The 115,343-nt window shown below is 59.3% G+C and carries 85 protein-coding genes, 2 tRNA genes and 1 riboswitch (1 of these 88 only partly in view); of the genes, 57 read left to right on the forward strand and 30 right to left on the reverse strand.

The window, feature by feature from the left end; translation table 11 throughout:
* The 3 genes from ACZ0A4_RS26685 to ACZ0A4_RS26695 form a co-directional block, all read right to left on the reverse strand.
* A protein-coding gene (locus ACZ0A4_RS26685) for an aldo/keto reductase (RefSeq protein WP_141128532.1) crosses the window boundary here: on the reverse strand, window positions 1-715 show its 5' portion. Its footprint begins 98 nt before the window's first position; only the first 715 of its 813 coding nucleotides appear in the window; its start codon is at window positions 713-715; its stop codon lies off the left edge, out of view.
* Window positions 712-1,887: an NAD(P)/FAD-dependent oxidoreductase gene (locus ACZ0A4_RS26690; RefSeq protein ID WP_463576930.1), complete on the reverse strand. Its 1,176-nt coding sequence runs from the start codon at window positions 1,885-1,887 to the stop codon at window positions 712-714. Before ACZ0A4_RS26690 ends, ACZ0A4_RS26685 begins: the two co-directional genes overlap by 4 nt.
* Window positions 1,888-2,086: 199 nt before the next feature.
* Entirely contained in the window at window positions 2,087-2,419 is a 333-nt protein-coding gene (locus tag ACZ0A4_RS26695; protein WP_007915730.1) for a DMT family transporter, read from the reverse strand.
* 109 nt (window positions 2,420-2,528) lie between these two features.
* Between ACZ0A4_RS26695 and ACZ0A4_RS26700 the strand changes: the two genes are divergently transcribed.
* Together ACZ0A4_RS26700 and waaA are read left to right on the forward strand one after the other, a co-directional pair.
* On the forward strand, window positions 2,529-3,425 hold the full coding sequence (locus ACZ0A4_RS26700; protein ID WP_463576932.1) for a LysR family transcriptional regulator: 897 nt from the start codon (window positions 2,529-2,531) through the stop codon (window positions 3,423-3,425).
* Window positions 3,426-3,436: 11 nt separating this feature from the next.
* On the forward strand, window positions 3,437-4,711 hold the full coding sequence (waaA, locus tag ACZ0A4_RS26705) for a lipid IV(A) 3-deoxy-D-manno-octulosonic acid transferase (protein WP_463576934.1): 1,275 nt from the start codon (window positions 3,437-3,439) through the stop codon (window positions 4,709-4,711).
* Between the two features lie 90 nt (window positions 4,712-4,801).
* Here waaA and ACZ0A4_RS26710 read toward each other — a convergent pair whose 3' ends face one another.
* Complete coding sequence (locus ACZ0A4_RS26710) at window positions 4,802-6,235, reverse strand: TolC family outer membrane protein (protein ID WP_093430148.1); 1,434 nt, start codon at window positions 6,233-6,235, stop codon at window positions 4,802-4,804.
* Between the two features lie 206 nt (window positions 6,236-6,441).
* Window positions 6,442-6,547, forward strand: a riboswitch (TPP riboswitch).
* A gap of 146 nt (window positions 6,548-6,693) precedes the next feature.
* Between ACZ0A4_RS26710 and thiC the strand changes: the two genes are divergently transcribed.
* Entirely contained in the window at window positions 6,694-8,583 is a 1,890-nt protein-coding gene (gene thiC / locus ACZ0A4_RS26715; protein WP_077570562.1) for a phosphomethylpyrimidine synthase ThiC, read from the forward strand.
* 110 nt (window positions 8,584-8,693) lie between these two features.
* Window positions 8,694-9,986, forward strand: coding sequence for a putative hydroxymethylpyrimidine transporter CytX (cytX, locus tag ACZ0A4_RS26720; RefSeq protein WP_007915751.1), 1,293 nt, complete (start codon window positions 8,694-8,696; stop codon window positions 9,984-9,986).
* Here cytX and ACZ0A4_RS26725 read toward each other — a convergent pair.
* Window positions 9,955-10,701: an RsiV family protein gene (locus tag ACZ0A4_RS26725; protein WP_463576936.1), complete on the reverse strand. Its 747-nt coding sequence runs from the start codon at window positions 10,699-10,701 to the stop codon at window positions 9,955-9,957. The genes cytX and ACZ0A4_RS26725 overlap by 32 nt on opposite strands.
* A 227-nt stretch (window positions 10,702-10,928) precedes the next feature.
* Between ACZ0A4_RS26725 and ACZ0A4_RS26730 the strand changes: the two genes are divergently transcribed.
* From ACZ0A4_RS26730 to ACZ0A4_RS26770, 9 genes are all read left to right on the forward strand, one after another.
* On the forward strand, window positions 10,929-11,546 hold the full coding sequence (locus tag ACZ0A4_RS26730; protein ID WP_463576938.1) for an NUDIX domain-containing protein: 618 nt from the start codon (window positions 10,929-10,931) through the stop codon (window positions 11,544-11,546).
* Window positions 11,537-11,989, forward strand: a complete 453-nt coding sequence (locus ACZ0A4_RS26735) for a DUF1249 domain-containing protein (RefSeq protein ID WP_016985685.1) — start codon at window positions 11,537-11,539, stop codon at window positions 11,987-11,989. Before ACZ0A4_RS26730 ends, ACZ0A4_RS26735 begins: the two co-directional genes overlap by 10 nt.
* Before the next feature lie 99 nt (window positions 11,990-12,088).
* A complete protein-coding gene (gene cpdA / locus ACZ0A4_RS26740; protein WP_463576939.1) occupies window positions 12,089-12,904 on the forward strand; it encodes a 3',5'-cyclic-AMP phosphodiesterase in 816 nt (271 codons plus the stop codon).
* Between the two features lie 158 nt (window positions 12,905-13,062).
* Entirely contained in the window at window positions 13,063-13,671 is a 609-nt protein-coding gene (locus tag ACZ0A4_RS26745; RefSeq protein ID WP_463576941.1) for a YqiA/YcfP family alpha/beta fold hydrolase, read from the forward strand.
* Window positions 13,672-13,712: 41 nt separating this feature from the next.
* A complete protein-coding gene (gene parE / locus ACZ0A4_RS26750) occupies window positions 13,713-15,620 on the forward strand; it encodes a DNA topoisomerase IV subunit B (RefSeq protein WP_463576942.1) in 1,908 nt (635 codons plus the stop codon).
* Window positions 15,620-16,609 carry an esterase-like activity of phytase family protein gene (locus ACZ0A4_RS26755; RefSeq protein WP_463576944.1) on the forward strand — a complete coding sequence of 330 codons (990 nt, stop codon included), beginning with the start codon at window positions 15,620-15,622 and terminating at the stop codon, window positions 16,607-16,609. Before parE ends, ACZ0A4_RS26755 begins: the two co-directional genes overlap by 1 nt.
* Complete coding sequence (locus tag ACZ0A4_RS26760; protein WP_463576945.1) at window positions 16,606-17,130, forward strand: retropepsin-like aspartic protease family protein; 525 nt, start codon at window positions 16,606-16,608, stop codon at window positions 17,128-17,130. The genes ACZ0A4_RS26755 and ACZ0A4_RS26760 overlap by 4 nt, the downstream gene beginning before the upstream one ends.
* Before the next feature lie 7 nt (window positions 17,131-17,137).
* The gene (parC, locus tag ACZ0A4_RS26765; RefSeq protein ID WP_463576947.1) at window positions 17,138-19,402 is read left to right on the forward strand and encodes a DNA topoisomerase IV subunit A; all 2,265 of its coding nucleotides are present in this window, start codon (window positions 17,138-17,140) and stop codon (window positions 19,400-19,402) included.
* 177 nt (window positions 19,403-19,579) lie between these two features.
* Window positions 19,580-20,290 carry a PqiC family protein gene (locus ACZ0A4_RS26770; protein WP_141128519.1) on the forward strand — a complete coding sequence of 237 codons (711 nt, stop codon included), beginning with the start codon at window positions 19,580-19,582 and terminating at the stop codon, window positions 20,288-20,290.
* Window positions 20,291-20,678: 388 nt separating this feature from the next.
* Here ACZ0A4_RS26770 and ACZ0A4_RS26775 read toward each other — a convergent pair whose 3' ends face one another.
* Window positions 20,679-22,184 (reverse strand): AhpA/YtjB family protein, encoded by a 1,506-nt coding sequence (locus ACZ0A4_RS26775; RefSeq protein ID WP_463576948.1) that lies wholly within the window; start codon window positions 22,182-22,184, stop codon window positions 20,679-20,681.
* A 134-nt stretch (window positions 22,185-22,318) separates the two neighbouring features.
* Between ACZ0A4_RS26775 and serB the strand changes: the two genes are divergently transcribed.
* Entirely contained in the window at window positions 22,319-23,533 is a 1,215-nt protein-coding gene (gene serB, locus ACZ0A4_RS26780; RefSeq protein WP_008079219.1) for a phosphoserine phosphatase SerB, read from the forward strand.
* A 118-nt stretch (window positions 23,534-23,651) separates the two neighbouring features.
* On the opposite strand, the gene ACZ0A4_RS26785 is transcribed toward serB, so the two are convergent.
* The 4 genes from ACZ0A4_RS26785 to ACZ0A4_RS26800 all read right to left on the reverse strand — a co-directional run bounded on the left by ACZ0A4_RS26785 (window position 23,652) and on the right by ACZ0A4_RS26800 (window position 28,755).
* Window positions 23,652-25,412, reverse strand: a complete 1,761-nt coding sequence (locus ACZ0A4_RS26785) for a molecular chaperone (protein ID WP_463576949.1) — start codon at window positions 25,410-25,412, stop codon at window positions 23,652-23,654.
* A 67-nt stretch (window positions 25,413-25,479) separates the two neighbouring features.
* Entirely contained in the window at window positions 25,480-26,340 is an 861-nt protein-coding gene (gene asd, locus ACZ0A4_RS26790) for an archaetidylserine decarboxylase (protein ID WP_463576951.1), read from the reverse strand.
* 18 nt (window positions 26,341-26,358) lie between these two features.
* Window positions 26,359-27,174, reverse strand: coding sequence for a thiosulfate sulfurtransferase (gene rhdA, locus ACZ0A4_RS26795; RefSeq protein WP_463576952.1), 816 nt, complete (start codon window positions 27,172-27,174; stop codon window positions 26,359-26,361).
* Between the two features lie 42 nt (window positions 27,175-27,216).
* Entirely contained in the window at window positions 27,217-28,755 is a 1,539-nt protein-coding gene (locus tag ACZ0A4_RS26800) for an HDOD domain-containing protein (protein ID WP_463576954.1), read from the reverse strand.
* Window positions 28,756-28,921: 166 nt separating this feature from the next.
* Between ACZ0A4_RS26800 and motA the strand changes: the two genes are divergently transcribed.
* From motA to ACZ0A4_RS26815, 3 genes are all read left to right on the forward strand, one after another.
* A complete protein-coding gene (motA, locus tag ACZ0A4_RS26805; protein WP_007952169.1) occupies window positions 28,922-29,773 on the forward strand; it encodes a flagellar motor stator protein MotA in 852 nt (283 codons plus the stop codon).
* Between the two features lie 3 nt (window positions 29,774-29,776).
* Entirely contained in the window at window positions 29,777-30,850 is a 1,074-nt protein-coding gene (gene motB / locus ACZ0A4_RS26810; RefSeq protein WP_463576955.1) for a flagellar motor protein MotB, read from the forward strand.
* 90 nt (window positions 30,851-30,940) lie between these two features.
* Window positions 30,941-32,104, forward strand: a complete 1,164-nt coding sequence (locus ACZ0A4_RS26815; protein WP_463576956.1) for a sterol desaturase family protein — start codon at window positions 30,941-30,943, stop codon at window positions 32,102-32,104.
* A gap of 48 nt (window positions 32,105-32,152) precedes the next feature.
* Here the strand turns inward: ACZ0A4_RS26815 and rsgA are convergent, their stop codons facing one another.
* Window positions 32,153-33,184: a small ribosomal subunit biogenesis GTPase RsgA gene (gene rsgA, locus ACZ0A4_RS26820; protein WP_038360332.1), complete on the reverse strand. Its 1,032-nt coding sequence runs from the start codon at window positions 33,182-33,184 to the stop codon at window positions 32,153-32,155.
* Between the two features lie 107 nt (window positions 33,185-33,291).
* On the opposite strand from rsgA, the gene orn reads away from it, so the two are divergent.
* The 7 genes from orn to ACZ0A4_RS26855 all read left to right on the forward strand — a co-directional run bounded on the left by orn (window position 33,292) and on the right by ACZ0A4_RS26855 (window position 45,911).
* Window positions 33,292-33,834 carry an oligoribonuclease gene (gene orn / locus ACZ0A4_RS26825; protein ID WP_016985703.1) on the forward strand — a complete coding sequence of 181 codons (543 nt, stop codon included), beginning with the start codon at window positions 33,292-33,294 and terminating at the stop codon, window positions 33,832-33,834.
* A gap of 339 nt (window positions 33,835-34,173) precedes the next feature.
* Window positions 34,174-35,190, forward strand: coding sequence for a hypothetical protein (locus ACZ0A4_RS26830; protein WP_463576958.1), 1,017 nt, complete (start codon window positions 34,174-34,176; stop codon window positions 35,188-35,190).
* A 251-nt stretch (window positions 35,191-35,441) separates the two neighbouring features.
* The gene (locus ACZ0A4_RS26835) at window positions 35,442-36,053 is read left to right on the forward strand and encodes a trimeric intracellular cation channel family protein (protein ID WP_137217697.1); all 612 of its coding nucleotides are present in this window, start codon (window positions 35,442-35,444) and stop codon (window positions 36,051-36,053) included.
* A gap of 170 nt (window positions 36,054-36,223) precedes the next feature.
* On the forward strand, window positions 36,224-37,126 hold the full coding sequence (locus ACZ0A4_RS26840) for a hypothetical protein (RefSeq protein ID WP_463576960.1): 903 nt from the start codon (window positions 36,224-36,226) through the stop codon (window positions 37,124-37,126).
* A 186-nt stretch (window positions 37,127-37,312) separates the two neighbouring features.
* On the forward strand, window positions 37,313-39,736 hold the full coding sequence (locus ACZ0A4_RS26845) for a leucine-rich repeat domain-containing protein (protein WP_463576961.1): 2,424 nt from the start codon (window positions 37,313-37,315) through the stop codon (window positions 39,734-39,736).
* Window positions 39,737-40,074: 338 nt separating this feature from the next.
* On the forward strand, window positions 40,075-41,061 hold the full coding sequence (locus ACZ0A4_RS26850) for a hypothetical protein (protein WP_463576962.1): 987 nt from the start codon (window positions 40,075-40,077) through the stop codon (window positions 41,059-41,061).
* A gap of 80 nt (window positions 41,062-41,141) precedes the next feature.
* Complete coding sequence (locus ACZ0A4_RS26855; protein ID WP_463576963.1) at window positions 41,142-45,911, forward strand: RHS repeat domain-containing protein; 4,770 nt, start codon at window positions 41,142-41,144, stop codon at window positions 45,909-45,911.
* A gap of 26 nt (window positions 45,912-45,937) precedes the next feature.
* Here ACZ0A4_RS26855 and queG read toward each other — a convergent pair whose 3' ends face one another.
* Window positions 45,938-47,011, reverse strand: coding sequence for a tRNA epoxyqueuosine(34) reductase QueG (gene queG / locus ACZ0A4_RS26860; RefSeq protein ID WP_463576964.1), 1,074 nt, complete (start codon window positions 47,009-47,011; stop codon window positions 45,938-45,940).
* Between the two features lie 63 nt (window positions 47,012-47,074).
* On the opposite strand from queG, the gene ACZ0A4_RS26865 reads away from it, so the two are divergent.
* The 12 genes from ACZ0A4_RS26865 to ACZ0A4_RS26920 all read left to right on the forward strand — a co-directional run bounded on the left by ACZ0A4_RS26865 (window position 47,075) and on the right by ACZ0A4_RS26920 (window position 62,071).
* A complete protein-coding gene (locus ACZ0A4_RS26865) occupies window positions 47,075-48,574 on the forward strand; it encodes an NAD(P)H-hydrate dehydratase (protein WP_463576965.1) in 1,500 nt (499 codons plus the stop codon).
* On the forward strand, window positions 48,562-49,032 hold the full coding sequence (gene tsaE / locus ACZ0A4_RS26870; protein WP_463576966.1) for a tRNA (adenosine(37)-N6)-threonylcarbamoyltransferase complex ATPase subunit type 1 TsaE: 471 nt from the start codon (window positions 48,562-48,564) through the stop codon (window positions 49,030-49,032). The genes ACZ0A4_RS26865 and tsaE overlap by 13 nt, the downstream gene beginning before the upstream one ends.
* Before the next feature lie 57 nt (window positions 49,033-49,089).
* Complete coding sequence (locus ACZ0A4_RS26875; protein ID WP_371748301.1) at window positions 49,090-50,463, forward strand: N-acetylmuramoyl-L-alanine amidase; 1,374 nt, start codon at window positions 49,090-49,092, stop codon at window positions 50,461-50,463.
* Window positions 50,464-50,471: 8 nt separating this feature from the next.
* Window positions 50,472-52,373, forward strand: coding sequence for a DNA mismatch repair endonuclease MutL (gene mutL / locus ACZ0A4_RS26880; RefSeq protein WP_463577644.1), 1,902 nt, complete (start codon window positions 50,472-50,474; stop codon window positions 52,371-52,373).
* On the forward strand, window positions 52,373-53,344 hold the full coding sequence (gene miaA / locus ACZ0A4_RS26885) for a tRNA (adenosine(37)-N6)-dimethylallyltransferase MiaA (protein ID WP_463576967.1): 972 nt from the start codon (window positions 52,373-52,375) through the stop codon (window positions 53,342-53,344). The genes mutL and miaA overlap by 1 nt, the downstream gene beginning before the upstream one ends.
* 94 nt (window positions 53,345-53,438) lie before the next feature.
* The gene (gene hfq, locus ACZ0A4_RS26890) at window positions 53,439-53,699 is read left to right on the forward strand and encodes an RNA chaperone Hfq (protein WP_007902656.1); all 261 of its coding nucleotides are present in this window, start codon (window positions 53,439-53,441) and stop codon (window positions 53,697-53,699) included.
* A 12-nt stretch (window positions 53,700-53,711) separates the two neighbouring features.
* Window positions 53,712-55,013: a ribosome rescue GTPase HflX gene (gene hflX / locus ACZ0A4_RS26895; protein WP_463576968.1), complete on the forward strand. Its 1,302-nt coding sequence runs from the start codon at window positions 53,712-53,714 to the stop codon at window positions 55,011-55,013.
* 96 nt (window positions 55,014-55,109) lie between these two features.
* Entirely contained in the window at window positions 55,110-56,282 is a 1,173-nt protein-coding gene (hflK, locus tag ACZ0A4_RS26900) for an FtsH protease activity modulator HflK (protein ID WP_141127330.1), read from the forward strand.
* The gene (hflC, locus tag ACZ0A4_RS26905) at window positions 56,282-57,151 is read left to right on the forward strand and encodes a protease modulator HflC (protein ID WP_034151639.1); all 870 of its coding nucleotides are present in this window, start codon (window positions 56,282-56,284) and stop codon (window positions 57,149-57,151) included. The genes hflK and hflC overlap by 1 nt, the downstream gene beginning before the upstream one ends.
* Window positions 57,152-57,464: 313 nt before the next feature.
* Entirely contained in the window at window positions 57,465-58,652 is a 1,188-nt protein-coding gene (locus tag ACZ0A4_RS26910; protein ID WP_007915833.1) for an ATP phosphoribosyltransferase regulatory subunit, read from the forward strand.
* A 54-nt stretch (window positions 58,653-58,706) separates the two neighbouring features.
* Entirely contained in the window at window positions 58,707-59,996 is a 1,290-nt protein-coding gene (locus ACZ0A4_RS26915; RefSeq protein WP_008078328.1) for an adenylosuccinate synthase, read from the forward strand.
* 140 nt (window positions 59,997-60,136) lie between these two features.
* A complete protein-coding gene (locus ACZ0A4_RS26920; protein ID WP_242208808.1) occupies window positions 60,137-62,071 on the forward strand; it encodes a methyl-accepting chemotaxis protein in 1,935 nt (644 codons plus the stop codon).
* A 90-nt stretch (window positions 62,072-62,161) separates the two neighbouring features.
* Here the strand turns inward: ACZ0A4_RS26920 and ACZ0A4_RS26925 are convergent, their stop codons facing one another.
* The 4 genes from ACZ0A4_RS26925 to ACZ0A4_RS26940 form a co-directional block, all read right to left on the reverse strand.
* Window positions 62,162-63,727: an ABC transporter permease gene (locus ACZ0A4_RS26925; RefSeq protein WP_463576970.1), complete on the reverse strand. Its 1,566-nt coding sequence runs from the start codon at window positions 63,725-63,727 to the stop codon at window positions 62,162-62,164.
* A complete protein-coding gene (locus tag ACZ0A4_RS26930) occupies window positions 63,727-64,737 on the reverse strand; it encodes an extracellular solute-binding protein (protein ID WP_463576972.1) in 1,011 nt (336 codons plus the stop codon). The genes ACZ0A4_RS26925 and ACZ0A4_RS26930 overlap by 1 nt, the downstream gene beginning before the upstream one ends.
* Before the next feature lie 188 nt (window positions 64,738-64,925).
* Window positions 64,926-65,012 (reverse strand) — tRNA-Leu (locus ACZ0A4_RS26935).
* A gap of 180 nt (window positions 65,013-65,192) precedes the next feature.
* A tRNA-Leu gene (locus ACZ0A4_RS26940) sits at window positions 65,193-65,279 on the reverse strand.
* 225 nt (window positions 65,280-65,504) lie between these two features.
* Between ACZ0A4_RS26940 and rnr the strand changes: the two genes are divergently transcribed.
* From rnr to dnaB, 7 genes are all read left to right on the forward strand, one after another.
* Entirely contained in the window at window positions 65,505-68,135 is a 2,631-nt protein-coding gene (gene rnr / locus ACZ0A4_RS26945) for a ribonuclease R (protein WP_463576974.1), read from the forward strand.
* A complete protein-coding gene (gene rlmB, locus ACZ0A4_RS26950; protein WP_108224401.1) occupies window positions 68,132-68,902 on the forward strand; it encodes a 23S rRNA (guanosine(2251)-2'-O)-methyltransferase RlmB in 771 nt (256 codons plus the stop codon). Before rnr ends, rlmB begins: the two co-directional genes overlap by 4 nt.
* Window positions 68,903-69,141: 239 nt before the next feature.
* Window positions 69,142-69,561 carry a 30S ribosomal protein S6 gene (gene rpsF / locus ACZ0A4_RS26955; protein WP_007915844.1) on the forward strand — a complete coding sequence of 140 codons (420 nt, stop codon included), beginning with the start codon at window positions 69,142-69,144 and terminating at the stop codon, window positions 69,559-69,561.
* A gap of 29 nt (window positions 69,562-69,590) precedes the next feature.
* Window positions 69,591-69,821, forward strand: coding sequence for a 30S ribosomal protein S18 (gene rpsR, locus ACZ0A4_RS26960; RefSeq protein ID WP_002551829.1), 231 nt, complete (start codon window positions 69,591-69,593; stop codon window positions 69,819-69,821).
* Window positions 69,822-69,857: 36 nt separating this feature from the next.
* Window positions 69,858-70,751 carry a hypothetical protein gene (locus tag ACZ0A4_RS26965; protein WP_463576976.1) on the forward strand — a complete coding sequence of 298 codons (894 nt, stop codon included), beginning with the start codon at window positions 69,858-69,860 and terminating at the stop codon, window positions 70,749-70,751.
* A gap of 18 nt (window positions 70,752-70,769) precedes the next feature.
* On the forward strand, window positions 70,770-71,216 hold the full coding sequence (gene rplI / locus ACZ0A4_RS26970; protein ID WP_042557398.1) for a 50S ribosomal protein L9: 447 nt from the start codon (window positions 70,770-70,772) through the stop codon (window positions 71,214-71,216).
* 119 nt (window positions 71,217-71,335) lie between these two features.
* The gene (gene dnaB / locus ACZ0A4_RS26975) at window positions 71,336-72,733 is read left to right on the forward strand and encodes a replicative DNA helicase (protein ID WP_008078305.1); all 1,398 of its coding nucleotides are present in this window, start codon (window positions 71,336-71,338) and stop codon (window positions 72,731-72,733) included.
* Window positions 72,734-72,775: 42 nt separating this feature from the next.
* Here the strand turns inward: dnaB and ACZ0A4_RS26980 are convergent, their stop codons facing one another.
* The 4 genes from ACZ0A4_RS26980 to ACZ0A4_RS26995 form a co-directional block, all read right to left on the reverse strand.
* Window positions 72,776-77,443: an NEL-type E3 ubiquitin ligase domain-containing protein gene (locus ACZ0A4_RS26980; protein WP_463576978.1), complete on the reverse strand. Its 4,668-nt coding sequence runs from the start codon at window positions 77,441-77,443 to the stop codon at window positions 72,776-72,778.
* Between the two features lie 99 nt (window positions 77,444-77,542).
* Complete coding sequence (locus ACZ0A4_RS26985) at window positions 77,543-80,149, reverse strand: hypothetical protein (RefSeq protein WP_463576980.1); 2,607 nt, start codon at window positions 80,147-80,149, stop codon at window positions 77,543-77,545.
* Window positions 80,150-80,202: 53 nt separating this feature from the next.
* The gene (locus ACZ0A4_RS26990; RefSeq protein WP_463576981.1) at window positions 80,203-82,764 is read right to left on the reverse strand and encodes a hypothetical protein; all 2,562 of its coding nucleotides are present in this window, start codon (window positions 82,762-82,764) and stop codon (window positions 80,203-80,205) included.
* Window positions 82,765-82,828: 64 nt separating this feature from the next.
* Window positions 82,829-85,060, reverse strand: a complete 2,232-nt coding sequence (locus tag ACZ0A4_RS26995) for a hypothetical protein (protein WP_463576982.1) — start codon at window positions 85,058-85,060, stop codon at window positions 82,829-82,831.
* 207 nt (window positions 85,061-85,267) lie between these two features.
* Between ACZ0A4_RS26995 and ACZ0A4_RS27000 the strand changes: the two genes are divergently transcribed.
* From ACZ0A4_RS27000 to ACZ0A4_RS27015, 4 genes are all read left to right on the forward strand, one after another.
* Window positions 85,268-87,580: a YgiQ family radical SAM protein gene (locus ACZ0A4_RS27000; protein WP_007915855.1), complete on the forward strand. Its 2,313-nt coding sequence runs from the start codon at window positions 85,268-85,270 to the stop codon at window positions 87,578-87,580.
* Window positions 87,581-88,128: 548 nt separating this feature from the next.
* A complete protein-coding gene (locus ACZ0A4_RS27005; protein WP_463576984.1) occupies window positions 88,129-91,404 on the forward strand; it encodes a transglutaminase family protein in 3,276 nt (1,091 codons plus the stop codon).
* An 88-nt stretch (window positions 91,405-91,492) separates the two neighbouring features.
* Window positions 91,493-93,979, forward strand: a complete 2,487-nt coding sequence (locus ACZ0A4_RS27010; RefSeq protein ID WP_463576986.1) for a circularly permuted type 2 ATP-grasp protein — start codon at window positions 91,493-91,495, stop codon at window positions 93,977-93,979.
* On the forward strand, window positions 93,979-94,869 hold the full coding sequence (locus tag ACZ0A4_RS27015) for a transglutaminase family protein (protein WP_463576987.1): 891 nt from the start codon (window positions 93,979-93,981) through the stop codon (window positions 94,867-94,869). The genes ACZ0A4_RS27010 and ACZ0A4_RS27015 overlap by 1 nt, the downstream gene beginning before the upstream one ends.
* A gap of 210 nt (window positions 94,870-95,079) precedes the next feature.
* On the opposite strand, the gene ACZ0A4_RS27020 is transcribed toward ACZ0A4_RS27015, so the two are convergent.
* Together ACZ0A4_RS27020 and ACZ0A4_RS27025 are read right to left on the reverse strand one after the other, a co-directional pair.
* On the reverse strand, window positions 95,080-95,268 hold the full coding sequence (locus tag ACZ0A4_RS27020) for a hypothetical protein (RefSeq protein WP_034151625.1): 189 nt from the start codon (window positions 95,266-95,268) through the stop codon (window positions 95,080-95,082).
* A 67-nt stretch (window positions 95,269-95,335) separates the two neighbouring features.
* Window positions 95,336-95,923, reverse strand: a complete 588-nt coding sequence (locus ACZ0A4_RS27025; RefSeq protein WP_122606583.1) for a TIGR00730 family Rossman fold protein — start codon at window positions 95,921-95,923, stop codon at window positions 95,336-95,338.
* Window positions 95,924-96,263: 340 nt separating this feature from the next.
* Between ACZ0A4_RS27025 and azu the strand changes: the two genes are divergently transcribed.
* The gene (azu, locus tag ACZ0A4_RS27030; RefSeq protein WP_008078296.1) at window positions 96,264-96,707 is read left to right on the forward strand and encodes an azurin; all 444 of its coding nucleotides are present in this window, start codon (window positions 96,264-96,266) and stop codon (window positions 96,705-96,707) included.
* Window positions 96,708-96,879: 172 nt separating this feature from the next.
* Here azu and nadE read toward each other — a convergent pair whose 3' ends face one another.
* The 3 genes from nadE to ACZ0A4_RS27045 form a co-directional block, all read right to left on the reverse strand.
* Complete coding sequence (gene nadE, locus ACZ0A4_RS27035; RefSeq protein ID WP_463576990.1) at window positions 96,880-97,707, reverse strand: ammonia-dependent NAD(+) synthetase; 828 nt, start codon at window positions 97,705-97,707, stop codon at window positions 96,880-96,882.
* 4 nt (window positions 97,708-97,711) lie between these two features.
* Entirely contained in the window at window positions 97,712-98,935 is a 1,224-nt protein-coding gene (gene pncB / locus ACZ0A4_RS27040; RefSeq protein WP_463576991.1) for a nicotinate phosphoribosyltransferase, read from the reverse strand.
* Between the two features lie 217 nt (window positions 98,936-99,152).
* Window positions 99,153-100,052: a LysR family transcriptional regulator gene (locus ACZ0A4_RS27045; protein ID WP_463576993.1), complete on the reverse strand. Its 900-nt coding sequence runs from the start codon at window positions 100,050-100,052 to the stop codon at window positions 99,153-99,155.
* A 163-nt stretch (window positions 100,053-100,215) separates the two neighbouring features.
* On the opposite strand from ACZ0A4_RS27045, the gene amaB reads away from it, so the two are divergent.
* The 9 genes from amaB (at window position 100,216) to ACZ0A4_RS27090 (ending at window position 111,403) form a co-directional block, all read left to right on the forward strand.
* Window positions 100,216-101,706 carry an L-piperidine-6-carboxylate dehydrogenase gene (amaB, locus tag ACZ0A4_RS27050; RefSeq protein WP_463576994.1) on the forward strand — a complete coding sequence of 497 codons (1,491 nt, stop codon included), beginning with the start codon at window positions 100,216-100,218 and terminating at the stop codon, window positions 101,704-101,706.
* A gap of 155 nt (window positions 101,707-101,861) precedes the next feature.
* On the forward strand, window positions 101,862-103,145 hold the full coding sequence (amaA, locus tag ACZ0A4_RS27055; RefSeq protein ID WP_463576995.1) for an L-pipecolate oxidase: 1,284 nt from the start codon (window positions 101,862-101,864) through the stop codon (window positions 103,143-103,145).
* A gap of 368 nt (window positions 103,146-103,513) precedes the next feature.
* A complete protein-coding gene (locus tag ACZ0A4_RS27060) occupies window positions 103,514-104,647 on the forward strand; it encodes an ABC transporter substrate-binding protein (protein ID WP_064117213.1) in 1,134 nt (377 codons plus the stop codon).
* A 241-nt stretch (window positions 104,648-104,888) separates the two neighbouring features.
* Window positions 104,889-105,803 carry an ABC transporter permease subunit gene (locus tag ACZ0A4_RS27065; protein ID WP_008078282.1) on the forward strand — a complete coding sequence of 305 codons (915 nt, stop codon included), beginning with the start codon at window positions 104,889-104,891 and terminating at the stop codon, window positions 105,801-105,803.
* A 3-nt stretch (window positions 105,804-105,806) separates the two neighbouring features.
* On the forward strand, window positions 105,807-107,108 hold the full coding sequence (livM, locus tag ACZ0A4_RS27070) for a high-affinity branched-chain amino acid ABC transporter permease LivM (protein WP_463576996.1): 1,302 nt from the start codon (window positions 105,807-105,809) through the stop codon (window positions 107,106-107,108).
* Complete coding sequence (locus tag ACZ0A4_RS27075) at window positions 107,105-107,977, forward strand: ABC transporter ATP-binding protein (RefSeq protein ID WP_007967487.1); 873 nt, start codon at window positions 107,105-107,107, stop codon at window positions 107,975-107,977. Before livM ends, ACZ0A4_RS27075 begins: the two co-directional genes overlap by 4 nt.
* Window positions 107,974-108,690, forward strand: coding sequence for an ABC transporter ATP-binding protein (locus ACZ0A4_RS27080; protein ID WP_077570681.1), 717 nt, complete (start codon window positions 107,974-107,976; stop codon window positions 108,688-108,690). The genes ACZ0A4_RS27075 and ACZ0A4_RS27080 overlap by 4 nt, the downstream gene beginning before the upstream one ends.
* An 841-nt stretch (window positions 108,691-109,531) precedes the next feature.
* A complete protein-coding gene (locus ACZ0A4_RS27085; protein ID WP_007915905.1) occupies window positions 109,532-110,296 on the forward strand; it encodes an SDR family oxidoreductase in 765 nt (254 codons plus the stop codon).
* A gap of 201 nt (window positions 110,297-110,497) precedes the next feature.
* Complete coding sequence (locus ACZ0A4_RS27090) at window positions 110,498-111,403, forward strand: cation diffusion facilitator family transporter (RefSeq protein WP_463576998.1); 906 nt, start codon at window positions 110,498-110,500, stop codon at window positions 111,401-111,403.
* 123 nt (window positions 111,404-111,526) lie between these two features.
* On the opposite strand, the gene ACZ0A4_RS27095 is transcribed toward ACZ0A4_RS27090, so the two are convergent.
* The 5 genes from ACZ0A4_RS27095 to ureE form a co-directional block, all read right to left on the reverse strand.
* Window positions 111,527-112,660 (reverse strand): AGE family epimerase/isomerase, encoded by a 1,134-nt coding sequence (locus ACZ0A4_RS27095; RefSeq protein WP_463577000.1) that lies wholly within the window; start codon window positions 112,658-112,660, stop codon window positions 111,527-111,529.
* A gap of 181 nt (window positions 112,661-112,841) precedes the next feature.
* The gene (locus ACZ0A4_RS27100) at window positions 112,842-113,414 is read right to left on the reverse strand and encodes a HupE/UreJ family protein (RefSeq protein WP_463577001.1); all 573 of its coding nucleotides are present in this window, start codon (window positions 113,412-113,414) and stop codon (window positions 112,842-112,844) included.
* A 27-nt stretch (window positions 113,415-113,441) separates the two neighbouring features.
* Window positions 113,442-114,056 carry an urease accessory protein UreG gene (gene ureG, locus ACZ0A4_RS27105; RefSeq protein WP_077570691.1) on the reverse strand — a complete coding sequence of 205 codons (615 nt, stop codon included), beginning with the start codon at window positions 114,054-114,056 and terminating at the stop codon, window positions 113,442-113,444.
* An 11-nt stretch (window positions 114,057-114,067) separates the two neighbouring features.
* Entirely contained in the window at window positions 114,068-114,742 is a 675-nt protein-coding gene (locus ACZ0A4_RS27110; RefSeq protein ID WP_463577003.1) for an urease accessory protein UreF, read from the reverse strand.
* Window positions 114,739-115,239 carry an urease accessory protein UreE gene (gene ureE / locus ACZ0A4_RS27115; RefSeq protein WP_008087160.1) on the reverse strand — a complete coding sequence of 167 codons (501 nt, stop codon included), beginning with the start codon at window positions 115,237-115,239 and terminating at the stop codon, window positions 114,739-114,741. The genes ACZ0A4_RS27110 and ureE overlap by 4 nt, the downstream gene beginning before the upstream one ends.
* Between the last annotated feature and the right edge of the window lie 104 nt (window positions 115,240-115,343).

Genomic DNA, 115,343 nt, shown 5'->3' on the forward strand with positions numbered 1-115,343 from the left:
CGAACAGCAATTCGAAGCTGGCGCGCACCGGATCGACGCCCGGGCTCAGGCAAACATGACCGCTGGCCAAGGCTTTTTTCACCAGAATGGCTTTGCCGTGGGCAGCAGCATAGTCAATGACAGCCTTCTCGTTTTGTTCGTTCAGATTGTAGGTGACCATCGCGCAGTCGCCTTGCTCCAGTGCTTTCAAGCCACCTTCGACAGTCTTGCCGGAGAAGCCGAAGCCGCGAATCTTGCCCTCGGCCTTGAGCGCCGCGAGTGTCGCGTAAACCTCTTCGTGTTCGAGGATCGCCATGTCGTTGCCGTCGGAGTGCACCAGCACCAGGTCGATAAAATCGGTTTCAAGACGTTGCAGGCTGCGCTCCACCGACATCCGTGTGTGCGCCGCGCTGAAGTCGTGGCGCGACAGGCCATCGGCAAACTCTTCGCCGACCTTGCTGACGATTACCCAGTCTTGCCGCTGGCCGCGTAGCAACGGGCCAAGGCGTTCTTCGCTGCGGCCATAGGCCGGGGCGGTGTCGATGAGGTTGATGCCCAGATCTTGCGCCTGACGCAGCAACATTCGCGCTTCATCGTCACCGGGAATCTGAAAACCGTTGGGGTATTTCACCCCTTGGTCACGGCCGAGTTTGACCGTGCCCAGACCCAGTGGCGAAACCGTCAGACCGGTGCTGCCCAGCGAACGGTGGAAGTCATGCAGGCTGGCAATGGTCATGGCAGCAATTGCTCCCAGGCAGGAATGCCCATTGGTGGTTTTGGCAGGGCCGGTAGCGGTTCGGTGGTTTGCGGCTGGATGCCGTCGCGTTCAAGAGAGGCGATCACGCGATCGGCAAAGTCCGGCGCCAGTGCCAGTTTGGTCGGCCAGCCGACCAGCAAGCGACCCTGTTCGGCAAGGAAAGCGTTGTCCGGGCGAGTCAGCCCGGTTTGCAACGGCTCGGCGCGGTCAACGCGCAAGGTCGCCCATTGCGTGGTGCTGAGGTCGATCCACGGTAACAACTGTGCGATCTCTTTCTGCGCGGTGGCGATCTGCTCGGCCGGTTCGCGGTGCACGCCTTCGCTCTCGGCGATGTCGCCACCCATGTACCAGACCCACTGGCCGTCAGCGGCCGGATGCGTGGTCACGGTGATGCGCGGTTTGGTGCCACCGCCCAGGCAATGGGCGTAAAGCGGTTTCAGGCCCGGGCCTTTGGCGATGATCATGTGCAATGGCCGGCGTTGCATGGCCGGCTGGCTCAAACCAAGATTTTCGAGCAGTTGGGCGGTACCGGCGCCGGCGCTGAGGACGATGCGTTGCGCGCGGATTTCGCGGCCATCGACTTTCAAACCCACCAGCACGCCGGCTTCCAGAAGAGGCTCGATGGTTTGCCCGGCGAGCAGGCCATCGCCGGCCAGATCGGCCAGACGCTGAATCAGGCTCGGCACGTCGACCACCAGTTCGGCGAGGCGGTAGACCTTGCCCTTGAAGCGTTTGTCTTGCAGGGCTGGCGGCAGTTGCTCGCCCTTGACCTGATCGACCCGGCCGCGCACGGCTTTACTGGCGAAGAAACTGGTGAGGTTGCCCGCCAGAGTGCCCGGAGACCACAAATAGTGAGCTTCGGACAGCAGGCGTACGCCGGACAGATCCAGTTCGCCATTGCCGGCCAGCGCCTCACGCCAGCGGCGTGGCATATCGGCGATGGCTTCAGAGGCGCCGGTCAGTGCACCGTGCAACGCGTATTTGGCGCCGCCGTGGATGATGCCCTGGGACTTCACGGTCTGCCCGCCGCCGAGGCTGGCGCTTTCCACCAGTACGGTCGAAAAACCCTGACGGCGCAGACGCGCGTTCAGCCAGAGGCCGGCGACACCAGCGCCGACAATCAGAACGTCGGTGGAAATAACGGATGGCATGCAGCGACCTCAGTGTTCAAGACGAGGGCGCAGTATACAGACTCGGGAAAGCGCGGGATTTGTCGATGATCAACACGTGGAATACAGAACCTGTAGGAGTGAGCCTGCTCGCGATAGCGGTCTTTCATTCAACAGTTATGTTGTCTGATACATAGCTATCGCGAGCAGGCTCACTCCTACAGGGGGATGTGTTTTGGCTTTAGTGGCCGGCGGTCTTGGAGAACAGCTGGATCACGACGACGCCGAGCACGATCAACGCCATCCCCAGCATCGCCGGGATATCCAGCTTCTGCCCGTAGATGAACAGCGCCGCGACGCTGACCATCACGATGCCCATGCCGGCCCAGACCGCGTAGGCCACCCCAACCGGAACGGTGCGCACCACCAGTGTCAGCATCCAGAACGCAATCGCGTAACCGACGATAACCAGCACCAACGGCAGCGGCGTGCTGATGCCTTTGACGGCTTTCATCGACACAGTGGCGATCACTTCGGCGCAAATGGCAATGGCCAGGTAGGCGTAGGCGTTCATGGTTCAAATCCTCATGTAAAACGTTGCTTGCTGACGCGGCATTCTAGTGATTCGCCAGATGGGGTAAAGTCATTACCTATCTGCTACAGAGATGGGTTGGTAAATAGGCATGCAATGGAATCTAGATCAGCTACGGGTGTTTGTCGGCGTTGCTGAGCAGTGCTCGTTTTCCGCTGTAGCGCGTCAGCAGCGCAAAGCGCAGTCGGCGATCAGCAGCGCGATTGCCATGCTTGAAGATGACTTGGGCGTCAGCCTGTTTGAGCGTAGCAGCGGTCGCCAGCCAACCCTCACCGAAGCGGGTGAAGCGTTGCTGGAAGAAGCACGTGAAGTCCTGCGCCAGTGCGAGCGTCTGAATGGCCGGGCGATGGCAATGATGCGTGGCCAGGAAGCGCAACTGCGCGTGGCACAGGATGAAGCCATGCCGTATCAGGCGCTGGTGGAAAGCTTCGGAGAACTGGCCGAGCAATTCCCTAGCCTCGAAGTGCAACTGACCAGCGCCGCCCAAGGCGAAGTCGCGCACAAACTGGTCGAGCACCGCGCCGACCTCGGTCTGCTGTTCTATCACGATGAAATCCCCGAGGCGCTGGAGCGCCGCGTGCTGGGCAGCGTGGAAATGGTCACCGTCTGCGGGATCAATCATCCGTTAGCGACGCAGTCCTACGTGACCTGCCAGCAACTGGCGCAACACCGGCAGTTGCTGATGTCGACGCAAACCAGTGTCTACCCCGGCAACGAGCCGGCCAGCCCACAGGTGTGGCGTGCCGACAGTTTTTACGTGATGTCTGAATGGCTGGTGCGTGATCTCGGCTGGGCCTGGTTGCCCCGGCATGTGGTGCAGTACTCGGCCTATCAAGGTTTGATGGTCGAACTCGACAGCGAATGGACGCCACCGGCGCTGGTGGTGGAACTGGTCTGGCGCCGCGACGAACCCCTCGGCCCGGCCGCGCGCTGGCTGGCCGAACGTTTTGCCGTGCACTTGCGCGCGATCGGCGACAAAAGCCGATAAACTCCGCCGCCATGAATAGAACTCTGTACACCGCGCTGTTTTACCTGGGGCTGCCATTGGTGGCGATTCGGCTATGGCTGCGAGCGCGCAAGGCGCCGGCGTATGCCAAACGAATTGGCGAACGTTTCTCCTGCGGCATGCCGAAATTGCAACCCGGCGGCATCTGGGTGCACGCGGTATCGGTGGGCGAAAGCATCGCCGCCGCGCCGATGATTCGCGCCTTGCTGCAACGTTATCCACAGTTGCCGATCACCGTGACCTGCATGACGCCGACCGGTTCGGAGCGGATTCAGGCGCTGTTCGCCAATGAGCCGCGCATCCAGCATTGCTATCTGCCGTATGACTTGCCGTGTGCGGCGGCGCGGTTTCTTGATCGCGCTCAGCCCAAGCTTGCGGTGATCATGGAAACCGAGCTGTGGCCCAACCACATTCATCAGTGCGCCAAGCGTGGAATCCCGGTGGCGCTGGCCAACGGGCGCTTGTCCGAGCGTTCGGCACGCGGCTATGGCCGCTTCAGCAAGCTGACCGCGCCAATGCTTGCCGAAATGAGTTTTTTCGCAATCCAGACCGAAACCGAAGCCCAGCGCTTCCGTGATCTGGGCGCGCGCCCGGAGACAGTCGAGGTCACCGGTTCGATCAAGTTCGACCTGACCATCGACCCGCAACTGTTGCAACGCGCCGCCGAACTGCGCGGGCAGTGGCAGGCGCTGGAGCGCCCAGTGTGGATCGCCGCCAGCACCCACGAAGGCGAGGACGAAGTGGTGCTCGATGCCCACCGTCGCTTGCTGGCCAATCACCCTGATGCGCTGCTGATCCTGGTGCCACGTCACCCGGAACGCTTCAACTCGGTGTTCGAACTGTGCCAGCGCGAAGGCTTCGCCACGGTGCGGCGTTCGACCGCTGCCAATGTCGATGCGCAGACTGGCGTGCTGCTCGGCGACACCATGGGCGAATTGCTGTTTCTCTATGCCTTGGCGGACAGTGCGTTTGTCGGCGGTAGCCTGGTCGCCAACGGTGGGCACAACCTACTGGAGCCGGCAGCCTTGGCGAAACCGGTAATCAGTGGCCCGCACCTGTTCAACTTCCTCGACATCGCCGCGCAATTGCGTGAAGCCGGGGCGTTGGCCGAGGTCGATGATGCCGAAGGGCTGGCGGTGGAGGTGCAGCGCTTGTTCGAGTTGCCGCGTGACGCGCAGCGCATGGCCGAAGCCGGGCTGGCGGTAATGCGCCGTAATCAGGGCGCGTTGCAGCGCTTGCTGGATGGCTTGGGCCGACTGATCAAATAAAGCAAAAAGATCGCAGCCTTCGGCAGCTCCTGCATTGGAATACGTTTCCTGTAGGAGCCGCCGAAGGCTGCGATCTTTTGTTTTTAAGGCTTAAGGCCGTGCCTTGAGCTGCGCTTCGGCGGCCTTGGCCAGATCCGGCGGGAGGAAATCCTTGTCCGGGTTGTAGTCAGCCTTCAGATAACGCCGCAGATCTTCCAGGTCCCCCGGATTCAAAGTTCCCGCCGCCTGCTTCAAGCGCAGGTTGTCGAGGATGTAGTCGTAGCGGGTGTTGTTGTAATTGCGCACCGAGGTGTACAGCTGACGCTGCGCATCGAGCACGTCAACGATGTTTCGGGTGCCGACCTGATAACCGATCTCCGTAGCTTCCACTGCGCTCTGGTTGGAGATGATCGACTGGCGGCGCGCCTGCACTTGCTCAACGTCGGTGTTCACTGCGCGGTGCAGGTTGCGAGTGTTCTCGACGATCTGCCGACGCAGCGATTCGCGCTGTTGTTCGCTCTGATTCAGTTGTTCATACGACTGGCGCACTTGCGAGCTGGTCAGCCCGCCGCTGTAGATCGGGATGTTCAGTTGCAAACCGACTGTGCTCTGCTCGACGTTGTCGCGGTATGGCACACCGAAAGCGTTCGGGTTGGAAAAACCGAGGGCGTCGTTGTCACCCTTTTCGTATTTGGCCACCGCATCGAGGGTCGGCAAGTGGCCGGCCTTGCGTTGCTTGAGGGTCTGTTCGGCGGAGCTGACGGCAAAGTTGCTCGCCAGCAAATTGAGGTTCTGTTTCGCCGCTGTGTCGACCCAGGCCTTGGCGTCGTTCGGCGCCGGCGGCAGGATCGGCAACGTGTGGACGATGCCCTGAATCGAGTTGTACTGGCGGTTCGTCAGGGTGATCAGCGCTTCGAACGCATCGTCGACCTGACGTTGCGCAACGATGCGGTTGGCGCGAGCGGTGTCGTAACTGGCTTGCGATTGCAGCACGTCAGTCTTGTCCGACAGGCCCACGTCGAAACGCTCATTGGACTGGTCGAGCTGGCGCTTGAATGCGGCTTCTTCAGCCTTGGTTGAAGCGAGGTTGTCCTGGCTGCGCAGCACGTTGAAATAGCTCTCGGCCGATTGCAGGATCAGGTTCTGCTCGGTCGCCGACAGTTGCAGCGCGGCTTGCTCGTTGACGTCCTTCGCGGCCTGATACTGGAACCAGCGATCGGCGCGGAACAACGGCTGAGCCAGGGTTGCCTGATACGAGTGAGCGCTGCGATTGGCTGTGGCCGAAGGCTGATCGATCGACGTACGCACATTGGCAACTTCGGCACCGCCCGACAGATTCGGCAGCAGCCCCGCGCGTGCCTGCGGCACCACTTCTTTCTGTGCGCCGTACTGAGCGCGCGCAGCGGCCAGATCGGCGTTATTGTCGACCGCCTCCTGATAGACACTGACCAGGTCGGTTTTGGTCGACAAGGGCGCTTCTGCTGCCCAGGCCATTGCGTTGGACGCACAAGACACGGCAAGAGCCAGTGAGAGTTTGCGCAGCATGAGGCGATCCCTAGCATTAATATTATGGAAGTAATCCGGGCGCCAAGGCTACGGCGCAGGCCCCACAGCGTCAAGGCGCGACAGGGCAAGGCGAGTGTAGTTGGGCAATCGAATCACAACAATCGGCCCAACCTGTGTATTTGCGCCATTCATCATGGTGTTTGCTGCGGTGTTGGCGTTCTTTGCCGGTTGTGTCTAGACTGGCCGGGTTCTTGTCGGGGTGCCTTGCTATGAGGCTGAGATCGAATAATTTCGGATCCCGTTGAACCTGATCAGGTTAGCGCCTGCGTAGGGAACAAGATTTCTCGTCACCCGGCGAGTCCTCTTGTGCTTCGTCCGGGAAATTGTTCGACAATCGAACGCTCGACGACGATGCACAGCACCGGTTCTGGTGCGTCCGTGCCTTTCAGGTTCTGCTCCGACAATCCACTGCCTGGATGCTGTCTGGAGAGCCCGTGATGACTACGAAATCAAAAAACGCGATCAACCTGAGTGACTCGGCCAAGGTCGACGAGCAATCGGTCAAGCCGTTCACCCGTTCGCAAAAAGTCTACGTTCAGGGCTCGCGCCCGGACATCCTCGTGCCGATGCGCGAAATCACCCTCGACGTGACCCCGACCGACTTCGGCGGCGAAATCAACGCGCCGGTCACCGTCTATGACACCTCCGGCCCGTACACCGATCCAAACGTGGTCATCGATGTGCGCAAAGGCCTGGCCGATGTGCGTTCGGCGTGGATCGACGACCGTGGCGACACTGAACGCCTGGCGGGCCTGAGTTCCAACTTCGGTCGCGAGCGCCTCGCCGATCCGGAACTGACCAAACTGCGCTTTGCCCACGTCAACAATCCGCGCCGCGCCAAGGCCGGTGGCAATGTCACGCAAATGCACTACGCGCGTCAGGGCATCATCACGCCCGAGATGGAATTCGTCGCCATCCGCGAAAACATGAAACTTGAAGTGGCCCGCGCCGCTGGCCTGCTGGATCAGCAACACCCGGGTCACAGCTTCGGCGCCAGCGTGCCAAAAATCATCACCCCTGAATTTGTCCGTGAAGAGATCGCCCGTGGCCGCGCAATCATTCCGGCCAACATCAACCACACCGAACTGGAACCGATGATCATCGGCCGTAACTTCCTGGTGAAGATCAACGGCAACATCGGCAACAGTGCTTTGGGTTCGTCCATCGAAGAAGAAGTGGCGAAACTGACCTGGGGTATTCGCTGGGGCGCGGACAACATCATGGACTTGTCCACTGGCAAGCACATTCACGAAACCCGCGAGTGGATCATCCGCAACTCGCCGGTGCCGATCGGCACGGTGCCGATCTATCAGGCGCTGGAAAAAGTCGGCGGCGCGGCCGAAGACCTGACCTGGGAGTTGTTCCGCGACACGCTGATCGAGCAGGCCGAGCAGGGCGTCGACTACTTCACCATTCACGCCGGCGTGTTGCTGCGCTACGTGCCGCTGACCGCCAAACGCGTGACCGGTATCGTTTCCCGTGGCGGTTCGATCATGGCCAAGTGGTGCCTGGCGCACCACAAAGAGAACTTCGCCTACACGCATTTCGAAGAAATCTGCGAAATCATGAAAGCCTATGACGTCAGCTTCTCGCTGGGCGATGGCTTGCGTCCGGGGTCAATTGCCGACGCCAACGATGCTGCTCAGTTCGGCGAACTGGAAACCCTCGGCGAGCTGACCAAGATCGCCTGGAAGCACGACGTGCAAACCATGATCGAAGGCCCGGGCCACGTGCCGATGCAGTTGATCAAAGAAAACATGGACAAGCAGCTGGAGTGCTGCGACGAGGCGCCGTTCTACACCCTCGGCCCACTGACCACCGACATCGCGCCGGGTTACGACCACATCACCTCGGGTATCGGTGCGGCGATGATCGGCTGGTTCGGTTGCGCGATGCTTTGCTACGTGACGCCGAAGGAGCACTTGGGCCTGCCGAACAAGGATGACGTGAAGACCGGGATCATCACTTACAAGATCGCGGCGCATGCGGCGGACTTGGCCAAAGGACATCCGGGCGCGCAGATTCGCGACAACGCCTTGAGCAAGGCGCGCTTCGAATTCCGTTGGGAAGACCAGTTCAACCTGGGACTTGATCCGGACACCGCCCGTTCGTATCACGATGAAACCCTGCCGAAGGATTCGGCCAAGGTCGCGCATTTCTGTTCGATGTGCGGGCCGAAATTCTGCTCGATGAAGATCACTCAGGAAGTCCGCGAGTATGCGGCCAACCAGCGGATCGACGCGGTCGACGTGGACGTCGCCCAAGGCCTGGCGGAACAGGCCGAGCGGTTCAAGAAGGAAGGCAGTCAGCTGTACAAGAAAGTCTAGCCCCGAGCGGCAAGCTGCAAGCTGCAAGATTAGAAGCAGTCCGCGCACTGCTTCTAACTTGTAGCTCGCAGCATGCAGCTTTTTCTCTGCTCTTTTTTGAGATAACCCCCTTGAGCATTCAACCCAGCACTTACTCCCCCGATCTCGCCGTACCCGCCGACAAGCGTGTATTCGGTGGTCGTGATCTGTTTTCCCTGTGGTTCTCCCTCGGCATCGGCCTGATGGTTCTGCAGACCGGCGCATTGCTCGCACCAGGTCTGGGCCTGTCCGGTTCGTTGCTGGCGATTTTCCTCGGCACGCTGGTCGGCGTACTGCTGCTGGCCGCTGTCGGCGTGATCGGCAGCGACACCGGCCTGTCGTCGATGGCCGCGCTGAAACTCAGCCTCGGCAGCAAAGGCGCGAGCCTGCCGGCGTTGCTCAACTTGCTGCAATTGATCGGTTGGGGTTCGTTCGAAATCATCGTCATGCGCGATGCGGCCAGCCTGCTCGGCACCCGCGCGTTCAGCGAAGGTTCGCTGTGGTCGAACCCGGTGTTGTGGACACTGTTTTTCGGTGCTCTGGCGACCTTGCTCGCGGTCAGTGGGCCGCTGACTTTCGTCCGGCAGATCCTGCGCAAATGGGGCATCTGGCTGTTGCTCGCCGCGTGCCTGTGGCTGACCTGGAACCTGTTTGCCAAAGCCGATCTGGCCGATCTCTGGTCGCGTGCCGGTGACGGTTCGATGCCGTTCGCCGTGGGCTTCGACATCGCTATTGCGATGCCGCTGTCATGGCTGCCGCTGATCGCCGACTACTCGCGTTTCGGCAAGCGGGCGAAGAATGTTTTCGGTGGCACCGCTGTCGGTTTCTTCATCGGCAACTTCTGGCTGATGAGCCTTGGCGTTGCCTACACCCTGGCCTTCGCGCCGAGCGGTGAAGTCAACGCACTGTTGCTGGCACTGGCCGGGGCTGGGCTGGGCATTCCGTTGCTACTGATTCTGTTGGATGAGTCGGAAAACGCCTTCGCCGATATTCACTCGGCGGCGGTATCGAGCGGGATTCTGTTGCGCCTGAAAGTCGAGCATCTGGCCTTGGCCATCGGCGTGATCTGCACGCTGATCGCCCTGCTGGCGCCGTTGGCGCAGTACCAGAATTTCCTGTTGCTGATCGGTTCGGTGTTTGCGCCGCTGTTTGGCGTGGTGCTGGTGGATCACTTCATCCTGCGCAAGCGCAGTGCTCAGGTCGCATCGGCTGCATTGCGCTGGCCGGCGTTGTTGGCGTGGCTGGGTGGCGTGAGCACCTACCACTTGCTGGCGAATCTGTATCCGGATGTCGGCGCAACCCTGCCGGCGCTGGTGCTGGCAGGGCTGTTGCAGCTGGTACTGGGTCGGGCCTTCAGTTACGGCCGGGAAACAGCTCAGGCTTGAGAATGCCGTTCAGACGCGGATAAGGGATCTTCAGTTCGACGTGGCCCAGCGCGTAAGGCGCAATGGTGCTCACGTCGTACTTGAGGATCACGCCGCCATAGGTCAGCGCCACGTTCGGGGTTTTCACGAACGGCCAGCTCTTCACAAAGTCCGCTTCCTGGTCGAGCTTGGTGCTGATCAACCAGCTGTTGTGCGCGACTTGCGCCGCTTTCCAGAAAGCGTCTTCCTGACCCGGCACAAGCATGTCGGACAGGTTCAGCACCTTGTGCTGCTGGCGCGAATAGTTGATGAAACCGCGACCCGGTGTGCCATGGGCGCCGCCGGTATCCAGGTAGCTCGACACTTCGATGATCACCAAGCCGTCATGCTGCTCGCGTACTTTCGCTTGCAGGTAGCTGCTGTTGCGCGGGCCGGCAGTGGCCAGAAACTGATCGCGATAGGCCGCCAGAGTCGGTGCCACCGGGGCATTTTTCTCGGTGCGGGTCATTTGCAGCAGACGTTTTTCGATGATGCCGTCCAGCGCAGGTTCGGCCGGGAAGCGCAGAGTGTCGATGTTCACCAGCGGGCAATCCGGGTTGGAACAGCCCGGTTTCAGTTGTTCCGACGCATCGCGAGTGGTTTCCAGCGGCGTGCGGTAGTTGGGCTGGAACAGGCTTGCGCACGCGCCGAGGGTCAGGGCGATGGCGGCCACGGAGGCAATTTTGAAAAGCGACATGGGCGTCCTTTCGAAAGCAGGGGAAGGCAAAAAGATATCCGCTTCGACTCTCGCAGAAGCAGTCAGTTCGCCACTAAGCTAATTAGAGTGGGTTTCGCCTCCACCGTCCATCCCGCTGACGGTAAAGGGGCTGCATCAAACCGTTCGGGCGCGTTAGGATGGCGCGAAGTCGAGGTTGCCAGTGACAACCAGCAACCTCGTATTGGATCTGTAGTAAGAGGATGCTCATGACTGATTTTGCCAACGCCATTCCGGCCGCCGTCGACGTCGTGCGACGCGAACGCTGCTACGAGGGTTTTTACAAACTCGACCGTTTGCACCTGCGCCATGAGTTGTTCGCCGGTGGCATGAGCCGTGAGATCAACCGTGAAGTGTTTGTGCGCCACGACGCGGTGTGCATGCTGCCCTACGATCCGCAGCGCGACGAAGTGGTGTTGATCGAGCAGTTCCGCGTCGGTGCCATGGGCAAGACCGATAATCCGTGGCTGATTGAACTGGTCGCTGGTCTGATCGACAAGGCAGAAGTGCCGGAAGAAGTTGCTCACCGCGAGGCGCAGGAGGAAGCTGGACTGGACATCAAAGCCTTGTGGCCGATGACCAAATATTTCCCGTCGCCGGGCGGCAGCAACGAGTTCGTGCATTTGTACTTGGGGCGTTGCAGTACCGACGGCGTTGGCGGCCTGCATGGCCTGGAAGAAGAGGCAGAAGATATCCGCGTCACGGTCTGGGCTTTTGAAGATGCCTTGCAGGCCGTCCGTGACGGACGCATTGCCAATGCGGCGAGCATCATCGCCTTGCAATGGCTGGCGCTGAACCGCGCCGAAGTGAGGGGGTTATGGTCGTAAACAAATTGCGCGATCGCTATCGAGTAGACCTCGTGGGGCTGCAGGCCGCCTGCGAGGCCAACTACGCGCGCCTGATGCGACTGCTGCCGGACATGCGCAACGAGCCCGAGGCGCGGCGCATTGCCGTGACCCAGGGCGAGCAGATGCTCGGCGTGCTGGCCCTCGAAGTACTGCAAACCTGTCCTTACACCACGACGCTGCAAGTGCGTCAGGAACACAGCCTGCCCTGGCTGCCGGTGCCGCAACTGGAAGTGCAGGTCTATCACGACGCGCGCATGGCCGAAGTGGTCAGCGCCGAACATGCGCGACGCTTTCGCGGCATCTATCCTTATCCGAATGCGGCGATGCATCAGCCGGATGAAAAGGCTCAGCTCAATCTGTTCTTGGGGGAATGGCTGAGTCATTGCCTGGCGTTGGGGCACGAGTACGAAGTCGTACGCTAGTTGTGAACTGCGTCCGGTTCGGCGGTTTCCTCTTTCAGTCATCCCCCAGCATAATTGCGGCACTTGATCGATTCCGTGCTTTTGCCTTGGGAGAACGCCTTGCCGAGCGTATCCACGTTGACCACCGCCGATCCGGCGCTGCTGGTGCAGTTGTCCGACAGCCATCTGTTCGCTGAAGCGGACGGTACGCTGCTGGGCATGAATACCCGCGAGAGCCTGCAAAAGGTCATTGAGCTGGTGCTGGGGCAACAACCGCAGATCGATCTGATTCTGGCTACCGGGGATATTTCCCAGGACGGCACGCTGGAGTCGTATCAGCAGTTTCGCCAGATGAGCGCGCAGATCGCTGCGCCGGCGCGCTGGATTCCCGGCAATCACGACGAACCGATGATCATGGCCGAGGCTGCCGTGCAAAGCACGCTGCTGGAGCCGGTGGTCGATATCGGTAACTGGCGCGTGACGCTGCTGGATTCGGCGGTGCCGGGTTCGGTGCCGGGGTACTTGCAGGACGATCAACTGCAACTGCTGGCGCGCTCGCTGAGCGAAGCGCCGGAGCGGCATCACCTGGTGTGCTTCCACCATCACCCGGTGTCGATCGGTTGTGCGTGGATGGAGCCGATCGGTTTGCGCAATCCTGAGGCGTTTTTCGAGGTGCTGGATCGTTTCCCACAGGTCCGCGCGGTGTTGTGGGGGCATGTGCATCAGGAGATTGATCGTCAGCGCAATGGCGTGCGCTTGATGGCTTCGCCTTCGACGTGCATTCAGTTCGAGCCGGGGAGTGAGGATTTCAAGGTAGGGGAGCAGGCGCCGGGGTATCGGTGGTTGCGGTTGTTGCCGGATGGGCGGTTGGAGACTGGCGTGGAGCGTGTTTCCGGGTTCGACTTTACCGTCGATTACGGCTCCGAAGGTTACTGAGACTACACTGGCCTCTTCGCGAGCAGGCTCGCTCCCACGTTGAAATGCATTCCCCCTGTGGGAGCGAGCCTGCTCGCGAAGGCGTCCGCACAAACACCCACGATTCCTCTGACTCCCTGTAAACTCCGCTATCTTTGGCCGACACTCAGGGAGCTCAAATGTCCGGTTCGATCCTCTATATCCACGGTTTCAACAGCGCCCCAGCCTCGAAAAAGGCCTGTCAGCTGGTAACGGTGATGGAGCAACTGGGTTTGAGCGATAAACTGCGCGTTCCGGCCCTGCATCACCACCCGCGCGAAGCCATCGGTCAGTTGGAACAAGCGATTGCCGAACTGGGCAGCCCGCTGCTGGTGGGAAGCTCACTCGGCGGCTACTATGCGACTCACCTGGCCGAGCGCCATGGCCTGAAAGCCCTGCTGGTCAACCCGGCGGTCAGCCCGCACCGGATGTTCGACGGCTATCTGGGCACACAGAAAAACCTGTATACCGCTGAAACCTGGGAATTGACCCACGACCACGTCACCGCTCTGGCTGAACTGGAAGTGCCGGCGCCTCAGGATGCGCAGCGTTATCAGGTGTGGTTGCAGACCGGCGATGAAACACTGGATTATCGCCTCGCCCAGCAGTATTACCGCGCCTGCTCCTTGCGCATTCAGGCCGGCGGCGACCACAGTTTCCAGGGTTTTGCCGGGCAATTGCCGGCGTTGCTGAGTTTTGCCGGCATTGGCGCCGATTTGTATCAGGCAATCGATTTCACCGCACTGTGAAGTCTTGCCCCTATTTCATGAATGACTGACGACGAGACCCTATGGCCACTCCCAGCGCTAGCTCTTATAACGCCGACGCCATCGAAGTCCTCTCGGGCCTCGACCCGGTGCGCAAACGCCCCGGCATGTATACCGACACCAGTCGGCCGAACCACCTCGCCCAGGAAGTCATCGACAACAGTGTCGACGAAGCCTTGGCCGGCCATGCCAAATCGGTACAGGTCATCCTGCACGCCGACCACTCGCTGGAAGTCAGCGACGACGGCCGTGGCATGCCGGTCGACATCCACCCGGAAGAGGGTGTGTCCGGCGTCGAGCTGATCCTCACCAAGCTCCACGCGGGCGGCAAGTTCTCGAACAAGAACTACCAGTTCTCCGGCGGTCTGCACGGCGTGGGTATTTCCGTGGTCAACGCCTTGTCGACCGAAGTCCGCGTGCGCGTCAAGCGTGACGGCAACGAATACCAGATGACTTTCAACGATGGTTTCAAAGCCTCGGAACTGGAAATCGTCGGCACCGTCGGCAAGCGCAATACCGGCACCAGCGTGTACTTCGCGCCGGATCCGAAATACTTCGATTCACCGAAATTCTCCATCAGCCGTCTCAAGCATGTGCTCAAGGCCAAGGCTGTGTTGTGCCCGGGCCTGCTGGTCAGCTTCGAAGACAAAGGCACCGGCGAGAAAGTCGAGTGGCATTACGAAGACGGCCTGCGCTCGTATCTGGTCGACGCCGTCAACGAATTCGAACGCCTGCCGGACGAGCCATTCTGCGGCGCTTTCGCCGGTAATAAAGAGGCGGTCGACTGGGCGCTGCTGTGGCTGCCGGAAGGTGGCGACGCAGTGCAGGAAAGCTACGTCAACCTGATCCCGACGGCGCAGGGCGGTACCCACGTCAACGGTTTGCGTCAGGGCCTGCTCGACGCGATGCGCGAGTTCTGTGAATTCCGCAGCCTGCTGCCGCGCGGCGTGAAGCTGGCGCCGGAAGACGTCTGGGAGCGCATCGCCTTCGTCCTGTCGATGAAAATGCAGGAGCCGCAATTCTCTGGCCAGACCAAAGAGCGTCTGTCATCCCGTGAAGCGGCGGCGTTTGTCTCTGGTGTGGTCAAGGATGCGTTCAGCCTGTGGCTCAACGCCAACCCGGAAACCGGTCTGGCGCTGGCCGAACTGGCTATCAACAACGCCGGTCGTCGTCTCAAGGCGAGCAAAAAGGTCGAGCGCAAACGCGTCACTCAGGGCCCCGCATTGCCGGGCAAACTGGCTGACTGCGCCGGGCAGGACCCGATGCGTTCCGAACTGTTCCTGGTCGAAGGTGATTCCGCCGGTGGTTCCGCCAAGCAAGCGCGGGACAAGGAGTTCCAGGCGATCCTGCCGTTGCGCGGCAAGATCCTCAACACCTGGGAAGTCGACGGCAGCGAAGTGCTCGCCAGTCAGGAAGTGCACAACATTGCCGTGGCCATCGGTGTCGATCCAGGCGCGGCGGACATGAGCCAGCTGCGTTACGGCAAGATCTGCATCCTCGCCGACGCCGACTCCGACGGCCTGCACATTGCCACGCTGCTGTGCGCGTTGTTCGTCCAGCATTTCCGCCCGCTGGTGGATGCCGGTCACGTCTATGTGGCGATGCCGCCGCTGTACCGCATCGACTTGGGCAAAGAGATTTACTACGCCCTCGACGAAGCCGAGCGTGACGGCATTCTCGATCGTCTGGTCGCCGAGAAGAAACGCGGCAAACCACAGGTCACCCGATTCAAAGGTCTGGGTGAAATGAACCCGCCGCAGCTGCGCGAAACCACCATGGACCCGAACACTCGACGTCTGGTGCAACTGACGCTGGGCGAAGATTTTGCCGAAACCTCGGAAATGATGGACATGCTGCTGGCGAAGAAACGCGCCGGTGACCGCAAGACCTGGCTCGAATCCAAAGGCAACCTCGCCGAGGTGCTGGCCTGATGCGGTTTGGCTGGGCCTTGGCAGGTGCCTTGCTGTTGAGTGCGATGACCGTGTCGGCCGAGCCGTTACAGGAATTGCGCCTGCTCTCCGAGCATCCGGTCGACGGCATGCGCGGCGGCAATTTGTCGGGGCTGGCGCTGTGCGGCAATGAGTTGTGGACGGTGTCCGACCGCGATGACGACCAGATATATCGGCTTAAAACCGCTGATCATGTCTGGCAGGCGGAAACTGTGCACATCGACGTGCCGCCGGTGCCGGACAGCGGTTTGCCGTGGGGCTTGAGTTCGCGCACCTGGGCGGCGTCGTTCATTCGTGGCGGTGATCTGGATTTCGAAGGCATTAGCTGCGACAGCGCCGGCAATCGCTACATCGTCAGCGAGGCCCATGCCGCCGTGTTGCAGGTGCCGCCACAAGGCCCGGCCTCGTGGCTGAAAATCTCGCCAATGCTGGTGAAAGAAGCCCGGGCCAGTGGCATGTTGCTGCACTTCAATGCGCTGTTCGAAGGGCTGGCGATCAACCCGGCGGGCGATCAGTTATGGCTGGCCGCCGAGCGTGAGCGTCGTGGCCTGCTGAAGATCAGGCGCCAGCAAACGGTCTGGGATTGCGACGGTGCTTGCGTGCTGCTCAGCGAAGCCGGGGTCGAGATGCAGCCGCCGCAGTTTCCCAAGGCCCGCGCCGTAACTCGCGACTTTGCTGATCTGTCGCTGTTCAACGGCAAGTTGTTCACACTTGAGCGCAACGCCTTTCAAATTTGTCGTCGTGATGCCGTGACGGCGAAGGTCGAACAATGCTGGTCGTACGCCGATGATGCTTTGCAGCCACAGCGCCTTTATTCACAGGCCTATGGCCTGGCGGAAGCGCTTATCGTGGACGCGCAAGGTGCATGGATTGGCCTGGACAACAACGATGGCGTGCGTGCCGACGGCGAGAAACGCCCGATCGTCTGGCGCTTCGCCGCACCTGATGGCGGCTGGAGCGCCAAGCGATGAGTCAACAGCCGCCGGGCAAGCGCGCCGGTCGGGTGCTTATGATTCTGGCGTGGTGCGCTGCGCTGTTTCTGGCCACGCGGTTTTTCGGTCAGTGGGAGCAGCACCAGCAGAATCCGAACGTCGTAGTCAGTTCGGAGCAGGGCGAAGGTTTTATCGAAGTGAAGCTGGCCGGCAACGCCCAAGGGCATTTTGTCGCCAGCGGTCAGATCAACGGTGAGCCGGTGGAGTTCATGCTCGACACCGGCGCAACCGACGTGGCGATCCCGGCGGATCTGGGCAAGCGCTTGAAGCTGGAAGAAGGTTTCGGAGTGACCCTGAGCACGGCCAATGGCCTGAGCCAAGGCTACCGGACCAAAATCGACCGCTTGCAACTGGGTGACATCGTGCTGCGGGACGTCCGTGCACTGGTGGCGCCGGGGCTGCATGGCGATCAGGTGTTGCTCGGCATGAGCGCCCTGAACAAACTTGAATTTACTCAGCGCGGTGGCACCATGCTGCTGCGCCAGACAACGAACCGATGAGGCCTGCATGAGCAACCCCCTTGATCTCAGCCTGGACGGTGTAGAACGCCGCTCGCTGGCCGACTTCACCGAAAGTGCCTACCTCAATTACTCCATGTACGTGATCATGGACCGTGCCTTGCCGCATATCGGCGACGGCCTGAAACCGGTACAGCGTCGCATCATTTATGCGATGAGTGAGCTGGGGCTGGACGCCGATTCCAAGCACAAGAAGTCGGCGCGAACCGTCGGCGACGTGCTCGGTAAATTCCACCCGCACGGCGACTCGGCGTGCTACGAAGCGATGGTGCTGATGGCCCAGCCGTTCAGCTATCGCTACACGCTGGTCGACGGCCAGGGTAACTGGGGTGCGCCGGATGATCCGAAGTCCTTCGCCGCCATGCGTTACACCGAAGCACGCTTGTCGCGTTATTCCGAAGTACTGCTCAGTGAACTGGGCCAAGGCACTGCCGACTGGGGCCCGAACTTCGACGGGACCCTGCAAGAGCCGCTGGTGCTGCCAGCGCGCCTGCCGAACATCCTGCTCAACGGCACCACCGGTATTGCCGTAGGCATGGCCACCGACGTGCCACCGCACAACCTGCGCGAAGTCGCGACAGCGTGCGTGCGTCTGCTCGATGAGCCGAAAGCCACGGTCGAGCAGCTCTGCGAACACATTCAGGGCCCGGACTATCCGACCGAAGCGGAAATCATCACGCCGCGCGCCGACCTGCTGAAAATGTACGAAACCGGCAAGGGCTCGGTGCGCATGCGCGCCGTGTACCACGTCGAGGACGGCGACATCATCGTCACTGCACTGCCGCACCAGGTCTCCGGTGCGAAAGTGCTGGAGCAGATCGCTGCGCTGATGCAGGCGAAACCGTCGAAAGCGCCGCAGATCGCTGACCTGCGTGACGAATCCGACCACGAAAACCCGTGCCGCATCGTGATCATTCCGGTCAACAGCCGCGTCGATCACGAAGCGCTGATGCAGCACTTGTTCGCCAGCACCGAGCTGGAGTCGACCTACCGGGTCAACGTCAACATCATCGGCCTGGACGGCAAGCCACAGCTGAAAAACCTGCGCGCGCTGCTGGTCGAATGGCTGGAATTCCGCGTGCAGACCGTGCGTCGCCGCCTGCAATTCCGCCTCGACAAGGTCGAGCGTCGTCTGCACCTGTTGGACGGTTTGTTGATTGCCTACCTCAACCTGGATGAAGTGATCCACATCATCCGTACCGAGGAACACCCGAAAGCCAAGCTGATCGAGCGTTTCGCCCTCAGCGAGATTCAGGCCGACTACATCCTCGACACCCGTCTGCGTCAGTTGGCGCGACTGGAAGAGATGAAGCTGCGCGACGAGCAGGACGAACTGCTCAAGGAACAAGCCAAGCTGCAAGCCCTTCTGGGCAGCGAAGCCAAGCTGAAGAAGCTGGTGCGTACCGAGCTGATCAAAGACGCTGAAACCTATGGCGACGATCGCCGCTCGCCAATCGTCGAGCGAACCGAAGCCAAAGCGTTGACCGAGCACGATTTGCTGCCGAACGAAAAAGTCACCGTGGTGCTGTCGGAAAAAGGCTGGATTCGTTCGGCCAAGGGTCACGAGATCGACGCCACCGGCCTGTCGTACAAGGCTGGCGATGGCTTCAAGACCTCAGCGGCGGGGCGTTCCAACCAGTCTGCCGTGGTGATTGATTCCACCGGCCGCAGCTATTCGGTTGCCGCGCATACGCTGCCGTCGGCGCGTGGCCAGGGCGAACCGTTGACCGGTCGTCTGACACCGCCACCGGGCGCGACCTTCGAATGCGTGCTGATGCCGGAAGACGACGCGTTATACGTGATCGCCTCCGACGCCGGGTACGGTTTCGTGGTGAAAGGCGAAGACCTGCAAGCCAAGAACAAGGCCGGTAAGGCCCTGTTGAGCCTGCCGAACAACGCCAAGGTTATTGCTCCGCGGCCGGTGGCGGATCGTGAGCACAACTGGCTGGCCTCGGTTACTACCGAAGGTCGCCTGCTGATCTTCAAAATCAGCGATCTGCCACAATTAGGGAAGGGCAAAGGCAACAAGATCATCGGTATTCCCGGTGAGCGTGTGGCCAGTCGCGAAGAATATGTCACGGACATCGCCGTCATTCCGGAAGGCGCCACCTTGATATTGCAGGCCGGAAAACGGACCCTGTCGCTCAAGGCCGACGACCTCGAACACTACAAAGGTGAACGTGGACGTCGTGGCAACAAGCTTCCAAGGGGCTTCCAGAGAGTGGATGCGCTGCTCGTCGAAAACCTCAATTAGGCGTCCTAGAGGCGTCGATCCACGATTTAACGCGTAGATCGACGCTTTGGCGCTGGAGTCGGAACGCATATTCACGGATGATATGGCCTTTCCAAGCGCCGGCGTGGCCGAGCGTTCTTCATATTTATTGAGTATTTTCACTGTGGTCAGCCTTGTGGCGGCCACCTGGACGGGATGATGACTGCTCTGCGCCCCCTTATTTTCCTGCTCGCCGGCGTTTTGGGCCTGGCGGGTTGCAGCGTTCACCAGCCGGTGTCGCTGTATCAACTGGACAGCGGAAGTCCGGTTCAGCCTGCGCAAAGCGCAGGCATGGCTGTTTTATTGGGCCCGGTAGTCGTTGCCGATTACCTGCAACGTGAGACATTGCTGCAACGTCAACCGGACGGCAGTCTGCAAGCGGCGACCGACGGTCGTTGGGCTGGCAGCCTTTCGTCGGATATTGATCAGTTGTTGATGCGCCAGGTGGCGGGTCATCTGGACAGCCAGCGTGTGGTGCTGGCACCGGCCACGAGCGGATTTACTCCGGACGTGCAGGTGTTGCTGACTATCACGCGTCTGGACTCCGGCGCGAAACAACCGGCGATTCTTGATGCACAGTGGCGCCTGATCGATCGTCGTGGTCAGGTGCGCGATAACCGCATCGTGCATCTGCAGGAGCTGCATGCTGGCAGTACGGCTTCGCAGGTTCAGGCACAAGGGATTTTGCTGCAGCGTCTGGCCGAACAGTTGTCGGTAGCGCTGAAGCCGTTGGCCAATCAGCCACCGGTGGCAGAGGCCCCGCGTAAATCGGCACCGAAACCGGCCGCGCCAGCGGCGGAAGCCGAGAAGCAGCCGAAGATTCCGATGGCATCGCCGATTCGGACGGATATGGAAGTGTTCCGCTTCTAAGTCTGGACCGAGTCAGAACAGAGCCCGCCTTGTGCGGGCTTTGTTGTGTCTGGGGGGGGTGGAGAGACCAAAAACCCCTCGCCCCAGCCCTCTCCCCGAGGGAGAGGGAGACGACCGAGGTGTCTGGCGCTATGCATTGACCTGAAGGAGCTTGGCGATTATGGGGACGGTAGGGCAGGGGCCGACCGTGGTGTCTGGCGCTATACTTCGACGATCCTGGCGATTATGGATTCACAGCTGGGCGTTCAAGTTGCTGCAGGTCTTCAATATCCCCGGATCGGTTCCCTCTCCCTCTGGGGGAGAGGGCCAGGGTGAGGGGGAACGTGCAGGCAACAAAAAAGCCCGCAGACAATCACTTGTCTGCGGGCTTCTGTGTCAAGCCTAAAACTTAAGCCCGACGCTCGTGCATCCGCGCCAGCTGCCGTTCGAGCATCGACGGATAAGGCTCCATCAACCGCTCCACGCAGCAAGCACCCTCAGGGCTGGCAATCGGGCGGATTCGCGCACGCTGGCGGATCAGCGCGTCATCACTGATCTTGCGCTCAACCAGCAGCAGGTTGCGGCTGTGTTGCGACAAGGCCAACGCATCCTGTGCCGAATCGGTCAGCAGCAGATCAATCTGGCTCAGGCCAAACAGCTCGTCACCCAAGGTCAGGCCCAACTGCAATTGCAGGGTGATGCCGCTGTCAGCGACTTCAATCTGCAATTGATGGCCCAGCGCCCGCAGCAGTTCGCCGCAGCAGATCGCGTTGGTCAGGTAGTCATCGCCGCTGTCTTCGGTGTGAAACAGCATCAGCGTGCTGCCGTCGTTCAGGGTTTCGATTTCGCCCTGATACAACGAGGCAGCCTGATCGAGGCAGTCGCGATAGCGCTCCTGCAACTCTTCCAGACGTGCCCGTGGCAAGCGGCGCAGTTGTTCCTGCGAGCCCAGTTGCACGGCCAGCACGGCGGTGTGCTGCGGCACGCTTGGCGACGGTTTACGGACCACGGGTTGGGGCGCGCCACTGAGCGATTCGTCGCGCAGGTCGGCGAATGCGTCATCGTCATCATCGTCTTCGACGGTGCTGACCAGATGTCGCGGTGCAGGCTTCTGCGCGGCCATCGGACGGGTTTCGTCGAAACTCGGATCACGCAAGTTGCGCACCTCGAATTCCGGCTCGTCTTCTTCGTCCTCGAACTCAGGCTCCGGTTCCGGTGCAGGCTCCGGCGCGTAGTTGGCGTGCAACTGACGCGCCAGATCGCCAATCTCATCCTGACGATCGATGCCCGGCGTGTGTTCGTCGATGCGGCGCAGCCAGACGCGCAATTGCAGCAGCGGCGTCGACAGATAGCGGCCCATGCGCAGGCTCAGGGCCAGCGACAGCGCCAGCAGAATCCCGCTGAGAATGCCCATGCTTTGCAGGCTGATGGTCATCGGCTGCTGGAATTGATCCATATCCAGGCTGATGCGCAGTTGCCCGGCAGTCACGTCCTGGAAAGTGATCTTGCTCTCGTACATGCCTTCGGCTTCGCCCAGCAGGCTGTGCTTGGGCCGCTGACCGGACTCGGCGAGGATGCGGTTATCCACGCTGTAGATCGCCGCGTGGGCCACCAGTTTGTTCTTGGTCAGGTTGTTGAGCAGCACATTGAGGCTGAGGATGTCGTTGGACACCAACAGCTCCGTGGCAGAGGTCGCGGTCTGCGTGGTCAGGCTTTCGCCCAGCGCATCGGCCTGCTGGTGCATGGCCTGCTTGAATTGCAAACCCATCACGCCGGCATAGATCACCAGGGCCAGAGCGACCAGGATCACGTTATGGCTGGCAATGCGCAATGCAATCGGTACACGGCGGTGGCGCAGTGCACGGAAGATCAGCAGGAAGAAGTTATCGGTTTTAACTGGCGTGGGCCGGTTCACTGAGCTCGGCTCTTTTGTCCGTGAAGTTGACGCGCAGTATAGCGACAGGCCCTAGACCGGCAAAGCGCTCGCGGTGCCCGATGGTCACTGAAAGTGGGTAGAATGCGGTTTTTTTCCAGTTGCGGGGGTGCGCGTTGCGCGAAATCGTCCTGATTAACATCACGGGAGTCGACCGTCCGGGTCTGACTGCGGCCATTACCGGCGTTCTGGCACAAGGTGGTGTGAACATTCTCGACATCGGTCAGGCGGTGATCCACGACACCCTGTCGTTCGGCATCCTGGTTGAAATCCCCGATTCCGAGCAAGGCAAGTCCGTGCTCAAGGACATTCTGTTCAAGGGCTACGAGCTCGACCAGCAGGTGCGCTTCACGCCGGTGTCCGAAGAGGATTACCAGCAATGGGTGGGCAATCAGGGCAAGAAACGCCACATCGTCACCCTGTTGACGCGCAAAGTGACCGCCGGCCAATTGCAGGCGGTCAGCTCGATCACCGCCAAATATGGCCTGAACATCGATCACATCGACCGTCTGTCGGGTCGTATGCCTCTGGATACGCCGGCCGATAAAGGCAAAGGCTGCATCGAGTTTTCCGTGCGTGGCGAAGCGGCCGATCCGCAGGCACTGCGGGCCGAATTCCTCAGCGTTGCCCAAGAACTGAACGTCGACATCGCTTTCCAGGAAGATTCGCTGTTCCGTCGTAATCGTCGCCTGGCGGTGTTCGACATGGACTCGACGCTGATCGAAGCCGAGGTCATCGACGAATTGGCCAAGGCCGCCGGCGTTGGCGAGCAAGTATCGGAAATCACCGAACGGGCGATGGCTGGCGAACTGGATTTTCGCGCCAGTTTCAAAGAGCGTCTGGCTTTGCTCAAAGGTCTGGATGTCAGCGTGCTGGATTCGATCGGTGCCTCGCTGCGTCTGACCGAGGGCGCAGAAACGCTGTTCGCCGAACTCAAGCGTCTGGGCTACAAGACCGCGATCCTCTCGGGCGGCTTCACCTATTTCGCCAAGCAGTTGCAGGCCAAACTCGGCATCGATTACGTGTTTGCCAATGAACTGGAAGTGGTCGACGGCAAGTGCACTGGCGTTGCGATCGAGCCGATTGTCGATGCGCAGCGCAAGGCTGATTTGCTGAAAGAGCTGGCGCACAAGGAAGGTTTGCGTCTGGAGCAGACCATCGCGGTCGGCGACGGCGCGAATGACCTGCCGATGCTGGCGATTGCCGGGCTGGGCGTGGCGTTTCGCGCCAAGCCACTGGTCAAGCAGTCGGCGAAGCAGGCGATTTCGACGTTGGGTCTGGATGGCGTGCTGTATCTGCTGGGTTTCCGTGATCGCGACGGCCAGCTCTGAGTTCTCTATCGCCTGACTTGGCCTCTTCGCGAGCAGGCTCGTTCCCACAGTTGAAATGCATTCCATGTGGGAGCGAGCCTGCTCGCGAAGGTAGCGCCGCCGATTCATCGGCGGGTACTTAAAGCGACTTCCACAGCGAATCAAAATCCTCCTCGCTCCCGCCATTGCGCGTAGCCTCCAGCGAGCGATAGGCAAACTGATTGAAACTGTGCGTACTCGCCACCCGGCGATCCAGCCCGGCGCGGTGCTCCTCGCCCAAGGTGTTGATCATCACCTTGTTGCCTTCCTGAAACGGCAATCGCGGCGCCAGCAAGGTTGCCGGTAGATCGATCGCGCTGATCTCCGGTAACAATAATCCGCGCAAATACTGACTGTGGTCGTCCCGCGAACGCACCAGTTGCAAACCGCAGGGCTGCGCGTGCGGTGCCACCAGTTCAATGCCCATCTGCGTGCCGCCGCCGCGCACCTGTCGAATCCAGCGGATCACCGCAATGCTCCAGCCCAGGCCGATACTGTCCTGAATCCCAAGCATTTCTCCGGCCTGTAACTCGGCGGGCACTTCACTTGGCCACGCCAGACAGTAACCGCCGGGGCTGTGATTGATCACCGGCAGGGCATGGGTCGGGTAATGCGGTGTGCTGTCGGTGGCGCCTTCATCCTCGAGCAAATGGTCGTACTGAATTTCCTCGTAGGGTAAAAACTCATCGGCCTTGCTCTGCGGTGCTGCGTCGAAGGCCTGACTCCAACTGTCCTTTTCACCTTGGGCGACGGCATGGCTGAAATTCGCCGAGCTTGCACCTGGATGCTTGAGCAGTTCGCTGAAACTGCGCTCGCCGCCGAGGTAGAAGTGCAGGGCGCTCATGCCGACGCACACGGTCAGATTGCCTTGGCCGACAGTGCGCTGAAAACTGCGTTCTGCAGCCTGACCCCAGGCTGCATGCAGGTGCTGCAAGGTATCGAAGCTCAGCCCGGCCGGGACGGGCAGCGGCGTCGACGTCGACGTGTGCTGATGCAGCAAATGCGCTTCGATGGCATTCACCAGCGGCTGCGGATCGAAGCCAAGTAATCCACGCTGTTGCTCGCTGCGAAACATGCTGCGATAGCGAGGACCCGCATCCAGTTCCGCGCTGATCGCCAACAGGCCAGCGTCCGGGCTTGCGGGATGCAGTTTGAGCAATGCACTCCACGGCTCCAGCACTTCAGCCAGGCGGGCGATCTGGTTCTGCCGCAACTGATTGCAACGGGCGCTGCCCAGCAAGAGTGCAGCAATGTAGGTCTGTTCCAGGCTCAACTCTGTTGTCAGGCTGGCCAGATCGTCGTGCACGCGGCGGTGTTGCAGTTGTAATTCAGCGGCGCTGCGATACAGCTGATGCAGTTCGAACCACAGATGTTCCGGCGGCGAGCTGTATAACTGCGTGGCGCGCAGCAACTGGCCTTTGAGCGCATGGGCTGCCCGTTGCAGGGCCATGCTGACCAATGCAGCGCGATCCTTGCTGTACTTCGGTGCAATGCGTAGCACGATCTGTTTGTAGCCGACAGCCAGATGGCTTTGCAGTGCCTGACAAAGATTACTGATCTTTCGCGAACGCTCGTCGAGCATGATCGCCTGGTGCAGGAAATGCCGCTCCAGATGCTGGCAGACGAAATACACTTCGGGGCGTATCAGCTCCAGCAGGTTGAGGCGGTTGTCGCTGGGCGTGAGCAACAGATTCAGTTCGCCCAAGGCTTGATAAAGCAGGCGGGCGGTTTCGCCGATGTTGGCTTTTGGCAGGTCGGCAATCCAGCGCTTGAGGTCGCGCGAAGTCGCTTCGCAAAACGACAGGCGCGTTTGCGACGGGGTTGGCGCGTGAAGGGACAGCGGGGAGTTGGTCTGGCTCATGCCAAAAACCATAGCAGCAAATAATGCAATCTGCGGGAGCGCCTGAGGCGACTCCCGCAATGGTCAATCAGGCTTTTGGCAGCGCCAGGCCTTGGCCCATCTGCACCGGCGAACCGGCGACCAGGTCTTCAGCCCATTTAACCTGATCCGGCCCGAACAGCACGATCGCGGTCGAACCCAGCTTGAAGCGACCCAGTTCGGCGCCTTTTTCCAGATGGATCGGGGCACGGGCGGCTTCGTCGTAGCGGAAGGTTTTCAGTTCGCGCTTCGGCGGGGTGACCAGACCGGCCCACACGGTTTCGATCGAAGCGACGATCATCGCGCCCACCAGTACAACGGCCATCGGCCCGCGCTCGGTGTCGAAGATGCACGCCACGCGCTCGTTGCGGGCGAACAGTTCCGGAACGTTTTCGGCCGTGGTCTGGTTGACCGAGAAGATGCGGCCCGGGATGTAGACCATCTCGCGCAGGGTGCCGGCCAGCGGCATGTGCACGCGGTGGTAGTCCTTCGGAGACAGGTAGATGGTGGCGAAGTCGCCGCCCATGAACGGCGCTGCATTGGCCGCATCTCCGCCGAGCAGTTCCAGCACGCTGAAGCTGTGGCCCTTGGCCTGGAACACGCGACCGTGCTCGATCGGGCCGAGCTGGCTGACCGCTCCGTCGGCCGGGCTGAGGATCGCGCCCGGAGTCTCGTCCAGTGGCCGCGCGCCGTCTTTCAGGGCGCGGGTGAAGAAAGCGTTGAAGTGCTCGTAAGCGGTCAGGTCTTCGACCAGCGCTTGTGACATGTCCACCTGGTAGCGTTTGGCGAACCACTGGGTGAAGGCATTCTTGAACCAGCGCACGCGGCACTCGGCAATGCAGCCGGCCAGGCGCGACAGCAGGTGATGAGGCAGCAGGTACTGGCTGAGGATAAACAGACGCTCTTTCATTAGTTGTCCTTAAAAACCTTAAATCTCGACAGGCGTGTCAGGGTGGTTGCCCCATTCGCCCCAGGAACCGGCGTAGCCCTTGACCCGCGGATAACCGAGGGACTTGGCCACCAGATAAGTGAAGCCCGACCGGTGATGGGTCTGGCAGTGGGTAATTATTTCTTTGTCCTTGGTGATCCCGAGGTCTTCGAGGATCTGCGGCATGTCTGTGCGAATACGCAGCTGACGGGCCTTGTCCATGCCGGCGGTCCATTCGAAGTTGACCGCGCCCGGAATGTGCCCGGCCTTGGCGGCCAGGACTTTCTCGCCGGAGTACTCCAGCGGCCCGCGCGCGTCCCAGATCGCCAGATCGGCAGCACCGAGACGGCTTTGCAAGTATTCACGGGTGGCGGTCGGCGCTTCGTGCAGGGTCAACGACAACGGACCGCCAACGGCTGCCGGTACCTGGATCGACATCGGCATGCCATCCGCCAGCCACGCCGGCAGACCACCGTCTATATAGTGGTACTTGTCGTGACCGATGACGTCGAGCAGCCAGATGAAGCGGCCGGCCCAGCCGCCGCCTTCGTCGTCATACACGACGTAGACCGCGTCCTTGCGATGGCCCAGTTCACCGAACAACGCTTCCAGATCGGCTTTGGCCGGCAGCAATCCCGGCGCCGGCGGCTGGCCGAGCTGGGTGCGTTTCGGATCGACAAAGCGTGCGCCGGGCAGATGACCTTCGGTGTAGCGGGCAGCGCTGGTCAGATCCACCAGAATCAGTTCAGGGGAGTCGAGGCGCGGGAGCAGGTCGCTCGGCTCGATGACGAGCGGCAAGCCAGAGAAGTCAGACATGTGAGGTCTCCAGGGCACAAAGGGGAGGATTGTAGCGCAGCCTCATCGGCCACGGCTGCTAAAGCTGTGCAGTGCTTTCTCGATGCACTGCGCGGTTTTGCCAAAGGCTTGCACGGTGATGTCGGCGAACGGCCCGCCGCCCTGATCGGCGACGACGATCATGATCACCCGGCCGTTGTTCACCAGCGAGCGCAGGAACAGATGCTCGCCGCGAAACAGTGCGCGCAGGCCCGGTGGCAGCAGCGCGGAGAATTGTGCGTTGTTGTCCGGGGTAATCCGCACTTGCGCTTGTTGCGCCAAAAGCCGCTGCAGCACGCTGCTCTGGCTGACGACAAAATTCAGGGCGGCCGCTTCTTTCGGCAGCCCGGCGGTTTGATTCACGCGCAGACTCGACTGCGTGCGATCGGCCATCAGGATCATCACCCGGCGCATGCCGCTGGCAACCAGTGCATCGCGAGCGGCGACGGTCAGGCTCATCGCATTGGTGAAGCGGCTCGGTTCGGCCAGCAGTTCGGCGCATTGCTTGCGCCATTGACCGAGGTCTTCAGCGGAGGGCGCGGCGGCCGGCAACATGCCCGCCGGCAAGCGCCGCGTGCCCCACGGCCACAGCAGCGAAACCGCCGGGTGCCACAGATCCGGCATCGCATGATAACGGGCGCTGTTGGCAGCCTGCTGATGCAGTTGTTGCTGCACTTCATCCATCGAGATCTGCAGATAAAGGCTGGTCAGATACTGCCAGCGTTCGCTGTGCGGACTGTCCCAGGCCTGCTGCGCCGACAGCGCCAGACCGTTGGCCAGCAGCACGGTGTTGGCTGGCTGGTTGAGCCAGCGGCGCAACGTCGGGTCATCGTCGAGGCGATTTTGCTGGCGCAGCGGATGTTCGCTGTCGCGGGCGATGCGCAGCACTTTCACCAGTTCACGCTGTTCACTGAGCAGCAGTTTATAACCCTGCTGCACCCAGATCGGCAGGTGCCAGGCCTGCACCAGCGCTTCTGCGATTTTCAGCAGGCGTACACCAAACAATTGTTTTTCGACCACGCGCGCCGATTCGCCCTTGTGGATAACCCGCAGCTCCCACTCTTCGAGCAATTGCGGATACGTCAGCGCCAATGGCCACAGTGGCGACAAAAACAGCAGGCTGCCCCAATGAATGTCTTGCCACAGCCGCGCCAGGCGACTGGCAAAAAAACCGTTGGCCTGCTGCGTCGCGTGCTGGCTGATCATCTGCAACTGGCGCAGGGCTTTGGGAATTTGTATCAGCGGTTCGGCGGGCAGGCGCGCCAGCAGCTCTTCGGTGCGGGCGAGGCCCAGACGATTGATCGCCACCTCAAGATTCTCTGCCGGCGTGGCCATGGTCCCGTGGGTGTGACGATTCGCCTCACGAATGATGCTCAAGGCCAGCGCCGGGCTGTCCTGCATCAGGTCGGCGATGTCGCGCAACGAGCTGCGATTGTCGCGGATCGCCCGGCAGACCTTGTCGTGAGCCTCTTGCGGGACGGGCAGGCGGACGCTGTCGAGCAACTTGACCCAGCCGTCGAGCGTGGTCGGTTTTGCGTGTGGGACGTTCGTTTCATTAGCCATGTCTGGAGGGGATCTTCACTGACTGTAGACGCGCCCGGCATGGGCTAAATTGGCTTTTCGCCTGAACTGGCTATAGTCTGGCGCAGTTTTGCCGATAAGTAGAAGAAGAGATTTTTTAACTTCCGAATATGACCTTGAACCCGACTTAAGTAAGTACTTTCTACCTATGGCTAAAATTATCGGCATCATCGTCGTATTCGCGAGCGTGCTCGGCGGATACGTGCTCTCCCACGGCAAGATTGCCGCCCTGATCCAGCCTTTCGAGGTGATGATCATCGGCGGTGCGGCACTGGGTGCATTCCTCCAGGCCAACCCCGGTTACATGACGATGCACGTGCTCAAGAAATCCCTGAGCATGTTCAGTTCGCGTTTCAGCCACACGTTCTACCTGGAAGTGCTCGGGCTGATCTACGAGATCCTCAACAAGAGCCGCCGCGAAGGCATGATGGCCATCGAGGGCGACATCGAAGATGCCGCCGCGAGCCCGATCTTCGCCAAGTATCCGGCGGTGCTCAAAGACGAGCGCATGACTGCGTTCATCTGCGATTACCTGCGCATCATGTCGTCCGGCAACATGGCCCCGCACGAGCTGGAAGGCTTGTTCGATATGGAACTGTACAGCCTCAAAGAAGACCTTGAGCATCCGTCCCACGCGGTGAACGGCATCGCCGACGCCATGCCCGGTTTCGGTATTGTTGCGGCGGTTCTCGGTATCGTGGTGACCATGGCCTCGCTGGGTGAAGGTGATCAGAAGTCCATTGGTCTGCACGTCGGTGCGGCACTGGTCGGTACCTTCTTCGGTATTCTCGCGGCGTACGGTTTCTTCGGCCCGCTGGCGCATTCCCTGGCCCACGATGCCAAGGAAGAGCTGAACGTCTACGAAGCCATCAAGGCCTCGCTGGTCGCTTCTGCTTCCGGCATGCCACCGTCGCTGGCAGTCGAGTTCGGTCGCAAGGTGCTGTACCCGGCCCACCGTCCAAGCTTTGCCGAGCTGGAACAAGCCGTTCGCGGTCGCTAAGAAATGGAAAATAATCAGCCGATTATCATCAAGCGCGTCAAGCGCATAGCCGGCGGGCATCACGGCGGGGCGTGGAAAATCGCCTTCGCCGACTTCGCCACGGCGATGATGGCGTTCTTCCTGGTGTTGTGGCTGCTGTCCACGGCAACTCCGGAGCAGAAGATCGCCATCGCCGGTTACTTCAAAGACCCGGTCGGCTTCTCCGAAAGCGGCACGCCGTACATTATCGACCTGGGCGGCACGCCGACTCTGGCGCCGGAAAACACCCTCAACCCGGAAGTGAAGTCGCAACCGCAGCCCGACAAGGTCACGGTCGACACCGAGCAGGTTGAAGGCATGGCCGAGCAGGTCGAGAAGGAACGTCTGGAACTGCTCCTGCAAGAACTGCAGAACAAGGTCGACGAGAACCCGCAACTGCAGAAGTTCAAGGACCAGATCCTCTTCGAGATCACGCCGAACGGCTTGCGCATCCAGATCATGGATGCCGAGAACCGGCCGATGTTCGACTCGGGTTCTGCACGCCTGAAGCCATACTTCGAAGACATCCTGCTGGCCATGGCCGACACCATCAAAGCGGTGCCGAACAAGATCAGCATCAGCGGTCACACGGACGCCAAGCCGTACACCGGTACCGGTGATTTCGGTAACTGGGAGTTGTCGGCCAACCGTGCCAACGCCGCCCGTCGTGCCTTGGTCGCCGGTAGCTATCCGGATGCGCAAGTGGCGCGGGTTGTCGGTTATGCCTCGTCGGCGTTGTTCGACAAGGAAAACCCGTTCAACCCGGTCAACCGCCGGATCGACATTGTGGTGCTGACCAAGAAAGCCCAGGCGGCGATCGAAGGTGCGCAAGGTGCGGATCCGGCGAAACCGGCGGATCAAGGTCAGAACGGTGCTGCTCCGGCAGCGCCGGTCGACCCGAATGCACTGCCGGCGGATCAGCAACCGGTGCCGGCGCATGAACTGCGCGAACGGCTGAACCTGTTCGACGACGCGGCGCCGAAACCGGCTGAGCCGGGCAGTGCGGCGCCACCCGCCACGGCCCCAACGACTGCCCCGGCGCCCGCGCCCAAGCAGTGATCCACAAAAAGCCACGGTCACCGTGGCTTTTTTGTTTCTGCCTGCGTCGCAATCACCAGTCGCAGTTTTCGCAATCACGGAAGATCAGTTATGGAAAGACTCAAAGCCTATTTTCAACGGCACGGCAACGCACCCTTCAAGTTTGGTGAAGGGCGGGTCAGTGGCTACATTTCAGCCACCCTCGGGCTGTTGAGCCTGCTGGCAGTGTTCTGCTTCCTGTTTCCCGAATGGCTGACCACGGCCGAACTGCGCAAGGTCTATGACGAGCAGTTCGCGCGCACCACGCTGTTGCTCGGTCTAGTGCTGTCATTCAGCCTCGGCACCCTGAATATCCTGCTCAACAAACGTAAACGCCTGGGAATTACCGGTCTGGTTGCATCGGGGTTGGCAGTGTTCCTCGGTGGCACCAATGTCCAGGTCAGTTCGATCGGACAGACTCCGTACTCGCTGGGCCTGGACTGGTTTGTGCTGGCGTTGCTGGTATCTGCGATCGTGTTCATTCCTCTCGAGAAGCTCTACTCCAAGGACCCCGAGCAAAACATCCTGCGCCCGCACTGGCGCACCGACCTGACCTACTTCTTCGTCAGCCACATGCTGGTGCAGTTCATCCTGATCTTCATCACCGCTTCTTCGAGTTACATCGCCGGTTGGGCGATGTCGCCGAGTTTGCAGGCCAGCGTGCAAAGCCTGCCGCTGCTGGTGCAGTTCCTGCTCGCGGTGCTGGTCGCCGATCTCGGCCAATACTGGCTGCACCGGCTCTACCATGTGGTGCCGTGGCTGTGGCGCATCCACGCAGTGCATCACTCCAGCACGCACATGGACTGGCTCGCGGGTTCGCGCGTGCACTTCATCGAAATCCTGCTGACCCGCACTGGCGTGCTGGTGCCTCTGATGTTGCTGGGCTTCGCGCCTCAGGCACTCAACGCCTACGTGATTCTGGTCGGCGTACAGGCAGTACTGGCGCACGCCAACGTGCGGATCAATGGTGGCGGGCTGAACTACCTGATCGTGCTGCCGCGCTACCACCATTGGCACCACGCCCGGCACAAGGATTACATCTACAAAAACTACGCGATCCATACGCCACTGGTGGACATGCTATTCGGCACGTTCAAGCTACCGCCAAAGGAATGGCCTGTGCGTTATGGCGTGTTCGGCAAGGAATTGCCGGGCGGGATTGTGCGTCAGCATCTGTATGCGTTTCAGAAGCCTGAGCCGAAAGTGGTCGTGCCAAAACCGCCCGCCAGCGTTTGAGGCAAAAAAAAGCCGCGAGATGATCGCGGCTTTTTTGTGTCTGGCTACTCAGTAGCCGTTTTCCGGCAAACTGGCGATGATCGAGCGGTAGCTGTTCATCCGTTGCTGCTGGATGCGACCGTCTTCCAGCGCTTTGAGCAACGCACAGCCCGGTTCGCGATCATGCTTGCAGTCGCGGAAACGGCAAGTGCCGAGCAAGTCATCGAACTCGATAAAGCCGGCTTCGACATCGGCGCGGCTGACGTGGCCCAAACCGAATTCACGGATACCCGGTGAGTCGATCAATTCGCCGCCGCCGGGGAAGTGGAACAACCGCGCGGTGGTCGTGGTGTGCGTGCCCTGGCCAGACAGCTCGGACAACGGCCCGACGCGGGTTTCAACCTCTGGCAGCAGGCTGTTGACCAGCGACGACTTACCGACGCCGGACTGGCCGACGAACACGCTGATGCGTCCGTCGAGCTGCTGTTGCAGTTGCTCCATACCGTTGCCATGGTGCGCCGACACTTCCAGTACCGGATAACCGAGGGTGCGATAAACCGCCAGCAGGGCATTGAGCGCCGGGGCGTTCTGCTCGTCGATCAGGTCGAACTTGTTCAACAGCAGCAACGGACGGATGCCGGCGTGTTCGGCGGCGACCAGATAACGGTCGATCAGGTTGGCATGCGGCTCGGGCAGGGGGGCAAAAACGATGACGATCATGTCAACGTTGGCGGCCACCGGTTTGAGCTGGCCACGGCTGTCCGGACGGCACAGTTCGGTGGTGCGCGGCAACTGCGCGACGATCACACCGATGCCCTGATTGCCGGCACGCCAGACGACTGTGTCGCCGGTTACCAGCGCGGGCAGGTTGGCGCGCAAGTGGCAGCGGAACACCTGGCCGGCCTGATCACCGTCAACGGCCTCGACCTCGACCTGCACACCGAAGTGGGCGATCACCAGACCGGTCTGTTCCGGGCCCAGGTCGCCGCCCTCAAGGGCTTCGACCGCCGAGGACTCGCGTTTGGCGGCGCGTGCGGCGCGTTCGCCCTGAATCTTTTCGATGCGCCAGTTTTGACGACGATTGAGTTGGCGTTTGGCCATGGGTGTTCCGTCTGAAGAATGCAGCGATTAGGTAAAACGGCCGCGAGTTTAGCACGCCCGGCCACCGGCCTAGGCTAAACTGCGCAGCATTGCCTAGGAGCCGAAATATGCCAAACCCGCAGAACCTGATCTGGATCGACCTGGAAATGACCGGTCTGGATCCGGAAAACGACGTCATCATCGAGATGGCCACCATCGTCACCGACAGCGATCTCAACACGCTGGCCGAAGGCCCGGTGATCGCCATCCACCACAGCGACGAAGTGCTCGCGCGCATGGACGAGTGGAACACCCGCACCCACGGTAACTCCGGCCTGACCCAGCGCGTGCGCGACAGCCGCATCAGCATGGCCGAGGCAGAAGCCGAAACCATCGCCTTCCTGGAAAAGTGGGTGCCGAAGGGCAAATCGCCGATCTGCGGCAACAGCATCTGCCAGGATCGCCGCTTCCTTTATACGCACATGAAAGGGCTGGAAAGCTACTTCCACTACCGCAACCTCGATGTCTCCACGCTCAAGGAACTGGCTGCTCGCTGGGCGCCAGACGTGCGCGACAGCTTCAAGAAGGGCAGCACGCACCTGGCGCTGGACGACATCCGCGAATCGATCGCCGAGTTGCAGCATTACCGCAAGCATTTCATCAAGTTTTGATGTGGTTTGTGCAGGAGCTGCCACCGGTTGCTCCTGCATTGAAACGTGTCGGTGGCATCTGTTGCAATGACATCCCGCTAATCTTTCCAGGTAAATTTTATCCACGCATTATTGTTGCAAATATTCTAATGTTGAATGTTGTGACTTTATTCTGCGCGTGAACAAAATAATGGCTTTGATGGGTTTCAATTAAGTGTCTGCTTGAGTTGAAGGTGTAATCATCTTTTGTTTTTTCTTACACTTTTGAGAAAAGGATTTCCCTGGCGCATGTTATTACTGGCGCTCTGTATTTTCGAACGCTCGGAGTGTTCGATTTGATGTCTATCAAGGAAGAAATTCATGAATGAAACGTTGAGTACATTACGGCAAGCTGTTGAGTCAGGTGCGGCAGAAAGCATCGGTAGTTTTGCCGTAAAGTTTGACGCGGGTGCATCCAGTCGCAGCAAAGTGTTATACGCCAATGGACGCATGCAGGTAAAGGTGCAGGTAGTAGTGGCTGGTCTGGATCGCGATGGTAACATCGTTGCTGTTTCCGACGAGGTCATGGAGAGTATTCGTCTTATTCACTATGACAGCGGCAAAACTTTGCGCAATGGTTGGCGAGCCAGTACGGAGCAGGGCCGTTTCACCTTGGCAGTAGCGCACTCCGCCACCGTTATGGAGGATGATGGGGACGAGGATCCTTCAGGCCAGCGACGGGTACGCACGTTCTGGGTCTCCAGTGAAAATGTTGAAGCCATCCAGATCGGTGCGTCCATAAAGTTTGATAACACAGTCATCCGCAGTAACGGAACTACTCTGCTGAGCAGGCATGACAGCAGTATCAGCATTGAGGCCATCCTGCCGGTCACCTATGCGATTGAGCAATTCCGTTGGGAAAATGTCTGGTACGACGGCGGGTTTAAAAGTCAGCGTATTTACAAATACTACCTTGGCTTATATCCCCATGCACAACAAGTAAAGTTGGTGGAATGGATTGCTGAGGGTGCTGATGAGAGCGTTGTATTTGCCTTCGGCAATGAAGTCGATGGATGGAATGCAGCGTTTCAGGCAGGAGTTCTGATCCACCCGGACCGGCACACTTTTAACCTGTCGTTACCATTTGTCGAGGCTTCCGGTGTGTCGCCTGAGTCCATCAGGTTTATTCATCATGAAAAGGACTATGCGGTTAAAGTCAACGATCGCATCGGAGAGCTGACTGTTGTCCAGGCACTGTCCCCGTCAGCACGAAATCAACCGCCCGTCGACAGGTCGGAAGTTTTCCGCTTCACTGTTCTGGATCAGTTTGGAACTAAACATGAACTGGCTATCCGCACTAACTTTAAAGAGCGAAGCTTTAGGCTGGAACGAGGCTGATACCTTCATTATTTCTACAATGCCAAACAGACAAATTGCCTGTAAGCATTTGTACAAGAAATCCCGGAGTTGTAGGTTGTAGTGGTTCCTCTGGATGCAATTTGCCGATTCGAAGCGCCGCTGGTGGTGACTCCGGCTAGCCGTTCCTTCATCAATGACGGCGGTTCTAAACTGGAGCGAGGTTAGCGTCATCTCTGTTGGTGCCGGCGCGTAGTGGCTAAACTGCGCGCCTTACTGCCAGGATTGCCACCATGTTGCTGATGCTCTATTTGATCGCCATTACCGCTGAAGCCATGACTGGCGCCCTCTCTGCCGGACGGCGCGGCATGGACTGGTTCGGCGTGGTGCTGATCGCCTGCGTGACAGCCTTGGGCGGAGGCTCGGTGCGCGATGTGCTGCTCGGGCATTACCCACTGACTTGGGTCAAACACCCGGAATACCTCGTGCTCACCTCGGTCGCAGCAATGTTCACGGTATTCACCGCACGCTGGATGCGTCACTTGCGTTCGCTGTTTCTGGTGCTCGACGCCGTCGGCCTGGTGGCGTTCACCCTGATCGGCTGCATGACCGCACTGGAAATGGGCCACGGCATGCTGGTGGCGTCGGTCAGCGGCGTGATCACGGGGGTGTTCGGCGGCATCCTGCGCGATATTTTCTGCAACGACATTCCACTGATCTTTCGCCGCGAGCTGTATGCGAGCGTCTCCTTCGCCGCAGCGTGGTGCTACATGCTGTGCCTGTATCTGAATGTGCCCGGTGAGCAAGCCATTCTGATCACTCTGTTCGGCGGCTTTTTGTTACGTCTGCTGGCCATTCGATTTCATTGGGAAATGCCCAAGTTTGTTTATAACGATGAGCATTGATACGTGTTGCAGTCCGGTAGTGTCTGCTGAAAGCCGCTGATGGACTAGTGGCTTGCAAGTGTATGTTTCTTACATTTTTCACTTTGCTGTTTATTTGAAAGGTATGTAACTTTTTTGTTGGCATCTTTTTACTGTCAATATTTAATTATATCTCTTGAAGGTAATGCATTATGAGTGAAAGCATGGACGCTACACCCGATCAGCAAACCGATATGCCCATTTTTGCGGGCCTTTCCAGTATGAAGGTCAAGTTTGATGCCAGCGACAATGCTCGCAGCAAGTCACTGTTCGGTAATGGCCGGATGCAGCTGAAAGTCGTGCAAGGGCGTTTTACCATTGAGGCACGACCTTCACTGACTGCCGGCGAGGGTCACGACGATGATCTGGAAAATGACAGCGTCCATCCTCAGGTTCGCACGTTCTGGGTATCCTCATCGAGCGCTGGTACGACCCAGATCGGCGCACGCTTGTCGCTGAACGGGGTGAGGATTATCACTAACGGAACCACCCTTTCCAGTGTTCATGACAGCAGTGTAACGCTCGAAGCACAAACACCTGCGACCTATGCGGTGGAGCAATTTCGCTGGTATCAGACCCGGCGCGGCAATGAACAGCCCGGCAATCGTATCTGGAACTATTATCTGGGGCTGTATCCGCAGGGGCAGCAGATCAAAATGGTCGATTGGCTTGTCGATGGAGTTGACGCAGGCGTTGACCAGCCCTTTGTGGGCGGTAACAAACTTCACGAATCTAAAACCAATTATATGCTGGCCACTCTTGTTCGACCCGAAAGAAGAGAGCTGAATGTGTACTTGCCGTTTAACGGAAATTCGATCGCGTACGTTTTTCCTGATGCCATAACAAGGGAAAGCAAACGTTATTCTGTAAGGGTCAATGATCGCGATGGAGAACTGACCGTCGTGCAGGCCCTGTCCGAGTACTCGGAAAATTTGCCGAAATCCAGACACGACGATGTCCTTCACTTGCGCGCTATTGACCAACATGGCACGGAACATAAGCTGGCGATTCGCGCGAACTTCTATGAGCGTAATTTATATCTGGAACGCGGCTAAGCAACACGTTCACTGATGCAATTTCGGTGGATGTAGTAGATATATATGCTTTTTGCTATAGCAACTAGCAATAAGCTGTGGTGTTCACTTGTCAGGTAATCGCACTCGACGTGCTTTTACTTATATCGATTGTTGGCCCTTCAGTTACGCAGGGCCAACACAACCACATCTCAAGGATGAGTCGTCATGACTGGCAAACCGCCAAAGGCCAAGCCTGCCCCAACCAAAATCCCCGATTTCAGCGTCGAGGGAACTCATCGCCCAACTTCCGCTGCTTCAGCAATTCCCCGACCGCCCAGACCGCATCGCCTGGAACCCTTGCATCCTTTTTTCGGGCCTGAATCGGTTGCAGTGACGCCAGCGATCAGGGTGAGTATGGACTCGAGGTTTTCCGCGATCGGCGAGTTCGCGAAGCATGCCGCGAAGTCCTCACTGGCAGATTACGGGATACCCACACCCCAAAGCCTCGGCGAGGCCGATGCGCACGGCATCCGGGTTGTGAAGCAGCGTCAGTATGTCGCCGTAACTGATGATCAGATCGTGCAAGTGGTGCTGGACGCCGAGAGTGGTCTGTTTCGCGCCACGCTGGCCAGTGAACTCGAGCCCTCCGGCCCGCTATTGAAGCCGGACAGCGAGGGTCGATTCTGGGTCCCGCTGGACAGCGATGTCGCTAGTTTCACCGATTCGATATCAGTACAAACCGCACAGCTTTTTCGCCGGATGGGCCATTCCGTGACGCAGTTTGCCGACGCCACGGTTGCACGCCTGCTGGCAGTGAGCGGGGTCAATGAATCAGTGCTGCGCGATGTGCTCGTCAATGATCGTCCTGCGCCATTTTTACTGGAGGACAGCATCAGGCGATTCCAGCTTGATCAGGCGCTTCAGGCGCAAGGACGCGGAGCCGCGCCTGAGCGGTTCAAGCGGTTCAAAGATCTGGAGGATGCCTTTGAATCCCATTGCGATGAAAACACTTTGCGGATGCGCCGGGTGTTTCCACATCTACCGAAAACGGCTGCGCTGGCAATATGGCGCGATACGAGCGCTGCGGAGCGTTTGTACATGCACAACCAACCGGGCATGCCACAGCGAGTGGCGAAAGAGGCACTGGTGGCGCTGCGAGACATTCGCTTGGCGAGGGCCGCAGAAGGCATTTATTTAGAGGCAATAACCAACCCGGACAGTGATCGTTTAGTGCTGCATATGCTTGGAAATCTGGCGAACTGGCCGCGACAGACTCGTATCGAGATTCGCCAAGGGGCGATGGACGGGGATGTCCTCAGCGCTATCGGCAATGCTCGATCGTCGTTTCATCACATACTGATTCGTCAGGGTCATGGCTATGTCATCCAGAGCCGCGACGCCCAATCCCCTCAGGGATCGAAGGATCTTTATTCAACACTCTGGCTTCTGTTGTTGCCCAGGGATCGTCAGTTGCTGGGTGTGACAGAAGGCGCAGGTGCGGCGTTGCAACAGTTGATCCGTGCTCAACCATTGCCGCCACGCCAAATCGTGAGTGAATTGTTGGGGCTCGCGCCGCTGCCCGTTATCGTCGATCCTGCCACCGCGCAATTCAGACAAGCAGGGCAATTGCGGGGGGGAGGTGACAACGATCCGGTATCGCCAAAATCCGTCGTAGAGCGTGTACGTGATCTTTATCCGCAGATTTCGGATGAGCAGGTGACGACGTTTACCAAAGAACGTTTGAAGAGTGATGCCTCCGGCGTATTGACTCGCCTGGAAACAGAGCTTGCAACGTTGCGAGATGAACTGGCGATATGGACTGCCGAAGGGACATCCCCTCATGCGCAGCCGTTAGAACCAGAAGGCACGCCGACAAACGCCGAACGACGCCAGGCTCGCGAGCAGTTCAGCGCAAAGCTGCAAGATATCTGGCGGCGCAAGTCGGTTTCGAAGTGGGGGGAGGGAGAGGATCATTTTTCTCACTATGTCGATTTCTCGGGTGAGTTACCGAGGTTGTCCACCCGATTTGAGTATGTAACAGAGTTATTATTGACCGCCAATGAACCGGGTGCACGGATAGGCGCGTTTCTTGACAGTTTTCCAAATATTCAATGTTTGGGAGTCTTTGGCATAAAAATGGAGGAGTTCCCGTCAGGAATATTTCAAATGCGCGAATTAAGCGAGCTTACGCTGGACGGGTGCTCGCTGAAACTATCCGAGGTGACAGTTGAAGGATTGTCCAGAATCGAAACGCTTACCCGGTTGAACCTGGCAAACAACCCTCTGGCAGTTGCTCCGCATGTAGGCTACATGGCAGGTTTAACTGGATTGATGCTAAACAACGCAAATCTTTCCAGCGTTCCTTCAGGTATAGATAAGCTCAGCAAGCTGCGTGTCGTGGCATTGCATGAAAATAATATTTCCGACGTAGGATATGAGTTGTTTGAGATTCCGGATACACAGGATCTGTTCGTTGGTTTATTGAATAATCCGCTGAGTGACGCGTCAAGGCAACGGATTAGTCATTATCTGGAAAGCTCCAGTATGGATCGAAAGGTGGAAATCCAGACGGAGGATGTGGTTACAGAGTCTGACTTGGACAGTGAGTCCTCGGAGAGCGGTTTTTCGACAGGTTCAGACAGTGACTGAATATTGGTGAAAGTAACGACTCCTTTGTTTGTCTAACATAGACAGACAAGAAATAAACCGCTCGAAGGCCCCCCTTCTGATTATTTTTAGTTTAGCTCGGAAGGGGGGCAATCATTGAGTGCTGGAACCAAAGGGGGGAATGAACGTTGTGACGCTCGGCATCATAAAGTTCACGGTTTTTCAAAGTGTTAGTATTTATGTTGGTTGTTTGGGGTGGTGTTTAAATGTTGCCTCCTCACAATTTGTCGAATGTCGCAGCTGTTTTTATTTAAATCGAACCTCAATACTTTGCTGAGCCCTTAAAGGGCGAAATCTATTAATCAGCAAGGTACTGTTAAATGCTCGATGATCAAGTTGGTATTTCCCGTATTGAAGTAAAACTCGACGCCACGCGGTCTGGTCAGCATAAAGTGCTTTATGCCAACGGTCGCATGCAAGTGCGTGTGTTGGTGCTTCTGCACGGGATCGATAACAATGGCGACGGCGCATCGCTGTATGGGCATCCGGCTTTGCAATCACTGCAATTGATTGCCTATAACGGCGCTCGGCCTCTTGAGGGTGACTGGAGTGTCTCACGGCAGGAAAATCGTTACGCCCATGAAATGTCGGGTGGTGCACCGCGGATTGCCGAAGTTCCACGTGCCACGCACAACCGGATAAGTGACGACTCTGATTCGGTGCAGATTTTCCAGTTTTGGGTTTCGGCCACCAGGCCCGGGATCATGGAAGTGGCCGCCGAAATTCTCATCAATGGTGTGTTATTGCGAAGTAACGGAATCGGCTTTGACAGCAGTATTACGCTGGAGGCAATTCCGCCTAATGTATATTCGCGGAAGAGCTTTACGTTCAACGAATATGGTGGCAAGCAGCAGAAAGCGCAATATGACTGGCTTCAACGTTTTCATATCGGGCTGTATGCGGAGGGTAGACAGATTCACCTGCTTGACTGGTACAGCAGTGAGGTGAAACTTGATCCTTATGATTCCGAAGATGCGGTGCAGGTCTATGCGTCCGGAAACATACCCGGCACTCAGGATGGGCGCAGAAACTTTTACGGCTACATGGCACCCATCTACGGGTTGAAAGCAACGTTTCGCAGTCCCCTTGGCACTATGCTTGCGCCGATTAACAACGTACCGGGGCAGTTGACGTTTATTCAATACACTTCCGCGGATCTGCAAGTAGGTCGAGAAAGCGAAGGCGCATTCGAGTTTGCTGTGATTGATGAATTTGGTACGAAGCACAGACTGTGTATCGACGGTGATAAAGAACAGCGCGCTTTTATTCTGAGTGATTCCAAGCGGCCAATGAAACAGGTCCCCTGATTTTACGATGTGGTCAGCGGTTTTTAGCTGACCAACTTGACTTGCCCCTATCTGCATCTGGAATAAAGGAGATTTTTTCTATGGAGAGTCATTCATCATCCGCTGTTCATTCAAACGCTTTTAACTTCGGTGAATTTGTTTCCGGAGGCGTTGATCCGCGCACGGGCATGTACACGTGCTCCTTTTCGTTGGGGAAGTTGCACTCGGCGGATCTCAATGGTCCTGAGCTTACACTTTCAATGGGCTTCAATCCGCTCAATCAGGCCGACTCCGGTTTTGGCATTGGCTGGTCGTTGACCCTGACCAATTACGACCTGCGCAGCAAAGTCATGACATTGTCCAACGGCGAGCGTTACAGGGCTGTGGAGACGTCTAGCGGTCTGAAGTTCAAGGAAATGAAACTGCAAACGGCAAAGGTGTCAGTGACTGGAGCAGGGCGCTATGAAGTTCGATACAAGGATGGTCGGCGTGAGCTGCTCAAAATTCTGGCTGGCACTCAAGTCGCCGTAGCGGAAAAAATAATCGCCGCGAACGGTGTCAGCATCGCCTTGAAGCACGAGTTGTTCAACCAGTTCCCCAGGTTGAGCGAAGTCCGTGACGCCAAACGATGTCTGTTGAGAATCACCCGCAATGCAGGCCAGGTCACATTGACCCGGCATCCCGATACCTCATCCAGTTCCGCCTACAAGTTGATTTTGAAGAACGCTCGGGTAACGGCGATCGAGCTTCCGGTCGGTAAAGGTTGGGAGCTGGAATATGAAGTTATCGAAGAGGCCAGCTATTTGCACCGCGTCGTCAATCCATTGCGCGGCGTGGAAATCATTCGCTACAAGCGCCAGGGTCATAGCTTCGTAAATGGCGTGGAACAGACACTGCCGTTTGTTATCGCTCACGATATCTATCCTGGCCGCGGCCAACCCAGACTCTGCAAGACCTACACGTACTCCGACCATAACTTCCTTGGGCAGGGCCTGCTCCCGGCCAGGGATAATGACCTGGATCCGCTCTATCTGGCGCCCGGCGACTATGTCTACACCTCGGACGAGCAGCTGTTACTGAGCGACAAAGTACATACGCGCATTAAACGCACCTACAACAAATTCCATCTGTTGGTGGCTGAAGTTACAACCTGTGGCGACGCCCGGATCGCCACCTCCACCGAGTATCACTGTTCCGTCACCAAGCCTTTCAATGAGCAGTTGGCTCAGTTCCGTATGCCGAAAGTCCATACGGTGACTCACCTTGATCGGCGCACCCAACAGCAGCGTGTGGAAACCACCGTCACCGAGTTTGATGGCGAAGGAAACTTGCTCAAGCATATTGAGCCAAGTGGGGTGACGACTTCGACGGAATTTTATCCGGCAATTGGTGGCGATAGTTGCCCGGAGGATCCGCTGGGTTTTTCCAGGTTTCCGAAAAAGAGGACGGTCACCGCTGCCGCGTCGGGTGGTACTTCGACAGTCACGTACTACGACTATGCCTTGCATCCCGCGCTGGAAGGAGCGCAACTGGCCTGCGTGTTACCGGTTGGGGAACGTTTTTTCGAAGTCGTGGAAGGTGTTGAGGTCTTGCGTTCGAAAACCGAACGCAGTTATCTGAACTCGCCAAAAGATCCACTCAAGCACGGGGCCACGAAACAGCAGAGTGTCATCCTCAATGACAAAAAAACCGCTCTCGAATTTTCCTATGAGCTTGAGGGCGACAGGTTACGGGTCAAGTCCAGCACACGCGGGTTTGACGATGCCCTGCAGACCAGTGAGAAAGTGCTTTCGACGCTGAGCGGATTGCTGGTGTCGGAGGTCGGTGTCGATGGCGAGCACATCGAACATGAATACGACGCCATCGGCCGGGCAGTGCGCAAAACGGTTGCTTCCGGGAGTCCTTATGCGGCCGCTACCCAGTGGGCCTATCTGGCCGCCAGTAAACAGCAGCCGGCCACAATGGTGACCACGGATCCCGTCGGCGGTGAGCAACGAGTGAGCTATGACGGCCTGGAGCGGGTGATCACTGTTCAGGAAAAGGACTGCGACCTCCCCGACAAAGACGGGCTGATGCAGGCTCGCACAATTTATTCCGCGCTGCATGATTCGGTCGGTCACACGGTGAAAGTGACGCTGACCGATTGGCGTGATGGCAAGCCTTGTCCGGTCAGTAGCCATTACGAATTCGATTCCTGGGGCCAGATCAGCAAGACGCTGCATGCTGACGGGCGTATCGAGCACAGCGAGGCGAATCCGGTACTTCGCCAGCAAACCAATTGGCTCCAGGGGATGGGCAAGACACTCACCCTCGTCAATGAGTTCGGTAAACCGCTCAGCATCGAGCGCTTCAATCTGAAGAACAAGAGTCTGGGCAAAACCGTTTACACCTATGACGGGTACGGGCGCACAACCAGCGAGACAGATCCTGTCGGCAATACCACGCGATATGAATACGACGTTTTTGACCGGATAATTCGCACTGTCTTGCCTGACGCCAGTGCGGTAGTGACCGACTACGCCGAGCATAGCGATGAAGGGTTACCGATCGGTATAAAGGTCGGTGACAAAGTGTTGGGGCAGCAAACGTATGACGGATTGAGTCGTTTGACACAAAGTACCGTGGGCGGGCGAAAGTCCGAGGCGGGTTATGAAGCGGGCTTCACTCAGCCTCAGTGGTGCAAGAGTGCTGATGGCAAAAAAACCGAATTCACCTATTTGCGCGATCTGGGCGGTTTGCTGACGGAGCGCAAGGCAGGGGAGCTGGTCACCACCCTGACTTATGACAACGTCAGTGGCAATCCCTTGACCTGTGCCGAAAATGGCAGGGAACGCAGCTTTACCTATTACCCTTCCGGACGCCTAAAATCCGAAACGACGACCTTCGGCGCGATCACGAAAGCAACGTCCAGTACCTGGTCCCTGCAGGGGCGACCGATCACCCATGTTGATGTACTCGGAGCCGAAAGCAGATCGGAATACGATGAGCACGGTCGCCTGCTATCGACCTTGCAGGGGGCGCTGAAAACCGAATTCCACTACAACGTCCAGACAGGTTTGCCGGACTGGACGAAAACCGAAGACACGTCGATCAAGCGGCAGATGATCACCCGGTTTGCCTATGACGATGTCGGTCGTGAAACCCGCCGTACATTCGAAATTCAGGGGCAACCTGACCAGACGCTGGAATCGACTTACACCCTCGCTGGCAAACTGGCGCAGAAAGTGTCCAGGCGCGGCACGCAACTATTGCGTGATGAACAATTCTCCTACGATGTGCGCGGACGTCTGATCCGGTACGACTGTGCCGGCACCCAAAAGCCCCGCGATCCGTATGGCAAGGAAATTCTCCAGCAGACGTTCACCTTCGATGCGCTGGACAACATGCTTACCGTGCAGACGAAGTTCCCGCTAGGCGTGAATCTGACCACGTTCAGTTATGACAATCCCGATCCTGCGCAGCTCAGCGCAGTCAAACATTCCCATGTCGACTATCCACCGGCAGTGACGCTGGAATACGACGCCAACGGCAGGATGATCAAGGATGATCAGGCGCGAACCCTGGCCTATGACGCATTCGGACGTCTCGAGCAATTGTCCGGCGCAGGGGGATCAGTCATTCGCGGCTACCATTACGACGGTTTCGACGATCTGGTTGAACTGTCGCAACCCGGGAAGGTTACTGCGCAGCGTTACTACCACGCAGGCCGGGTCGCCAATGAGGTGAGTGGTGAAAATTCATTCAGCGTTGTACGTCACGGTGGAGCGCTGGTGGGGCAGCAGCAACTCGGTTTGAACGCCGGCGCGCAGCTGTTTGGTACCGATCAGCAGCAAAGCGTGCTGGCAACGCTGGGCAAGGAACAGCTCACCGATTGCGCCTACAGCCCTTACGGGCATCGTCCTGCCGAAGGTGGCTTGTTCAGCCTCGCCGGGTTTAACGGCGAGCAGCTGGATCCGGTGACCGGGCTGTATCTGCTGGGTAACGGTTACAGAGCGTATAGCCCGACATTGATGCGATTCCTCGCCCCCGACAGCATGAGTCCGTTCGGCGCGGGTGGATTGAATGCCTACAGTTATTGCCTGGGCGACCCTGTCAATCGTGTCGACCCTACCGGGCATATATCCTGGCAATCGATCCTGGGCATCGGGCTCGGTGTTCTCGGGGTTGTTGCCAGCGTGTTGACGATGGGCGCGGCGACGCCATGGGCCGCGGCGGCACTGGGGCTGGCGGTGACTTCAGGTCTGGCGGGTATTGTCAGCGAGGTGGTCAATGAGCTGGCACCGGGTTCTCAAGCGGGCGAGATATTGGGCTGGATCAGTTTCGGTCTTGGGCTGGCTTCGCTCGGTGCAGGTTTGGCGGCGGGTGCAAAAGCTGCTGTGAATGCTGGCAGGAAGATGGCTTCAGCCTTTAGCAAAGGTCTCAGCCCCGATGGCAAGGACACAGCCAAAGCGGCAAAACATTTCAAGAAGCCTGGAAAAGGTGCCAAGGCTGCTGCCAAAAAAGCCAAGGCACCCGGGGAGGCCGTGCCGGATGAACCTTGGCAGTTGATCGGGGCCGAGGTAGAAAATGTGCATAAAAATCATCAGCCAATGGCCTTGGAATTCTACAAGCGCGTGGAAAGCAACATGTCCCCCAGACAAGCAGCGGGCTTGACCGAGATGTATTACGAGGAGTTCGGCGCAGCCGGCAATGGAAGAAAAGTAACGCATGTTTTTTTTGCGAGGTCGAAAGGACGTGGGGAGCGTATTTACCTTCTAGAGGACAGTAATACGAGAGTTTGCAAAGTCCTCCAGGCGGGCGGTCATTGGTCCGACGGCCAGACCAACGCAATAATGAGATCGGCCAAAAGCATGGATACAACGCGCATATGAGCAGCCTGAGTATTTTGCCCTACCTTTTATGGGTTTGAACGTCTGGCGTGTTGTTCCAGTGCCCACTCCACATGTTCTCTAACCAATTCTGACGGATAATCCCGTCGCGCCTTCAACGCCTCCAGCACCGGAATCGTTGAAGGCGCATTGCCCAGACCCACCGCCAGATTCCTCAACCAACGCTCATACCCCGCACGCCGCAACGGCGAACCTTCAGTGCTGCTCAAGAACTTCTCCTCATCCCACAAAAACAACTCGGCCAGCTCGGCGTTGTCGAGGTTGTGCCGCGGTTTGAAATCGCTCTCCCCGGAAGGCTTGGCGAAACGGTTCCACGGACAGACAATCTGGCAGTCATCGCAACCGAACACGCGATTGCCGATCAGTGATCGCAACTCTTCAGGGATGGCGCTTTTCAGTTCGATGGTCAGATAGGAAATGCAGCGCCGCGCATCCAGCACATACGGGCCGACGAAGGCGTTGGTCGGGCAAATGTCCAGGCACGCGGTGCAGCGGCCGCAATGTTCAGTGCTGTGCGGCTCATCCACCGGTAACGGTAGATCGACAAACAACTCGCTCAGGAAGAAATAGCTACCGGCCTTACGGTTCAGCACCAAGGTGTTTTTACCGATCCAGCCCAGCCCGGCCTGTTCGGCGATGGCTTTCTCCAGAACCGGGGCGCTGTCGACAAAGGCGCGGAAACCGAACGGGCCAATCTCCGATTGAATCTTGTCGGCCAATTGCTGCACACGTTTACGGATCAATTTGTGGTAATCGCGGCCCAAGGCATAACGCGACACGTAGGCTTTTTCCGGTTGCGCGAGCATTTGCGCCATTTGTGTGTCGCCGGGCAGGTAATCCATGCGCAGCGAAACCACGCGCAACGTGCCCGGCACCAGCTCTTCGGGGTGCGAGCGTTTGCTGCCATGGGCGCCCATGTAGTCCATTTCGCCGTGGTAGCCGGCCTTGAGCCAGCGCTCCAGGTGCTGTTCATGCTCGGCGAGATCCAGACCGCTGATGCCGACTTGCTGAAAGCCCAGCTCGCGGCCCCAATCCTTGATCGATTGGGCGAGGGCGGGCAGGTCTGTGGTGATGGCGGACATGAGGCGAGAGAAACCGGAGCTGAGGTGCGTATAATTCTGCCAGACATCGGAGCCCGAAGACGCATGCCACACACGAAAGATCAATTACCCGACGCGCTGTATGGCGCCGCACAGGTGCGCGAACTCGATGCACGGCTGATTGCCGCCGGCACGCCGGGCTTCGAATTGATGCAACGTGCCGCGCATGCGACGTGGCGAGCGCTGGTGCGGCAATGGCCGGCGGCAACCGAACTGACGGTGCTTGCCGGGCATGGCAACAATGCCGGTGACGGTTATCTGGTCGCTGCAATGGCGCAGCGGGCCGGGTGGTTGGTGCGCGTATTGGCGGTCGGCGATCCACAGCGCTTGCAGGGTGATGCTGCGCTGGCCCATGCCGAGGCGTTCGCTGAAGGTGTTGCGGTGCAGGGCTGGCAGGCTGAAGGCGAATTGCGCGGTGTCATTCTCGATGCATTGCTCGGCACGGGGCTGGGCGGGGATGTGCGCGAGCCTTACGTGTCGGCGATCAAAGCCATCAACGCCAGCGGATTGCCGGTGACAGCTGTCGATATTCCTTCTGGATTAAGCGCTGACACTGGGCACATGCTCGGTGCCGCCGTGCGGGCCGATCTGACGGTGACCTTTATCGGGCTGAAAACCGGCCTGTTCACCGGCGACGCGGCGGATCACGTCGGCCAATTGGTATTTAACGATTTACAGGCAAGTGCCGACATCTATCGTGACATTCCAGTCATCGCCCGAAGGCTCAACACGGCTAATCTTCCGAGGTTGGCGGCGCGTGCCCCGTCTTCGCACAAGGGCCGATTCGGCCACGTTCTGCTGATCGGTGGCGATCACGGTTTTGGCGGGGCGATCCTGCTCAGCACCGAAACGGCATTGCGCAGCGGCGCGGGCATGGTGTCGCTGGCGACTCGTCCTGAACATGTCCCGGCAGCGTTGATGCGAGTGCCGGAGGCCATGGTGCTCGGCACTTCCTCGGCCAATCAGTTGATGGGGTTGTTGGAGAAGGTCTCGACGCTGGTCGTCGGCCCGGGACTTGGGCAGGCCAGTTGGGGCCGCGCACTGTTGTCGGCGGCCGCCAGCGCGGCATTGCCGCAAGTGTGGGATGCCGACGCTCTGAACCTGCTGGCCAGCGGTTTAGTTGAGTTGCCCAAGGATTGCGTGATCACCCCGCATCCGGGCGAGGCGGCGCGTTTGCTCGGAATCAGCACAGTGCAGGTGCAGGCGGATCGTCCGGCCGCGGCGCTGGCGTTGAGCAAAAAATATACGGCAGTGGTTGTGTTGAAAGGCGCTGGCAGTCTGATCGCGCATCCCGATGGCCGTCTGGCGTTGTGTCACCAAGGTCATCCGGCCATGGCCACCGCCGGGCTGGGTGATGTGCTGGCGGGCTTGACCGGTGCGCTGCTGGCACAAGGCATGGACGGCTTCGACGCCGCCTGCCTGGCGGTCTGGCTGCACGCCAATGCAGGTAGGCAACAAGGAAAATTCGGCCGTGGGCTGGCGGCCAGTGATCTGATTCCAGTCATTCGTCAGTTGTTGGAGGAGCAAGCACCGTGTCTGAAGTAACCCTGTACCTGGCCGATGAACAGGCCATGAGCGACTTTGGCGCACGGATCGCCCGCGTGACCCGGGGCCATGGCCTGATTTTTCTCGAAGGCAACCTGGGGATGGGCAAAACCACGCTCTCACGGGGCATCATTCGCGGCTTGGGTCATGTCGGTGCGGTAAAAAGTCCGACCTTCACCTTGGTCGAACCCTACGAAATCGGCGACGTCCGCGCCTTCCACTTCGACCTGTATCGCCTGGTCGATCCGGAAGAGCTGGAGTTTCTCGGCATCCGCGACTACTTCGAAGACGACGCGATGTGCCTGATCGAATGGCCTGATAAAGGTGCAGGCTTTTTGCCAAAGCCTGACCTGACCATTACCATTAGCCCGCAAGACAGCGGGCGTTCGCTGAAAATTTTATCCCAGGGCTCGCGTGGCGAGGCCTGGTGTGCCGCTTTGGCATTGGAATCCAATTAAATGATGGGGTTAGGTATGCGCTTTCGCGCGTTGGTGGCTGCCGCTGGACTGTTGTTGATGGCAGTAACCGTCAACGCTGTGGCCGATTCGAAGGTCAACAGCGTGCGCCTTTGGCGGGCGCCGGACAACACGCGACTGGTCTTCGACCTGAGCGGCCCGGTGCAGCACAGCGTGTTTACCCTGACCGCACCGGATCGATTGGTCATCGACATCAACGGCGCCACCCTCGGTGCGCCACTGAATGTGCAGACTGCGAACACGCCAATCACCGCAATGCGTTCGGCCCAGCGCACGCCGACCGATCTGCGCGTGGTCATCGACCTGAAGAAAGCCGTCACGCCGAAAAGCTTCTCGCTGGCGCCGAACGCGCAGTACGGCAACCGATTGGTGGTCGACCTGTTCGATAACCCGGCCGACGCCGCACCGCCGCCTGCGCCAACCCCGCAGGTTGCGACCGTGCCGGCAGTGCCGGTGACCCCGACTGAACCGGCCATCAAGTTGCCGCCAGCCCCGGCCGGCAAGCGCGACATCATTGTCGTGATCGACGCCGGCCACGGTGGCGAAGATCCGGGTGCGTCGGGCTCGCGCGGCCAGCGTGAGAAAGACGTGGTACTGCAGATCGCCCGTGAGTTGCAGCGTCAGGTCAACGGCATGAAAGGCTTCCGCGCCGAACTGACCCGTACCGGCGACTACTTCATCCCGTTGCGCGGCCGTACCGAAATCGCCCGCAAGAAGGGCGCCGACCTGTTCGTGTCGATTCATGCTGACGCCGCGCCGTCTGCCGCCGCCTTCGGTGCCTCCGTGTTTGCCCTGTCTGATCGCGGTGCTACGTCGGAGACCGCGCGTTGGCTGGCCGACAGCGAAAACCGTTCCGACTTGATCGGTGGTGCCGGCAACGTCAGCCTCGACGACAAGGATCGCATGCTCGCGGGCGTACTGCTCGACCTGTCGATGACCGCCTCGCTGACTTCCAGCCTCAACGTCGGCCAGAAAGTGCTGACCAACATTGGTCGCGTCACGCCGCTGCACAAACAGCGTGTGGAACAGGCCGGGTTTATGGTGTTGAAGTCGCCGGACATTCCGTCGATCCTGGTCGAAACAGGGTTCATTTCCAACGCCAACGAAGCGAACAAGCTCTCGGCATCGAGCCACCAGCAAGCGCTGGCCCGCTCGATCAGCAGCGGCGTGCGTCAGTTCTTCCAGCAGAACCCGCCACCGGGCACCTACATCGCCTGGCTGCGTGACTCCGGCAAAATCGCCCAGGGCCCTCGTGATCACCGCGTCGGCCCGGGTGAAACGCTGGCAATGATCGGCGTGCGCTATCAGGTGTCGCCTGCCACGTTGCGCGCGGCCAACAACCTGAAAAGTGATGAGCTGAAAGTCGGTCAGCATTTGACCATTCCAGGCACCGAACTGGCGTCCAAAGAATGAACGAAGTGTTGAACGTGGCTGCCCGCATCGAACTGCTCAGTCCACGGCTGGCGAACCAGATCGCCGCTGGTGAGGTGGTTGAACGCCCGGCTTCGGTGATCAAGGAGTTGCTGGAAAACAGCCTCGACTCTGGCGCCAAGCGTATTGATGTCGATGTCGAACAGGGCGGGGTCAAGTTGCTGCGCGTGCGTGACGACGGTAGCGGGATTTCCGCCGATGACCTGCCGCTGGCGCTGGCCCGTCACGCCACCAGCAAGATTCGCAACCTCGAAGACCTTGAACAGGTGATGAGCCTGGGTTTCCGTGGTGAAGCACTGGCGTCGATCAGCTCCGTGGCGCGCCTGACCCTGACCTCGCGCACCCGCGATGCCGATCAAGCCTGGCAAGTCGAAACCGAAGGCCGCGACATGGCGCCTCGGGTTCAACCGGCAGCGCATCCGGTTGGCACCTCGGTGGAAGTTCGCGATCTGTTCTTCAACACCCCAGCGCGGCGCAAATTCCTCAAGACCGAAAAAACCGAGTTCGATCATCTCCAAGAAGTGATCAAGCGTCTGGCACTGGCGCGTTTCGATGTGGCGTTTCATTTGCGTCACAACGGCAAAACCATCCTCAGCCTGCACGAGGCTCATGATGATGCGGCTCGTGCCCGGCGTGTGGCGGCGATCTGCGGCTCGGGATTCCTTGAGCAGGCATTGCCGATCGAGATCGAGCGCAACGGCTTGCACCTGTGGGGCTGGGTCGGTTTGCCGACCTTCAACCGTAGCCAGGCGGATTTGCAGTATTTCTTTGTGAATGGCCGAGCGGTGCGCGACAAATTGGTGGCCCACGCGGTGCGTCAGGCCTATCGCGACGTGCTGTTCAACGGTCGCCATCCGACGTTTGCGTTGTTCTTCGAGGTTGATCCGGCGGCCGTCGACGTCAACGTGCACCCGACCAAACACGAAGTGCGCTTTCGTGACGGGCGCATGGTGCATGACTTCCTTTATGGCACCTTGCACCGCGCGTTGGGCGATGTGCGTCCGGAAGATCAGCTTGCCGGTTCTGTCACCACTGCGATCGTCCGTCCGACAGGGCTTGATGCCGGTGAATTCGGCCCGCAGGGTGAAATGCGTCTGGCGGCCAATGCGCTGCTGGAGCAACCGCAGCCGCAACCGGCGTTCAATACGTCGTCCGCTGCCAGTGCTGGCGGCGCTTATCAGTATCAATACACGCCACGTCCGCAATCGGCGGTGCCGCCGGCGGCTGAGGCGCAGGCCGCATACCGCGAGTTTTTCGCGCCGCTGCCTGAGGCCAATGCCAACGCATTGCCGGCCGGTCAGGAAGACATTCCGCCGCTCGGTTACGCGCTGGCGCAGCTCAAAGGCATTTATATTCTGTCCGAGAACGCCCAAGGTCTGGTGCTGGTGGACATGCATGCCGCCCACGAGCGGATCATGTATGAGCGCCTGAAAATCGCCATGGCCAGCGAAGGCCTAAGTGGCCAGCCGCTGCTGGTGCCGGAATCCCTGGCCGTCAGCCAGCGCGAGGCCGATTGCGCTGAAGAGCACGCTGCATGGTTCCAGCGTCTGGGCTTCGAATTGCAGCGTCTGGGCCCGGAAACCCTGGCGATTCGCCAGATTCCCGCGTTGTTGAAGCAGGCCGAAGCCAATCGCCTGGTCGGTGACGTGCTGTCGGATCTGATGGAGTACGGCACCAGCGATCGGATTCAGGCGCACCTCAACGAATTGCTCGGCACCATGGCCTGTCACGGCGCGATTCGCGCCAACCGGCGCCTGGCCCTGCCGGAAATGAACGGCTTGCTGCGTGACATGGAAAACACCGAACGCAGCGGTCAATGCAACCATGGCCGACCGACCTGGACCCAATTGGGCCTGGACGATCTGGACAAACTGTTCTTGCGCGGTCGTTGATGAGCCAGCTCCCTCCAGCGATTTTCCTGATGGGCCCGACCGCTGCGGGCAAGACCGATCTGGCTATCGAGCTGACCAAGGTGCTGCCGTGCGAGTTGATCAGTGTCGATTCGGCGCTGGTCTATCGCGGCATGGACATCGGCACCGCCAAGCCTTCGAAAGAATTGCTGGCCGAATATCCGCACCGTCTGATCGATATTCTCGATCCGGCCGAAGCCTATTCCGCTGCGGATTTCCGTCGTGATGCCCTGCAAGCCATGGACGAAATCACCGCGCGCGGAAAAATTCCGCTGCTGGTCGGCGGCACGATGCTCTATTACAAGGCTTTGGTCGAAGGCCTGGCGGACATGCCTGCCGCCGACCCCGAGATCCGTGCGCAGATCGAAGAGGAGGCTGCACGCCTTGGCTGGCAAGCCTTGCACGACCAATTGGCGGTTATCGATCCGGTATCAGCGGCGCGAATTCATCCGAACGATCCGCAGCGCCTGAGTCGCGCGCTGGAAGTTTATCGGGTCAGCGGTCAGAGCATGACCGAGTTGCGCCAGCAACAATCTGCGCAAAGTACTGAAGCAGCCGCTTCGGGACTGCAACAATTGCCCTATACTGTCGCGAACTTGGCCATTGCCCCGGCAAATCGTCAGGTATTGCACGAGCGCATTAAACAAAGATTCACAAATATGTTGGAACAGGGGTTCATCGACGAGGTCGTAGCCCTGCGTAAAAGAAGTGACCTGCATTCGGGGTTGCCGTCTATACGTGCGGTAGGCTACCGCCAAGTCTGGGACTACCTGGATGGCAAGCTGACATTGGCCGAAATGCAGGAGCGCGGCATCATCGCCACGCGCCAATTGGCCAAGCGCCAGTTCACCTGGCTGCGCAGCTGGGAAGATATACACTGGCTGGACAGTCTTGATTGCGACAATCTGCCACGCGCCTTGAAATACCTTGGGACCATCTCCATATTGAGCTGAGTCCTTGCAATTGCCGTCTATCCTTGGGGGTGTGACGGCCAAAGCCATCTGAATTACCTATTTTTATTATTGAATCCTTAAAGGAGTGCGGCACATGTCAAAAGGGCATTCGCTACAAGACCCTTACTTGAATACTTTACGTAAAGAGAAAGTTGGGGTTTCCATCTACCTGGTCAACGGTATCAAACTGCAAGGCACGATCGAGTCGTTCGACCAGTTCGTGATCCTGCTGAAAAACACCGTGAGCCAGATGGTTTACAAACACGCTATCTCGACAGTAGTGCCGGTTCGTCCAATTCGTCTGCCTAGCGCAACCGAATCCGAAGCAGGTGACGCTGAGCCAGGTAACGCCTGATAGGAGTCTCCTTTGTTCTTTGAGCGCCACGGTGGTGGTGAACGAGTCATCCTCGTTCACTTGGATGGACAGGACCCTGAGGCGCGCGAAGATCCGCAGGAGTTTCAGGAATTGGCTAATTCGGCCGGCGCCGAGACCGTTGCGTTTTTTAACGTGCCGCGTCATCGGCCAACCGCCAAATATCTGATCGGCAGCGGCAAGGTCGAGGAACTGCGCGACCTGGTCAAGGCTGAAGAAGCTGATCTGGTGATTTTCAATCACATCCTCACGCCCAGTCAGGAACGTAACCTCGAACGTGTTTTCGAGTGTCGCGTGATCGACCGTACCGGTCTGATTCTCGATATTTTCGCCCAACGCGCCCGTACCCATGAAGGCAAGCTCCAGGTCGAACTGGCCCAGCTTGACCACATGAGCACCCGGCTGGTTCGCGGCTGGACTCACCTTGAACGTCAGGGTGGCGGTATCGGCATGCGCGGTCCAGGTGAAACCCAACTGGAAACCGACCGCCGTTTGCTGCGGGTTCGCTTGCGCCAGATCAAGGGCCGGCTGGAGAAGGTGCGCAGCCAGCGCGAGCAATCGCGACGTGGTCGCTCCCGTGCGGATATTCCGACCGTATCTCTGGTGGGATATACCAACGCCGGTAAGTCCACACTCTTCAACAACGTGACGAAATCCGACGTCTACGCGGCCGACCAATTGTTCGCCACGCTGGACCCGACCTTGCGCCGTCTCGACATTGACGACCTGGGGCCGATCGTCCTGGCGGACACGGTGGGCTTCATTCGTCACTTGCCGCACAAGCTGGTCGAAGCATTTCGGTCTACCCTCGAAGAGTCGAGCAATTCCGATCTGCTGTTGCACGTGATCGATGCGGCCGAACCGGATCGCATGTTGCAGATCGAGCAGGTGATGGTAGTACTGGGCGAGATTGGTGCCCAGGACTTGCCGATCCTCGAGGTCTATAACAAACTCGATTTGCTTGAAGGCGTTGAGCCACAAATCCAGCGCGACGAAAACGGCAAGCCCCAGCGGGTCTGGCTTTCGGCGCGTGATGGCAGTGGTCTGGAATTGCTTGAACAAGCCATCGCCGAATTACTCGGCAGTGATTTGTTTGTCGGTACCCTGCGCTTGCCGCAACAATTCGCCCGACTGCGTGCGCAGTTTTTCGAACTCGGTGCGGTGCAGAAAGAAGAGCATGACGAAGAAGGCATCAGTCTGCTGGCCGTTCGTTTGCCCCGTGTCGAGTTGAATCGACTGGTAAGCCGCGAAGGATTGCAGCCGATGGAGTTCATCGAGCAACACACTTTGCAATAAAAGCCTGAAAAAGCGGTTGTGCCGCAACGGCAGGCATTCTGTAGCATTGGTCGGCGCGCCGTGGGTGCGTCTTTGCTTTATCAGATGGAGAGCGCTATGGCTTGGAATGAGCCGGGTGGCAACTCGAATAATCAGGATCCTTGGGGTGGCAAGCGCCGCAATAACGGCGACCGCAAGGGGCCACCGGATCTCGACGAGGCCTTCCGAAAGCTGCAGGAAAGCCTGAACGGGTTGTTCGGTGGTGGTAAGAAACGTGGTGATGACGGCGGTGGTTCAGGCAAGAGCAGTGGCGGCTTCGGCGGTCTGCTCGGCATCGGCCTCGTTGTGCTGGCGGCTGTCTGGCTGTACAGCGCGGTCTACGTGGTCGACGAGCAGGAGCAAGCCGTGGTGCTGCGCTTCGGCAAGTACTACGAGACTGTCGGCCCGGGCCTGAACATCTACTTCCCGCCGATCGATAAAAAGTACATGGAAAACGTCACGCGTGAGCGTGCCTACACCAAGCAGGGCCAGATGCTGACCGAAGACGAGAACATCGTCGAAGTCCCACTGACCGTGCAGTACAAGATCAGCAACCTGCAGGATTTCGTGCTGAACGTCGATCAGCCGGAAATCAGCCTGCAGCATGCGACCGACAGTGCATTGCGCCATGTGGTGGGTTCCACCGCGATGGACCAGGTGCTGACCGAGGGTCGTGAACTGATGGCCAGCGAAATCAAGGAGCGTCTGCAACGATTCCTCGATACCTATCGCACCGGTATCACCGTTACCCAGGTCAACGTACAGAGCGCAGCGGCACCGCGTGAAGTACAGGAAGCCTTCGATGACGTGATCCGCGCCCGTGAAGACGAGCAGCGTTCGCGCAACCAGGCTGAAACCTACGCCAACGGCGTCGTGCCGGAAGCCCGTGGTCAGGCCCAGCGCATCCTTGAAGATGCCAACGGTTACCGCGACGAAACGGTCTCGCGCGCCAAGGGTGAGGCTGACCGCTTTACCAAACTGGTCGCCGAATATCGCAAGGCACCTGAAGTCACCCGCCAGCGTCTGTACCTGGACACCATGCAGGAAGTCTTCAGTAGCACCAGCAAGGTACTCGTGACCGGTAACAAGAATGGCCAGAGCAACCTGCTTTACCTGCCGTTGGACAAGATGATTCAGAACAGTTCGGGCAGCAATGCGCCGGTCACCGGTTCGGCCGCCGCCAGTAACAACACGGATGCCGCGCCGCATGTCACTGACCTGCCGCAGTCGCGCACAAGGGAGACCCGCTGATGAGCAATAAATCGCTGATCGCCCTTATTGTTGGCGTCGTTGTCGTGCTGGTGGGCTGGAACTGCTTCTACATCGTCGCTCAGACCGAGCGTGCGGTACTGCTGCAATTCGGTCGCGTGGTTCAGGCGGATGTTCAGCCAGGTCTGCATGTGAAAGTGCCTTACGTTAACCAGGTGCGTAAATTCGACGCACGCCTGATGACGCTGGATGCACCGACACAGCGTTTCCTGACCCTGGAAAAGAAAGCCGTGATGGTCGATGCCTACGCCAAGTGGCGCGTGAAAGATGCCGAGCGCTTCTACACCGCGACTTCCGGCCTCAAGCAGATCGCCGACGAGCGTCTGTCCCGTCGTCTGGAATCCGGTCTGCGTGACCAGTTCGGCAAGCGCACCCTGCACGAAGTGGTGTCGGGTGAGCGTGACGCACTGATGGCTGACATCACTGCATCGCTGAACAAGATGGCGGAAAAAGAGTTGGGTATCGAAGTTGTCGATGTCCGGGTCAAAGCCATCGATCTGCCGAAAGAAGTAAACCGCAGCGTGTTCGAGCGTATGAGCACCGAACGTGAGCGTGAAGCTCGCGAGCACCGCGCCAAGGGTAACGAGCTGGCCGAAGGCATCCGCGCCGACGCCGATCGTCAACGCCGCGTGCTGCTGGCTGAAGCCTATCGTGAATCTGAAGAGGTTCGCGGTGATGGTGACGCCCAGGCGGCTGCGATCTACTCCAAGGCCTACGGTCAGGATCAGGAGTTCTACGGTTTCTACCGTAGCCTGCGCGCCTACCGTGAAAGCTTCGCGAACAAATCCGACGTACTGGTCCTCGACCCAAGCAGCGACTTCTTCCGTTACCTGGAAAAGTCCAAGCCTTGATACGACGTTGACCTGAATCATTCCGCCCGGCGGCTAATACCTCGGGCGGGGTGATCCTTTGGGAAAACGTGTGTATGATGCGGCAGCCGGGAAATTCCCGGCTTTTTTGCGTCTGCACGTTTGATTGCTGTTTTTTGTTGCAGGCATCGGGTTGAATGGCCCGAGAGTTTTTCGAGGAAAGTGATGGGCGAAGCCGTTAACAGGCCTTTCGCCGCGTCGTTCATGCGCGTGCGTTTTGAACGGACCGGTCATTTTCTGCTTCACTCAAGGCTCGCCCGCAGGCTGGCCGCCCGGATCAAAGGGGAATGGCGTAATGGCAACGGTAGACCGCTGGCTGCTGCCAGATGGCATCGAAGAAGTACTGCCACCGGAAGCGGCGCGCATTGAAGTTGCGCGTCGTCAGGTGTTGGATCTGTTCCAGAGCTGGGGTTACGAGTTTGTCGTGACTCCCCATATCGAGTACCTGGAATCCCTGCTGACCGGCGCGGGCCAGGACCTGGATCTGCGTACCTTCAAGGTCATCGACCCGCAATCGGGCCGGCAGATGGGTTTCCGTGCCGACATCACGCCGCAAGTGGCGCGCATCGATGCGCATACCCTGCGTCGCGAAGGCCCGAGCCGTCTGTGCTACGCCGGCAGCGTGCTGCATGCGCAGCCGCGTGCATTGTCGTCCTCGCGCAGCCCGATCCAGTTGGGCGCCGAGTTGTACGGCGATGCCAGCCCGAGCAGCGACGTTGAAGTGATCAGCCTGATGCTGGCCATGCTGCAACTGGCCGATGTGCCGGATGTGCACATGGACCTCGGTCATGTCGGCATCTACCGTGGTCTGGCGCGTGCCGCCGGTCTGTCCGGTGAAGTCGAGCAGCAGTTGTTCGATGCGTTGCAACGCAAGGCCATCGACGAGGTCATTACCTTGACCGAAGGCTTGCCGGCCGACTTGTCCGGCATGCTGCGCGCGCTGGTCGATCTGTGCGGAGGCCGTGAAGTGTTGAGCGCTGCCCGCGAGCGTCTGGCCAATGCGCCGGCGCCGGTTTTGGCGGCACTGGAAGACTTGCTGGCGATCGCCGAGCGTCTGTCGGCGCGCTTCCCGGAGTTGCCGCTGTACTTCGATCTGGGCGAGTTGCGTGGCTACCACTACCACACCGGTGTGGTGTTCGCGGTGTTCGTGCCGGGCGTTGGCCAGTCCATCGCTCAGGGCGGTCGCTACGACGACATCGGCGCGGATTTTGGTCGTGCGCGTCCGGCGACTGGCTTTTCCACCGATTTGAAAACCCTGGTGACCCTGGGGCGTGCTGAGATCGAGCTACCGTCTGGCGGTATCTGGATGCCTGACAGTACGGATGCGGCACTCTGGCAGCAGGTTTGCCAGTTGCGCAGTGAGGGTCAGCGTGTCGTTCAGGCGTTGCCTGGACAACCTTTGGCCGCCGCCCGTGATGCGGACTGCGACCGGCAATTGATTCAGCAGAACGGGCTTTGGCAAGTATCGCCACTGGCTTCTTGAGTTTTCCTGCCGGCCATCGCCGGCACCAAGTTTGCGCGAATGAGGACAAGTGTTATGGGTAAGAATGTCGTAGTCCTGGGCACCCAATGGGGTGATGAGGGCAAAGGCAAGATCGTTGATCTGCTGACCGAACATGCTGCCGCCGTAGTGCGCTACCAGGGTGGCCACAACGCTGGTCACACCTTGGTGATCGACGGCGAAAAAACCGTTTTGCACCTGATTCCGTCGGGCGTGCTGCGCGAAGGCGTGCAGTGCCTGATCGGCAACGGCGTGGTGGTTGCACCTGACGCCTTGCTGCGCGAAATCACCAAGCTGGAAGAGAAAGGCGTACCGGTGCGCGAGCGTCTGCGTATCAGCCCGTCCTGCCCGCTGATCCTGTCCTTCCACGTGGCGCTGGACCAGGCCCGTGAAAAGGCCCGCGGCGAGCTGAAGATCGGTACCACCGGTCGCGGCATCGGCCCGGCTTACGAAGACAAGGTTGCCCGTCGTGGCCTGCGTGTTGGCGACCTGCTGAACATGCCGCGTTTCGAAGACAAGCTGCGTGAACTGGTGGATTACCACAACTTCATGCTGGTTGGTTACTACAAAGAGCCGGCCATCGAGTTCGAGAAAACCCTGGCCGAGTGCAAGGAATACGCCGAGCTGCTCAAGCCGCTGATGCTCGACGTCACTGCCGAGCTGCACGACCTGCGTCGCGCCGGCAAAGACATCATGTTCGAAGGCGCCCAGGGTTCGTTGCTCGACATCGACCACGGCACCTACCCGTACGTGACCAGCTCCAACACCACCGCTGGTGGCGTGGCGACCGGTTCCGGCGTTGGCCCGATGTTCCTGGACTACATCCTGGGCATCACCAAGGCTTACACCACTCGCGTCGGTTCGGGTCCATTCCCGACTGAGCTGTTTGACGATGTCGGTGCACACCTGGCCAAGCAAGGTCACGAGTTTGGTGCGACCACCGGCCGTGCCCGTCGTTGTGGCTGGTTCGATGCCGTTATCCTGCGTCGCGCTATCGATGTGAACAGCATCTCGGGCATCTGCCTGACCAAGCTGGACGTACTCGACGGCCTGGAAACCATCAATATCTGCGTCGGCTACAAAGATGCGCAGGGCAATGCCGTTGCTCCGACCGATGCTGACAGCTACGTAGGCCTGCAGCCTGTGTACGAAGAAGTGCCGGGCTGGACCGAATCGACCGTGGGTGCAAAAACCCTGGAAGAGCTGCCGGCTAACGCTCGTGCCTACATCAAGCGCGTTGAAGAGTTGATCGGCGCACCGATCGACATTATTTCGACGGGCCCGGACCGCAACGAAACCATCGTTCTGCGTCATCCGTTTGCTTGATAAGTCGTTGATGTAAAAACACAAAGGCCCCTTCATCGGGGCCTTTGTCGTTTATGCCTGTTGGACGGCATGACCTTTGCTGTGAATCTGTCTACAAGAGTGCCATCAAATTAATGGCGTCAGAAGTAGAGGTATTCACAGTGTCGGCCGTTCTCTCACTGTTACAAAGCCGTTTGTTGCGCCCAGTGTTCGTTACCCTTGGTATCGCCCTTTTGGTGCAGGTGCTGGTGGCCGTTGCCCTGACGCGGAGCACCGTCACGGCGCTGGAAGCTGATTTGGCAGTGCGCCTCGGCGCTGACAGCCAGAAACTCTCGGGCGAGCTGGAGCAGGCCGGGCGTGAGGTCACGTCGAGCCTTGATGCTTTGTCTGCCAGTACCCGTCAGCGCCTGACTGCTGGTTTGTCAGCGCGTTTGAAGGACGAGCAGGCGCAGTTGCGTGCGACGCTGGAAAAGGATCTGAAGGATTCGGCCAATGACATGGCCCAGTTGCTGGCCTCGGTTGCGCCGCGCGCCATGTGGGACAGCGACGTGCCGACCCTGTCCGAGTTCGCCCGCCGGGCCCAGCGCAATCCCAATGTGTTGTTCGTGGTCTACGACGACGCTACCGGCCAGCACCTGACTCGCTATCTCAATCGCGAAAACCCGATCAACAAGGCCTTGCTGGAAAAAGGCCAGGGCGAGCGTGCGCTCGATAAAGTGCTGGATGCGGCCAAGAACGATCCGTCGGTTTACTACCTCGAAGCCTCGATCAATCCCAACGGCGTGGAAATCGGCAAAGTGCTGATGGGTGTGTCCACGGCCTCGGTGGAAACCGATCTGGCGGCGCTGGACAAGCGCTTCTCGGCGTTGATCGCCAGCAGTGATCAGTTGGTCGGCGACAGTCTCAAGGGCGCCGCCGCAGACAGTGCCAAAGCCATGCAGTCGCGCCTGCAATCGGCGCAGTCCACCGCGACCGAGATGAAATCCAATACCGCCAACACCGTTCAGGAAGCAGCGGCAACCTTGCGCTGGCGTATTGGCCTGGGTCTGGCGCTGGTCGGTTGCGGTGTGCTGTTGTTGCTGGCGGTAGTGTTGGGCCATCGCGTGGTCAATCGCCTGAAGATGCTTAACGCAGCCATGGATGACCTGGCAGCGGGCGAGGGCGATCTGACCAAACGTGTGCAGATCAACAGCAAGGACGAAATCGGCGACATGGCTTCGGCGGTCAACCGCTTTGTGGATAAGTTGCAGCCGATCGTGCGCGAGGCGGGCGATGTCGCGCAGCGTACCGGCGTAGAAATCGGCGCGATGACCCTGCGCAATGCCGGTGCCGATGCGGCGGCGGGCATGCAGCGTGATGAAGTGGCGGAAAGCCTGCGCGCACTGTCGCAAATGGCTGATGAGGCGCAGTCGGAAAGCCATGCCATGCAGGCCGCGTTGAAGCAGGTGGTGGATATTCGCCAGGCGACTGACGAGAACACTCGCACGTCCGCCAAGGTCGGCAGCCTGATCGAAGCGCTGGCGGGGCAGGTCGATACCGGGGCGAAAGTCATCGAGCGGCTGGCACAGCAGAGTGAGCAGATTGAAGTGGTGTTGACGGTGATTCACGGAATTGCCGAGCAGACCAACCTGCTGGCGCTCAATGCTGCGATTGAAGCAGCGCGCGCTGGCGAAACCGGGCGTGGTTTTGCGGTGGTGGCCGACGAAGTACGTGCACTGGCGAGCAAGACACAAAGCTCTACCGGCGACATTCAGGCGCACATCGTCGCTCTACAGCAGGGCGCACGTGAGGCGGTCGAGGCGATCGGTCAGGCCGGGCGGCAGGCTAGCGAAGGTTTGCTGGTGTTGCGTGACAGTGCGCGGTTGCAGCAATCGGTGCAGACGTCGGTCGAGCAGGTGCACGCGGCGATTGGCCTTGCGACGCAGGCTGCGGCACATCAAGCGCAAGGTGCGCAAGCGGTACGCGGGCGGGTCGAGACGATTCATGCCCAGGCCGAGAAAGCGGCGCAGGCGGTGGTGGAAACCACGGCCAGTGGCAAGGTGCTGGATGGTTTGGCGGCGCAGCTTAAGGCCAGTCTGGGGCAGTTCAGGGCTTGAGTTTGTCCGGGCTGGCCTCTTCGCGAGCAGGCTCGCTCCCACATTGGAATGCGTTTCTCTGTGGGAGCGAGCCTGCTCACGAAAGCGGTGTCAGCGGCTCAGATACATCCGCGTCGTCAGCAGATAAACCGGCAGCCCGGAAACCAGAATCAACAACGCCGCATAAGGCGCCGCCGCCGCGAACTCGACATTCGCCGTATGCGCCCACACCTCGGTCGCCAGCGTATTAAGCCCGGTCGGGCTCAATAGCAGCGTCGCCGTCAACTCCTTCATCGCATCCAGAAACACCAGCGCAAACGCCGCGCCCAGTGCCGGGAAGATAATCGGCAACGTCACCCGACAAAACGCCGTGAACGACGAAGCCCCCAGCGTGCGCGCGGCCTCTTCCAGTTGCGGCGCAGCCTTGTTCAGCGCTGTACGAATCGGCGCCTGCGCCAGCGGCAAAAACAACAACGCATAAGCGATCAGCAGCAATCCCGACGTCTGGTACAGCGCCGGCACGTAATGCAGGGCGAAATACACCAGCGTCAGCGCAATCACCAAACCTGGCAGGGCATGTAGCAGATACGGCAAGCGCTCGGCCCAAATCGCCAGTTGGCCTTTGTAGCGCACCACCAGCAAGCCGACCGGCACGGCCAGCACCAGGCACAGCGCCGCACCGCCAAGAGAAAGTGCCAAGGAAGAAAGCAGCGCTTCAGTGATTGCGGCGACCGGGAATGCTGCCGAGGAACCAACCGCCAGCCAGTACGCCAGCATTCCCAGCGGAATCCCGCTGCCGACAATCGCCAGCATCAGGCAATACGCCTGACCAACCGCCGCCCATGGCCCCAGTCGGACTTGCTCAGCCTGACGTGCCGCACCCTGTCCGGTGCGCACATGCCGACCCTTGCCGCGTACGCGCAACTCCAGCCACAGCAGCGCCAGACACAGCGCCAGCAGCACGGCCGAAAGCATCGCTGCGTTGGCGTTGCTGAATTCCAGTTCGAATTGCTGGTAGATCGCCGTGGTGAAGGTTTGCAGGCCGATAATCGACAGCGCGCCGAACTCCACTAGCATATGCAGGGCAATCAGCAGCGAGCCCGCCAGCAGTGATGGCCAGAGCAGCGGCAGAGTGACACGGAAAAACACGCCCCAGCGATTCTGCCCGAGGGTGCGGGCCGATTCTTCAAGGGAGGGATCGAGATTGCGCAGCGTCGCCGCCACCGGCAGAAAGATCAGCGGGTACTTCGACAGGCTCATCACCAGAATCGCCCCGCCGAGCCCTTCGAACTGCGCGCTCAAAGAGACCCAGGTGAAACTGCTGACAAATGCCGGCACCGCGAACGGCAGGCACAAAATCACCCCCCACAGACGGCGCCCCGGCAAATTGCTGCGTTCCAGCAGCCAGGCCAGCGACAGGCCGATCACGCCGCAGGTGATCGTCACGCCTACCATCAATGCCAAGGTGTTGCGCAGCAGGCCGAACACATACGGGCGCCACAGCAAGTGCAGCGCCTCGGCCCAACCGGCCTGCCAGGCTTTGACTCCGACGTAGGCCAGCGGCAAAAGGCTCAGCACCACCAGCAACAATACCGGCAGCACCAGCCAGATCGATGGCCGCTTGCGTTTTGGTACGTAACCCCCGCGCGCGGCGGGGGCGGATAACGATGCGGCCATCAGTTCAGGCCAACTTCACGTTCCAGTTCCAGTGCTTCTTCAGCATTGCCCAGATCGGCTGGCGTGACGTTCGGCGCTTCCAGCTCGCTGAACGGCTTGAGTCCGCGATCCGACTCCATACCTTTGTGCAGCGGGTATTCGGCGGTGGTCTGAGTGATCACGCGCTGACCTTCTTCGCTGGCCATGTAGGCAAGAAATTGCTGGGCTTCTTTTGGATATTTGCTGGATTTCAGCACGGCTGCGCTGGATACAGTGATCAGGCCGCCGACGTCGCCGCCGGTGAAGTAATGCAGTTTTGAATCCAGTTTGCCTTTCTCACGCTGCAGGGCGAACCAGTAGTAGTTGTTCACCAGCACAGTGGCGACTTCCCCGTTTTCCACCGCTTTAAGGGCGACCATGTTGTTGCTGTAGGTCTTGCCGAAGGCGCGCAGGCCGGTGAGCCATTCTTCGGCGGCGTCACGACCGTGCAGCTTGATGATCGCCACAGCCTGTTCCTGGAACGCGCCGCTGGTCGGTACGAAGCCGACTTTGCCCTGCCACTTCGGATCGGAGAATTCCATTACCGATTTCGGCAGGTCTTTTTCGTCGACCAGTTTCGGGTTGTAAGCGACTACGCGAACGCGCGCCGTCACGCCGATCCACGTGCCGTTACCAGCGACATATTTTTCTGGCAAAACGGCGAGGGTGGCGTCGTCGGTCTTGGCTAGCAGGCCCAGTTCACCGAGATTATTCAATGGCGGCGATTCTTCGGTGTAGATCACGTCGGCAGGGGAGCGGTCGCCTTCTTCGATGATCTGGCTGGCGAGCTGATTGCTGCTGCCTTTACGCACGTTGACATGAATGCCGGTCTTGGCTTCGAAGGCTTTGGCGATCGCATCGCCGACTTCCTTGTGTTGGCCGTTGTAGAGAGTCAGGGAAACCGCGTCGGCAGCCTGGGTGAGGGGAGTGGCGAGCGCCAGGCCGAGGAGGGTAAAGGTCAAGCCTCGGCGCAGGGTATTTCGAAACGTCATTCGCAGGGTTCCTCACTGTCGCATTGCAAAAACTTGCAACAATGATAAACGATATTGTTTCTCAAGTGCGCCTTGCGGTGGGGTTGGCGTTTTGATAGGCGTGGTGATGGATTTCTGGAAGCCAGAAACGCAAAAACCCGCTTTCGCGGGTTTCTGTGAAATCCAGGGTCGTAACCTTGAATTTGAATTGGTGCCCAGAAGAAGACTCGAACTTCCACGACCGTAAGGTCACCAGCACCTGAAGCTGGCGTGTCTACCAATTTCACCATCTGGGCAATCATCGCAAGCGTTGCCGCTGTTGATGTGGCGCACTATACGGAGCGCCTTTTGATCTGTAAACCCCTGATTTAATTTTAATAAATCAGTTTTAAGAAAACCCGGGCTTAGAATGCAAAAAACCCGCTTTCGCGGGTTTTGTGTGAGCCTTGAAACTGATCTAGTCTCAAGCTCGAAATTGGTGCCCAGAAGAAGACTCGAACTTCCACGACCGTAAGGTCACCAGCACCTGAAGCTGGCGTGTCTACCAATTTCACCATCTGGGCAGTATCGGCAACGCTGTGCGTCGTCGATGGCGCGCACTATACGGAGCGTCTTTTTAACTGTAAACCCCTCTCAGCAAAAAATATGATTTTTTTTACCAGCGGTGTGCAAAACGGCTTTCAAGCGTCGATACAGGCCATCAGTTGGGCCTTATATAGTCGGAAATTTCCCGTTTCATGGCGCCTATGCCAAACTAACCCGCATATAGACAAGGTGAAAACTCTCTAATGGCCGATTGGCAGTCCCTCGATCCCGAGGCCGCTCGTGAAGCGGAAAAATATGAAAACCCTATTCCTAGCCGCGAACTGATCCTGGCGCATCTCGCCGATCGGGGTTCGCCTGCTGCCCGCGAGCAACTGGTCGAAGAGTTTGGTCTGACCACAGAAGACCAGATCGAAGCCCTGCGCCGCCGCCTGCGCGCCATGGAGCGCGACGCTCAATTGATCTACACCCGCCGTGGCACTTACGCGCCGGTAGACAAGCTCGACCTGATCCTCGGCCGCATCAGCGGTCACCGTGACGGTTTTGGCTTCCTCGTCCCTGACGATGGCAGCGACGACCTGTTCATGAGCCCGGCGCAAATGCGTCTGGTATTCGACGGTGACCGTGCGCTGGCCCGTGTTTCCGGTCTGGACCGTCGCGGTCGCCGCGAAGGCGTGATCGTTGAAGTGGTGTCGCGTGCTCACGAAACCATCGTCGGTCGCTACTTTGAAGAAGGCGGCATCGGCTTCGTCGTCGCGGACAACCCGAAGATCCAGCAGGAAGTGCTGGTTACCCCGGGCCGCAACGCCAACGCGCAGATCGGTCAGTTCGTCGAGGTGAAAATCACCCATTGGCCGACGCCGCGCTTCCAGCCGCAAGGCGATGTGGTCGAAGTGGTCGGCAACTACATGGCGCCAGGCATGGAAATCGATGTCGCCCTGCGCACCTACGACATTCCTCATGTCTGGCCTGAAGCCGTTCTGAAAGAAGCCGCCAAGCTCAAGCCGGAAGTCGAAGAAAAAGACAAAGAGAAGCGCGTCGATCTGCGCCATCTGCCGTTCGTCACCATTGACGGCGAAGATGCCCGCGACTTCGACGATGCTGTTTATTGCGAAGCCAAACCGGGCAAGCTGCGCCTGTTCTCTGGCGGCTGGAAGTTGTACGTGGCGATTGCCGACGTTTCCAGCTACGTGAAAATCGGTTCGGCGCTGGATAATGAAGCGCAAGTGCGCGGCAACTCGGTGTACTTCCCCGAGCGCGTCGTGCCGATGCTGCCTGAGCAGCTATCCAACGGTCTGTGCTCGCTGAACCCGCACGTCGATCGCCTGGCCATGGTTTGCGAGATGACCATCTCCAAGTCCGGCGAAATGACCGATTACTGCTTCTATGAAGCGGTGATCCATTCCCACGCTCGTCTGACGTACAACAAAGTCAGCGCGATGCTGGAAACGCCGAAAATCACCGAAGCACGTCAGCTTCGCGGTGAGTACAACGACGTTCTGCCGCATCTCAAGCAGCTTTATGCGCTGTACAAGGTGCTGCTGGCTGCTCGTCACGTCCGTGGCGCGATTGATTTCGAAACGCAGGAAACCCGAATCATCTTCGGTACCGAGCGCAAGATTGCCGAAATCCGTCCAACCACCCGCAACGACGCGCACAAGCTCATCGAAGAATGCATGCTGGCGGCCAACGTGGCCACTGCCGAATTCCTCAAGAAGCACGAAATCCCTGCGTTGTACCGCGTCCACGACGGTCCTCCACCGGAGCGTCTGGAAAAGTTGCGTGCTTTCCTCGGCGAGCTTGGCCTGTCCCTGCATAAAGGCAAGGACGGCCCATCGCCGAAGGACTATCAGGCACTGCTGGCGAGCATCAAGGATCGTCCGGATTTCCACCTGATCCAGACCGTAATGCTGCGTTCGCTGAGCCAGGCGGTGTACAGCGCTGACAATCAGGGCCACTTCGGCCTGAATTATGAAGCCTATACCCACTTCACCTCGCCGATCCGTCGTTACCCGGACCTGCTGACGCACCGCGCAATCCGCAGCGTGATCCATTCGAAACAGGACACCCCGCACGTTCGTCGTGCTGGCGCGATGACCATTCCGAAGGCGCGTATCTATCCGTACGACGAAGCGGCGCTGGAACAACTCGGCGAGCAATGCTCGATGAGCGAGCGCCGTGCCGACGAAGCGACCCGTGACGTAGTGAACTGGCTCAAGTGCGAGTTCATGAAGGATCGCGTAGGCGAATCGTTCCCGGGCGTGATCACCGCAGTGACCGGTTTTGGTCTGTTCGTCGAACTGACCGATATCTATGTCGAAGGCCTGGTGCACGTCACCGCGCTGCCGGGCGATTACTACCACTTCGATCCTGTGCATCACCGCCTGGCGGGCGAGCGCACCGGTCGCAGCTTCCGTCTTGGGGATACCGTTGAAGTGCGCGTGATGCGCGTTGATCTCGACGAACGCAAGATCGACTTCGAGATGGCTGAAAAAACCATCAGCGCGCCGATCGGTCGCAAAAAGCGTGGTGCTGAAACTGCCGCACCCGCCGCGAAGGAAAAAGCCGAAGCGGCTCCAGCGAAAACCGCTGGTCGTCGTCCGGCCAAAGAAAAGGCTGCCGAAGCCTATCGCCCAAGCGACGCCGTGGCGAAGAACGCCGAGCTGCGCAAAAGCCGTGAAATGAAGAAAGCGCTGCTTTCCGACGCTAAAAACGGTGGTAAAGCGGCGTCCGGGGGAAAGACCGGACGGTCGGCGCCTGAACAGGCCTCCGGCGGCAAGCCAGCGAAACCGAGCAAACACCGTAAAGGCCCGCCAAAAGCGGGTTCGGCTCCAGCCAAAAGCGGCGGGGCACGTAAACCGAAGGCGAAGTCATGAGTCAGTTGGAAAAAATCTACGGCGTTCACGCGGTAGAAGCGTTGCTGCGTCACCACCCGAAGCGCGTCAAGCAGATCTGGCTGGCGGAAAGCCGCAACGATCCGCGCGTGCAGACACTGGTTGAACTGGCTAACGAAAATCGCGTTCAGGTCGGCCAGGCCGAGCGCCGCGAAATGGATGCCTGGGTTGAAGGCGTGCATCAGGGTGTGGTCGCGGAAGTCAGCCCAAGCCAGGTCTGGGGCGAAGCAATGCTCGACGAGCTGCTCGACCGTACCGAAGGTGCGCCACTGTTGCTGGTGCTCGACGGTGTGACCGATCCGCACAACCTCGGCGCTTGCTTGCGTTCGGCCGATGCGGCCGGTGCGCTGGCGGTGATCGTGCCGAAAGACAAGTCGGCAACTTTGACGCCGGTCGTGCGTAAAGTCGCTTGCGGCGCGGCGGAAGTGATTCCATTGGTTGCAGTGACTAACCTCGCTCGCACCCTGGAAAAACTTCAGCAGCGCGGTCTGTGGATTGTCGGCACGGCAGGTGAGGCGGAGGTCAGCATCTATGACCAGGATCTGACTGGCCCGACCATTCTGATCATGGGCGCTGAAGGCAAAGGCATGCGTCGCCTGACCCGCGAACACTGCGACTATCTGGTGAAGCTGCCGATGGCCGGTAGCGTCAGCAGCCTCAACGTGTCCGTAGCCACCGGCGTTTGCCTGTTCGAAGCCCAGCGTCAGCGCGGTGCGAAAGCCAAGGCGAGCGCTTCGCGCAAGCCATAAGCCTATAGCTGCAAGCCTCAAGCTAAAAGCGGACCCGCTTGCAGCTTGAGGCTCGATGCTTACAGCTGCTGTTCAAATATTCACCAATTGCCTTGCACCTCTCTTGTCCCTTCTCTACAATTGCGCCCCTTGCTGTGACGGCAGGCACGCATGTGCCCCGCGCCAGCAAGTCCATAAGTGTCATTCACTCCTTGTCTGACCGTTTTTGAGCGGCAGGCTACAACCCGTAAGGAGCATTCATGCGTCATTACGAAATCATCTTTTTGGTCCACCCGGATCAAAGCGAGCAAGTCGGCGGCATGGTTGAGCGTTACACCAAGCTGATCGAAGAAGACGGCGGCAAAATCCACCGTCTGGAAGATTGGGGCCGTCGTCAACTGGCCTACGCAATCAACAATGTTCACAAGGCTCACTACGTGATGCTGAACGTTGAGTGCACTGGCAAGGCCCTGGCCGAGCTGGAAGACAACTTCCGCTACAACGATGCAGTGATCCGTAACCTGGTCATCCGTCGCGACGAAGCCGTTACCGGCCAGTCCGAGATGCTCAAGGCTGAAGAAAACCGCAGTGAGCGCCGTGAGCGTCGCGATCGTCCTGAGCACGAAGGCGCTGAAAGCGCTGAAGGCGAAGAGAACGACAGCGATAACGCTGACGAGTAATCCACGGACCTTATTAAGGAGCCTATCAAATGGCACGTTTCTTCCGTCGTCGTAAATTCTGCCGTTTCACCGCTGAAGACGTGAAAGAGATCGATTACAAAGATCTCAACACTCTGAAAGCCTACGTATCCGAGACCGGCAAAATCGTTCCAAGCCGCATCACCGGTACCAAAGCTCGTTATCAGCGTCAGCTGGCCACCGCTATCAAGCGCGCCCGCTTCCTGGCCCTGCTGGCCTACACCGACAGCCACGGCCGCTGAGACCGGGCAGTCGACAAGTAGCAAAGGATTGAATGCATGCGTGCCTTAGCTGAGTTCATCATGCGAGGCCGTATGCAGGCCACTCTCGTGGTGGCCGGATGTGCAACATTGCCGTTGTTGTATTGGTTGGGCGCTGCCGCCGCAAGCCTTGTGCTGCTGCGGCGCGGACTGACGGACGCCCTGGGTGTTCTGTCTCTGGGGCTGCTGCCGGCATTGATCTGGTGGCTGTATGCCGATGACCCACGGGCACTTCTGGTGCTGCTGGGGTCTTCGGGACTTGCGTTGGTTTTGCGCGCAAGTGAGTCCTGGGTTCGCACGCTGCTGGTCAGCGTAGTGATTGGAGTGGTGTTTTCGGTGGTGCTCGGGGCTGCGTTTGCGGCCCAGATCGAGATGCTCGCGCAGGCCTTGATAAAGGTCATGCCAGCGCTTCTTGGTGAGACCTACAAGCAATTGTCGGTCGATGAGCAAGCGCGTTTCGCGTCCCTGATCGCACCAGTCCTGACCGGACTGATTGCGGCTTTGTTGCAAATCGTCAGCGTGCTGAGCCTGATTGTCGGGCGGCATTGGCAGGCGTTGTTGTACAACCCGGGTGGTTTTGGTCGCGAGTTTCGCGCCATCCGAATCCCGCTGGGACCGGCGATGTTGCTGCTGGCGTTGATGCTTCTGGGCCCGAATCTCGGTGCACAGATGGCCATGTTGACGCCGTTGTGCAGTGTACCGCTGGTGTTCGCCGGACTTGCCCTGATTCACGGGCTGGTCGGGCAAAAGCGACTGGCCGGTTTCTGGCTGGTGGGGTTGTACGTCACGCTGCTGCTGTTCATGCAGCTGATCTATCCGTTGCTGGTGGTCCTGGCCATTGTCGACAGCCTGATTGATTTTCGCGGTCGTCACGTGTCGAAAGACACCGACAGCGCGAACGGTGAAGGTTAAAAGTTAGAGGATTTTCACATGCAACTGATCCTTCTGGAAAAAGTCACCAACCTGGGCAACCTGGGTGACAAAGTAAACGTTAAGGCCGGTTACGGTCGTAACTACCTGCTGCCTTATGGCAAAGCTACCGCCGCGACCCCAGCGAACATCGCTGCGTTCGAAGAGCGTCGTGCCGAGCTGGAAAAAGCTGCTGCAGACCGTAAAGCATCGGCTGAAAGCCGTGCTGCCCAACTGGCCGAGCTGGAAGTGACCATCACTGCCACCGCTGGCGACGAAGGCAAGCTGTTCGGTTCGATCGGTACTCACGACATCGCTGACGCACTGACCGCCTCCGGCGTTGAAGTGCAGAAGAGCGAAGTTCGTCTGCCGAACGGCACCATCCGCAACGTGGGTGAATTCGACGTGGCTGTGCACCTGCACGCCGAAGTTGAAGCCACCGTACGCGTTGTCGTGGTAGCAGCTTAAGCAACACTGATCGGCTGGCGGCTTGTCCGTCAGACGGTTAACATCGGGCACGATCCTGTTTACAGGTCGTGCCCTTTGTCTTTCTGAATTCCCTGTTTTTCCAAACAACACAAGTGGCCATGAACGATATCTCCGCTCCCGAGCAATACGATCTGCAAACCGCTGCCCTGAAGGTGCCGCCGCATTCCATCGAAGCCGAACAGGCTGTACTCGGTGGTCTGATGCTGGACAACAACGCCTGGGAACGCGTGCTCGATCAAGTCTCCGACGGCGATTTCTATCGACATGACCACCGCCTGATCTTCCGTGCGATCGCCAAACTGGCTGATCAGAACTCCCCGATCGACGTCGTGACCCTTGCCGAGCAATTGGACAAGGAAGGTCAGACTTCGCAAGTCGGCGGCCTCGGTTACCTCGGCGAGCTGGCGAAAAACACGCCATCCGTCGCCAACATCAAGGCCTATGCGCAGATCGTTCGCCAGCGCGCGACGTTGCGCCAACTGATCGGCATCAGCACCGAGATTGCCGACAGCGCCTTCAACCCGGAAGGTCGCACCGCCGAGGAGATCCTCGATGAAGCCGAGCGGCAGATCTTCGCGATTGCCGAGGCCCGGCCGAAAACCGGTGGCCCTGTCGGTGTGAACGACTTGCTGACGAAGGCCATCGACCGCATCGACACCTTGTTCAACACCGACAACGCCATCACCGGCCTGTCTACCGGTTACACCGACCTCGACGAGAAAACCAGCGGCCTGCAACCTGCCGACCTGATCATCGTCGCCGGTCGTCCGTCGATGGGTAAAACCACCTTCGCGATGAACCTGGTGGAAAACGCGGTACTGCGCAGCGATAAAGCGGTTCTGGTGTATTCCCTCGAGATGCCAGGTGAATCGCTGGTCATGCGTATGCTCTCCTCGCTTGGCCGGATCGACCAGACCAAGGTGCGTTCCGGTCAGTTGGAGGATGATGACTGGCCGCGCCTGACCTCGGCGGTCAACCTGCTCAATGACCGCAAGCTGTTCATCGACGACACAGCCGGTATCAGCCCTTCGGAAATGCGTGCGCGTACCCGGCGTCTGGCGCGTGAGCACGGTGAGATCGGCCTGATCATGATCGACTACCTTCAGTTGATGCAGATTCCAGGTTCCGGCGGCGACAACCGGACCAACGAGATTTCTGAAATCTCGCGTTCCCTGAAAGCTCTGGCCAAGGAATTCAACTGCCCGGTGGTGGCGCTGTCTCAGCTCAACCGTTCCCTCGAGCAACGACCGAACAAGCGGCCAATCAACTCCGACCTCCGGGAATCCGGAGCGATCGAGCAGGACGCCGACGTGATCATGTTCGTGTACCGCGACGAGGTGTATCACCCGGAAACCGAACACAAGGGCATCGCCGAAATCATCATCGGCAAGCAGCGTAACGGCCCGATCGGTTTTATCCGTCTGGCGTTTATCGGCAAGTACACGCGCTTCGAAAACCTTGCGCCGGGCAGTTACAACTTCGACGACGACGAGTGACAGCTGGCCGAAGTCATTCGACCTGCTGCCACGCGGTATCGATTACACCGTTGCGCCGCTCGGCCCCGGAGTTTCATCCGCCGGCGTGACGTTGGCAGAAGGCGTCTCGATGGTTGTTCGAGGCTGCAGCTCCTGTCGCGTCAGCGTCTGGATCAATGTTGCTTCGACAATTGCCAGTTGCGCGGTCACATCATCGGTTTGTGAATCGTATTGAGCCTCGCTCAGCAGGCGCTGCGCTGACTGGCTGTCCAGAATCTCTTGCCGATCCTGAAACGGCTGTCGGCCCGCATCGAATTGCGCCTGGTATTTGTGGATGATGAAGTCCTGCCAGAAATCCATCGATACCAATGCCTGAAACTCTTCGGGCGAACCATTCAAGGCAATAACCTTTTGATAAGCCACCTCCAGCATGGCCGGAGTGACGCCGGCCATGCCGATAAAGGAAAGTGACTGCGGCTGAAACGGTAATTGCAGCCGATCCTTGAGGCCAAAGCGGTAAGCCATGGTCATTTCATGGGGATCGCGTATGCGCAGGCTGTGGCTGTTTCGCAGCTCCCGGGATGTGGCCGGGTCGTCGATGATTGCCCGGCTCGATGCGATCTCTGCCGCCGCGAACTCGTCAACCTGCTTTAGCCGGAACAAGCCTTTGGACAACTCAACCAATGGCCCGCCATTCATATCTTGTCTGGCCTGCACGCGAGCCTTGTGAGTCATGGCCAGCACTTGCAGATCGGTGAAGGTCGCTGCAGCGAGGTCAGTGCAGCCGGCTTCGCACGCACGATCGAACAGCTCCCTGCGCAAGGTGTGCGACTGCGGATTGTCTTCGGTGATGACATCAATCACGTCCCAGGCCTGGCGCCGGAAATCGGCATGGTGAACGCGGCTCGCGAGGATGTTGAAGAAGCCGTCCGAGCCTTCCTGTTCACGCAATGTGCGCCATTGAGCTTTTCTGAGGGAGACGTCATCGACAGTCAATCCCGCGGTCCATTTCGGGTCCGGCTCCAGAGTGTTTCTCGCAATGGGGCGTTGTGTAACGGTGAGAGACGTCGAGATAAGGTTGGGTGTTCGGTTCAGAGGCGTCCCGGCAAACCTCAGTCGTTCCCCATAGATCCGCAACTGCAGGCGGCTGGCGTCCGACAACGGATTGTTGCTCACCAGAGTACCGCTGTTGACCTGGATCGAATGCACCAGACGCTCCGGCATCGGTGCAGCAACAAAGTCAGGAATCGTTGTGATCCGGTTGTTGCTCAGGTCGATCCCGGTCAGCAGGGGTTGATCAAACAGGCCGGTTGGCCACTGCGTGATTCCGGTGTTCGCCAGATTGACCTCGCGCATGTCGGTGATCTGGCTGAAATCCGGTATCACGCCAAGCTGGGGGTTGTTGTCTATCCAGAGCGCTCTGAGCGTTATGCGCCCGGCCAGTATCCGCGCTGTTTGCGCATTGAGTTCCAGTTGGTTGTGCTGCAAAAACAGACGCGTCATGCCGTGCATTTCTCCAACCGCCGGGGGCAGGTCCCTGAGCCGGTTGTTCGACATGTCCAGCCAGCGCACATGGCGAAAACGGGTGAGGAAACCTTCCGGAGACGCCGTCAGATTCATGCTGCTCAACCGCAGTGAGCCAACATGGCTGAAGTCCATGCTCAGATCTGGCAGGGTCGGCAACGTCAGACCGCTCAAATCCAGTTCCAGGCCGATCGGCGTGCCGTCGAAGGCGTGCTTCTGCGCCGTCTCACGTCGCCAGCAACTGATGATTCGCTCGCGCGCTGTGGTGCGGTCATTACGGGTTGTGGCATTGATTTGCAACTGATTGGCTCGAACGTAACGCAGCCGATTGCCGCCCCCGGAAAAGACCCAATCGTCGAGCTGGGTTTTCAGCAGGTCAAACTCTTGCTCCAACGCGAGCAAGCGTGGTGCAACGGTGCCACTGTCCTGATTCCAGATGAACTCCCGGCACTCTTTGATGCTCTTGGTCGGGTAAAGATTTCGATAACGCTGCGCCCTGGAGTTTTCGCTGTCGAACGCGCCGGGAGTAGCCGGCTCCATCAGCTCAGGGTGAGACTCTTTCAGGTGTCGCCAGTAGATGTCGAATTTTCTCCAGTAAGCAGAGGGGAAGTCGTTGCCCTCGAGCCGCGTGACATTGTTGATCCGCGCGACTACGGACAGGGTTTCGGGAGCAGGGTTGAGGTTTGCCTGGGGGACTTGGCTCAAGCGATTATCACGAAGGTCCAGGCTGGTCAGGCCAACTTTGTCCAGCAGCCCGGCAGGCCACTGACGGATACCTGTGTTTTTCAGGTTCAAGCTCTGTAACCCGGACATGGCGCTGAAGTCGGGCAGTGTGCGCAACTGATTGTTGGACAGATCGATCTGTTTCAACTGGTGCAGTCCACTTAGCGCCAAAGCGCTTTGCTCATCCAGTCTTATCTGGTTCGAACGCAGGTTCAGAGAGTTGAGTTTGTCCATCTCGGCAATTTTGACGGGCAATTTATCAAGGCCGGAATGGACAATGGTCAGGCTTTCCAGGTTGGGGCAGTTGGACAGAAGCGTATTGGCGGTATCCGACCAGGCAATCGAGTCGAGACTGAGGGATTTGACGTGACTGAAGTCCACGGTCAGCAAGGGCAGTGGTCCGTGCAGCGGAGGCAGTTTCAGGACGCCGTCCGATTCGCCCAGCCAGCAGCCTCTGATGACTCTTGCCAGGCGCGTTGCGTAGAGTCGTTCCGGCCCCATGGTGCTGGCTGGGCCGGTTTGACTGTCGGCTATGTAGGCTTGCAGTTGCGTTTCCAGTAAATCGAAATCGGCAAGGCGTTGGGCTATCTGATCTTCGGCGCCATCACCCAAGCCGATCAGATACTCCCTGGCAGCTTGCAGGTCCTTGTCCGGGTACATGCGCCGCACCATCGCAACTTCAGGGATGTCGCCATCCAGTCTGAACGCGTCTGCGCGCGAGCCCGTGCGAATAGCCGGATAGTCGGTCACTACACGGCGCCAATACACTTCGAGCGATCGCCAATAACCGTTAGGGAAGGGGTTGCCTTCTATCAGCGTAACCGCGTTGATACGGGCGAAGGCCAAGAGCTGATCGCTTGGCGGGTTGAGGATCGCCTGTGGAATTTCGCGCAGTTGGTTGTTGCGCAAGTCGACCACCTCCAGCGTGACTTGCTCTTGTAAACCGCTGGGCCATTGCTCCAGCCGGGTGTTGTTCAGGTTCAATGACTGGAGTTGTGCCATGCCGCTGAAATCCGGTGTTCTACCCAGCGGGTTGCCCGACAGATCGAGGTGCTCGAGCTGGTTGAGCGCTCCCAGTCTCAACGCCGTTTGCTCACTCAACTCGATGCGGTTCGAGTTCAGATCCAGAGCCTTGAGACCGGACTTCTGCGCGATGCCCGGCGGCAGCTTATCCAGTGTGGAGTGGGTCACTGACAGTTTTTCGAGGTTGGGGAAACTGCCAAGAAATGTCTCAGCGGTGTCCGACCAGGTGACCGCGTTCAGCTCCAGCGTCCGCACATGGCTGAAATCAGCGGTCAGCGGCGCAAGGATCGCATCCCCCAAATCCAGTTTCAGCGTCGTCCCGGTCTGCCGTTTCCAGCAGCGTTTGACTTCTTCGGCGGCGCGTTCCACCGAAGGATGTGCGGCTTCAGTGGGCGCTTGCGAGGAAGTCTTCTTGATCCAGGAATCGAGATCCGCCTTGAGCGATTTGTACCTGGCCTCGCGCTGGTTCAGATAACCGCGCACATCATCGCCTTGCGAGCGCAGAAGCTGAGTAATTTCCTCGTCATTGAGGGTCGGGAAGAGTTTTCGCGCGCGGGACTCTGGTGTGCGCAATTGATTGATCGCCGTGGCAAGCCGTTGCAGCAGACCGGGGTGCGCGGGGCTGCCTGACTCGCTACGGAACATCCCGCCGGCACCACCGACCTCGGTGCCCAGCCAGCCTTCGCGGGCATCGAAAATAATCGGCTCCGACCGCCCCGTGCGGGTGGCGATATAGGTATTGGTACTGTCGCCGGCAACCGGATCTTGTTCACGGACAATGCGCATCACCGCTGTCGACGGGGTCGAAGCGTCAATGTCGTGCAGTACCTGATAACTGAAACTATCGATCACCGCATAAAGTTTTCCGTTGAAGCGGTGGAGTCCATCGTTGCCACGTTCAACGTTGCTGAAGTCCAGTGGTGTACGGAAAGCCTCCAGGCGGGTGGCCGATAACGGCACACCGATCGGCTCGAACTGTTCCAGCTCATGCCAGACACCTGAGCTGGAATCGCGCAGCAGCACAGGTCCCGAGGGCTTGGACTCGCTGGGCAGCCTGGCTCGATACAGTCCCGTTTCCGGATCTCTGCCGACCAGCACGATGCCACCGGGCACGTCGGCGTATTGGCGACCCTTGTGCGTTTTCAAACCGTCAGCATTGCTATCCGACAAACCGATGGCAGAGGGAACCCAGTAGTGCTCCAGCGAATGATTCAGCGAGCGCGGACTTTCAAGCGGCACTGTGGGTTGATGGACCGTGATGATGGGGGCCGGTTCGATTGCGTCGATGTCGGCTTGCGTTGGTAATCTTCCTGGTCGCGGCAAATGCTCGCCCGGCGTCGAGATATCGACATCGGTACGCGTGGGCAAGTCGAGGCGCGGTGTGTCCACGTCTGGCAAAGCGTGTTGTCGAACCGGCGTGGCACCGGAGCTGCTGCCTTTGGGAGGCGATTTAACGGGCATGTCTTTCTATCCTTGTAGTTTGCACATCAGCTCACCTGAATCGGATCTGATGGCAGGGGCGGCGTCATTGCCTGATTGATCGTCTAATGCCAGTGCCCTTCACTCGGGCACGGCAGTCGGGCTGGCCAGTGCAAATATCTTTGTTGCTGTCTTGCCATCGAAGGTCTGGCGCCAGATGGAGACATGGGGCAGGCCGGCCTGCTCGTCGCGGCGCTGGGACTCGATGCCGCGTCTGCTCTGTTCGAGGGTTTTCAGATGGCTTCCCCTGATGGTGAAATTCAGTGGTTCGCTGTCGTGTTTGTCATAGTGAAAGTGCGCTTCCCACAACGGCGCGCCGTCGACGCGGTCCCGGATCGAATAGACATCGAGAAACGACTTGTCCTTGCCTTTGCCCTGTTGTTTGCGATCAACCGTTTTGACGGTATTGAGCTCAGCGTGATCGATCAGGTAGTTCAGTCGCAAAATGTCCAGCACGTCCTTGTTCTTGTACATCCGCACCAGGACCTCCTGTCCTTGCGCGGTCAGCGAGTCGGCGGCCGTGCGCAGGCGCGTGGCCAGCGTGTTGATCTCGAGATTGGCAGCCGTCGATCCGTGGTGCTCCAGGCGCCGGGCCTGTTCGTTGAGTTGGTCGGTCGCCTTGCCCAGATCCTCGATGATGTCCGTCGGGTTGTATTGTCTGGCCTCATGAGCCTTGGCCAGAGCGATGTGTTCACCGACGCCGTTGAGCAAGCGCTTGGCCTCGTCGATGAGTTGTGGTCTGGCTGCGCGAGTGATCGGTTGCCGTACCGGCAACCATTCACCTTGTCTTTTTTCATAGCGCAGGGGCTGGCGGTCCGGGCGCAAAGGATCGGCGACCTTGATGGTGACGCTGCCGTCCCGAGCCGTTTCGGTATCGCCTACCAGCAATCGGTAAGTACCGTGCTGGCGCGTGCGGAATACTTTTCTTGCCGGAGCGGGATGGGCCTGCCCGCTGTCGACGGGTTGCGGCGGGATGAAGTCGAAGTCGATGTCCTGATCGAGCCTCGGCAGTACGGTGTCGCCATCGAACGAATCGAAAATGTCCGTCAGCCGGTTTTCAATACGAGTTTCGAATGGACCAATCAGTGCGAGAATTTCCCTGATGTATCCGGTGTCAGGGCTATTGGCGGCCAGCAGCCGTTCAAATCGGCTCCTGTCGTTTTTCAGCTGTTCGAGGGTCAAGACCAGCGCCATGGGATGTTCGCGTTCGGGAACGTTGGCCAGGTCCCCGGTGAGCAGGTCGATGGATGACAGCGAAGGCATGGTCAGGTGTGGCGAATGGTCAGGCGTGCCGGCAAACAGGTGAACGTACAGGGTCAGCTTGTTGAAGTTGATGCGCTCGGCACTGGGCACCTGCGCGCTGAGCTCGGCGAGTTTCGGCGCCGCCCCGGGATTGGCCTTTCTGATGTGTTCGATCACGACCTGACGTTCTTCGAGGAACTTCAGTTTTTTGTGCAGATTGGCGATGCATTTTCTGCAGGTTTCGGCGCTCAGATTCAACTCCGTCGGCCGGGTCCGCAAATCCATGACAGCCATGAGCCGGTTCAGGTATTCCACTCTTTCAATGCGGAAGGTCTGCAGCTCTTCTTTGAATCTTGCACTCGTTTTCAGGCGCACCAGCCAGGTTCTGTTGTCGATAAGCGACTGCACAAACTCGGTTTGTTTTCTGATGTGCTTGAGCATATGAACTTCTAAAGCGATCAGCTTTTCGGCTTGCACCGCGCTGCCCGCTGGCAGTGCTCGGGCTTCGCTCCACAGGACGTCATAGCGCTCGACGGATTCGGTCAGTGCTGCGTGAGCATTCTGAATCGGCACGTATTGCTGCAACAGCACGGGCAGATCCGCCGTCGCGCGTTCTTGACCACGCCGCATGCCACCCCGCAGCCCCGGAGATGCCGCCACCCAGTGATTGTTCTCGCTGCGCGTAACGGCATGGGTCAGACCACTGCGGCTGGCGCGGTAGAGATTTTCGCTGTCGGCAGCCACCGGATCCTGCGGCTTGACCACGCGCCACACCGCTTGCCTGGGGCTGGAGGCATCGACATCGAGCATGATCTGATACGCGTGGTTGTGGATCAGCGCATAGCACCTGCCGCCATGCCGGAACACCCCATCGCTGTCGGGTTGCACAGCGCTGAAATCAAGACCCGTGCGAAAGGCTTGCAGGCTGGTTTCGCTCAATGATGCGGTGGCGGAACCTTCCGAACGTGACGAGTGCCACAAGCCGCTGTCAGCCACGCGCTGCAACAGCGGCCCGGAAGGCGCCCGTTCACTGGGGAGTCTGGCGCGGTACTGGCCGGTGCCCGCATCCAGCCCGATCAGCACGGTGCCGCCATCGACCATGTCGACGTAGCGGCGGCCCTTGTGCGTTCTGAACCCTTCGGCATCCGCCGCCGGCAACTGCGTCGCAACGGCGAGACGGTAATGCTCGATCGATTGCTGTATGGCTGGCACATTTTCCGTGTGAGCCAACACCGTTTCGATTCTGACGGTCGGAACCTGCCGGATGGCATCCGGATCGGCATCAACGTCAAGTCTTGTTGCCGGCCCATACCGGCCGGTGCCCGGAATGCTTGAGTCGAATCGAGGCCCGGTCTCTACGCGCGCAACGGTCACCTCTTGTGTTTGATGCGGGCGCGTATGCACCTGGACTGCAGTGCTGCCCCTGACGGGCGTTCTTGAAACCATGTTTTTCATCCTTGAAAAGTGGTCCCTGGCATTTGGTCCAGGGACAGGCCGTTTTATGAGGCCAGCTGGAAAATTTTCTGCGCGGTCGACAGGTCGATGTCTTCTCGCCAAATCCGCACATGCGCGCGACCGGCCTGTTCATCCCGGCGTTGCGATGACGTTCCCAACCGGTTTTGCTCACGGGTTTTCAGGTGGCCGCGGCGCTGCATGAAGTCCAGCGCCGGCGTGTCTTTTTCGGCGTAGTGAAAGTGCGCGTACCAGAGTGTCTTGCCGGTTTGTCGGTCGTTCAGCGCGTAGACGTCGAGGAAATCCTTCTTGTTGCCCTTGCCCAGTTGCACCCGCGATTGAGTACGGCTGACGCCGAGATGACCCTGGCTGAGGAGAAACGCGACCCGATCTACGCTCAGGTAGCCAGGGTCCTTGTACAGGCGTACGCGAATCTCCTGGCCTTCATCGAGCAGACGTTGACTGTCATGGTTCAGCCGTTGCAGCAAAGGCGCAATCTCGCGGTTGCCCGGATTCGGCGCGCGCTCGATTTGCCGGGCCAGATCGCCCAGATGGTCAGCGCGCTCGGTCAGGAATTCGACAATGCTGTTGGCGTTGATCTTCGCCCTCTCATCGCGCAGGGCGGTAGTCAGACGGGGCTCGGTTTGATCGAGCAATGCGGTGGCCTGATCGGTGAGGGTCGACAGGTTTTTCTCTTGTCTGGCCACTTGTCGGCGCCACTCTCCCTCCCGACGCTCATAGGTGTGCATGACCTGAGTCGGATCATGGGGGTTGACCACATCAATCACCTCTTCGCCAGCGTGAGTGCGGCGTGGCCTGCCGACGCGGATCTTGTAGACACCATGTTGTTTGCTGCGGAACATTTTTCTCGACACTGCCGCCTGCTGGTTTTGCAGCTGGGGCGGGATGAAATCGAAATCGATGGGTTGTTCGTGCGGTGGCAATGCCGGGGTTGTCTCCTGCTCGTGGTGATACCGATTGAGGTGCTGATCCAGCGTGCTTTCGAAAGCGTGCATGGCCTCGACGATTTCGCTGCGCGAGCTGACATGCTCCGGGCCGGGCGGCAGGGGCAGATGTTCGTATGACCCCCTGATGGCAGATGTCTGATCCAGCAGGTCACTGAGTACTGAAATACGCGCCTCGGCAGGAATGCTGTCGAGAGCCCGAAATGCAAACGTTACCTGACCAAATGAATAGGCGAGGTATCGGGCATTGGCATTGTTGACATCGACCGTCGCATGCTCATCGAGCAGCAGCCGGCTTTTGGCATAGACCCAAAAGGCTACGTGGTCGTGCAACTCGATCGGGTCGAATGCAGTTTCTTGCAACTCGTCTGGCGACACATGCCACTTGTTCGTCAACTCTTCGGCGATGGCCTGGCGTTTTTTCAGGATGACCAGTTTGCTCGACAGGTGCGCCGCGACAGCCGGATGCTCCGACACGGGGCCGCCGAAGATCGGGCCGTCGAGTAATTTGCAGGAGTCGCTGGCAATCATGAGCTGGTTGTACGTCAGCATTCGGCCCTTTTGCAGCATGACCATTTTGTCTCGATAGACAGTACGGCCTCTGGCCGCAACGATCTGCGCCTTTTGCTCGTTGTGCAGTTGGAGTGATTCTTCCAGAAGCGCCAGCTCGCGCTGGTGGTGCGCTTCGAGGCGCCCCAATACATTGCGTTCGTGCTCCGTGCCTTTCACTGCTCGCCACAGCATTTGCAGACGCTCTCCTGCAGCCATCGCCTGATCAAACTGCAGATCCAGGGTCTGCAGCTGGAACAGGAGATCAGCCGCTTGCACGGTGCCACTCTGTTCCACTTTTCGACGCATGCCGCCCGCCCCACCGACCAGCGTCCCCAGCCAGCCGTCCAGGACATCAAAGACAATCGGTTCCGATCTTCCCGGACGGGTCGCGACGTAAACATTCCCGGGGTCGGCAGCCACGGGATCTTCGGGACGCACGATGCGCATGACGGTCATTGCCGGTGAGGATGCATCGAGATCATGCAAGACCTGATAGGCGAGGTCGTCGATGACCACATAGAGTTTGTTGGCGTAACGATGCAGGTGATCCCCGGCGAGTGGCGCAGCGCTGAAATCCATGTCCGTGGCAAACGCCTGCAGACGCGTGCCGGACAAGGGAAAGGTGATCGGCGCGAACATCTCCAGTGGATACCAGAGCAGGTTTTCCGGATCACGCAGAAGCGTCGGTCCGGAGGGTGTCAGCTCGCTCGGCAGCCTCGCCCTGTAAAGCCCGGTCTGAGGGTCCGCCGCAACATGCACGATGGCACCGCCCGATACATCAACGTAGCGACGGCCCTTGAGTATTCTGAATCCTGCTGCGTCGGGATCGGGCAACAGGGTCTGTTCGTTGATTCGATAATGCTCCAGCGTCAGCTTTACGGCAGGCTGAGGGTTTGCCGGCGAGGCGGTCTGACTGATGACGACCGAGGGCATTGGTGCGATGGCGTCGAGATCAGCGGCCACTGCGGTTCTGCCCTGCGTGGAGACGGTGCGCGCGGGTGGGGCGCCGGCTTGAACGAACGGGCGCGGGACAGACACGACCGCCGGTTCGCCGCGACGTGGATGGACATCGACAGTGATGACGCCCTTCAAAGGTAGTTTTGGTGACATTTCTTCATCCTTGAAGAAGAGGTGGAACAGCGGTTCAGCACGGGTTTCACGACGCCAGGTCGAAGATTTTCTGCGCTGTTTTACGGTCGAGGTTCAGCCTCCAGATGGCGACATGCGGACGCCCGGCCTGTTCATCCCGACGTTGGGACGCGATGCCCGAACGGGCCTGCTCAAGGGTTTTCAAGTGCCCCCCCGCGTCCTTGAACGCCATGACCGGGCTGTCCTTTTTTCCATAGTGGAAATGGACTTCCCACAAGGGCTCATCGGTGCGTTTGTCGTGCAGCGAGTAGACGTCGAGAAAATCTTTTTTCTGCGCTTTACCGAGCACCACGCGGCTTTGGGTTCGCGTTACTTGCAATTCATCGTGCCGGAGCAGGTACACGACCCGGTCGGCGCTCAGATATTGCTTGTCCTTGTACAGTCGGATACGAATCGCTTCACCCTCATTGCGCAGGCGTTGGCTGTCATGTGTGAGGCGCTGAAGAACCGACGCGACATCGAGAGTCGCAGGAGTGGGAGCACCTTCCATCTGCAGACAAAGATCATCAAGAACCTCGGCTTTTCCACCCAGAAACTCGACGATGCTCGAAGCGTTGTGTCTGGTGGCTTCGTCCTGCCAGGCCTGGCGCAAATACAGGTCTGTCTGTTCAAGATGCTGCTGTGCCTGTCGGGTCAGGATCGACAGGTTTTTTTCCTGAGCGGCCACGACCCGACGCCACTGCCCCTCCCGTCGCTCATACGTCTGCAAGACTTCGGCGGGGCGGTGGGGGTGCATGACATCGATCAGCTCTTCGCCAATTTCGCTGCGCCGCGCCTGGCCGACTCGAATCCGGTCGACACCGTGGTGCCTGCTGCGAAACATGCGTCTGGGCGCCGCCGCTGGCTGATCTTTGCCTTGCGCCGGAATAAAGTCGAAGTCAATGGACTCCTCCGAGACGGGCAATGAGGCGATGTCTTCGAGATCCTGGTGATAAAGCGCCAGTCGCTGCTCCAGCGTGTTTTCGAACGCCTTGACGGCCTCGATCATGTCCAGCCGTGCGACAGTGTGGGCAGCGTCGTTCGGGACTTCGAGAAATTCAAACGAAGCGCGGACCGAGGCGCACTGTTCTAGCAGGTCGCTCAGCACCGGCATGCGCGATTGCAGCGGGATGTTGTCGATGTTGCGGAAGGCGAGAGTGGTTTCGGAAAACGACAACGAGAGAAAGACCGGCGCGCGATCGTGCTGATCAGCGGCCATCAACTGGCTTTTTGCGTGGAGCCAGTCCGCGGTGTTTTCGTGTATCTCCATGGGGTCGTAACCCATTTCTGTAAACTCGCTTTCCAGATAGCGCGATTTTTTCAGAACTTCCTCGACAATGGCCTGACGTTTTTGCAGCAGCGTCAATTTGCCCTTCAAGTAACCCGCGATCGAACGATGATGATCAAGCGTGAATTGACTCCCGGGTGGTATATCCAGTTGTTTGCGCCAATCACCGGCCCGCATCAGCCGGGTGTAGATTTCAATTTGCCTCTGCTGAATTTTCAGGAACTCGGCTTCATATTCGCCGGGTCCTTTGTAAATCAGCAGCGACACCTGTTCCTTTGTGTAGAAATCGAGGGCCTTTTGCAGAATCGCCAGATGGCGGTGACACTGCACTTCGAATTGAACCAGCGCGATTCTCTCGCCTGCGTCCCCCACTTGGGCGTGCCAGGCGAGCTGCAGCTGCTTGGTCGCGTCCGCCGAGTCGTCTACCCGCTTGAAGTGGACGTCCAGCTCACGGTTCAGATCGTCCATCTGGAGAATGGGCAATTTGCCCTTCGAGTACTCCAGCGGCTGCCAGAGTTTGCTGTCAGGGTCACGCATCAATAACGGACCTGACGGGGTTCGCTCGCTTGCCAGCCTGGCTCGGTACAGGCCGATATTGGGGTCTATCAACACCTGCACCAGGTGCCCGCCTGACACCTCGACGTAGCGGCGCCCCTTGAAAATTCGAAAGCCCTGAGTGTCGGTAGCCGGAAGGGGTGCCTCGCTGGCTATCCAGTAATCCTGCAGCGGTCGACGTACAGCAGTGGATACCATGGCCGCGCCGGACTCGTTGCGGCTGACGATGACGGCAGGCTGAGAGCCGCTGAATCTGTCAACGCTGGTGGATGCTGCTCCCGGCCTGATGGTCGACGGGCTATCAGTGCCGACGTGGGGTGTGCTGACGGAAGGACGTGCAGGGGTGGCGATTGATGGCGAGGGACGTGTTCCGGTGTCGCTCCTGAGGGTGGCCTTGGCAGGCAGTTTTGGTGACATTTCTTCATCCTTGAAGGGTTGTCACATCAGCCAGCGTCAGCGCTGGCCGATGAGTGTCTGATTTGATTGACGATTTTCGTCTCCGGTTGCCGAGCAAGATGTGTACCGCGAAGGCCGTAAGAGAAACCGACCATTGCCGTCGGAATTGGTCAAAATTTGTGCTATATTCCGCGCCCGCGATTTTTCACTTCAACACCGGTCGTCGACATGCAAGCAGCCAAGCCGTTATTTGACTATCCAAAATATTGGGCCGAATGTTTCGGGCCAGCGCCATTCCTGCCAATGAGCAGGGAGGAGATGGATCAGCTTGGCTGGGATTCCTGTGACATCATCATTGTTACCGGAGATGCCTACGTCGATCACCCGTCGTTCGGCATGGCGATCATTGGCCGGCTGCTGGAGTCTCAGGGCTTTCGCGTCGGGATCATTGCGCAGCCGAACTGGCAGTCCAAAGACGACTTCATGAAGCTCGGCGAGCCGAACCTGTTCTTCGGGGTTGCGGCGGGCAACATGGACTCGATGATCAACCGCTACACCGCGGACAAGAAAATCCGTTCCGACGACGCTTATACGCCAGGCGGTATGGCCGGCAAGCGTCCGGACCGCGCGAGCCTGGTTTACAGCCAGCGCTGCAAGGAAGCCTACAAGCACGTGCCGATTGTCCTTGGCGGCATCGAAGCTTCCCTGCGCCGCATCGCCCACTACGATTACTGGCAGGATCGCGTGCGCAACTCGATCCTGATCGACGCCAGCGCCGACATTCTGTTGTACGGCAACGCCGAACGCGCGATTGTTGAGGTCGCTCAGCGTCTGTCCTACGGGCACAAGATCGAAGACATCACCGACGTGCGCGGCACCGCGTTCATTCGTCGCGATACGCCGAAAGACTGGTACGAAGTCGATTCGACGCGCATCGACCGTCCGGGCAAGGTCGACAAGATCATCAACCCGTACGTGAACACTCAGGACACCCAGGCCTGCGCCATCGAACAGGAAAAGGGGCCGGTCGAAGATCCGCAGGAAGCCAAGGTCGTACAGATCCTGGCCAGCCCGCGCATGACTCGCGACAAGACCGTGATTCGTCTGCCATCGGTTGAAAAGGTTCGTGGTGACGCCGTTTTGTATGCTCACGCCAACCGCGTGCTGCACCTTGAAACCAACCCGGGCAACGCCCGCGCGCTGGTGCAGAAGCATGGCGAAGTCGACGTCTGGTTCAATCCGCCGCCGATTCCGATGACCACTGAAGAAATGGACTACGTGTTCGGCATGCCTTACGCGCGCGTTCCGCACCCGGCGTACGGCAAGGAGAAGATCCCGGCCTACGACATGATCCGTTTCTCGGTGAACATCATGCGTGGCTGCTTCGGCGGCTGCACCTTCTGCTCGATCACCGAGCACGAAGGCCGGATCATCCAGAACCGTTCCGAAGAGTCGATCATTCGCGAGATCGAAGAGATCCGCGACAAGGTGCCAGGCTTCACCGGCGTCATTTCCGACCTCGGCGGCCCAACCGCGAACATGTACCGCATCGCCTGCAAAACGCCGGAAATCGAATCCGCGTGCCGCAAGCCGTCCTGCGTGTTCCCGGGCATCTGCCCGAACCTGAACACCGACCACTCGTCGCTGATTCAGCTGTACCGCAGCGCCCGTGCCTTGCCAGGTGTGAAGAAGATTCTGATTGCTTCCGGCCTGCGTTACGACCTCGCGGTCGAGTCGCCGGAATACGTCAAAGAGCTGGTGACCCACCACGTTGGCGGTTACCTGAAGATCGCCCCGGAACACACCGAGGAAGGTCCGCTCAACCAGATGATGAAGCCGGGCATTGGCAGCTATGACAAGTTCAAGCGCATGTTCGAGAAGTACACCAAGGAAGCGGGCAAAGAGCAGTACCTGATTCCGTACTTCATCGCCGCCCACCCGGGCACCACCGACGAAGACATGATGAACCTGGCCTTGTGGCTCAAGGGCAATGGCTTCCGTGCTGACCAGGTGCAGGCGTTCTACCCGTCGCCGATGGCCACTGCCACCGCGATGTACCACTCGGGCAAGAACCCGCTGCGCAAGGTCACCTACAAGAGCGACGGCGTGACCATCGTCAAGAGCGAAGAGCAGCGTCGTCTGCACAAGGCGTTCTTGCGTTATCACGACCCGAAAGGCTGGCCGATGCTGCGCGAAGCGTTGATCCGCATGGGCCGTGGTGACCTGATCGGTTCGGGCAAGGATCAGTTGATCCCGACGCACCAGCCGGCTACCGACAGCTACCAGAGCGCCCGTCGCAAGAACTCGACGCCGGCCGGCAGCCATAAAGTGGCGAAGGAAGGCAAAGAGAAGACCACCAAGATCCTCACCCAGCACACCGGCCTGCCGCCGCGTGCCAGTGATGGTGGCAATCCTTGGGACAAGCGTGAACAGGCCAAGGCTGCGGCGTTTGCCCGCAACCAGCAGGCGGCCAAGGAGCGCAAGGACGCCGCGAAAGGCAAAGGGCCGAAGCCGACGCGCAAGCCGGTCGTTCCGCGCTAAACATCGCTTGAGCTGAACAGAACGCCAACCTTCGGGTTGGCGTTTTGCATTTCTGCCGTTGGATTTATGCAGGCCGCAAGATCCATCCCCCTCACCCCAGCCCTCCCGAAACGTCGGACCGCCCCCAAGGGGGCGAGGGGGAAGGGAGCAGAACTCTGTGCCTTTCAAAATCTGAGTTCGACTCAAGACTTTCAAGTCGGCGTATCTCCAACATCCAGCGCGATCAGTCCCCTCTCCCTCCGGGAGAGGGTTAGGGTGAGGGGCTCTTCGCAGCAGATCTCCATGCTTTTCAAACCTGAGTTCGACTCAAGACTTCCACGTCGGCGTATCTTCAACATCCAGCGCGATCAGTCCCCTCTCCCTCCGGGAGAGGGCTAGGGTGAGGGGGGCTCTCGCAACATTTACGTGCAATGAGCCCAAACCATTTCCCCGCATCGCCCGATTTTGGTGCTGTACTGCCTTAAGCATTCCGGGAAAGCGCCCAAGCCCTCTGCATGGCATAAGTCTTGCGCGCTTTCGAATACGCTTAGGCTCGCAGGAGGCACGCCGTGTCGATTCATGTCGCATTGCATCACGTCACGCATTACCGCTACGACCGCGCTGTCGAACTCGGCCCGCAGATCGTTCGCCTGCGCCCGGCTGCCCACAGCCGCACGCGGATTCTTTCGTATGCGCTGAAAGTCTCGCCCGAGCAGCATTTCATCAATTGGCAGCAAGACCCGCAGGGCAACTACCTCGCCCGGCTGGTGTTCCCCGAGAAAACCAATGAGCTGCGCATCGAAGTCGATCTGCTCGCCGAGATGGCGGTGTTCAATCCGTTCGACTTTTTCCTCGAACCCTACGCCGAGAAAATCCCCTTCGCCTACGCGGCCGATGAGCGCAAGGAACTGGCGCCGTACCTCGAAACCCTGCCGCTGACGCCGAAATTCAAAGCCTATCTGGACGCTATCGACCGCACGCCATTGCCTGCGGTGGATTTTCTGGTGGCGCTCAACCAGCGTCTGAGTGAAGACATCGGCTATCTGATCCGCATGGAGCCGGGCGTGCAAACCCCGGAACACACCCTCGAACACGCCTCGGGTTCCTGCCGGGATTCGGCGTGGCTGCTGGTGCAACTGCTGCGTAACCTCGGCCTGGCTGCACGATTCGTCTCCGGCTACCTGATTCAACTGACCGCCGATGTGAAAAGCCTCGATGGCCCGTCCGGCACCGAAGTGGATTTCACCGACCTGCACGCCTGGTGCGAGGTGTATTTGCCAGGCGCCGGCTGGATCGGTCTGGATGCGACGTCAGGGCTCTTTGCCGGCGAAGGGCATATCCCGTTGGCCTGCAGTCCCGATCCGTCCTCGGCGGCACCGATCAGTGGCTTGGTCGAGCCGTGCGAATGTGAGTTCAGCCATGAAATGTCGGTGGAGCGGATCTGGGAGGCGCCGCGCGTCACCAAGCCCTACACCGATGAGCAATGGCTGGCGATTCAGGCGCTCGGCCGGCAGATCGATGCCGACCTGCTGGCGGATGACGTGCGCCTGACCATGGGCGGCGAGCCGACTTTCGTTTCCATCGATGACCCGGATGGCGCCGAGTGGAACACCGCTGCGTTAGGCGCGGACAAGCGCCGGCTCTCTGCCGAACTGTTCCAGCGCATGCGCAAACATTACGCGCCGAAAGGTCTGGTGCATTTCGGTCAGGGCAAGTGGTATCCCGGCGAGCAATTGCCGCGCTGGTCGCTCAATTGCTACTGGCGCCCTGACGGTGTGCCGATCTGGCACAACGATGCCTTGATCGCCGACGAGCAACAGGATTACGGTGCTAATGGCGAATTGGCCGGGCGCTTCCTCGCCAGTGTCGCCGAACGCCTGAAACTGCCTACACGTTTTGTGTTTCCGGCCTACGAGGATAATTTCTATTACCTCTGGCGCGAGGGTACATTGCCGAGCAACGTCAGCGCCGAAGATTCGCGCCTGGAGGAGCCGCTTGAGCGCGCACGCCTGCGCAAGGTCTTCAGTCAGGGCCTGAACAAGGTGATCGGCCAGGTGCTGCCGCTGGCGCGCACGGCCAAGGGCGATCAATGGCAGAGCGGGCGCTGGTATCTGCGTGATGAGCACTGCCGACTGGTGCCCGGGGATTCGCCGCTGGGCTATCGCTTGCCGTTGGGTTCTCAGCCCTGGGTGAAAGCGGCCGAGTATCCGTTTATTCATCCACAGGATCCGAATCAGGATTTTCCTGGGCTGCCGGAAACCGCGCAGCTCAACCGTCACGGCGAACCGGCTGCGACTGACGAACACGCGCCGAAAATCGACGAGTCCGCTGACTGGCTGACCCGCACTGCATTCTGCGCCGAGGCTCGCGAGGGCCGCTTGTACCTGTTCATGCCGCCGCTGGAGCGGGTCGAGGATTATCTGGAACTGGTCGCGGCCATCGAGGCCACCGCCGAGGAATTGCATTGCCCGGTGCTGCTGGAAGGCTACGAGCCGCCGGCTGATCAGCGCTTGAGCAATTTCCGCATCACCCCCGATCCGGGCGTGATCGAGGTCAACGTGCAGCCGTCGGCATCATGGGACGAGTTGGTCGAGCGCACCGAGTTTCTCTATGAAGAGGCGCGGCAAACTCGCCTGACCACCGAGAAATTCATGATCGACGGCCGCCACACAGGCACCGGCGGCGGTAACCACTTCGTTCTCGGTGGTGCGACGCCGGCGGACTCACCGTTTCTGCGTCGCCCGGACCTGCTGCGCAGCCTGATCAGTTACTGGCACAACCATCCATCGTTGTCGTATCTGTTTTCCGGACTTTTCATCGGCCCGACGTCTCAGGCCCCGCGCGTTGACGAGGCGCGCAATGACGCGCTGTACGAACTGGAAATCGCTTTCGCGCAGATGCCCGAACCGGGCGAGGAATGCGCGCCATGGCTGGTTGACCGACTACTGCGCAACCTGCTGATCGACGTCACCGGCAATACGCACCGTGCCGAGTTCTGCATCGACAAACTGTACTCGCCGGACGGCGCCACCGGGCGTCTCGGCTTGCTGGAACTGCGTGCCTTTGAAATGCCGCCGCACGCGCGCATGAGCCTCGCTCAACAGCTGTTACTGCGGGCGCTGGTCGCACATTTCTGGCGCGAACCCTATGCGCCGCCGAAACTGGCGCGCTGGGGCACCGAGTTGCACGACCGATTTTTGCTGCCGCACTTTATCGAACAGGACTTCGCCGACGTCATCGTCGAACTGAACAACGCCGGTTATCCGCTGCGGGCAGAATGGTTCGCCGCGCATCTGGAATTTCGTTTTCCCAAGGTCGGCGATTACGCCGTCAACGGTATCGAGCTCGAATTGCGTCAAGCCTTGGAACCGTGGCATGTCCTCGGCGAGGAGGGCGCGGCGGGCGGCACGGTGCGTTACGTGGATTCATCGCTGGAGCGCTTGCAGGTCAAACTCAAAGGGCTGCCGCCGCAGCGTTATCTGCTGACCTGTAATGGCATCGCCGTGCCATTGCATCCGACCGGACGCGTGGGAGAGTTCGTCGCTGGGGTGCGTTATCGCGCGTGGCAACCGGCTAACTGCTTGCAGCCGACCATCCCGGTGCACGCGCCGCTGGTGTTCGATCTGCTCGATACCTGGATGGGGCGGTCGCTGGGCGGTTGTCAGTACCATGTCGCCCATCCGGGCGGGCGCAATTACGAGACATTGCCAGTCAACGCCAACGAAGCGGAAAGCCGGCGTATGGCGCGGTTCTTCCGCGTCGGACACACGCCGGGGAAACTTCCGATACCGAACGTAGAAATCAGTGACGAGCTACCGATGACAATCGATTTGCGACGTTTCTAAGGCCTACACGACACGCGGATTTTTCGTATATCCGCGCGTCATCTGCCTGCGTTAGTCTGACCGTTCCTTGCTGTCTGCCGAGCTTTCCATGCCTGACCTGCTAGACCGCTACCCGCTTACGGCGGGCACTTATCATGAACTGCTCGACGGCAGTGGCGCGGTGCGCCCGCACTGGCGGCGGCTGTTCGATCAGTTGCAGCGCAACACCCCGGCGCAACTGGTGCAGCGGCAGGCATTGCTGGCGCGGCAGATTCAGGAAAATGGTGTCACCTATAACGTCTATGCCGACCCGAAAGGTGCGGACCGGCCGTGGGAGCTGGATTTGCTGCCCCACGTGATTGCCGCCGATGAGTGGCAGCAATTATCGGCAGGCATCGCCCAGCGTGCGCGCCTGCTCAATGCTGTGTTGGCGGACTTGTACGGCCCGCAAAGGCTGATCAGCGAAGGTTTGTTGCCGGCAGAGCTGGTCTTTGGGCACAACAATTTTCTTTGGCCGTGTCAGCATATCGCGCCGCCGGAAGAGATATTTCTGCACCTGTACGCCGTGGATCTGGCACGTACGCCGGACGGGCGTTGGTGGGTGACTGCCGATCGCACACAAGCGCCATCGGGCGCCGGGTATGCGCTGGAAAACCGCACCATCGTGTCCCGTGCCTTTCCCGAGTTGTACCGGGATCTGAAGGTGCAGCATCTGGCAGGCTTTTTCCGCACATTGCAGGAAACCCTCACGCGACAGGCGCCGTGTGACGATGACGCACCGCTGGTGGTACTGCTCACGCCGGGGCGCTTCAACGAAAGTTATTTCGAACATTTGTATCTGGCTCGCCAGCTCGGTTATCCATTGGTGGAGGGCGGCGATCTGACCGTGCGCGATGCCACGGTCTACCTGAAAACCCTCAGCGGTCTGCGCCGGGTGCACGCGATCATGCGCCGGCTCGATGATGATTTCTGCGATCCGCTGGAGCTGCGTACGGATTCGGCGCTCGGTGTTCCCGGTCTGCTCGAAGCGGTGCGTCAGGGCCGCGTGCTGGTGGCCAACGCATTGGGTAGTGGGGTGCTGGAGTCGCCGGGATTGCTTGGGTTTCTGCCTAAGATCAATCATTACCTGTTTGGCGAAGAACTGATCCTGCCGTCGATCGCGACGTGGTGGTGTGGTGAGGCGCCGGTATTGGCGCAAGCCCTGGAAAAACTGCCCGAGCTGCTGATCAAACCGGCGTTCCCCTCGCAAAGCTTCACGCCGGTGTTCGGCCGTGATCTGAGTGAAAAACAGCGTCAGACGCTAGGCGAGCGCATGCAGGCGCGCCCTTATGCCTACGTTGCGCAAGAATTGGCTCAGTTGTCGCAAGCGCCGATCTGGCAGGCCGACAATGGTCAGCTGCAACCGCGGGCGATCGGCATGCGCATGTACGCGGTGGCCGGTAGTGACGGTTATCGCGTGCTTCCCGGTGGTCTGACCCGGGTGGCCGCCGAGGCCGATGCCGAAGTGGTATCAATGCAGCGCGGCGGCGCCAGCAAGGACACTTGGGTGCTCGGTGATCGCCCACCCAGTGGCGAGCAATGGAAGAGTCAGCGAAACGTCGGTGTGCACGATCTGGTGCGCCGCGACCCTTATCTCCCGTCGCGAGTCGTTGAGAACCTGTTCTGGTTCGGCCGTTACTGTGAGCGCTGTGACGACAGTGCGCGACTGCTGCGGATCATGCTCGCACGGTATGTCGATGGTGATGACCCGCAAGCGTTGCAGGCGGCGGTCGACCTCGGTGAGCGGCTGACGTTGCTGCCGGACGAAGGTGAACTACCTGAGCGTCTGTTGGCAGCGCTGCTGGGTGAGGACTGGTCATTCAGTCTGCGTTCCAACCTGCAGCGTTTGCAGTGGGCGGCCTCGCAGGTGCGTGGCAAGCTCTCGCGCGAGAACTGGCAGGCGTTGGTGGAGTTGCAGCGCGAAGCGATGGACCTGGATACCGACGAACCCGACTTCGGCGAGCTGCTGGATTTCCTCAACCGGCTGGTGATGTCGCTGGCGGCGCTGTCCGGATTTGCCCTCGACGACATGACTCGCGACGAAGGCTGGCGCTTTCTGATGATTGGCCGGCGCATCGAGCGACTGCAGTTTCTCAGCAGCAGCCTGGCGGCATTCCTGCGTGGTGCCGGCGCATTCGATCAGGCAGGCCTGGAGTGGCTGCTGGAGCTGGGCAACAGTAGCATCACCTACCGCTCACGTTATCTGGCAGTGGCGCAATTGATTCCGGTGCTCGACCTGTTGCTGCTGGACGAGCAGAACCCGCACGCGGTGTTGTTCCAGTTGAAGCTGGTGACCCGTACGTTAAAGCGTTTGAATGATGACTTCGGTGTCCCACGGGAAGCGGGGTTGCCGCAGCTGGTCGAGCGTCTTGCGCATTTTGATCTGGGTTGCCTGGAGAATCCATTGTTCGGGGAGGCCAGCGTACGAGCGGCGCTCAATGGTCTGGCGGATCTGCTGCAGGATATTGCCGACGCCAGTGGTCAGGTCTCGGATCGTCTGGCTCTGCGCCATTTCGCCCATGTCGATGACGTCAGCCAACGCACGGTGTCTGTCTGATGAATGCTCGATACCAGATCTTCCACGACACCTGTTACCACTACGACAGCCCGGTTTCCCTCGCGCAGCAACTGGCGCACCTGTGGCCGCGTGAATGCGGCTGGCAGCGCTGCACCGAGCAGCAATTGCTGATTAGCCCGGACCCGACAGCGCGGCGCGATGAGCTGGATGTGTTTGGTAATCCGTTGACCCGATTGGCCTTTGAGCGGCCGCATGACGAATTGCAGGTCAATGCACAACTCACCGTTGAAGTGCTGGCGCGACCTGTGCTGGATTTCAATCAGTCGCCCGCCTGGGAGCAGACCCGCGATGCGCTGACCTATAGCAGTCAGCCGTTATCCGCGGATGTGCTTGAGGCTTGTCGTTATCGTTTTCAGTCACCGTATGTGCATTTGAAAAGTAGCTTCGTCGAGTTTTCGCAAAGCTGTTTCCCGCTGGGGCGGCCATTGCTGTTCGGTGTACAGGCGTTGATGCAGAAGATTTTCAGCGAATTCACTTTCGATGCCGAGGCGACCCAGGTGGCGACACCGCTGGTGGAGGTGCTGGAGCGGCGACGCGGGGTTTGTCAGGACTTCGCCCATTTAATGCTGGCGTGCGTGCGTTCGCGAGGATTGGCGGCGCGCTATGTCAGTGGATATTTGCTGACGCAGCCGCCGCCGGGGCAGCCACGCTTGATCGGCGCCGACGCGTCGCATGCGTGGGTGTCAGTATTTTGTCCGGTGCTGGGCTGGGTGGATTTTGATCCGACCAACAATGTGCAACCGGCGCTGGAGCACATTACATTGGCGTGGGGGCGGGATTTTTCCGATGTGTCACCGTTGCGCGGAGTGATTCTTGGCGGCGGCAATCACGATCCGGAAGTGCGCGTTACCGTGATGCCGCTGGATTAGCGACGATCAAAAAAAATGTGGGAGCGAGCCTGCTCGCGAAGGCGTCAGTCAGTCAACTTGTTTGTGACTGATACACCGCTTTCGCGAGCAGGCTCGCTCCCACATGGGATTGGGTGTACCTGGAATGGAAGGCTGTGAGGGCCGGCAGTGAAACCGCCAGCCCCGTCACAAATCCGCAGGGTCTGATTCGATCATCAAACCCGGTGGGGCTCAGGCATCGGGCGCCTGATCTTTCGGTGCTTCGGTTGCATCAACATCATCTTCCGGTGCCACTTCACCCTCAGGGTTCAGTGCTGCTTCTTCAGCGGTTTGTTTCTTGCGCTGAAGCTTTTCCTCTTTCTTCTGTTCCTTTGCCAGGTCTCGTTGACGTTTGGCGAAGGAGTAATTGGGTTTGGCCATGGGCGTTCCTCTTGGTCGAAGGTGAGGTTGAGCGGCGCGTATTCTGCCCTGTATCGGTGCCCGGTGGTTAGCCGGGTTTTTGGTCGACCCACTTTGGCGTGACGGTCGGCTTCCAGTTGTCCAGGGCATCGAGCAGCGTTTGCGGCGACTCGCTCACTTGCAGCATGTCACGGTGTGGCGCTCGAACGAAGCCTTCGCCGACGATATGGTCAAGAAAAGCGGTGAGTTTGCTGTAGAAACCATTCACTTCCAGCAGGCCCAAAGGTTTGCCGTGGTAGCCGAGCTGGCCCCAGGTCCAGACTTCGAACAGCTCTTCCAGCGTGCCGAGGCCGCCGGGCAGGGCGATGAAGGCGTCGCTCAGTTCAGCCATTCGCGCCTTGCGCGCGTGCATGCCATCGACCACTTCCAGGCGCGTCAGGCTCTTGTGGCCGATTTCCTTGTCCATCAGGCTTTGCGGGATGATGCCGATCACTTCGCCGCCAGCGGCCAGCGCGGCGTCGGCAACAATGCCCATCAAGCCCACAGCACCACCGCCGTAGACCAGGGTCAACTTGCGTTCAGCCAAGGCCCGGCCAAGGGCGACGGCAGCATCGGTATAGGCCGGGATGGTGCCGGCGTTGGCACCACAAAATACACACACGGATTTTAGAGACATGCCTTCCTCCTGGGTCAATCCGTCACAGGGTAATGGCTGGCACGCCTTGATCCAAGGCCTAAACTTCGCGTTCAGGCGATTCAAAGGTACCGCTGGCGCCACAGGCGTAAGCGGCAAGCAAACTGCATAACAAACCGTTAAAGAACATGATCGGCACTCCGTCTCAGTAGATGCGCCGATCATAGGGCCGGCCGGGAAATCTGGCCGTTAGATTGTGTCGATGAGTGTCATAGCCTGAAAGTTGTATACAATTTTTGACTCAAGTCATAGGAACTTGCGAAGATTTCAGGCAGTCTTTCCATCATTCGTGTTTTTGTTAACCCTGCCTTGGAGATTCACCATGTTTTCCAAAGTTGTTGCGGTATCCCTGCTGGCGCTGGCCAGCAGCCAATTGATGGCTGCCGAGTGCAAAACCACCGTTGACTCCACCGATCAGATGTCCTTCAACACCAAGGAAATCGTGATCGACAAGAGCTGCAAGACCTTCACCGTCGAACTGACCCACTCCGGCAGCCTGCCGAAGAACGTCATGGGCCATAACCTGGTGATCAGCAAAGAAGCTGACATGCAGCCGATCGCTACCGCTGGCCTGGCCGCCGGTATCGACAAGAACTACCTGCCGGAAGGTGACGCGCGCATCATCGCTCACACCAAGATCATCGGCGCCAAGGAAACCGATTCGCTGACCTTTGACGTGGCCAAGATTGCTGATGGTGGCTACGGCTTCTTCTGCTCGTTCCCGGGTCACATCTCGATGATGAAAGGCACGATTACTGTTAAGTAAGCCGATCAACCGCGTCATCGTTCTTCGCGAGCAGGCTCGCTCCCACAGGTTCGCGCCGTCAATGTGGGAGCGAGCCTGCTCGCGAAGGGGTCATCCGCATCAATGAATGCAATGGCCAAAGAAAAGCCCGCTGAGGATCACTCCTCAGCGGGCTTTTTCATGCCATCAGCACTTACGGCGCAAACGGCATCACACGCTTGTGATGCGTCTTGTTGTAAGTCGCAACGATGATGTCGAACGCTTCCTGACGCACCGGCTCACCTTGCAGGAACGCGTCAATCTCGGCGTACGTCACGCCATGGGACGCTTCGTCGGGTTTGCCCGGCGACAGATCCTCAAGGTCCGCCGTCGGCACTTTCTCGACCAACGACTCCGGCGCGCCAAAGCTGCGTGCAATCGCCCGCACCTGATTCTTCACCAGACCGCTGAGCGGTGCCAGATCACAAGCGCCGTCACCAAACTTGGTGAAGAACCCCATCACCGCTTCCGCCGCATGATCAGTGCCGATCACCAGCCCGTGCGCCGCGCCGGCGATGGTGTACTGGGCGACCATGCGCATCCGCGCTTTGGTATTGCCCAGCACGAAGTCCACCGACACCGCGTGCTTGCCTTCAAACGCCGCCACTTCACTGGCCAGCGATTTCACCGCTGGGCCGATGTTGACCGTGTGGCGCTCATCCGGAGCGATGAAATCCACCGAGGCCTGGGCATCGTGTTCATCGAACTGTGTTTCGTACGGCAGGCGCACGGCGATGAATTTGTAGCTGTTGTCGCCGGTCTGGTCGCGCAGCTCACGCATCGCGCGCTGGGCCAACAGGCCGGCGGTCAGCGAATCGACGCCGCCACTGATGCCCAGCACCAGTGTCTTGAGCCCCGAATTGACCAGGCAATCCTGAATAAAGGTAATACGCCGGGCGACTTCGGCCTGCAGGGCCTTGTAGTCGGAGAACGGCGGTTGCACCTTGAGCTGCTCAGCAATCTCACGCTGTACGGCTTGCATGAATTCACTCCTTGCTAGATAGACTGGAATCGGCAGGAACCTGGAACACGTGTCGCAAATAGGCAACAAAATTGGGGTCTTTGCAGTGCGACTTGCCTGGCTCGTCGGAGATCTTCGCCACCGGTTGGCCGTTGCAGGCAGTCATTTTAAGCACGATGCTCATCGGTTCGACACCCGGAATGTCACAGGTGAGGTTGGTGCCGATGCCGAAGCTGACGTTGATCCGACCGTGCAGCGCGCGGAAGATCTCCAGCGACCTGGGCAGGGTCAGGCTGTCGGAGAACACCAGGGTCTTGCTCATCGGGTCGATGCCAAGCCTGTGATAGTGCGCGATGCATTTTTCGCCCCACACCACAGGGTCGCCAGAGTCGTGGCGCAGACCGTCGAACAGCTTGGCGAAGAACAGATCGAAATCGCCGAGGAAGGCATCGGTGGTGATGCAATCGGTGAGCGCGATGCCCAGCAGACCACGGTACTCGCGGACCCAGCAATCGAGTGCGGCGATCTGGCTGTCGATCAGCCGTGGACCGAGCTGCTGATGGGCCATGATCCATTCGTGGGCCATGGTGCCCAGCGGTTTCATGTCCAGTTCGCGCGACAGATGCACATTGCTGGTGCCGACGAAACGGCCAGGGAAGTCGTGCTTGAGCACATTCACCACTTCAGCCTGCACGCCGAACGAAAACCGCCGACGGGTGCCGAAATCGGCGACCTGCAGCTGCGATAACTCGTCGGCCGAGGCATTGGCGGTCAGCCAGTCGAATTTGCGATAGAGCTGCTCGCGCGCCTGTTCCAGCACGGTTTCGCGGTAGCGATAGCGGTTACGCACTTCGCTGACGATCGCCAGCAATGGCACTTCATAGAGAATCACATGCAGCCACGGCCCGCGCAGACGGATGAACAGCTCGCCGTTCTCGATGCCGGTGTGCACGTAGCGCAGGTTGAAGCGGAACAGGCCGAGAAAGCGCAGGAAATCCGGTTTGAGGAAGCTGATGCGCTCGAGAAAACTCAGTTGATCGGCGCTCAGGCTCAGCTCGGCCAGCCGCTCGATCTGAAAACGGATCTCGGCCAGATACGGGCGCAGATCCTCGCTGTTACGGCAACGAAACTCCCATTCGACTTCGACGTTGGGGTAGTTGTGCAGCACCGCCTGCATCATCGTCAGTTTGTAGAAGTCGGTGTCGAGCAGGTTCTGCACGATGCGATCGGCAAACACACTCTCGCTCATAACGGGGTCTCCAGGTGCGCCGCGCCTGTGCGCGGTCTCAAACAATGGCGCTAGTGGCGCATATCAGGGACGAAGATTGCCAGCAATTTTTTAGATCACCGCAGATCCCTTGTGGGAGCGAGCCTGCTCGCGAAGGCGTCATTTCAGTCGAAATGGGTATTGAATGTGTCGGCCCCTTCGCGAGCAAGCTCGCTCCCACAGGGGGAGTCAAGGCAGCTCATGCTGGGCTGTCGATCTGCTCCAGCATCCACTTTACAAAGTCGCGCACCTTTGGCACTTCCGCTGCGTGTTCCGGGTACGCCAGGTAATAGGCGTCGGAACTGGGCATTGCATGCTGCCAGGGAATGACCAGTTTGCCGTCAGCCAATTCCTCTTCCACCAGAAACCGTGGCAATAACGCCACACCGCAACCAACCTGCGCGGCACGAATGCACATATAAAAGGTTTCGAAACGCGGCCCGTGGTAGCTGTGTTCGGTCTGGTAGCCCTGACTGTCGAACCAGTCGTGCCACGCTTGTGGGCGCGAGGCGTTTTGCAGCAGCACCAGATCGGTGAGTTGCGTCGGGTCAGTAAACGGTGTGTCCGGCAGGCTGCCCGGTGCACAAACAGGAACAAGCTCTTCGCCGAACAGCTTCAGACATTCAGTCCCTGGCCGTGAACCCTGACCGAAGTAGAACGCCAGATCACTGCGTCCTTGCAGCAGATCATCGGCTTCCTGCTCGTTGCACAAATCCAGATGAATCGACGGATGGCGCAGACGCCAGCCTTTCAAACGCGGCACCAGCCAGCGCGCGCCGAAGGTCGATGGCGTAGACACGCGCAGGACTTCTGTTTCGCCGCCGTAGGAGCGCAGGTAATGCGTCGACATTTCCACTTGGGTGAGGATTTTTCGTACTTCAACCAAGTACAAATCCCCGGCCGGGGTCATTTGCAAACGCCGACGCACGCGGAGGAACAACAAGTGCTGTAACAACTCTTCCAGCTGCGCGACCTGCTTGCTGACCGCACTCTGGGTCAGGTTCAGTTCTTCGGCGGCGCGGGTGAAACTCAGGTGACGGGTCACGGCCTCGAAACACTGCAATGCGGTGATCGAGGGCAAGTGGCGTTTGTTCAGCATGGCCGATCCTTTTCTTGTCTTTCTATGCCCAGCATGAATAAACGGAATGATATCTCGCGTAAAGGTCGTTTGTTGCCTCGCCATTGTGACGCTACAACTAAAGGCCTGCCCGGTCGCGAAAAAGCGCCCGCACACATTCAGTTTTTTGCTTGAGGAGTGACCCATGGTTGCCGCATTGCTTGATCGCCTAGGTGTGAACCCGGCCCTTTATCAGAACGGCAAAGTGCCGGTGCATTCGCCGATCGACGGCAGCCGCATCGCCGCCGTGAACTGGGAAGGCCCGGCCGAAGTCGAGCAGAACATCAGTCGCGCAGATCATGCGTTCGAGCAATGGCGCAAGGTGCCGGCCCCGCGTCGCGGCGAGCTGGTGCGTCAATTCGGTGAAGTGCTGCGCGAATACAAGGCTGATCTCGGTGAACTGGTTTCCTGGGAAGCGGGCAAGATCACTCAGGAAGGTCTGGGTGAAGTCCAGGAGATGATCGACATCTGCGACTTCGCCGTCGGTCTGTCTCGCCAACTGTACGGTTTGACCATCGCCTCCGAGCGTCCGGGCCACCACATGCGCGAAACCTGGCATCCGCTGGGCGTGGTCGGGGTGATCAGCGCGTTCAACTTCCCGGTCGCGGTGTGGGCTTGGAACACCACGCTGGCGCTGGTCTGCGGCAACCCGGTGGTGTGGAAGCCTTCGGAGAAAACCCCGCTGACCGCGCTGGCCTGCCAAGCGCTGTTTGATCGTGTGGTGAAGAATTTTACTGATGCGCCGGCGAACCTTTGCCAAGTGATCATTGGTGGTCGAGATGCCGGCGAAGCACTGGTCGATGACCCGCGGGTTGCGCTGATCAGTGCCACCGGCAGCACGCGCATGGGCCGTGAAGTGGCACCGAAAGTCGCCGCGCGTTTTGCCCGCAGCATTCTCGAACTGGGCGGCAACAACGCGATGATCCTCGGCCCAAGCGCTGATCTCGACATGGCGGTGCGCGCGATTCTGTTCAGTGCCGTCGGCACCGCCGGGCAGCGTTGCACTACCCTGCGTCGACTGATTGCCCATGAGTCGGTGAAGGAAGAAATCGTCACGCGTCTCAAGGCTGCTTACTCGAAAGTGCGCATCGGCAACCCGCTGGAAGGCAATCTGGTCGGCCCGCTGATCGACAAACACAGCTTCGAAAACATGCAGGACGCGCTGGAGCAGGCGTTGAGCGAGGGCGGTCGAGTGTTTGGCGGCAAGCGCCAACTGGAAGATCAATTCCCTAACGCCTATTACGTGTCGCCGGCCATCGTTGAAATGCCGGAGCAGAGTGACGTGGTCTGCAGCGAAACCTTCGCACCGATTCTGTACGTGGTCGGCTACAGCGATTTCCAGGAAGCACTGCGCCTGAACAATGCCGTGCCGCAAGGCTTGTCGTCGTGCATTTTTACCACTGACGTGCGCGAGGCTGAGCAGTTCATGTCGGCAGTGGGCAGCGACTGTGGCATCGCCAACGTCAACATCGGCCCGAGCGGTGCCGAGATTGGTGGTGCGTTTGGCGGCGAGAAGGAAACTGGAGGTGGACGTGAGTCTGGTTCGGATGCGTGGCGCGGCTACATGCGTCGCCAGACCAATACCGTGAACTACTCGCTGGAGTTGCCGCTGGCGCAGGGCATTACGTTCGACTGAGTACTCCCGTCAAATGGAGATCCCCTGTGGGAGCGAGCCTGCTCGCGAATACGGTGGGTCAGTCGACATAGATGTTGGCTGATATACCGCTTTCGCGAGCAGGCTCGCTCCCACAGGGTATGCAGTGTTTGTTAGGTTTCTGTTGGAGTCTGGCAATGCCGTTACGCGAAGAATGTCTGTGGGAAAAACTCACGCCGCAACGCCCGGATAACACCGCGCTCAGGGGCGAAGTCAAAGTCGATGTCTGCGTGATCGGCGCCGGGTTCACCGGGTTGTCTGCAGCGCTGCATCTGTTGGAAAAAGGCAAAAGCGTCTGCGTGCTGGAAGCTCATCGCGCCGGTCATGGCGGTTCCGGACGCAACGTCGGGCTGGTCAACGCCGGCATGTGGATTCCACCGGACGAGATCGAAGCCGGGTTTGGCGAAGCGGTCGGCAGTCAACTCAACCGCATGCTCGGGGCCGCGCCGGCACTGGTGTTCAGCCTTGTGGACAAGTACGACATCGATTGCCAGTTACGCCGTGAAGGCACGTTGCACATGGCGCACAACGCCAAGGGCGAGGCGGATCTGCGCAGTCGGGAGCAACAATGGAAACGCCGTGGTGCGCCGGTCGAACTGCTGACCGGCAAGGCATGCGAACAAGCCACCGGCACGCAAAAGATCGCTGCGGCTTTGCTCGATCGCCGCGCCGGTACGCTCAATCCGATGGCGTATGTCACCGGGCTGGCCAATGCGGTAAGCGGTCTCGGCGGGCAACTGTTCGATCATTCTCCGGTCACTCGGCTTGAGCGTCAGGGCTCAAACTGGTCAGTGCAGACTGAGCACGGTTCAGTATTGGCCGAACAAGTGGTCATCGCCTCCAACGCCTACACCGAAGGCGACTGGACCGAACTCAAGCGCAACTTCTTCCCCGGTTATTACTATCAGGTCGCTTCGGTGCCGCTAAGCGAAGACGCCGCCCAGGAAATCCTTCCGGGCGGGCAGGGCTCGTGGGACACCCGCCAAGTCCTGAGCAGCATTCGCCGCGACAAAGAAGGGCGGTTATTGCTGGGTAGTCTGGGCAATGGCAATCAGAAACCGACGTGGTTTCTCAAGGCTTGGGCCGACCGCGTGCAGCAGCATTACTTCCCCAATCTGAAACCGGTCGAGTGGGAATGCACCTGGACCGGGCGCATCGCATTCACGCCTGATCACCTCATGCGCCTGTTCGAGCCGGCACCGGGTCTGGTGGCCGTCACCGGTTACAACGGCCGTGGCGTCACTACTGGCACCGTGGTCGGCAAAGCCTTTGCCGACTACCTGTGTAACGGCAATCCGCAAGCGCTGCCGATTCCCTTCGCACCGATGCAGCCCCTGGCCGGCGTGGGCTTGCGCAGTTGCCTGTACGAAGCCGGGTTCTCGCTGTATCACGCGGGCCAGTGCCTGCGCATTGTAATTTGAGTGTTGAAATATGTTGCCGGAAGCGGCGCTTTTCGATGTAGCGACTAGCCTGTAATGGTGCGGGTTGTAGCAGTCCCGCACCAGCAGTGTGCAGTTCGGTGACGCGGGCTGTTACAGGCTGGTTGCACGTCGTTTGGCGCCGCGGTTGCAATGATGGCGCGTGCGGGTTGCGCCTGAAAAAATAAATGGTTTCACCTTCCGCGGTTTAGACGGTTGCACGCCCAATGAAAATGGGAACGAAACAGTCGAAATAACAAGAAAGCAGCGACTTTTTGAAGAATAAAAAACCGATGGCACGGCCCTTGCTCAGAGCATTCAGTGAAGTGAAGTCGCAGTGCCAACTAAAAAAAACCTTGGAGCACCACCTCATGTCCCAGACGTTTTACAAGAAAGGCTTTCTGGCCCTCGCAGTGGCTACTGCGTTGGGTGTTTCTGCGTTTGCTCAAGCTGATGTGAAAATCGGTGTAGCGGGTCCAATGACTGGCGCCAACGCGGCATTTGGCGAGCAGTACATGAAGGGTGCACAGGCAGCGGCGGACGCGGTCAACGCGGCAGGCGGCGTCAACGGGGAAAAAATCGTACTGGTCAAGGGCGATGATGCCTGCGAACCGAAGCAGGCCGTGACGGTCGCCAAGGACCTGGTCAATCAGAAAGTCGCTGGCGTGGTCGGTCACTTCTGCTCTTCTTCGACCATTCCAGCCTCGGAAATCTACGACGAAGCCGGTGTGATCGCGATCACTCCAGGCTCCACCAACCCGCAAGTGACCGAGCGCGGCCTCAGCGCCATGTTCCGTATGTGCGGGCGTGACGACCAGCAAGGTATCGTCGCCGGCGACTACATCGTCGACGTGCTCAAAGGCAAAAAGGTTGCCGTGCTGCACGACAAGGACACCTACGGCCAAGGCCTGGCGGATGCCACCAAGGCACAGCTTGAGAAGCGTGGCGTGAAGCCAGTGCTGTACGAAGGCCTGACCCGTGGCGAGAAAGACTTCAGCGCCGTGGTCACCAAGATCCGCGCGGCTGGCGCCGATGTCGTCTACTTCGGCGGTCTGCACCCGGAGGCCGGTCCACTGGTCAAACAACTGCGCACCGAAGGCCTGAAAGACGTGAAGTTCATGTCTGACGACGGCATCGTCACCGACGAACTCGTGACCACCGCTGGTGGCCCGCAATACGTCGACGGTGTGCTGATGACCTTCGGCGCCGACCCGCGTCTGCTGCCGGAAAGTAAAACCGTCGTCGATGCCTTCCGCAAGGCCGGTACCGAACCAGAAGGCTACACCCTGTATGCCTACGCCTCGGTTCAGACCCTGGCAGCCGCCTTCAATGGCGCCAAGTCCAACAGTGGCGAGAAAGCCGCCGAGTGGCTGAAAGCCAACCCGGTGAAAACCGTCATGGGCGAGAAAGCCTGGGACAAGAAGGGCGACCTGAAAGTCTCCGACTACGTGGTGTACCAGTGGGACGCGACTGGCAAATATCACCAGCTGGAAAAACAGAAGTAAGGGCTGACGCGATCAGCTGATCCCCACCAATCCAATGTGGGAGCGAGCCTGCTCGCGAAGACGGAATGACTGCCAACACATGTGTTGAATGATCGACCGCTTTCGCTAGCAGGCTCGCTCCCACAAGGATCAGTGGGTATCGGGCTGATCGTGGCTGACATTGCTCCGACGTAAATCTGTATTTTTCCTAGAAGAGCCGCACATCCCAGGTGTGCAGGTTCTCACTGCGTGAGATTGCGTTATGGATGGTATTTTCCTGCAGCAACTGGTCAACGGCCTGACCCTCGGGTCGGTCTATGGCCTGATCGCCATCGGCTACACAATGGTCTACGGCATCATCGGCATGATCAACTTCGCCCACGGCGAGGTTTACATGATTTCTGCTTACCTGGCGGCAATCAGTCTGGCTCTGCTGGCGTACTTCGGTATTGAATCCTTCCCGCTGCTGATGCTCGGCACTCTGATCTTCACCATCGTCGTTACGGCGGTGTATGGCTGGGTCATTGAACGAGTCGCTTACAAACCCCTGCGCAACTCCACCCGACTGGCACCGCTGATCAGCGCCATCGGTATCTCCCTGATTCTGCAAAACTATGCCCAGATCAGCCAGGGCGCCCGCCAACAGGGTGTTCCGACGCTGCTTACCGGCGCCTGGCGCGTCGACATCGGTACCGGTTTCGTTCAGCTCACTTACACCAAGATCTTCATCCTGGTGGCCGCGTTCGTCGGCATGGGGCTGCTGACCTACGTGATCAAGTACACCAAGCTCGGCCGCATGTGCCGCGCCACTCAGCAAGATCGCAAGATGGCCTCGATTCTGGGGATCAACACCGACCGCGTTATCTCCTACGTGTTCATCATCGGCGCAGCCATGGCGGCGTTGGCCGGCGTGCTGATTACCATGAACTACGGCACGTTCGACTTCTACGCCGGCTTCGTCATCGGCATCAAGGCGTTCACTGCGGCGGTACTCGGCGGGATCGGTTCGCTGCCGGGCGCGATGCTGGGCGGGATCATTCTCGGTATCTCCGAGTCGCTGTTCTCCGGTCTGGTCAACTCCGACTACAAAGACGTGTTCAGCTTCTCGCTGCTCGTACTTGTTCTGGTCTTCCGGCCGCAGGGCCTGTTGGGCCGTCCTCTTGTGTCGAAGGTGTAAGCGATGTCTTCAACCACTCAAAAAAGCATTGATATCAAAAAAAGCCTGGTTGAGGCGATTCTGGCCGGCCTGATTGCCCTGATTGTTTTCGGGCCGATTGTCGGCGTCGTACTCGAGGGTTACAGCTTCAATCTTGAACCGACTCGCGTGGCCTGGATCATCGGCATTGTCATGATCGGCCGCTTTGCCCTCAGCCTGTTCCTGCAAACGCCCAAGGGCCTGAAGATTCTCGATGGATTCGAGAGCACCGGCTCCGGCGTGCATGTGCTGCCAGCCGATCACAAAACGCGCCTGCGCTGGATCATCCCCTTGCTGATTGTGCTGGCGATCATCGTGCCGTTTGTCTCCAACTCCTATCTGCTCGGCGTGGTCATCCTCGGGTTGATCTATGTGCTGCTGGGGCTGGGATTGAACATCGTGGTCGGCCTGGCCGGTCTGCTCGACCTCGGTTACGTGGCGTTCTACGCCATCGGCGCCTACGGTCTGGCGCTCGGTTATCAGTACCTCGGCCTGGGATTCTGGACGGTGCTGCCGCTGGCGGCGATCACGGCAGGTCTGGCCGGTTGCATCCTTGGCTTCCCGGTGCTGCGTCTGCACGGCGACTATCTGGCAATCGTGACCCTGGGCTTTGGTGAAATCATTCGCCTGATCCTCAACAACTGGCTGTCGCTGACCGGCGGCCCGAACGGCATGCCGGCGCCGCTGCCGACGTTCTTCGGTCTGGAGTTCGGCAAACGGGCGAAGGATGGCGGGGTGCCGTTCCACGAGTTCTTCGGCATCGCCTACAACCCGGACGTGAAGTACTACTTCATCTACGCGGTGCTGTTCCTCGTGGTGTTGGCGGTGCTGTACGTCAAGCATCGACTGGTGAAAATGCCGGTGGGCCGCGCCTGGGAAGCTCTGCGTGAAGATGAAATCGCCTGCCGCTCGATGGGCCTCAACCACGTGCTGGTCAAGCTCTCGGCGTTCACCATCGGTGCGTCGACAGCTGGTCTGGCCGGGGTGTTTTTCGCCACCTACCAAGGCTTCGTCAACCCGACCTCGTTCACCTTCTTCGAGTCGGCGCTGATCCTCGCCATCGTCGTGCTTGGCGGCATGGGCTCGACCATCGGTGTGGTGATCGCTGCATTCGTGCTGACTGTCGCTCCTGAACTGCTGCGCGGCTTCGCCGAATATCGCGTGCTGCTGTTCGGCATCCTGATGGTGTTGATGATGATCTGGCGACCACGCGGGCTGATTCGCATCAGCCGTACCGGGGTCACTCCACGCAAAGGTGCCATTCACTATGAGAGGACTGCGCCATGAGTGAAGTCGTACTCTCTGTTGAAAAACTGATGATGCATTTCGGTGGCATCAAGGCCTTGAGCGATGTCAGCCTGAAGGTCAAACGCAACTCGATCTTCGCCCTGATCGGCCCCAACGGCGCCGGCAAGACCACGGTGTTCAACTGCCTGACCGGGTTCTACAAGGCCTCCGGCGGCAAGATCGAACTCAACGTGCGTGGGCAGCAGACCAACGTCATCCAGTTGCTCGGCGAGTCGTTCAAACCGACCGACTTCGTCTCGCCAAAATCCTTCCTCAGCCGTCTGTATTACAAGATGTTCGGCGGCACGCATCTGGTGAACCGTGCAGGCCTGGCGCGGACCTTCCAGAACATTCGCCTGTTCAAGGAAATGTCGGTGCTGGAAAACCTGCTGGTGGCCCAGCACATGTGGGTCAACCGCAACATGCTCGCCGGCATCCTCAACACCAAGGGCTACCGCAAGGCCGAAAGCGACGCGCTGGACTGCGCCTTCTACTGGCTGGAAGTGGTCGATCTGGTCGACTGCGCCAACCGTCTCGCCGGTGAACTCTCGTACGGCCAACAGCGCCGTCTGGAGATTGCCCGGGCCATGTGCACACGGCCGCAGATCATCTGCCTCGACGAACCGGCCGCCGGCCTCAACCCTCAGGAAACCGAAGCGCTGAGCGCGATGATCCGGCTGCTGCGTGACGAGCACGATCTGACCGTGGTGCTGATCGAACACGACATGGGCATGGTTATGAGCATTTCCGACCACATCGTGGTGCTGGACCACGGCATCGTCATCGCCGAGGGCGGGCCTGAAGCGATCCGTAACGATCCGAAAGTGATTGCCGCCTATCTGGGCGCCGACGAAGAGGAACTGGTATGACGCAACCAATCCTCGAACTCAAAGACCTCGACGTGTTCTACGGACCGATCCAGGCGCTCAAAGGTGTTTCGCTGCAGATCAACGAAGGTGAAACGGTCAGCCTGATCGGCTCCAACGGCGCGGGCAAATCGACGTTGCTGATGTCGATCTTCGGCCAGCCACGGGCGGCGGGCGGGCAGATTCTCTATCAAGGTGTCGACATTACCCACAAATCCTCGCACTACATCGCCTCCAACGGCATTGCGCAGTCGCCGGAAGGACGGCGGGTATTCCCCGACATGACCGTCGAGGAAAACCTGCTGATGGGCACCATCCCGATTGGCGACAAGTACGCCAAAGAGGACATGCAGCGCATGTTCACGCTGTTTCCACGGCTGGAAGAGCGGCGCACCCAGCGGGCGATGACCATGTCCGGCGGTGAGCAGCAAATGCTCGCCATTGCCCGAGCACTGATGAGTCGGCCGAAGTTGTTGCTGCTCGATGAGCCGAGCCTCGGGTTGGCGCCGATTGTGGTGAAGCAGATCTTTGCGACCCTGCGGGAATTGGCGAAAACCGGGATGACGATTTTCCTGGTCGAGCAAAACGCCAACCATGCGCTGAAGCTGTCGGACAGGGCGTATGTGATGGTTAACGGCGAGATTCGCCTGACTGGCACGGGTAAAGAGCTATTGGTGAATGAGGAAGTGCGTAACGCCTATCTGGGCGGGCACTGATTTTTCCAGCGCTATACACAGCCCCGGCGACGCGAGTCCCGGGGCTTTTTATATCTCAAACCCACCTCAACCCCCTGTGGGAGCTGGCTTGCCAGCGATAGCGGTTCATCATTCAACAATGATGCCGGGAGTGACGTCCTCATCGCTGGCAAGCCAGCTCCCACAGGTTAAGCGGTGACCTTCAGTGGAATTGTGGAAAACAAATTCCCCAAGCTGCCAAAGCGCGACATATAGACGCTGCAAATGGCTGTTTTTCCACAGTTTTGACTTGTCCCCGTTTGCTGTGGAGCCGGCTGTGAATAACGTGGGTGTATCTGGCTGTAGGCCTTGTAAAACGTGGCTTTCAGGGGTGTGGTTGTTTTTTGATCAGGGTTTTTTACAAGGCTTGACGTCGTCGTTGTCAACCTTTTTATAGGGGCGTGGGGAGCAGCGATTACAGGTGAGCAAGCCTGTGGATAAGTCTGTGATTAAACTCTGGAAAGACTCCGCTAAGCGGCGTAATTACTGGCCCCGCGCAATCACCGCAGTGACCCGTCGGTCGTGCAAAATGCCATCTCCCGCACATCCTCCGCTTCAGGGTCAAGCAAAAAACTTTCTATTTCGCCCGCAAAGCCTTGTGTGGCGCGGCTTTGCGCGTTTGCACTTGCCCCCGGAAACTGTGGAAGGGACTGTGGATAACATGCGTGCACATGGCTACAGGCCACGGTGGCTATGGTGTTGGTACGCTTGGTTGTTTTTTGTACAGTTTGTGGGTGTTGCCCGTGAAAGCGCGGGCGGGCATGCTGCCTGCTGATTTTCTATTCCAAGGGCTGCCCCCGGCGGCCGAAGCAAGGAGAACACGATGTCCAACACCCTGTTTATCACCGGCGCGACGTCCGGATTTGGTGAAGCCTGTGCCCGCCGTTTTGCCGAGGCTGGCTGGAAACTGGTGCTGACCGGTCGTCGTGAAGAACGCCTCAATGCGCTGTGCGCCGAACTGTCGAAGCAGACCGAAGTGCATGGCCTGGTGCTCGATGTGCGTGACCGCAAGGCGATGGAGGAGGCGATTGCCAATCTGCCGCCGTCGTTCGCAAAGCTTCGCGGGCTGATCAACAACGCAGGTTTAGCGCTGGGCGTGGACCCGGCGCCGAAGTGCGATCTGGACGATTGGGATACCATGGTCGACACCAACGTCAAAGGCCTGATGTACGCAACCCGCCTGCTGCTGCCGCGCCTGATCGCCCATGGTCGTGGCGCCGGCATCGTCAACCTCGGCTCCATCGCCGGCAACTATCCGTACCCGGGCAGCCACGTGTATGGCGCGACCAAAGCGTTCGTTAAACAGTTCTCGCTGAACCTGCGTTGCGATTTGCAAGGCACCGGCGTGCGGGTCAGCAACATCGAGCCGGGGCTGTGTGAGAGCGAGTTCTCGCTGGTGCGTTTTGCTGGTGATCAGGAGCGTTACAACGCCACATACGCCGGTGCCGAGCCGATCCAGCCGCAGGACATTGCCGAGACGATTTTCTGGGTGATGAATGCACCGGCGCATATCAACATCAACAGCCTGGAATTGATGCCGGTGAGCCAGACTTGGGCGGGTTTCGCCATCGAGCGCAACAAGGCCTGACACCGCGTCACGGCCAATCGCTGGCAAGCCAGCTCCCACAAGTACCGAGTCGCTCACAAGATTCGTGTGCACCGATAACCCTGTGGGAGCTGGCTTGCCAGCGATGAGGCCATAACAGGCAAAAAATGGCGATAAGGTAAACTCCCCTCGCAACAACCCAACCGCACCCCCGCGGTTTTCAAGGTTTTTCGAGGAGTCAAAGTGAGTAACCGAGGTGAGCAGGCACTGCTCAAACAATCGACCATTCTGATGTTCGCCGTGGCGATTGCCGGGATCGTCACCGGTTTTGTTTCAGGTTCGCAATCCATCCTGTTCGATGGTTTTTTCTCGCTGATCGCAACGTTCATCAAAGTTCTGATGCTGATCACCGCCAAGCTGATCGCCAAGGAAAGCAATCACCGGTTCCAGTTCGGTTTCTGGCATCTGGAGCCAATGGTGCTGCTGATCGAAGGCAGCTTCCTGATGTTGATCGCGATCTACGCGTTCCTCAACGGCGTGTTCGGCATCATTAACGGTGGTCGCGACATCGAGTTGGGGCTGGTGATCGTTTATGCCGCGGTGTTTACCGTGGTCGAATTCGCCTACTTCTTCTACGTACGGCAGCGCAATCGCAAGCTCAAATCGAGCCTGATCCAGTTCGACAACATCAGTTGGCTGGTGGATGCGATGCTGTCTGTGGGCCTGTTGATCAGTTTCCTTGCGGCGCTGCTGCTCAAGTCTCAGGGTTATGGCCAGTGGGCGGTGTATGTCGACCCGCTGATCCTGATCGTGCTGGCGCTGACCATGTTGCCACCGGCGTTCAAGATCCTTGGCCCGGCGCTGCGTGATGTCTTGGGGATCGCCCCGGATACGCTGGATGATCAGGTCCGCCAGGTAATGGACACGGCGAAAACCGAACACGGTTTCGACGATTACGTGTCGTACGTGCAGAAGCACGGTCGGGCGCGGTTTATCGAGATTCATGTGGTGTTGCCAGCGGATTATGCGTTGAGCAATGTCGGACAACTGGATGCGTTACGCGAAGAGATTTCGGCGAAGCTGGGCACGCCGGATGCGGCGCGCTGGTTGACCATCAGCTTCACTGGCGACAAGAAGTGGATCGCCTAGAGACCGCGTAACGGCCATTCGCGAGCAGGCTCGCTCCCACATTGGAATTGCGCCGAACACACTATTTGTGAACGGCACAAATCAACTGTGGGAGCGAGCCTGCTCGCGAAAGCGATCTATAAGTCAGCGAAGATATTCAGCCAGACCGTGGTAGCAAGTCGCCAAGTGATACGGCGTAGTCGAAGGCATATCCTTTCGGCTGACTTCCCCCAACTGATCCCGACACTCATGCCAGCCACCTGCATGCAGAAACCGCTGCTGCAACGCCTGCAATTGGCGCAGCACCACCGCTTCACTGCCCTGACGCAACGTCAGCGCGCGCAGATATTCCGCCTGAGCCCAGATCCGCTGAGTCGAGTCTCGCGGGCGCCCGTCCGTTTCCAGATCGAGCATGGCCCGCACCGCGCCGGATGACTGCACCACACCGTATTGCTCGGTAAAGGCAAACGCCCGATCCAGCGCCGCATGCAGTTTCGAACCGCGCAACAACGGCGACGATTCCAGCAGGAAATACCATTCGAACTGATGCCCCGGCTCATACCAGTTATCCACAGCGCCGAGCGGCTTCTCCATCAACACGCCATATTGCGGATCGACGAACTGCTTGTGCATGGCTGTGCATAACTCCAGCAATGCCTGCTGCGTCTGGGCATCTTCGTGAACCGCCAGGGTGGCCAGAAACGCTTCGGCCAGATGCATCAATGGATTCTGCAGCGGACCGGTTTGCAGGGTGATCCAGTCGCGCTCCAGGCACGCTTCATACAAGCCATCGCCGGTGGCAAAGCGTCGGCCAATGATTTCCAGCGCCGCGTTGAGCGTCGACTCAGCCAATGGATCGCCGGACTTTTCCCAGTAATGCGCGCAGGCAAACAGGATGAAGGCGTGGGTATAGAGGTCCTTGCGCTGATCCAGCGGCTTGCCTTGGGCGTCGATGCTGTAGAACCAGCCGCCGTGTTCGGCATCATGGAAGTGCCGTTGCAGTGAACGAAACAGCGCCGCGGCACGAACCTCAGCGTTATCCACAACCCCGATCAGACTGGAAAACAGGTACAGCTGCCGTGCGCAGGCCATCGCCCGATAGCGCTGCGGTGGCAGCGGCTGATGCGCGGCGTCCAGCGCCTCGTAGGGTAACGCCATGTCGGCGTTCCAGCCCGGGCCTTGCCAGAGGGGCACTATGACGTTGACGAAGTGCTGCTGCACAGCGCCGAACAGGGCGGTCAATTCGGGCAGGGAGGTGGAGCGGGAAGCGTGGGGCATGGGCGGACGTCGTCACGGCTGGGGCGATTGCGCGACATGGTAGCAGAGAGACCGGCATCAGAGATGCGGCGTCTGATCGGCCGCCTTCGCGAGCAGGCTCGCTCCCACAGTGGATTTGCAGCGTACACAAAACCTGTGGGAGCGAGCTTGCTCGCGAAGGGGCCCGTTCAGACAATAAAAACTAGCCTGCGAGCAACCAAACACCAGTCGCCGCCGAAGCGGCACCTGCAAGGCGCACCAACGGTGCAGCAGCCTGAGGCAGGAAACGCACCACGGCATAACCCGCCGCATGCAATGCAGCCGTCGCGGCAACGAAACCCGCCGCATACGCCCAAGGGCTGCTCATGTCCGGCAGTTCCAAGCCATGCGCCACACCATGGAACAGCGCAAACACAGCGGTCGCCACCACCGCCATCACCAACGGCGGACGCACCGCGAGCGCCACGGCCAGACCCAGCGCCAACACCGACGCGGCAATCCCGCTTTCCAGTGCCGGCAGTTCCAGCCCTTCAAACCCGAACATGCCGCCAATCAACATGGTGCCAACAAACGTGCACGGCAGCGCCCAACGCGCTGCGCCTTGTTGCTGCGCGGCCCACAAGCCAACAGCCACCATCGCCAGCAAATGGTCGAGGCCGCCGATCGGGTGGCTGATGCCGGCGATCAAACCGCTGTCGCCATGCCCCGGGTGGGCGAAGGCCAATGCCGGGGTCAGGAGCAGCGCCACGGCGCCAAGAATTCGTTTGAGTGTCATGAATTGGCTTCCTTGTTGATCAGTGAATCAGGCTGCAGTCAGCAGGCCCTGGCGTTCGATGAAGGCGATGATTTGCTCAAGACCCTGACCGGTTTTCTGGTTGCTGAAAACGAACGGCTTGCCGTTGCGCATGCGTTGGGTGTCGCTGTCCATCATTTCCAGCGAAGCGCCTACCAGCGGCGCAAGGTCGATCTTGTTGATCACCAGCAAGTCGGACTTGCAGATCCCCGGTCCGCCCTTGCGCGGCAGCTTGTCGCCGGCCGAGACGTCGATCACGTAGATGGTCAGGTCGGACAGTTCCGGGCTGAAGGTCGCCGAAAGGTTGTCGCCGCCGGATTCCACCAGAATCAGATCCAGCCCCGGAAAGCGCCGGTTCAGTTGATCCACCGCTTCGAGGTTGATCGAGGCGTCTTCGCGGATTGCCGTGTGCGGGCAGCCACCGGTTTCCACGCCGATGATCCGCTCGGGGGCGAGGGCTTCATTGCGCACGAGAAAATCGGCGTCTTCGCGGGTGTAGATATCGTTGGTGACCACGGCGAGGTTGTAGCGCTCGCGCAGGGCCAGGCACAGGGCCAGGGTCAACGCGGTTTTGCCGGAGCCGACCGGGCCGCCGATGCCGACGCGCAGGGGTTGTGTGTTCATTAATATTTCTCCTAGGAGCGAAAGAGGCGGCTGTACTGGCGCTCGTGGGCCATGCACGCCAAGGACAGGCCGAACGCGGCGCTGCCGATGTGTTCGGGGTTGATTCGGGTCGCGTCCTGCTGCGCCTGTTGCAGTAACGGCAGCAATTCGCTGGTCAGGCGCTGGGCGGCTTGCTGGCCCAGCGGCAGGGTTTTCATCAGCACGGCGAGCTGGTTTTCCAGCCAGCTCCACAGCCATGCGGCGAGGGCGTCCTGCGGGTTGATGCCCCACGAGCGAGCGGCCAACGCCCAGCACAGAGCCAAATGCGGTTCAGTGCATTGATCAAGAAAGTCGCGGGCGGGCGCGTCGAGTTCAGGCAAACCGCTGAGCAGTTGCTGCAACGAATAGCCCATCTGCCGGCTCTCCAGATGCAACTCGCGCGTCTCGCGGCTGGCGCGATGGCTTTCGCACAGAATCTGCAACTCGGCCCATTGTTCATCCGCCGCCGCTTGGCAATGGGCGAGCAGCAGTGGCGCCTCGAAGCGGGCGAGGTTGAGCAACAATTGATCGCTGATCCAGCGCCGCGCGCTGTCCGGGTTGTTCACGCGGCCGTTATCCACCGCCATTTCCAGGCCTTGCGAATAGCTGTAACCGCCAATCGGCAATTGCGGACTGGCCAGGCGCAGCAGCGCCCAGGCCGGATTCACAGGCGTACGCCGAACTGATGGAGTTTCGGCGCGTAGTTGAAGTCTTCGTCGCCGTGGCGTGAATGATGATGGCCGCCGCCATAGGCACCGTGTTCCGGCTGGAACGGTGCTTCAATGGCTTCGACCTGCGCGCCGAGTTGTTCGAGCATCGCTTTGAGTACGTAATCGTCGAGCAGACGCAGCCAGCCGTCGCCAACCTGCAAGGCGACGTGGCGGTTACCCAGGTGATAAGCCGCGCGGGTCAGTTCGAAGGCGTTGGCGCAGGTGACGTGCAGCAATTGCTCGGGGCGGGCGCAGACACGGACGATGCGGCCGTCTTCAGCCTGCAGGCATTCGCCGTCATACAGCGGCGGCTGGCCGCGCTCCAAAAACAACCCGACGTCTTCGCCCTCGGCACTGAAACAGCGCAAACGGCTTTTGCTGCGCGCTTCGAAGGTCAGGTGCAACTCGGCGGCCCAGACGGGTTGAGGGTCGATTCTGCGGTGAATCACCAGCATCGGAAAGCTTCCAGCTATGGACAATACTCTGGCTAGAGCAAGGGCCTTGCCAATCGGACGAGATGTAGGAAATCCCTGTCGGAGCGTAGTGGATGTTTCAAGAT

It is taken from the genome of Pseudomonas sp. AC172 (assembly GCF_979258595.1).

What these genes read in the sequence shown, in the direction of transcription:
- ACZ0A4_RS26690 (WP_463576930.1), bottom strand. Translation starts at nt 1,887, where the DNA reads ATGCCATCCGTTATTTCCACCGACGTTCTGATTGTCGGCGCTGGTGTC.
- ACZ0A4_RS26695 (WP_007915730.1), bottom strand. Translation starts at nt 2,419, where the DNA reads ATGAACGCCTACGCCTACCTGGCCATTGCCATTTGCGCCGAAGTGATC.
- ACZ0A4_RS26700 (WP_463576932.1), top strand. Translation starts at nt 2,529, where the DNA reads ATGCAATGGAATCTAGATCAGCTACGGGTGTTTGTCGGCGTTGCTGAG.
- waaA (WP_463576934.1), top strand. Translation starts at nt 3,437, where the DNA reads ATGAATAGAACTCTGTACACCGCGCTGTTTTACCTGGGGCTGCCATTG.
- ACZ0A4_RS26710 (WP_093430148.1), bottom strand. Translation starts at nt 6,235, where the DNA reads ATGCTGCGCAAACTCTCACTGGCTCTTGCCGTGTCTTGTGCGTCCAAC.
- thiC (WP_077570562.1), top strand. Translation starts at nt 6,694, where the DNA reads ATGACTACGAAATCAAAAAACGCGATCAACCTGAGTGACTCGGCCAAG.
- ACZ0A4_RS26725 (WP_463576936.1), bottom strand. Translation starts at nt 10,701, where the DNA reads ATGTCGCTTTTCAAAATTGCCTCCGTGGCCGCCATCGCCCTGACCCTC.
- ACZ0A4_RS26730 (WP_463576938.1), top strand. Translation starts at nt 10,929, where the DNA reads ATGACTGATTTTGCCAACGCCATTCCGGCCGCCGTCGACGTCGTGCGA.
- ACZ0A4_RS26735 (WP_016985685.1), top strand. Translation starts at nt 11,537, where the DNA reads ATGGTCGTAAACAAATTGCGCGATCGCTATCGAGTAGACCTCGTGGGG.
- ACZ0A4_RS26745 (WP_463576941.1), top strand. Translation starts at nt 13,063, where the DNA reads ATGTCCGGTTCGATCCTCTATATCCACGGTTTCAACAGCGCCCCAGCC.
- parE (WP_463576942.1), top strand. Translation starts at nt 13,713, where the DNA reads ATGGCCACTCCCAGCGCTAGCTCTTATAACGCCGACGCCATCGAAGTC.
- ACZ0A4_RS26755 (WP_463576944.1), top strand. Translation starts at nt 15,620, where the DNA reads ATGCGGTTTGGCTGGGCCTTGGCAGGTGCCTTGCTGTTGAGTGCGATG.
- ACZ0A4_RS26760 (WP_463576945.1), top strand. Translation starts at nt 16,606, where the DNA reads ATGAGTCAACAGCCGCCGGGCAAGCGCGCCGGTCGGGTGCTTATGATT.
- parC (WP_463576947.1), top strand. Translation starts at nt 17,138, where the DNA reads ATGAGCAACCCCCTTGATCTCAGCCTGGACGGTGTAGAACGCCGCTCG.
- ACZ0A4_RS26770 (WP_141128519.1), top strand. Translation starts at nt 19,580, where the DNA reads ATGACTGCTCTGCGCCCCCTTATTTTCCTGCTCGCCGGCGTTTTGGGC.
- ACZ0A4_RS26785 (WP_463576949.1), bottom strand. Translation starts at nt 25,412, where the DNA reads ATGAGCCAGACCAACTCCCCGCTGTCCCTTCACGCGCCAACCCCGTCG.
- asd (WP_463576951.1), bottom strand. Translation starts at nt 26,340, where the DNA reads ATGAAAGAGCGTCTGTTTATCCTCAGCCAGTACCTGCTGCCTCATCAC.
- rhdA (WP_463576952.1), bottom strand. Translation starts at nt 27,174, where the DNA reads ATGTCTGACTTCTCTGGCTTGCCGCTCGTCATCGAGCCGAGCGACCTG.
- ACZ0A4_RS26800 (WP_463576954.1), bottom strand. Translation starts at nt 28,755, where the DNA reads ATGGCTAATGAAACGAACGTCCCACACGCAAAACCGACCACGCTCGAC.
- motA (WP_007952169.1), top strand. Translation starts at nt 28,922, where the DNA reads ATGGCTAAAATTATCGGCATCATCGTCGTATTCGCGAGCGTGCTCGGC.
- motB (WP_463576955.1), top strand. Translation starts at nt 29,777, where the DNA reads ATGGAAAATAATCAGCCGATTATCATCAAGCGCGTCAAGCGCATAGCC.
- ACZ0A4_RS26815 (WP_463576956.1), top strand. Translation starts at nt 30,941, where the DNA reads ATGGAAAGACTCAAAGCCTATTTTCAACGGCACGGCAACGCACCCTTC.
- rsgA (WP_038360332.1), bottom strand. Translation starts at nt 33,184, where the DNA reads ATGGCCAAACGCCAACTCAATCGTCGTCAAAACTGGCGCATCGAAAAG.
- orn (WP_016985703.1), top strand. Translation starts at nt 33,292, where the DNA reads ATGCCAAACCCGCAGAACCTGATCTGGATCGACCTGGAAATGACCGGT.
- ACZ0A4_RS26830 (WP_463576958.1), top strand. Translation starts at nt 34,174, where the DNA reads ATGAATGAAACGTTGAGTACATTACGGCAAGCTGTTGAGTCAGGTGCG.
- ACZ0A4_RS26835 (WP_137217697.1), top strand. Translation starts at nt 35,442, where the DNA reads ATGTTGCTGATGCTCTATTTGATCGCCATTACCGCTGAAGCCATGACT.
- ACZ0A4_RS26840 (WP_463576960.1), top strand. Translation starts at nt 36,224, where the DNA reads ATGAGTGAAAGCATGGACGCTACACCCGATCAGCAAACCGATATGCCC.
- ACZ0A4_RS26845 (WP_463576961.1), top strand. Translation starts at nt 37,313, where the DNA reads ATGACTGGCAAACCGCCAAAGGCCAAGCCTGCCCCAACCAAAATCCCC.
- ACZ0A4_RS26850 (WP_463576962.1), top strand. Translation starts at nt 40,075, where the DNA reads ATGCTCGATGATCAAGTTGGTATTTCCCGTATTGAAGTAAAACTCGAC.
- ACZ0A4_RS26855 (WP_463576963.1), top strand. Translation starts at nt 41,142, where the DNA reads ATGGAGAGTCATTCATCATCCGCTGTTCATTCAAACGCTTTTAACTTC.
- queG (WP_463576964.1), bottom strand. Translation starts at nt 47,011, where the DNA reads ATGTCCGCCATCACCACAGACCTGCCCGCCCTCGCCCAATCGATCAAG.
- ACZ0A4_RS26865 (WP_463576965.1), top strand. Translation starts at nt 47,075, where the DNA reads ATGCCACACACGAAAGATCAATTACCCGACGCGCTGTATGGCGCCGCA.
- ACZ0A4_RS26875 (WP_371748301.1), top strand. Translation starts at nt 49,090, where the DNA reads ATGGCAGTAACCGTCAACGCTGTGGCCGATTCGAAGGTCAACAGCGTG.
- miaA (WP_463576967.1), top strand. Translation starts at nt 52,373, where the DNA reads ATGAGCCAGCTCCCTCCAGCGATTTTCCTGATGGGCCCGACCGCTGCG.
- hfq (WP_007902656.1), top strand. Translation starts at nt 53,439, where the DNA reads ATGTCAAAAGGGCATTCGCTACAAGACCCTTACTTGAATACTTTACGT.
- hflK (WP_141127330.1), top strand. Translation starts at nt 55,110, where the DNA reads ATGGCTTGGAATGAGCCGGGTGGCAACTCGAATAATCAGGATCCTTGG.
- hflC (WP_034151639.1), top strand. Translation starts at nt 56,282, where the DNA reads ATGAGCAATAAATCGCTGATCGCCCTTATTGTTGGCGTCGTTGTCGTG.
- ACZ0A4_RS26910 (WP_007915833.1), top strand. Translation starts at nt 57,465, where the DNA reads ATGGCAACGGTAGACCGCTGGCTGCTGCCAGATGGCATCGAAGAAGTA.
- ACZ0A4_RS26915 (WP_008078328.1), top strand. Translation starts at nt 58,707, where the DNA reads ATGGGTAAGAATGTCGTAGTCCTGGGCACCCAATGGGGTGATGAGGGC.
- ACZ0A4_RS26925 (WP_463576970.1), bottom strand. Translation starts at nt 63,727, where the DNA reads ATGGCCGCATCGTTATCCGCCCCCGCCGCGCGCGGGGGTTACGTACCA.
- ACZ0A4_RS26930 (WP_463576972.1), bottom strand. Translation starts at nt 64,737, where the DNA reads ATGACGTTTCGAAATACCCTGCGCCGAGGCTTGACCTTTACCCTCCTC.
- rnr (WP_463576974.1), top strand. Translation starts at nt 65,505, where the DNA reads ATGGCCGATTGGCAGTCCCTCGATCCCGAGGCCGCTCGTGAAGCGGAA.
- rlmB (WP_108224401.1), top strand. Translation starts at nt 68,132, where the DNA reads ATGAGTCAGTTGGAAAAAATCTACGGCGTTCACGCGGTAGAAGCGTTG.
- rpsF (WP_007915844.1), top strand. Translation starts at nt 69,142, where the DNA reads ATGCGTCATTACGAAATCATCTTTTTGGTCCACCCGGATCAAAGCGAG.
- rpsR (WP_002551829.1), top strand. Translation starts at nt 69,591, where the DNA reads ATGGCACGTTTCTTCCGTCGTCGTAAATTCTGCCGTTTCACCGCTGAA.
- ACZ0A4_RS26965 (WP_463576976.1), top strand. Translation starts at nt 69,858, where the DNA reads ATGCGTGCCTTAGCTGAGTTCATCATGCGAGGCCGTATGCAGGCCACT.
- rplI (WP_042557398.1), top strand. Translation starts at nt 70,770, where the DNA reads ATGCAACTGATCCTTCTGGAAAAAGTCACCAACCTGGGCAACCTGGGT.
- dnaB (WP_008078305.1), top strand. Translation starts at nt 71,336, where the DNA reads ATGAACGATATCTCCGCTCCCGAGCAATACGATCTGCAAACCGCTGCC.
- ACZ0A4_RS26980 (WP_463576978.1), bottom strand. Translation starts at nt 77,443, where the DNA reads ATGCCCGTTAAATCGCCTCCCAAAGGCAGCAGCTCCGGTGCCACGCCG.
- ACZ0A4_RS26985 (WP_463576980.1), bottom strand. Translation starts at nt 80,149, where the DNA reads ATGGTTTCAAGAACGCCCGTCAGGGGCAGCACTGCAGTCCAGGTGCAT.
- ACZ0A4_RS26995 (WP_463576982.1), bottom strand. Translation starts at nt 85,060, where the DNA reads ATGTCACCAAAACTGCCTGCCAAGGCCACCCTCAGGAGCGACACCGGA.
- ACZ0A4_RS27000 (WP_007915855.1), top strand. Translation starts at nt 85,268, where the DNA reads ATGCAAGCAGCCAAGCCGTTATTTGACTATCCAAAATATTGGGCCGAA.
- ACZ0A4_RS27010 (WP_463576986.1), top strand. Translation starts at nt 91,493, where the DNA reads ATGCCTGACCTGCTAGACCGCTACCCGCTTACGGCGGGCACTTATCAT.
- ACZ0A4_RS27015 (WP_463576987.1), top strand. Translation starts at nt 93,979, where the DNA reads ATGAATGCTCGATACCAGATCTTCCACGACACCTGTTACCACTACGAC.
- ACZ0A4_RS27020 (WP_034151625.1), bottom strand. Translation starts at nt 95,268, where the DNA reads ATGGCCAAACCCAATTACTCCTTCGCCAAACGTCAACGAGACCTGGCA.
- ACZ0A4_RS27025 (WP_122606583.1), bottom strand. Translation starts at nt 95,923, where the DNA reads ATGTCTCTAAAATCCGTGTGTGTATTTTGTGGTGCCAACGCCGGCACC.
- azu (WP_008078296.1), top strand. Translation starts at nt 96,264, where the DNA reads ATGTTTTCCAAAGTTGTTGCGGTATCCCTGCTGGCGCTGGCCAGCAGC.
- nadE (WP_463576990.1), bottom strand. Translation starts at nt 97,707, where the DNA reads ATGCAAGCCGTACAGCGTGAGATTGCTGAGCAGCTCAAGGTGCAACCG.
- pncB (WP_463576991.1), bottom strand. Translation starts at nt 98,935, where the DNA reads ATGAGCGAGAGTGTGTTTGCCGATCGCATCGTGCAGAACCTGCTCGAC.
- ACZ0A4_RS27045 (WP_463576993.1), bottom strand. Translation starts at nt 100,052, where the DNA reads ATGCTGAACAAACGCCACTTGCCCTCGATCACCGCATTGCAGTGTTTC.
- amaB (WP_463576994.1), top strand. Translation starts at nt 100,216, where the DNA reads ATGGTTGCCGCATTGCTTGATCGCCTAGGTGTGAACCCGGCCCTTTAT.
- amaA (WP_463576995.1), top strand. Translation starts at nt 101,862, where the DNA reads ATGCCGTTACGCGAAGAATGTCTGTGGGAAAAACTCACGCCGCAACGC.
- ACZ0A4_RS27060 (WP_064117213.1), top strand. Translation starts at nt 103,514, where the DNA reads ATGTCCCAGACGTTTTACAAGAAAGGCTTTCTGGCCCTCGCAGTGGCT.
- ACZ0A4_RS27065 (WP_008078282.1), top strand. Translation starts at nt 104,889, where the DNA reads ATGGATGGTATTTTCCTGCAGCAACTGGTCAACGGCCTGACCCTCGGG.
- livM (WP_463576996.1), top strand. Translation starts at nt 105,807, where the DNA reads ATGTCTTCAACCACTCAAAAAAGCATTGATATCAAAAAAAGCCTGGTT.
- ACZ0A4_RS27075 (WP_007967487.1), top strand. Translation starts at nt 107,105, where the DNA reads ATGAGTGAAGTCGTACTCTCTGTTGAAAAACTGATGATGCATTTCGGT.
- ACZ0A4_RS27080 (WP_077570681.1), top strand. Translation starts at nt 107,974, where the DNA reads ATGACGCAACCAATCCTCGAACTCAAAGACCTCGACGTGTTCTACGGA.
- ACZ0A4_RS27085 (WP_007915905.1), top strand. Translation starts at nt 109,532, where the DNA reads ATGTCCAACACCCTGTTTATCACCGGCGCGACGTCCGGATTTGGTGAA.
- ACZ0A4_RS27095 (WP_463577000.1), bottom strand. Translation starts at nt 112,660, where the DNA reads ATGCCCCACGCTTCCCGCTCCACCTCCCTGCCCGAATTGACCGCCCTG.
- ACZ0A4_RS27100 (WP_463577001.1), bottom strand. Translation starts at nt 113,414, where the DNA reads ATGACACTCAAACGAATTCTTGGCGCCGTGGCGCTGCTCCTGACCCCG.
- ureG (WP_077570691.1), bottom strand. Translation starts at nt 114,056, where the DNA reads ATGAACACACAACCCCTGCGCGTCGGCATCGGCGGCCCGGTCGGCTCC.
- ureE (WP_008087160.1), bottom strand. Translation starts at nt 115,239, where the DNA reads ATGCTGGTGATTCACCGCAGAATCGACCCTCAACCCGTCTGGGCCGCC.